The sequence below is a fragment of the Aurantiacibacter flavus genome, assembly GCF_039710615.1.
GTDB lineage: Bacteria > Pseudomonadota > Alphaproteobacteria > Sphingomonadales > Sphingomonadaceae > Alteraurantiacibacter > Alteraurantiacibacter flavus.
On sequence record NZ_JBDLBR010000002.1, the window covers coordinates 1 to 111,325 of the forward strand.

The following is a 111,325-nucleotide window of genomic DNA, read 5'->3' on the forward strand; positions in this document are numbered from 1 at the left end:
CCCGCCCAACCACCCGATATTGTAACCGTAAGCTATCGGGTGGTTGGGCGGGGGCGCGGGCTGGCACCGCCAATCAAAATACGCGTCGCCTTTGCCAGCGGCTTATCGCAAGGGCAATGGGGATGACGCCGTGCAGCGCTTGTAAGCGCGCGCATTTGGCCGCATAGCATGCCCATGCGTGAGTGGGCGGAGTTTACGATTGAGGAGGCAGGTGGGCGCCTGACCGTCGTGATCAGCGGGCCTCTGCGCGTATCCTCGATCGGCAAGCTCGATCCGCAGTTGCGCGCCATAGAAGATCCGGTGCAGACCGTGGACCTCAGCGAGGTGACCGAAGTCGATACGGTCGGCGCGTGGGTGGTGCAGCGCTTTGTCGACGCGCATAACGCCTCGGTTGTCGGCGCCAGCGAGCAGGCAGACGTGCTGATGGAATCGGTGCGCGAGGCGCAGTCCACCGCCGATGTGAAGCCGCCGCAACTGCCGTTCTTTACCCGCGTGCCCGAATTTACCGGCGAGAAGGTCGTCCACTGGTTCCAGGGCGTCGTTGCCGTGCTCGGTTTTCTTGGTGCGGTGATTGGTGCCCTGTTCGGCTCGATCCGCCACCCGCGCCGCTTCCGCGTGAAAGCGCTGGTGCGGCAGATGGAGCTGGTGGGCGTATCCAGCCTGCCGATCATCGGCCTGATGAGCTTCCTGATCGGCATCGTGATCGCGCAGCAGGGCGCGGTTCAGTTGCAGCAGTTTGGCGCCGAAACGCTGACGGTGAATCTCGTTGGCCGCATCACCATGCGCGAACTGGGCGTGCTGATGACCGCGATCATGGTCGCAGGCCGTTCGGGCAGCGCCTTTGCCGCGCAGATCGGCACCATGAAGCTGACCGAGGAAGTGGACGCGATGCGCACCATCGGCGTCTCCCCGGTCGAGGCGCTGGTGCTGCCGCGCATCCTTGCCGCCGTGCTGATGATGCCGCTGCTGGGCTTCTTTGCCAGCGTGGTGGCGATTATCGGCGGTGCGGTGATCGGCGATGTCATGCTGGACATTCCGTTCCTCACTTTCCTCGCCCGCATTCAGGAAGTGGTGCCGCTGCACGATTTCTATGTCGGTATGATCAAGGCTCCGGTGTTCGGGCTGATCGTGGCCATATCGGGCTGCCATCAGGGCATGCTGGTGAAGGGCAATGCCGAGGAAGTGGGCCTGCGCACCACCCAGGCCGTGGTGCAGGCGATCTTCATGGTGATCGTGCTCGATGCGTTTTTTGCGGTGTTCTTCACCGAGATCGGCTGGGGATGAGCGAAGACGAAACCGCCACCCCGGCTCCTGCCGAAGCGGAGGACATCCCCGAAACCGAGCGGTTTGAGGGCGAGTATCCGATCCGCATTCGCGGCTTGCGCAATGCCTTCGGCGATCAGGTGGTCCACGAGGACCTCGACCTCGACGTGCGGCGCGGCGAGATCCTCGGCGTAGTCGGCGGCTCGGGCACCGGCAAGAGCGTGCTGATGCGTTCGATCATCGGCCTCCAGATCCCGACCGAAGGCACGATCGAGGTGTTCGGCCACGATATCACCAGTGCCGAGCCGGACGAGGTGATCGGCGTGCGCAACCGCTGGGGCGTGCTGTTTCAGGGCGGGGCGCTGTTCTCCACCCTCACGGTGGCCGAAAACGTGCAGGTGCCGCTCAAGCAGTTCTATCCCGAGCTGAGCCAGGAGCTGCTCGACGAGATTGCGCGTTACAAGGTCGTGTTCACCGGCCTGCCCGAGACCGCGACCAGTAAGTATCCCTCGGAGCTTTCGGGCGGGATGCGCAAGCGCGCCGGGCTTGCCCGTGCCCTGGCGATTGACCCGGAATTGCTGTTCCTCGACGAGCCGACCGCAGGGCTTGACCCGATCGGCGCGGCCAAGTTCGACGATCTGACGCGCGAGCTGACCAATCGGCTGGGGCTGACGGTGTTCCTGATCACCCACGATCTCGATACGCTCTACGCAATCTGCGACCGGGTGGCGGTACTGGCCGATCACAAGGTGGTGGCGGTGGGCACGATCCCCGAGTTGCTCGAAAGCGGGCACCCGTGGATCGAGGAATACTTCAAGGGCCCGCGCGCCCGCGCTGCGCAGAGCACCAAAGAGGCGGCGCAGGCAAAGGGAACCGCAGGCGCGGGGAAACATTTGGACAACACGGACCCGCAGGGTTCATAGGGGCGGGCAATGGAAACAAGAGCCAATCACGTCTGGGTCGGTATAGTCACGCTGCTTTTGCTGGCGGCGGCGGCGGTCTTCTTCGTCTGGCTCGCCCGGTTAGATCAGGCCGATCAGAAAGAATACGACATCTTCTTCGGACAGTCGGTCGGCGGCGTGGCGAAGGGATCGACGGTCACCTATTCTGGCGTGCCCGTGGGCCAGGTGGCGGACATTTCGATCTGGGACAAGGATCCCGAATTCGTGAAGGTCCGCATCAACGTGCAGGGCCAGACGCCCATCCTCGTCGGCACCACGGCCACCGTCTCGGCCAGCTTCACCGGCGTTTCGAACATCAGCCTCGATGGCGGTCGTTCGAACCAGCCGTCGATTTCCTGCGAGACCACCGATTGCCCCGAAGGCGTGCCGGTGATCCCGCCCGCGCCCGGTGCGCTCGGCGAAATCCTCACCAGCGCGCCGCTGCTGCTCGAACGGCTGGCGACGCTGACCGACCGCCTCAGCCGCGTGCTTGATGACGACAATCAGGAATCGATCGCCGGCATCCTAGCGAATACGAACAAGATCAGCGCCGACTTCGCCGAGACCGCGCCCGAAGTGCAGGTCGCCATGGGCGAATTGCAAGGCACGCTGGCGCAGTCGACCCGCACGCTCGCGGCCTTTGAAAGCACGCTCAACACCGCGAACAGCATGATGGGCGAAGAGGGTGAAGCACTGGCAGGCGAACTGCGCACCACCTTGCGCAGCGCGAAGGGCGCGGCGGACCAGCTGCAGGCCACGCTCGCCAATGTCGAGCCGGTGACCAACCAGTTGCAGCGCGACACCCTGCCGGCGGCCAATGCCACCTTGCAGGATATCCGCCGCACCAGCGAGAGCCTGCGCAATCTCACCGAGCGGCTCGAAAACAATGGCGCGGGCGCGCTGGTGGGTGGGACCAAGCTGCCGGATTACGAACCATGAGAGACCCTGTGATGAGCAACCGGGCGAAGAGCCACAGTCTTGCGATGACCCGGCGGTTTTCCGCACTTCTGGCCGCCGTAGCGGGCGCCGCGCTGCTGAGCGGCTGCATCAGCTTTGGCGAAGATCCGCCCGAGCAGCTGCTGACGCTGACTCCGCAAAGCCGGATCGAGGCAGGTGCGGACCGCGAAGGCAGCATCGGCGCGTCGCTGGCGGTGATGGAGCCGACCACTTCGCAGCGCCTCAATGTTAACCGGGTGCCAGTCAGCACGACTGACAGCTCGCTCGCATACCTACAAAACGCCTTCTGGGTGGAAAAGCCTGCCAAGCTGTTCCGCAGCGTGCTGGCCGAAACGATCCGGTCGGGTGGTAAGCGCTTCGTCGTCGATGGCGGCGACATTGTCTATGCCGCGCCCGTTCAGCTAACCGGTGAGCTGGTCGAAATGGGCTATGATGCGCCGAGCGGCTCGGCCGTCGTTGTGTTCGATGCGATGCTGATGGACGCCAGCGGCGCGCTGCGCACGCAGCGGTTCGAGCAACGCGTGAATGGTGTGCGGGCCGAGGCGCGCGATGTAGGACGCGCGCTTAACGAAGCGGCCAATGCCGTGGCCGCGGACGTTGCGGAGTGGGTGGGCTGAGGCCGAGGAGCGCGAGCCCTAATCCTCGGAGCGCTTCGCGGCATCCGCTCAGCCTGAGCTTGTCGAAGGCCACGCGCTAGTCAGGCCATTTGCCTGCCCTTTGACAGGCTCAGGGCGAGCGGGCCTTGGTGAAGTGGTCAGCCCCGCACCGCCGCAGCAAACTCAGCCGCGCGCAAAAAGGCCTCGAGCCGCAGGGCGCGCACCTTTTCGGCCTCAAAATCGCTGCCCCATAGCTCGGCCTGCCAGTCTTCCTCGGCATTGGCGGCGGTGAACAGCCGTTCGGCTTCGGCCTCGTGCTCGATCACCGCCAGCGCCGTGATTAGCGAGGCGGCGAGCGAGGCGAGGGTGAGCAGGGCGGCAAGGGTGAAGTCGCTCTCTCGCTCCAGCCGTATGCGCAGCGCGGCCATGGTGGCTTCGGGTTGCGCGCGGTGAATGATCCCGCTGATCCGCTCGAACCGCGCCGCGTGGCGTTCCTCGCAGGCCGCCACGAGCGGCTCCCACAACGCGTCCTGCCGTTCGAACAGCGCTTCGCCCGGTTCGGCGCGGTAACACAGGGTGTCGGTCTCGGCGTAGGCGAGCAGCTTGGCCACGGTCGCTGCGCGGTCGCTCGCCACCGAGTCGAGCGCGAGATCGGCCAAGTCACGGAACACGAAGCTCTTGGGGTCGATCTTCTCGCCTTGCGCGGCCCATTCGCCCGCCAGCAGCTGCGCCGCAGCTTCGGTGGGCACGATCTGCTGGCCGCCGCCCTGCGTCTTTAAGCCACGCCCATCAAGCTGCACCTGCCAGCCGCCGTCGACACGGGCAGTGCTAACATCCTTGTAAAACCGCTTCATTCGTCGGGCGACTTCCAGCGCTTTGCGAGCATGATCGGCATCACGAAGAATTCGAACAAGCCGAAGATCAGCAAGCCATAGCCGAGTGCAGGTGGCCCGGCGATTGCGCCGCCGATAATCACCAGCCCGCCCACGGCGAGCAGCACGCCGCCAAGGCGCATCAGTTGCAGCATGATCCAGCGCCCCTGAGCTGGGTCGGGCGCGGGATCGGCTTCGGGCTGTTCGCTCATCCGATCAACTCTTCCAGTTCGGCCATGCTGGTGGCAACAGCGTCGGCTCCCGCGTTGCGCAGTTCGTCGGCCTCGTGATAGCCCCAGTCGACCCCGATGCCCCGCACCTGGACCGCGCGTGCCATCACGATATCGTAGACCGTATCGCCGATCATCACCGTGTTTTCGGGCGCGGCAAGGCAATCGTCCATCGCTGCCTGCAACATGGCGGGATTGGGCTTCGAAGGGTGGCGGTCCGCGGTGTGAAGCGGGCCGAACAGGTGGGCGAGGTTGTTGGTGGCGAGTGTGCTGGCCAGCCCCCGGTCGGATTTGCCGGTGGCGACGCCAAGGGTCCAGCCCTTGGCGTGAAGCCGTTCGAGCAGCGCGGGAATGCCGTCGTAAAGCGGTTCCTTGAGCGATCCATCCTCGCGCATGGCACGAAAGGCGCTCTTGTAGCTTTCCACGAGGTCGCGCACGGCGTCGTCATCGGCCTGCGGAGCGAGCTCGCGCATGGCCTGCGGCAGGCTCAGCCCGACGATGCGGCGCACTGTGTGGTGATCGGGGGCGGCGAGGCCTTGTTCGGCAAAGGCGCTGTCCATCGCGCGCACGACACCGGCCTGTCCGTCCGACAGGGTGCCGTCGCAGTCGAATACGGCAAGGCGGACGGTCATGCGGAGCGCTCCTGCTTGTGGTTCACGCGGAGACGCGGAGACGCGGAGGAGGAAAATGTCCTTCGCGCCGTAGGCGCTTTCCTTCCCGAGTGCTCACACAAGCACAGAAGCACGGAGGAATAGTCCTTCTTCTCTGTGCCTCTGTGCCTCTGTGCGCGCATGAAAATAGCTGCGCCTGCGGCGCGGACTGGAGCCAGATTCTCCGCGTCTCCGCGCCTCCGCGTGAATCCCATCATCGTTTCGGTCGCCCCTTCGGGGCAGGCTTGCCGACCGGCGCGGAGCGGCGCCCGCGGCGTTCGCCCTTGCGCGCCTTGCGATATTGCTTGGCGTGCTGGCGCGCGGCCTGCTTCTTTTCTGCAGCGCTGCGCTCGGGCGGCGGGGCGGCGACCGGGGCCGCCTCGCTCAGCGACAGGTCGAAGCCCAGTTGCTCCATCGAGCCGGCAAAGTGCTCGGGCAGATCGGCCGTCACATCGAGTTTCTCGCCGCCCGGAGCATCGATGATCAGGCGGCGCGCGTGCAGGTGCATTTTGCGGCTGACGCTACCGGTGAGGAACGCATCCTGCCCGCCATACTTGCCGTCGCCCACGATCGGGTGGCCGATCGCCGCCATATGCACGCGCAGCTGGTGGGTGCGCCCGGTGAACGGCTGCAGCTCGACCCACGCCGCGGCATTGCCTGCGCGTTCGACCACGCGGTAGACCGTCTTGGCGGGCTGGCCGTTCTCCTCGTCGATGTGCATCTTCTCACCGCCCGAGCCGGGCTGCTTGGCGAGCGGGGCCTCGATCGTGCCTTCGAACACCTCGGGCACGCCGACCACCAGTGCCCAGTAGATCTTCTTTGCGCTGCGGCCCGAAAACCGCTTGGAGAAGAACGCCGCGCTTCCCGGTGTGCGCGCCACCAGCAGGACGCCCGAGGTATCCTTGTCGAGCCGGTGGACGAGGCGGGGGCGGGGCTGCTCGCCCTCGATGTAGGCATCGAGCAGGCCATCGACGTGGTGGTGAGTCTTGGTGCCGCCTTGCGTGGCGAGGCCCGGCGGCTTGTTCAGCACCAGCGCGGCCTTGCTGCGGTGGATCAGCATGTCTTCGGCTGCGTGGCGTTCGGCCTCGCTCAGCTCGCGCTTCTGGCGCTGGGTGCGCGGGGCATCCTCGCCGCCGGGCGGCACGCGCAGCACCTGGCCCGTGGCGAGGCGATCTTCGGGCTTGGCGCGCTTGCCGTCGACGCGCAGCTGCCCGGTGCGCGCCCAGCGCGACACGGTGCCGAAGCCGACCTGCGGCAGGTGCCGCTTGAACCAGCGGTCAAGCCGGACGCCGTCGTCATCCTCGGCAATGGTAAACTGGCGAACACTGTCCGCCGACTGGTTCGTACTCATCCAAACAACCGCATTACGATAAGGCCTATATAAAGTCCCGCCAGCCCCGCCATGATCGATACCGAGCCGTAGACAAAGGCGAGTGCATTGTCGCCCCGGTCCATCAGCAGCATCATTTCGAGGCTGAACGAGCTGAACGTGGTGAACCCTCCGAGCAGGCCGACGCCGACCAGCAGCCGCACCTGTTCGCCGCCGTCGCGCAGGTCCGGCCCGTGGCGGGCCAGCCATCCGGCCAGCACACCCATGGCCAGGCTGCCGATGACATTGACCATCAGCGTGGCCCATGGGAAGCCGACCATGGTCTGCGGCCCGGCCAGATGGGTAAGGGCGCGGCCCATCTGATAGCGCAGCAGCGCGCCGATGCCGCCGCCGAGGGCTACCGACAGTGAGGCATAGAGCGGCGGAGGGGTGGAGATCATCGCATGCCCTTAGCGACAGATCGCCCCCGCGTCATCCCGCCGTGCGCGCAAAGTGCCCGAGGCAATCACGGTACGAATCCTTGCCAAGCCTGCGATTTTGAATTAATGGCCGCCCCAGAAAGCCGATCCCGCAAGGATTCGGCGCTTATTTCATTGGGTTTTCTGACTGGTGTCGCCCGCGCCTTTCGCTTCGCGGGGCGGCGCCTTTGTTGAAACATATTTTGTAAGGTGGTTCAGGTTTATGCAAATCGTCGTCCGCGATAACAATGTCGAACAGGCCCTTCGTGCCCTGAAGAAGAAGCTTCAGCGGGAAGGTGTTTATCGCGAGATGAAGCTGCGTCGCCACTACGAAAAGCCGAGCGAAAAGCGCGCCCGCGAAAAGGCCGCCGCCGTGCGCCGCGCCCGCAAGATGGAGCGCAAGCGTTCGGAGCGTGACGGTTCGCGCTAAGCGCTGAACAAGCTTTACGTTTGAGAGAGCGGGTCGGTTTCGGCCCGCTTTTTCTTTGGCGGAAGCCAATGCGGCGTGGCCCGGAACCGCTTGAACATGTCATGCCGCTGGGCCAAAGGGGCGTGGAGCTGAACCTTGCGCGCCCTTTTGCTTTTGAGGACACCCGATTCATGACCGAAGTCACCCGCGTTCCGCTGCAGCCGATTGCCAAGGGCTCGCTGACCAAGCTTTGGCTCGGCGTCGCCGCTGCCATCGCGCTGGGCGCCGGGGTGGCCTGGGCCGCCATGCCCGCAGGCGTTTCGATCGAGACGGTGACCGAGGGCAGCGGCGAGAGCCCCGGGCCGACCGACGTGGTGTTCGTCAAATATACCGGCAAGCTGGCCGACGGCACCGTGTTCGACCAGTCGCAGCCCGCAGCATGGCCGGTGCCCGGCATCCTGCCCGATGGCGCGCCGATGGCGCTCGATCAGGTGATCCCCGGCTTCCGCGATGCGATGGTGCAGATGCAGAAGGGCGGCAAGTACACGGTCGAGATCCCGTCGGACATGGCCTATGGCGCATCGCCGCCTCCCGGCGCGCCGATCCCGCCCAATGCCGATCTCGTGTTCGATGTCGAGATGGTCGACTTCATGACCCGCGAAGAAGCCGAGGCGCGTTACAACCGCATGATGCAGGCGATGCAGCAGCAAATGCCGGCGATGGGGCCGGAGGGCGCGATGCCTGCGCCTGAAGCTGCGCCGCAGTAAAACGCACGGGCGGGAGGCGAGCCAGATGGACGACGCAGCCCACCACGTTGATGCCGGTTTGATCGAGGACCGGGGGCTGATCGAGGACTGGCCCGCGCGACCATGGTTGCTCGGCGCATTGGGCGCGCTCGCTGGCCTGCTCATTCATCTGGTCGTCGGCGATGCGTCGCCTGAGGATTCGCTCAGGGCAGCTGCTGTGGCGCTGATCGTGTTCTTCGCGCTCGCCGCCGCGTTTACCCTGCGCGAGAAAAAGCTGGCCGAGCCGCTGATCTTTTCCGCGCTGCTCGGGCTCGTGATGGGCGGTATCGCCTGGCAGGTGGTCGCCGCCGACGGGCACCGCGCGGGTACCGAATTCGCCTTTGCCGCCGGATGCTTTTTCGCGCTGCTGGCGCTGCCGCTGTTTCAGGCGGATTTTCACCGCACGAGGCTGGCGACCGATTATCGCGCGACCCATTTCCATGTCTGGGCCGATGCGGTGAGCGGTGGCGGCGCGCTGGCCTTTGTCGGCCTCTCGTGGCTGGCGCTGTTGCTGCTCGATGGCTTGTTCGGCCTGATCGGAATCGATGCGATTGGCGACCTGATGGAAGAGCGCGCCTTCGGCCTCGCATGGAGCGGCGGCACGTTCGGCGCTGGCCTCGGCGTGATTCGCAACAATCTGAAAGTGATCGGCGCGCTGCAGAACGTGGTGATGATCGTCTTTGCGATCCTCGCCGTGCCCTTTGGGGCGGCGCTGCTGGTGTTCCTCGTGATTCTGCTCGCCTCAGGCGGCAAGGCGTTGTGGGAGGCGACCGATTCGGCAACCCCGATCCTGCTCGCCTGTGCGGCAGGCAGCTTCATCCTCGCCAATGCGATTATCCGTGACTCGGACGAGGACCGCTCGCCCAGCCGGATCATGCAGATCGCGGCGGCGGTGCTGGCGGGGGTGATTCTGCCGCTGTCGGTGTTCGCGGCAATTTCGCTGGGTGTCCGCATCGACCAGCATGGCCTTTCGCCGGAGCGCATCTGGGCGGTGATCGCGGTGGCGGTGGCCTGCGCCTATGGCCTTGCGTGCTGGGTAGCGCTGATCCGTGGGCGCAAGGCTATGTGGAGCGCAAGGATGCGCGATGCGAACCTCCACCTTGCAGCGGGGGTTTGCGTGGTGGCGCTGGTGCTGGCGCTGCCCTTGTGGGATTTCGGTGCGGTGTCGGCCCGAAATCAGGTTGCGCGGCTGGATGCAGGCGAGGTTAAGCCGGAAGACTTCGACTTTTCGGCGCTGCGCTGGGATTTTGGCGATGCCGGGCGCGCGGAGCTGGCGAAACTGGCCAAGGGCGAGGGCGAAGTGGCGAAGCTAGCCATAGCCGCGCAAGAGCAGAGCGAGCGGCCCTGGCGCAGGTTTGAAACGGCCTCCAGTGCGGAGCGGATCGGCAACCTCGTTCTCCGGTCGGCCGATCCCGATATGCGCGCGGCTTTCGAGCACCTCTTGCAAGAGCAGAGGTGGCGTTGCGCAAGTGCTTGTTTCGCAATCGAGATCGGTCGCTTCCCTTCAGGCGCGAGGCATGTCGCCTTGGTGGAGGCCTCCAATGTGGAGCACTTCCGCCTTTCGCGGCAGGAATTGACGCAGTTTGATGCGAGAGTTCGCGGTTATGGCGCGGTAGAAGTTGATCAGTTCAGCAAGGGTGCTCAAGTAGAGGTTCGCGATATCGCTGTGCGGCAGGTTGAAGTTGATGGAAAGGCAGTTGGGTTGCCCTTCGTGGTGGATCCGGAAGAGCCATCTACCCAGACAGGCGAAGAGAACCTTCTGATCACTGTCACGACAACCGAATAGCTTGAAGGCGGCCAGCCCCGGCGCTAACGCACCTCACATGTCCGTAACCCGTGAACAGGTGGCGAAAATCGCCTCGCTTGCCCGCATCAAGGTGGACGAGGGCGACCTCGACCACTTCGTGCCCGAATTCAACGCGATCCTCGGCTTTGTCGAGCAACTGGGCGAGGTCGATACCTCGACCGTTGAACCGATGACCGCCGTGATCCCGCAAAAGCTGCGCCTGCGTGACGACGTGATCGACGCCGATCCGCTCACCGGCGGCGGCAAGCAGGCCGAGGTGCTGGCCAATGCGCCGGTGGCCGAGCACGGCTTTTTCGGTGTGCCCAAGGTGATCGAGTGATTGTCTATCCCCGCAATCCTTCCCCGCTCATCCTGAGCTTGTCGAAGGATTGCCCTTGTTCTTCCAGCGCTGCTCCTGAAGAAAAGCAGTGCTTCGACAAGCTCAGCACGAGCGGAGAAATGTGTGTCTGACCTGACCAACCTTGGCGTTAAAGCCATCCGCGACGGCGTTGCCGCCGGGGACTTCACCGCGCGCGAAGTGGCCGAGGCGTTCAACGCCAATGTCGCCGCTGCCGCTGATCTCAACGCCTTTATCGTCACCACGCCCGAGCACGCGCTCGCCGCTGCTAATGCGGTGGATGCTAAGCGCGCCGCGGGCGAGGAACTGGGTGCGATGGCAGGCGTGCCGATCGGCATGAAGGACCTGTTTGCGACGCGCGGCGTGCAGACCACCGCCGCCAGCGCGATCCTCGAAGGCTTCAAGCCCGAATACGAAAGCACCGTCAGCCAGAAGCTGTGGGACGCGGGCGCGGGCATGCTCGGCAAGCTCAACCTCGACCAGTTCGCGATGGGCTCCTCGAACGAGACCAGCCACTTCGGCAATGTCGCCAACCCGTGGAAGGCCAACGATGGCGGCAACGCGGTGCTCGCACCGGGCGGTTCGTCGGGCGGTTCCTCGGCGGCGGTTGCGGCGCGGCTCGCCCCTGCGGCGACCGGCACCGACACCGGCGGCTCGATCCGCCAGCCTGCCGCCTTCACCGGCATTTCGGGCATCAAGCCGACCTATGGCCGCTGCTCGCGCTGGGGCATCGTGGCCTTTGCCTCCTCGCTCGATCAGGCCGGGCCGATGGCGCGCTCGGTTGAGGATTGCGCGGTGATGCTCGGCGCGATGGCCGGGTTCGATCCGAAGGATTCGACCAGCCTCGATGCGCCGGTGCCCGACTGGGCCGGAGCACTCAACGCCGATCTGCGCGGCAAGAAAGTCGGTATCCCCAAGGAATACCGCATGGACGGCACCGACGCCGAAATCCTCGCCAGCTGGGACGACGGCATCGCCTGGCTGAAGGACGCGGGCGCCGAGGTGGTCGACGTGAGCCTGCCGCACACCAAATATGCGCTGCCGGCCTACTATATCGTCGCGCCTGCCGAGGCATCGAGCAATCTCGCGCGCTATGACGGTGTGCGCTACGGCCTGCGCGACCTGCCAGAGGGCGCTGGCCTGCAGGACATGTATGCCGCCACCCGCGCCGCCGGGTTCGGCCCGGAGGTGAAGCGCCGTATCATGCTCGGCACTTATGTGCTGTCGGCGGGGTTCTACGACGCCTACTACACGCAGGCGATGAAGGTGCGCACGCTGATCCAGCGCGACTTCGACGAGGCCTTTGCCGAGTGCGACGTGATCCTCGCCCCGACCACGCCGACCGCCGCCTTCCCGCTCGGCGACAAGCTCGACGATCCGCTGGCGATGTATCTGAACGACGTGTTCTCGGTCCCCGCTTCGCTCGCTGGCCTGCCCGCGATGAGCGTGCCCTCGCGGCTGAACGCCAAGGGCTTGCCGCTTGGTCTGCAACTGGTCGGCAAGGCGATGGACGAGCAGATGGTGCTCAACGCAGGGCTGGCAATCGAACAGCGTAGCGGCTTCGAAGCTGCGCCGGAGAAGTGGTGGTAGGTATGCTGGAGGCGCTTCCGCTCATCGCGATGGTTATCGTGGCGTTCTGGGTTCCTGCCTACCTCGCGCGCCGTATCAAGCATGGCGAGGCGCGCTTCGACGAAAACGGAAAGATTATCGACGATGAGTAATTATCGCATTGAAGGCGCAACCGGAACCTGGGAGGTCGTGATCGGCCTTGAGGTCCACGCGCAGGTCACCAGCAACGCCAAGCTGTTCTCGGGAGCCTCCACCGCCTTCGGGGCCGAGCCCAATTCGCAGGTCAGCCTCGTCGACGCGGCCATGCCCGGCATGTTGCCCGTGCCCAACCGCGAGTGCATCCGGCAGGCCGTGCGCACCGGCATGGCGATTGAAGCGCAGATCAACGCGTGGTCGCGTTTTGACCGGAAGAACTACTTCTACGCCGATCTCCCGCAGGGCTACCAGATCAGCCAGCTTTACCACCCGCTGGTGGGCGAGGGGCAGCTGCTGATCGAGGCCGATGAAAAGGCCGGCATTCCTGAAGACAAGATGATCCGCATCGAGCGCATCCATGTCGAGCAGGACGCGGGCAAGCTGATGCACGACCAGCATCCGACCATGTCCTATGTCGACCTCAACCGCACGGGCGTGGCGCTGATGGAGATCGTCAGCCGCCCGGACATGACCTCGCCCGCCGAGGCCGGGGCCTATATCCGCAAGTTGCGCGCGATCCTGCGTTATGTCGGCTCGTGCGACGGGAACATGGAAGAAGGCTCGATGCGCGCCGACGTCAACGTTTCGGTGCGCAAGGTGGGTGACACCGAACTCGGCACCCGCACCGAAACCAAGAACGTCAACTCGGTCCGCTTCGTGATGCAGGCGATCGAACACGAGGTGCAGCGCCAGATCGACGTGATCGAGGATGGTGGCCAGATCGTGCAGGAAACCCGTCTGTTCGACCCGAATACCGGCACCACGCGCTCGATGCGGAGCAAGGAAGACGCGCACGACTATCGCTACTTCCCCGATCCCGACCTGCTGCCGCTCGAACTCGATCAGGTCTTCCTCGACGAGTGCCGCGCCAGCCTTCCCGAACTGCCCGACGCCAAGCGCGCCCGCTACACCGGCGAGCTGGGGCTGACCGACTACAACGCCCGCGAACTGACCGCCGAGGTCGAGACCTTCGCCCGCTTCGAAACGCTGCTGGCCGAGACCGCCAAGGCGCTCGGCAAGCCCGAGGCCAAGGTGGCGACGCCGGTGGCGAACTGGTCGCTGTCGGTCGCGCCGGGCGTCATCAAGGCGCTGGGTGACGAGGGCGACATGGCCAACGCCACGCCGGCGCGTCAGGCCGCGATCCTCAAGATGCAGGACGCGGGCGAGATCAGCGGGGGGCAGGCGAAGGAAATCTTCGAGATCGTGCTCAAGACCGGCCGCGAGCCCGACGAGATCGCAGACAGCGAAGGCCTAAAGCAGGTCAGCGACACCGGTGCCATCGAAGAGGCAATTGCCGCGATCATGGCCGCCAACGAGGACAAGGTCGCCGAATATCGCGGCGGCAAGGACAAGTTGTTCGGCTTCTTCGTCGGCCAGACGATGAAGGCGATGCAGGGCAAGGCCAACCCGGCGGTGGTGAACCAGCTGCTGAAGGACAAATTGGGCTAGGCGAGGGCGGGCCGGTCAGCCAATGACCTCTATCGTCCTCGTCCACCCGGAAATCCCCGGCAACACCGGCGCGGTCGGGCGCACCTGCGTGGCGCTGGACCTTGAGCTGGTGCTGATCCATCCGCTCGGCTTCACCATCACCGATACGCGCCTGAAGCGGGCGGGGCTTGATTACTGGCGCCACATCCGGCTGGCCGAATTCGCCAGTTGGGAAGAGTTCCTTGCCCAGCGCGCGCCGCGCGAGGACCAGCTCTACCTGTTCGAGGAATATGCCCCGCGCAGCTTCTACGAGCCCGCCTACCCGGACGACGCCTATCTGGCGTTCGGCTGCGAGACCAAGGGGCTGCCCGAGGCAATCGCAACGACGCACCGGGCGCAGATGGTGAACCTGCCGATGCGCAGCGACAAGGTGCGCTCGCTCAACCTCGCGAATACGGTTGCGGCGGCCGCCTATCAGGCTGTGCGCGGGCAGTTCACTGGCTGAACTAGGGTCTGCTGATATTGCCCTGATCCGCCTTACGCCCCTCCCCTCGGGAAGGGGCTTGCGGGTTGGGGGCTCAACGCTATCCCAACCCTTCCCCACAGGGGAAGGGCTTTGCGAGTCGACGCTATTTCATCCCGCTCTAGGCGATCTTCCGTCCAGTCAGCGACATTGTCCCGAAAATCCCGGCGCGCACGGTGCCTTCCACCGTGTCGCCGCTCACCACGGCCTCGCAATCGAGGCCCATCGGCATTGGCGAGGACATGCGCATCGACCAGCTGAGCGTGTCGCCAACGATGGTCCCGTCTTCCACTTCGATATGGCCGAGCGAGCCCTCGATCGTGCCGGTGAAGGCTGTGCCGCTGGCATCGGGCACCACGGTCATGGTGCCCGACTGCGCGCCCATTGGGGTGTTCACGGCGAATTCGTAAGTTCCGGCGACTGACATTGCCTGTGGTCCTTGTTTCTAGAGTACCTCGGCGTCCAGCCAGGTCACGTCCATGCCGAGCTGTTCGAGCTGCGGCGCTACGGTCTCGCGGTCGCCCACCACCACGATGGTGAGGTTGTCGGGCACGAGATATTCGGCTGCGGCGGCGTTCAGCGCGTCTGCGTCCATTGCGCGGTAGATCTCCGGCAACTGCGCCTGATAGCGAATATCCCGCCCGAAAAGGCGGTTGCTGACCAGCGCGCCGAGAACCTGTCCGTTCGTCTCGAAGCGGTTGGGCAGATTGCGCACATTGCCATCAGTCACGCGTTGCAATTCGACCGGATCGACTGGTGCCGTGGCGGGATAGGCCTTGAGCTGGTCGACGATGGCGACGATCGAATCGCCCGTTCGGTCGGCCTGAACCTGCGTGGCAATGGAGAAGCGGCGCTGACCCGTGGCGGCGGGGATGCCCGAGCGAATGCCATAGGTCCAGCCCTTGGTCTCGCGCAGGTCAGAGTTCAGCCGCGAGAGGAACCCGCCGCCGAGCACCTCGTTGGCGGTTTCGATCACCTCAATGCCTTCCGGCTCCCCCACAAGCGGGGTGAGGCGGCCCAGCATCAGGTAGCTCGACGGCGAATTGGGCCGGTCAACGCCGACGATCTGTGCGCGCGGCGCCGGCCCGGGCGCGGCGAGGTAACGGATCGGCGGAACACTTGTCAGTGGCTGCCAGTCGCCGAACCCGGCTTCGAGCGCGGCGACCAGCTCTGCCATCGACACGTCGCCCACCGCAGTGATCTGCGCGAGGTCGGGGCGCAGCCAGCGGTCATGCTCGGCCTTGAGCGCCGCCGGCGTCAGCGCGGAAACCACCGCCGGATCGCCCGAAGACGACGCATGGGCATAGGGGTGCTCTTCGCCGTAGATCAGCGGCATGAAGGCCTTGCTCGCGAGGCTGCCGGGCGAGGCCAGCTCCTGCGCGATTTCGGCCAATCGCTGTTCCTTCACGCGGGCGACATCCTCAGCCCGGAAGGCGGGGTTAAGCGTGACATCGGCCATCAACTCCACGGAAGGGGCGAGGTTGCTGGTGAGCGTGGTGAGGGTGACCTGCGATGTTTCGACCCCCGCACCGGCGCTCAGCGAGCTGCCCAGCTCTTCGAGCGCGATGGCGATATCGAGCGCGCTGCGACTGGTGGTGCCCTCAGTCAGCAGGTCCATCATCGTTTCGTGGCGGCCTGCGGAGTCGACCGGGTCCACCACGGAGCCCGCCGCGAAGGTCAGCGTCATGCTCACCATGGGCACGGCATCGCGGCGCGCGAGCACGACCTCGATTCCGTTCGAGAGCGTGGCGCGCTCGACTTGCGGGAAGGTCAGTTCGTCCACCGGCAGCACGGGCGGAGCCTCGCGCGGCGGGGCCGTGCGGGTGACTTCGACCGGCGCGCGGGCATCGGGGGCTGGCGGAGGATAGAGATCTTCATCGCCCCAGCCGCCCATGGTCGCGCCATCGAGCTTGCGCTCGCCAGGGACAATCGACAGCGTATAGGCCGGGCGCGAGAGCCAGCGTTGCAGCGCACCCTGCACCTGTGCAGGGGTCAGCGCGGCAATCGCTTCCAGCTCTTTGCGGTAATGCTCGGCATCGCCGGTGTAGAGTTCTCCCTCAGCCAGCACCATGCCCTTGCCGCCAAACCCGCCGACGCGCTCCAGCCCGCCCACCGTGGAGGCGATGAGCGAAGTCTGCGCGCGCTCCAGCTCGGCGGCGGTGGGGCCTTCGGCGATTAGCCGCTCGGTTTCGGCCACCAGCTTCGCCTCGGCCGCTTCGCGTTCCACGCCGTCCTTCACCTCGACCATGGTGACGAGCCGACTCATCTCCTCAAAACCTAGCGCATAGGCCGAGACCGTGGTGGCGATCTCGTCGCCGCGCACCATCGCGTTGTCGAGGCGCGAGGAGGCGAGCCCGCCGAGGATGTGCATCCCTACCGCGACGGGAATCGCATCGGGATCGGTCATCTCGGGGCCGGTCCAGCTGCGGTAGATCTGCGTTGCCGGAACCTGATCGGTCACCACCCGCTCGACCGGGGCGGCCAGCGTTACCGGGCCGCCGGGCGCTTCGGCCACTTCCGGTCCGCGCGGGATATCGCCGAACCAGCGTTCGACCATCGGCCGCGCGGTGGCGGCGTCGATATCTCCTGCCAGCACCAGCACCACGTTGTTGGGCCCGTAGTTGTCGCGGAACCATTTCTGCACGTCGGTGAGGCTGGCGGCTTCCAGATCGGCCATCGAGCCGATGGTATCATGGCGATAGGGGTGGCCGACCGGCAGCAGGCCCTCGGCCATCAGGTAGTCGAGCAGGCCATAAGGCTGGTTGTCGTTCTGGCGCTTCTCGTTCTGCACTACCATGCGCTGGTTATCGAGCTTCTCCTGCGTCACCGCGCCGAGCAGATAGCCCATGCGGTCGCTCTCCATGAACAGCGCCAGATCGAGCGCGCCGGTGGGTACGGTTTCGACGTAGTTGGTGCGGTCGTACCAGGTCGAGCCGTTGGTGGAGGTCGAGCCTGCCGCCTCGAGAGGGATATCGAAATTCTCGACGTTTTCGCTGCCGCCGAACATCAGGTGTTCGAACAGGTGGGCAAAGCCGGTGCGCCCGCGCGGTTCATGCCGCGAGCCGACGCGGTAATAGACGGTGACGCCGACAATCGGGGCCTTGCGGTCGGTATGGACCAACGTGGTTAGCCCGTTTTCGAGCGTAAAGCGCTCGTAAGGGATCTGCACCTCGTCGACGAGGGCGGTGAGCGAGCTGTCGCTCGGCGTGGCGGGCGCGGTGGTCTCTGCCAGCGGAGCGGGCGATTGCGCCGTGGCGCAGGCGGCCAGCGCGAAGGGGGCGAGAAAAGCGAACGGCAGGCTGCGCCGGAAGACAGTTTTCATGCGAAACCAATAGCAGGCTTTTTCTTGTATGCCAGAGCGTTTGGCCGGGTGTTTGGGGCGCCCAAAGAGCGTTACAGCCGCCGCAACAAAGGCTCTCCCAACCGGATCGTCCGCCCCGTCTCCAGCCCCGCCACCGGAGCCCAGGCAGAAGGCGCGAACACCACAATGGTGCTGCCATGTTCGAACCAGCCCATCTCCTCGCCCTTGGCAAAGGCGTGGTCCAGCGGCTCGGTGCGCGCGCCGCCCCGCCGGATCGAGAAGCTCTCGTCGAGCCACGGCAGCCGGATCGAGGCCACCAGTACCGCCGCCACCGGCACCAGCACCATGCGCTCTCCGGTCGTCTTCATCCGCACGGTGATCGGGGCGCGCTCGTTGCGGCAGAACAATCGCTCGATCCGGGCGAGGGTGGGCGGGTTCACGTTCCAGGTGTCGCCCGAGATGTAGCGCAGCTGCTCGGCCACCACATCGTGCGGGGCGTGGAAGCGGTGGTACATCCCCGCCGTCAGCCGCAGGGTGACATACCAGCCGCCTTCGAACGCCGCTGCCTCGTCGGTTGAGCCGAACAGATCGGCGACCGGGTAGGGCATACCTTTCACCTGCAAGGCCATGCCGCGCTCCACCCGCCCGAATGCGCCGACAATGGCGTCGCACGGGCTGGTCAGCGTGGCCGGCTCGGGGTCGATTGGACGCGCGCCGTCTTTCAGCTGGCGGATGAACGCCTCATGGAGGCTGGCGAAGCGCGTCTCCTTGCTGTCGGACATATCGACCGCGCAAAACAGCTTCCACAGTGCAATCGACAGGCTCCGCACCGGGGCGAACTCGATCTTGCTGAACCAGCCCATGAACCGCGTCAGCACGTGACGCGGGATTCGGTTGGTCAGCAGGAAATTGACATATCCCTGACTCATAAAAGTCCGATTGTAGCGAGCGACCCCATCGGGATTCGCCTTAAGACCACGAATAAGGAACGCGTATGACAATCGCCCCATGGCTTGCTGGTGCCGCCGCTGCCGCTGTGCTCGCGGTAAAGCTGCCCAAGCGGCTGCAACTGAGCCGCGCCAAGCACAAGGGGCTGGTCGGTCACGTGCGCCTGGCGAAGCGGATGAGCCGCCTGCTGCCGTTCTACGATTTCGACCGCGACCAGTTCTTCGCCGCCGATGGCGCGCCCGCCGATGTGGCGGCACGGCGCGAGGCGGGCTTTGCGCGGCTTGCGGCGCTCTATGCCGAGCGCTTCCCCAAAAGCGCGGCGGCCTCGGCAGAAATGCGCGATAGCATCCCCGATATCGCCTTTACCGGCACCTACCGGGTGCCGTTCCCATTCAGCCGCGTGGTGCGCGAGGCCTTATCCTCGGGCAACTTCTATGCCGCCAGCGACGGTGTCATGCTGACCGACCTCGACGGCAACCGGTTTTACGACCTCACCGGCTCCTATGGCGTGAACCTGCTCGGCACCGATGCCTACAAAGAGTTCATGCGGCGCGGCGAGGAGACGGTGGCGGCGCTCGGCCCGGTGCTGGGCGGCTTGCACCCGGTGGTGGCCGAGAATGTGAAGCGGCTGAAGGCGATCAGTGGGCTCGATGCGGTGAGCTTCCACATGTCGGGCACCGAGGCGGTGATGCAGGCGGTGCGGCTGGCGCAGTATCACACCGGGCGGCAGCGGATCGTGCGTTTTGCGGGGAGCTACAACGGCTGGTGGGGCGATGTGCAGCCGGGGGTGGGCAATCCCGTTTCGGCTGACCGCACGCTGACTTTGGCCGACATGAGCGAGGCGACGCTCAAGGTACTGGCGAGCCGCAAGGACATTGCCTGCGTGCTGGTCAACCCGTTGCAGGCGATGCACCCGAACGCGAACGCTGCGGGCGATAGTGCGCTGGTGGATTCGAGCCGCGGCGTGCGGGTGGATCGTGCCGCTTATTCGGCATGGCTGGCGCGGCTGCGTGAGGTCTGCACGAAGGCGGGCGTGGTGCTGATTATCGACGAGGTGTTCACCGGCTTCCGTCTTTCGAAGCACGGCGCGAGCGAATATTTCGGCGTGCAGGGCGATCTGGTGACTTACGGCAAAACGCTGGGCGGCGGCTATCCGGTGGGAGTGCTGTGCGGGCGCGCCGACCTGATGAAGCGCTATCGCGAGGACCGTCCCGCCGACATCTGCTTCGCGCGCGGCACCTTCAACTCGCACCCCAGCGTGATGGGGGCGATGGACCAGTTTTTGCGGTGGCACGCCAGCGCCGAGGCCGATGCGGCTTACGAGGGCGTGGACGAGAAGTGGAATGCGCGCGCTGAGGCGCTCAATGCGCGATTGGAGGCTGAGGGTTTAAGCCCGCGCGTGGGCAATCTCGGCACGGTGTGGAGCACGTTTTACACCAGGCCCTCGCGCTATAACTGGATGTTCCAGTTCTATCTGCGCGCCGAGTGTCTTGCGACCGGCTGGACCGGGTCGGGGCGGTTCATCTTCTCCTTTGCCTATGGCGATGCGGAGTTCGCCGAAGTGGCGGAGCGCTATGTTGCCGCGGCACGGGCGTTCGAGATGGATGGCTGGGCGTGGAGCGGTGAGGGGGTGACAAACAAGGACCTGAAGCGGCAGATTTTGCGTGAGAGCTTGCGGGCGAAGTTTGGAAGAAGCTGAGTGGGCATGGGGCTGGTGCCAGTGCGTGGCCTTCGACAAGCTCAGGCAGAGCGGGTGTTATATTGCCCCCATCCGCTCAGCCTGAGCTTGTCGAAGGCCGCACGCCAAGGCTAACCCAAAGCGGTGTCCTTCTACGCCTATCTCCTGCGCTGCAACGATGGCTCTTACTACGCCGGCCACACCGACGATCTTGAACTGCGCATGGCACAACATGCGAGTGGTGCACTTGGCGGGTACACCGCCAAGCGGCTGCCGGTGGTGCTGGTCTGGTCGGAAAGCTTCCCAACCCGCGACGAAGCTTTTTCCGCCGAGCGCCGGATCAAAGGTTGGGGCAGGGCCAAGAAGGAAGCGCTGATCGCGGGAGACTGGGAACTGCTCTCCCAACTTGCGCGCAATCGGCAGGGGTTTGGGGCCAAGGACAGCGCGTGGCCTTCGACAGGCTCAGGCTGAGCGGATGCGGTGAACGGGCCGCCCGAAAAAAAGCCGGAGCGCCCCTCAGCGCCCCGGCCCCCCAATTCTCAAGCGTAGCGCTGAAAAATCACCCCCGCGACGGCCGCCAGGCCACCGCCGCCTTCGCGCACTCAGCCGGCGCTTTCATGTAGAGTTTGAAGTCGGTGAAGGGGTCGGTGATGATCTTCGTCACCCACACGATGCCGGTCTCTACGTCGCGGATGACAAACAGCTGCACCATGCGGAACAGCATCGCGCCCACGCCAAGGCCCAGCCAGATCATGCCCAGATTCTCGAAGAACATCCGCGCCGTGGTGAAGGGCTCGGAAAACAGGCCGAAGAACGTGGGGTTCAGATAGAGCACCAGCGGCGAAATCGCCCACAGGCCCATCAGGATCACCTTGCGGAACAGGTTGTAGCCAACCTTGATCTCTTCCTTGTGCTCGTGCGTCGCGTCGTTGACGTGGTCATAGCCCTTCGGCTCGAAGAAGAAGTGCCCGGCCTGCCGACTTACCATCGCGAAACCCCATGCGAGCAGAGCGGCCAGCCAGGGGTAGTTCCACAGCAGCACGTAGCTCAGCAGGAAGGTGCAGGCGCTGAAGAAGTGCAGCGCCTGATTGATGATCGACTGGTGATAGTAGCGGTGGTCATCCCAGCGCTGTTCGCGCAGTTGTTCGCGAAAACCGGTCATTGCATGCACTCCGTCCGAATATCCGTGTCCAAGTTATGACAAGGAGATTTTAAGTCATTCCGCTAGTTTGCGGTATCTCAGCATCGAAAAGTGTCCAAGAGGTGGCAATGCTGTGTTCTCTACCAGCTCGACACGTCCGTTTATCTTAGCCCAATTATCATAACGAGTATAAGGAAATTCTGTCCTAAACCCCAGCTTCGTGGTGAGCGGCATCAGGAATTTCTCTATCCGCCCGCGCAGGCCGAGGTTCGCGCCGATGCGGGTCGTGATGATGATCTCGCCGCCGGGCTTCGCCACGCGCACGAATTCGTCGAGCGCCGCCTCGGGGTGCGGGCAAGAGGTGATGATGTACTGCGCCATCACCACTTCGAAGCTGTTGTCCTCGAAGCGCATGGCCTCGGCGTCCATCACCTGGATATCCTCGACATTGTCGAGCCCGAGCCGCGCCTTGCGGGCGCGTGCCTTGTCGAGCATCGCATCGGACAGGTCGACCGCGACCAGCCGCGTGCTGCGCTGGTATTGCGGCAGCGAAATGCCCGTGCCCACGCCGACTTCCAGTACGCGCCCGCCCTTGGGCAGCGCGGCCTCGGCGGCGCGGATCGCGTCCGAGCGGCCTTCGGTGAAGACCTTGCCGAACACCATGTCATATACCGGTGCCCAGCGATCGTAGGCGGCGGTGACCGATCCGGTCTGAAGGTCTGCGCGTTGTGCTCTGCTAGCCATAAGGGCGCGCTATGCGGGCCTTTCGTTTCAGCCGGGAGACAGATGTGTGACCATGGCAAGAATGCGATGCGGCTCTTATGCGACAAGCGCGCCTCGGGGGCTTTACCCGGACCGAGCGAACCCCAAATATAGCCCGGACATTTATTTTCGTCTCGGGCTTGTGTTGCCATTATGCAACACTATCTCGGCGGAGAAAGGATTAGGGGTACACCATGAATCTCGAAAAATTCACCGACCGGGCGCGCGGGTTCCTGCAGAGCGCCCAGACCGTGGCCATCCGCATGAACCATCAGCGCATCAGCCCGGACCACATTCTGAAGGCCTTGCTGGAAGATAGCGAGGGCATGGCTGCCGGGCTTATTCAGCGTGCCGGCGGCGATCCGGCGCGCGCGGTCGACGCGGTCGATGCGGCGCTGGCCAAGCAGCCAGCCGTCTCGGGCAGCGGGGCCCAGCAGACGCCGGGGCTCGACAACGATGCCGTGCGCGTGCTCGACCAGGCCGAACAGGTCGCGCAGAAGGCGGGCGACGAATATGTCACCGTCGAGCGGATGCTGCTGGCCCTCGTGCTCGCCAAGACCACGGCGGCGGGCAAGGCACTCGAAGATGCCGGGCTGACCGCCGAGGCGCTGAATGCCGCGATCACCGAGCTGCGCGGCGGGCGCACCGCCGACACGGCCTCTGCCGAGAGCGCCTATGACGCGATGAAGAAGTACGCTCGTGACCTGACTCAGGCGGCCAGGGACGGCAAGCTCGATCCCGTGATCGGGCGCGACGAGGAAATTCGCCGCACCGTGCAGATCCTTGCTCGTCGCACCAAGAACAACCCGGTCCTGATCGGCGAGCCCGGCACCGGCAAGACCGCCATCGCCGAAGGCCTCGCGCTGCGCATCGCCAATGGCGACGTTCCCGACAGCCTCAAGGGCCGCACGCTGATGAGCCTCGACCTCGGCTCGATGATCGCGGGCGCGAAGTATCGCGGCGAGTTCGAGGAGCGGCTGAAGGCCGTGCTCGACGAGGTGAAGGGCGCCGACGGCCAGATCATCCTGTTCATCGATGAGATGCACACGCTGATCGGCGCGGGCGCGTCCGAAGGCTCGATGGATGCGGGCAACCTTCTGAAGCCAGCGCTGGCGCGCGGCGAACTGCACTGCATCGGCGCGACCACGCTCGACGAGTATCAGAAGTACGTCGAAAAGGACGCCGCCTTGCAGCGCCGTTTCCAGCCGGTGTTTGTCGATGAGCCCAGCGTGGAAGACACGATCTCGATCCTGCGCGGCATCAAGGAGAAATACGAGCTGCACCACGGTGTGCGTATCACCGATGGCGCGATCGTGGCGGCGGCGAAGCTGTCCGAACGCTACATCACCGACCGCTTCCTGCCGGATAAGGCGATCGACCTCATGGATGAGGCCGCCAGCCGCATCCGCATGGAGGTGGAGAGCAAGCCCGAGGAAATCGAGGGGCTCGACCGGCGCATCATCCAGCTCAAGATCGAGGAGCAGGCGCTCACCAAAGAGCATGACGACGCCTCGAAAGACCGGCTTGCCACCCTGCGCGAAGAGCTGGCCAATCTGGAGCAGCAATCCTCCGAGCTGACCACCCGCTGGCAGAACGAGCGCGACAAGATCCATGCCGAAGCGCGGATCAAGGAAGAGCTGGACGCGGCGCGGATCGAACTCGAACAGGCGCAGCGCGCGGGCGATCTCGCCAAGGCGGGCGAGCTTTCCTACGGACGCATCCCCGAGCTGGAAAAGAAGCTCGCCGAGGCCGAAGGGCAGACCGAAAACGCCTTGCTGCGTGAGGAAGTGACCGAGGACGACATCGCTGCCGTCGTCAGCAAGTGGACCGGGGTCGCCATCGAGAAGATGCTCGAAGGCGAACGCGAGAAGCTGCTGAAGATGGAAGAGATGCTCGGCAAGCGCGTGATCGGGCAGGCCGATGCGGTGAAGGCCGTGTCCAAGGCCGTGCGCCGCGCGCGGGCGGGCCTGCAGGACCCGAACCGTCCGCTCGGCAGCTTCCTTTTCCTCGGCCCGACCGGCGTCGGCAAGACCGAGCTGACCAAGGCGCTCGCCTCGTTCTTGTTCGACGACGACAACGCGATGGTTCGCATCGACATGAGCGAGTTCATGGAGAAGCACTCCGTCAGCCGCCTGATCGGTGCGCCTCCGGGCTATGTCGGCTATGACGAGGGCGGGGTGCTGACCGAGGCGGTGCGGCGCAGGCCCTATCAGGTCGTGCTGTTCGACGAGGTCGAGAAGGCCCACGCCGACGTGTTCAACGTGCTCCTCCAGGTGCTCGACGATGGCCGCCTGACCGACGGGCAGGGTCGCCAGGTCGACTTTTCGAACACGCTGATCATCCTGACCAGCAACCTCGGCAGTCAGTACCTGTCGAACCTGGGCGACGATCAGAAGGTGGCGGATGTGGAGCCGCAGGTGATGGAGACGGTGCGGGCGCACTTCCGGCCTGAGTTTCTGAACCGGCTCGACGAGATTATCCTGTTCCACCGTCTGGGGCAGGATCACATGGCGCCGATCGTGAATATCCAGGTCGGCCGGGTGCAGAAGCTGCTCGACGAGCGCAAGGTGACGCTTGACCTGACCGAGGCGGGCCTGCGCTGGCTGGGCCGGGTGGGGTACGACCCGGTCTATGGTGCCCGTCCCTTGAAGCGCGCGGTGCAGCGTTACCTGCAAGACCCGCTCGCCGAGATGATCCTTGCCGGCAAGGTGCCCGATGGCTCGACCGTTAAGGTCGACGAGGGCGAGGGGGAGCTGGTGTTGACGGTCAGCTGACTGCGTCCGACGGATTAGCGGCGAGCGTCTCATCCGGGGCGCCGCCGCAAACGAGAAGAGGGGCGGAAGGTCTGACCTTCCGCCCCTCTTTCTTTGCCTGTGTTATCAGACGGGTGCGCTTAGAAATCCAGGCTGAACCCGGCATAGAAGCGGCGGCCCCAAACGTCGAAGATCGCGCTGCCGTCAGTCAGGCCGGTGGCGCTGAGCGGGGGGTGCTTGTCGAACGCGTTATCTACACCGAGGAAGAACTCACCCGAGGTTGCCGGAGCAATCTGGTCAGCTCTCACCGCCACCCGGAAGTTGTGATAGAGCACATCCGGAAACTTCTCCTGCGGATAGGCATCCGGGTTGGTCGGCGGGTTGCCGTTCAGCGGGTTGTAGTATTCGTAGTCACCCAAATACATCGGACCGATGTAATGGGCCCCATAGCCGAACGTGAAATTACCGACGGAGAGGTCGAGATTGAACACAACCTCGTCGATCGGATCCCCAAGTTCACCGCGAACAACATCTTCGAAGGATGGGTCGGTCGGATTGGTGAAGTCGCTCGCCTTCAGTACATGCGTGTAATAGACGCGGCCGTTGAGGAACACGTTGTTGGCGACCTCGTGATTGTACTGGACGTCGACATCGATGCCGCGACGTTGACGCTGCGCGAAGTTGAGCGGGCCTTCGATCAGCGACTGCTTCAGGATAGTGCCTGGCTGCTCGCCATCAGGGCCGAGTCCTGAGGTGTCGTTACGCTCGAACTGGGCGCAGAACTGATTGTTCAACGTCGGCAGGTCGTAGCACTGATCGACAATGGTCTGGGCACCGACGTCATCGATGACATTGCTCACGTCAATGTCGTAATAGTCGACCGTGATGGACAGGCCCGGTACCCAGCGCGGCTGGATTACCGCGCCTAGGGTCAGCGACTTCGAAGTTTCGGCAGTGAGGTTCGGGTTCGAACCCAATAGCGTTTCGAGCGAATAGGAACCTGCAACGAAGCTCTGATAGGCCGGGTTGGTGAGGTTTGCCCCTAGATCCGCCGCGCAGTTGGCCTGACGGTTAGGATTCGCATTAATCCGCGAGTCGGCGCAAGGATCTTCAAGCGTTGCGAAGTTCTGCGAAAGCGGGGACTGCGTCTCGGTGTAGTTCGGAGCACGCACCGCCTTGCCGTAGTTGGCGCGGAAGGTGATGTCCCGCACCGGTGACCAGCGACCGCCCACGTTCCAGGCAAACACCGTACCCGTGGCGCCACCGTAGTCGGACAGACGGCCGGCTGCGGTCAGTCCCAGTTCTTCGAAGAACGGCATGTTTCCGAGCAACGGAACGTCGACTTCGCCGAACATTTCCTTCACCTCGGTGGGGTTCGGGTCGAACGTTTGCAGGGCGTTGAGGAAGGTCAGGCCCGAGTTGACGACGTCGTCGGCTTCGAAGAACGCATCTTCGCGGCGGAACTCGGCACCGATCGCGAAGCCCACAGGACCGCCCGGAAGCTCGAAGAAACTGCCGGTGTCGCCTGCAATGAACGCCTGAACGTCGAACTGTTCCAGCCAGCCTTCGTTACCCGAATTGGAAACGATGTAGTTGGCTGCGGCAGCGTTGTCGGGCATTCCGAACGGATTATAGGGCACACAGGCCGCGATATCGCCAGCAAGCGTCGCGGCACCGCCAGCGGTGTCGACATCGGGTGAAGCAAAAGCCGCGTTCGGATCGAATTTGGCACGACACTCGATGTTCCCGGTGGCAGGATTCACGCCCGCGTCGAGCGCCAGCATTAGGCGCTGAATATTGACATTGCCAAGGATATCGACGGTCTCATTCGTCCGACCGTAGATGGCCGACACTTCGTAGTTGAGGTTAGGGCTAAGATCGCCGCGGACTCCCAGAACAGCGCGATAGGTCTCGCGTACCGTATCTTCGTCGCGGATGCCCAGATCCTCGAAGCTCTTGGCGATGGCAAAGCGATAGCTGCCATTCGCAATGTCGGTGTAATCACCCGCCGTAAGAGGACCGAAGACTGGCACCAGATCGTTATTGATGCCCGAAGCAATCAACTGATCGGTGATGATCTGGCGGGCTTGACCACTCAAGAATGGGTTGTCCAGACGCAGACGCGCGCGACTGTCGTTGAAGGTGATGAACTGGCCCTGGTTGAATGCCGGACCCGAGTTCGAACCGACCGATTCGGCGCGGATGTACTTGCCTTCGAAGAACACCTCCGCAGCCGGGCTGAATTCGTACTTGGCAAACAGGTTCGCGACGTAACGTTCGCTCTCCGGATAGACAGAGACCTGACGACCTTCCTGGCCGGTGTCAGAGTTGCCACCGATGTAGGTGCCGAAGTTGCCTGTGCCAACACGCTGGTCGAAGGTGACGGGAACTAGGGTGCCATCAGGCTGGAAGATGAAATCGCAGTTATATGCTGCGCCTGACACCGAAGTGCCTCCACAGTCCGGATTGGGCGTGGGCTGCAGGAAGGCAACAAGCCCGTAGCGGGAGATGGTGGTATTACGAAGATCATTGAAGAACTGGCGGTCAGGCACGCCGTCGCCAGGGCTCGAATCGGTGTCCACGGTTGCGTAGCCGTAGCTCCTACGCCGCCACGGCACGTCGGATGCGAAAACACGATTCTGGTTCGTGTACTCAAGCGCCAGCGTGACATTACCGCGATCATCCGCGAAGTTGGTGCCAGCCACTCCCGAAATGTAATAGTTGGACCCGTTTACATACTCAGGCATGCCGCCACCGGCGCGGATGTTCACACCTTCGTAGTCGTCCTTCATGACGAAGTTCACGACACCGGCGATGGCGTCAGAACCGTAAATTGCCGAGTTGCCGCCAGTCACGATCTCGACGCGCTCAACGAGCGAGTTGGGAATGGTGTTCACGTCGACAGCCGAGGCGGTCGACTGAATGTCGCTGGGCACATGGCGGCGCCCGTTTACGAGGACCAGGGTGCGCTGAATACCGAGGCCGCGAAGGTCAAGCAGGTTGAGGCCGGCAATGCCGATGCCAAGTTCCGGGTTGGACTGCGCATAGGTGCTGCGCAGCGCGGGCAGGTTGTTGAGAGCCTCACCTACGTTAGGCGTGGACTGCTTGTAGATCTGGTCGCCGCCGAAGTTAGTGATCGGAACCGTCGACTCGATCTCCGGACGACGCAGACGCGAGCCGGTAACAGTGATGACGGCGTCTTGATCGTTGACGCTGGTGGTCGCCACCTCGTCAGTGACGCCTTCGTCCGAAGCATCCTGCGCGAACGAAGGCGTCGCCAAAAGCGCGACAGAGAGGGCGATCGGCGCGCTTGCGCCTTTGAGAATGGATTGAAGCTTCACAGGTTGCAGTCCCTAGTAAGCGGCCAAAGTGTGACCCGAAAATCGCGAACGGTGAGCTGTCGGGCGCAAGCAAATAGCAATGCGGCGAGTCAGCGGGCGTTCACTTGAGCGCACGACTGCTTTAAGAAGGATTTAGTTTCAATTCATATCAACCTAAATTGCGAGATTGTTTCACCGCTGTTGCAGATTCGTCACAATCGCGAGAGGCGCTTCGCTCCCTCGTATTTCCCGATGGGAAAAACACGCTGGATAATGGCCGAGCGGCCCCGCTAAGACAAGGCCGCTCACGCGTTCCGGCGTGTTCCTGAATGGAGAAGACGGTGCCCAACACAACCACCAAGGCCAGCGGCAAATGGCATATCGGCGTGATCGGCGGTTCCGGCCTTTATGAGCCCGGCGCGCTGGAAGACGCGCAGGAAATCCGTGTCGCCAGTGCTTTTGGCGCGCCGTCCGGACCGATCACCACCGGCCATATCGGCGGCGTCCGCTTCAGCTTTATCGCCCGCCATGGGGCAGGGCACGCACTGGCACCCTCCGAGGTGAATTATCGCGCCAACATCGATGCACTCAAGCGGTGCGGTGTCACCGATGTCGTCGCGATCAGCGCCATCGGCTCGCTCGCCGAAGAGATGGCGCCGGGCGACTTCGTGGTGGTCGACCAGTTGATCGACCGCACTCTGGGCCGTGCGCGCAGCTTCTTCGGGGATGGCATCGTCGCCCATGTGCCGCTCGCCGATCCGGTCTGCCCGCGCCTGTCACAGTTCGCGGGCGAGGCGGCGGGCAAGGCGGGCGCGAAGGTCCACGCGGGCGGCACCTACGTCGCCATCGAGGGGCCGCAGTTCTCGACCCGCGCGGAAAGCCATATGTATCGCCAGTGGGGCGGGCAGGTGATCGGCATGACCGCCATGCCCGAAGCGCGCCTCGCCCGCGAGGCCGAGCTGCCCTATGCGCTCGTCGGAATGGTCACCGACTACGACTGCTGGCGTGAGAGCGATGCCGATGTCGATGTCGCCGAGATTCTCACCGTGATGCGCGCCAATGCCGATAAGGCCCGCGCGCTGATCGCCGCTCTTGCCGAGGCCTTGCCCGCGACGCGTTCGGCCAGCCCTATCGACACCGTCCTCGACACCGCCATAGTCTCCGCGCGGGAGAACCTTGCCGGGCTTGGCGCTGCCAGGCTCGATGCCGTCGCCGGACGGCTATTGCAGGGATTGCCGAATCGGGACACCTGACGAGCGATACTTGCAATTTTTTCTCAGCTGTTGAAGGATAGTTGCCTATGCAACAAATGGCTCCTCTCGCGCGGTTTCTGCCTTATCAGCTCTCCATCGCTTCGAACGCGGTGAGCGGTCGGATCGCACAGGAATATCGCGCCCGCTGGGGGCTGTCGGTGCCGGAATGGCGGGTGATGGCGCTGCTCGGCGACTTCGGCACGATTACCCAGCGCGATCTCACACGGCTCTCACTGATGGACAAGGTGGCGGTGAACCGCGCCTGCAAGGTGCTCGAGGATCGCGGTCTGGTGGAGCGTACGCCAAACGAGCAAGATGGCCGTTCGCATCTTCTCGACCTGACCGAATCGGGGCATGAGATGCACGCCCAGATCATGCCGCTCGCGCGCGAGATGGAGCGGCGGATCTGCGCCGGGTTCAGCGATGCCGAGCTCGACATGTTTCGCGCGATGCTTGACCGGCTGCACCGGCAGTCGGCCATCGTCGATGCCGACGATATCGTCAGCGACAACTTCGGGATCGAATAGCCGCGCCGCGCATGAGGCAGGGCGCGCTTAGTTGGCGCCCGGTCCGCCGCCCGAGAAGGCATCGGCAATCGAACAGGCCGCCGGGCCAAGAATCACGATGAACAGCACCGGCAGGATGAACAGGATCAGCGGCACGGTCATGATCGCGGGCAGGCGCGCGGCCTTTTCTTCCGCGCGCATCATGCGCTCGTTGCGGAATTCGGCCGAGAGCACACGCAGGGCCGAGGCCAGCGGGGTACCGTAGCGTTCGGTCTGCACCATGGTGGTGACGACGCCGCGCACCGCATCGAGATCGACCCGATAGGCGAAGTTTTCGAAGGCCTGGCGCCGTTCGGTAAGGAACGAAAGCTCGATCGCGGTCAGCGCGAACTCGTCGCCCAGTTCGGGGTAGGCGCGGCCCAGTTCGCGCGCGACGCGGTTGAACGCCGCATCGACCGTGAGACCGGCCTCGGCGCAGATCACCAGCAGGTCGAGCGCGTCGGGCAAGCCCTTCTGGATCTCCTTGGTGCGCTTGTTGGCGACGTTTGAAATGAACAGGTCCGGCCCCTTGTAGCCCAGGATCACCAAAGCGGCGAAGCCCAGGAAGCGCTTGAAGCTGCCCCAGTCGGGGAACATGTCGGACCAGTAGAACATCACCACGCCGATCAGGCCCAGCACGATCGGCAGGACCATGCGGGCAAAGATGATGACGACCGCCAGCTCCTTGTTGCGGTAGCCGGCCTGCGCCAGCTTCTGCTGGATATCCTTGACCTGGCTCTCCTGCAGCACCTTCATGCCCTGCAGGGTGTCTTTCATCTTGTCGGTGGTGTCGGAGCGGCGCACGAGGCTCTGGCGCTTGCGCGAGCTGTGCGAGATCATGCCCGACTTGAGCTCGTCGCGCCGCGCGTTGAGTGCCTTCACGCGCTTGGCCATCGGATCCTTGACTGTGATCGCGGTGTAGATCGCGAAGATCACGGCCATCGCGGCGATGGCTGCGAGGATCGAGCCAACGAGGATGATATCGACCCCGAGGAGGGTAGGTCCGCCTTGTGACATATGCCTGGTCCTTCCCCGCTCAGATCTCGAAGCTGACCATCTTGGCCATGATGAAGCCGCCGATGGTCATCCAGATAAGGCCGCCGATGCCGGTGACGATGAGGCGATCCTCGGTGAAGAAGCCGCCGATATAGCTGGGGTTGATCCAGTAGATCAGGATGAACACGATGAACGGCAGCGCGCCCACGATATAGGCCGAGGCTTTCGATTCCGAACTCATCGCCTTGATCTTGAGCTTCATCTGCGCGCGCTTGCGCAGCACGTCGGCGAGGTTGGAGAGGGTTTCAGCCAGGTTGCCACCGGTTTCGCGCTGGATCGCCAGCGTGATCACGAAGAACTGAAATTCCGCCGTGTTCAGCTTGTCGGCGGTCTCTTGCAGCGCTTCTTCCATCGTGCGGCCGATCTTGATGCGTTCGACCACGCTGCGGAACTCCGCGCCCACGGGGCCGGGGATTTCCTGCGCCACCACGTTGAGCGTCTCGGAGACCGGCAAGCCCGAACGCAGGCCGCGCACGAGCAGTTCGATGGCATCGGGGAACTTGGCGTTGAACTGATTCATCCGCTTCTTGATGAAGTGGCCGACCACGAGATGCGGTACACCCGCACCCAGCATCAGCCCCATGCCTAGCGCCAGCAGCCCGGCTCCGGTCTGCAGGTAGATCAGCGCCGTCAGAACGAGGGCAAGCCCGGCCGAGGCATAGACATATTGCGTGACTGTCCAGCCCTTGCCGGTGCGGGCAAGGCGCAGCGCCAGCGCTTCACCGCGCGAACCTGCGCCAGCAATCCGGTGCGCCTTGGGGCGGCGCGCAGCGATAGCCTTCTTGAGCTGGCTTTCGACCTTGTCGGTCGTGCTTTCGGAATGGCGGAAACGCACGGCCTGCAACCGGCGTGCGCTTTCCTTGGTCGGGCTCGGTCCCGACAGTAGCAGATAGCCAAGGACCATCAGCGTCATCAGTCCGGTGCCGACAAGAAGGAGTTGGAGGATGTTCATCGTCTACCTTCTTTCACCCGCCATGCCTGCGCCCCGCGGGGCCGGAGTGGCCGGCTTGAATCTTACTCGGCCGGCGTCGCATCGGCCTTGGCCTTCGAACCGCCAAGCAAGGCCTTGAGGTCGAACTTGTCGAGCAGCGAAGAGCCGGACTTGGACGAATTGGCGAGCGCCGCGCCATCGTCTTCGCTGATGCCGGTGATGATCCGGGCGATCTCGCTGATCGGGGCGGTCGCCTTGGCATTCTTGTTGGCCTCGGCAAAGGTCTGGCCCAGCTTGGCGGCATTGACCGCTGCCTTCTGGTCGAACGGGATCATGTAGTTGATCTTGCGCTCGATGGAGGCTTCGAAATCGGCCTTCGAGATTTCGGCCGCGCCGGGCTGGACCTTGTTGCACACCACCATCGGATGAGCGTTGGGCGCGTTGCTCTTGAGCCAAGACAGGATGCGGATCGTGTCGCGGGCGGAGGCCAGCGTAAGTTCGCACACCAGCGCCACGACGTGAACTTCGGCAAGCAGGTGCGGGAAGTTGATCAGGATGTTGCGCGGCAGATCGACGATGGTCATGTCGAAGGCGGCGCGAAACTCCTCCTGCAATTGCAGGAAGGCGGTTCCATCGGTCATCAGCGGCGCGTTGATCGATGCTTCCGCCGACATGATCGCCAGTTTCTCGTTGGCGCGGATCGCCGCGCGCTCGATGAACAGGCCGTCGATGCGGCCGGGATTCTCGATGGCATCGGTAAGACCGCGGCCCGGTTCGAGATCGAGACACAGCGCATCGGTGCCGAAATGAACGTCGAGATCGAGCAGCGCGGTGGAGCGATCATAGTCGGTCGAGCACAGCCAGGCGAGCGAGGTTGCGAGCATCGAGGCGCCGACGCCGCCGCGCGTACCAACCACGGCAGTCGCAATGTGTTCGCGCTCTTCGCCGTGGTCGCCGCCGCGCGGGTTGCTGAACACGGCCTGCGCCTGTGTCAGGCAATCGCGCAGTTGATTGGCCGAGAGCGGCTTGAGCAGATAGTCGTGAATGCCGCTGGACAGCAGGTCGCGATAGAGGCGAACGTCGTTGACCTGACCGATGGCAATCACCACCGTGCCCGGCTCGCAGACCTCGGCGAGCGCGTTAATGTCGTTTAGCGGGTCGCCACTTTCGGAGAGGTCGACCATCAGGATGGCCGGACTGGCCGATATCGAGAGCGACTGGACTGCGTTGCGCAGGCCGCCTTTGTTGCACTTTTCGCTCTGCCAGCCCATTTCGCTGACGACCGGGCGCAGCACATCAAGCGCGGCCTCGTCGCAGATATAGGCGGCGAAGGGATCGCGGTTGCCCATCGGGCTGGGTTTCCAGGGTGCGCTCATTGTCGTTAGTTCCCCGTGCTTGCGTTTGCGGTGACGCCTTCGGAGGCGGTCGGGGCCTGCTCGCGATAGGACTGGATGGCGCGGTTCGAGGTCATCACCGTGGTTTCGCCCGTCCCACGCGCCCCTTCGAGCAGGTGTTCGGGATCGGCGATCATCGCCGCCAGGTTCGAATTGACCGCGCAACCGAAGTTCGGGGAGGTGTTGTTGCCCAGCGTGGTGCCTTCTTGGTCGGTCCAGTCAGGGCAGTTCGGCACATACGCGCGCGAACGGGTGACGACGACGCGCACCTTACCTGGATCGATGAAGCCTTCGGTGACTGGAGCGCCTTCGCTCAGCAGCAGGCTGTGGCGGCTGGCGAGGGCGGTCACATCCTCGCGCACGGCAGGGTTGTCGATTGCGGCATCGAGCGCAATGCGGTCGCCATATCCGATATCCATCGTCTCGAACCAGTCAGCCAGACGCTGCTGTTCGCTGATCGGCAGGCCGCCCGCATTGGTGGCGAGATCGAGCGTATAGTTGTTGCGCTCGACGACCGGTTCGTGAACCGAATAGAGGGTGCCATTGGTGGTCCCGTCGGTCGCGGAGCAGGCGGCGAGGCCCAGCGCAAGCGAGAGGGCCAGGACCGAAGTGGCGGCGCGATTGCGGCTGTTGGTCATCTTCAGAACCCTTCTCAGTTCAGGCTGAAGCCGGGGCGCGCGGCCTCGGCGGATTGGGCGGGGGCAGCAGCAGGCGCGCCGTCGGCACGCACTGCGCCGCTCTGATCGGCGGCGCTTACCGCCGGATTGGCCCCTGCTTCGCCGGCAGCGCGCGGCATCGGCCGGATTGCGCCGGGGCGTCCAGCGGTCTCGCGGTTGAAGAAGAACTGCTCACCGAAGTTGGGCGAGGCATAGCCGTCGGTCGGCAGGCGGATATCGCTGTCGTTGACCGGCTTCACCAGATAGGGGGTGACGACGATCACCAGCTCGGTTTCACCGCGCTGGAACTGGTTCGAGCGGAACAGGTTGCCGAGGATCGGCAGGTCGCCCACGCCCGGTGTCTTGTCGATAATGCTCTGCGCGTTGTTCGAGAGCAGCCCGGCAATCATGAAACTTTCACCCGAGCCCAGCTCGATGGTCGTTTCGGCGCGGCGCGTGGTGAGCGCCGGGATCGAATTGCCATTCAGATTGATGGCGCCCTGCGCCGACAGCTCCGAAACTTCCGGTCGCACGCGCATCGAAATGCGGCCATTGGCCAGCACCGTGGGCGCGTAGCTGAGGCTGACGCCATAGTTCTTGTATTCAATAGAATTGGTGCCAAGCGCCTGCGGTACGAGAATCGGAAACTCACCGCCCGCGAGAAACTCGGCGGTTTCGCCAGATAGCGCAGTTAGATTGGGCTGGGCCAGCGTGGTCACAAGGCCCTCGGTTTCCGCCAGATCGAGTGTGCCGCCGATATCCAGCCCGAGGAGACGGCCGATACCCGACAAGGTCGTGCCGGCGGCATCCGTCGTGGCCCTCGATCCGGGAACTTCGATCAGTTTGGTCGGGTCATTCGGGTCGATCACATACTGCGAAACATCGTTGCCGACCCCGAGCGCCCGGCCCGGATTGAAATCACTGAAAGGCGTGCCTCGGGCGAGGCCGAACTGAAATCCGCCGGTGCTATCGATGGTGGTAAGCTTTGCGCCAAGGGCGCGCACCAGCGAGCGACTCACCTCGGCAAAGCGGACACGCAGGTTGACCTGCAGCGGGGTCGCCATGCGCAGCCGCGAAATGACGTTGGTATCTTCGCCGACGAAGGCCGCAACGAGCCGTTCGGCCTCGGCGGCATCTTCGGGCGCGCCCACGGTGCCGGTCAGCAGCACGGTGTTGGAGCCCATGGTGGCGATGTTCACCTTTGCCTCGGGCATGGCGAGCGCCAGCATCTGGTCTATCGAATCGATGTTCGAGCCGACACGGATATTGGCCGACCAGATGATGTCGCCCGTTGCGTTGCTGGCATAGATTGTGGTCTCGCCGCCAGACTTGCCCATCACGAACAGCTGCCGCTGCGACTTCACCTGAACATCGGCCACCGTATCATTGGAAACAAAGACATCCGTCATCGAGCCCGGTACGTTGACAAGTTCACCGCGCCCGATCGAGAGGACGATATCCTGCGCGGGAGCGATGGTGCCCTGGGCCTGCGCGGGGCCGGCCGGGACGGCGGCCAGCGGGGCCAGCGCGCAGGCAGCGCTCAGCGCGATCTTGGTAAGGCGGCTGTGCATCGACTTGCCTTTCAGGTTGGCGAACTTGCCGGGATGCGGCTGCGGGTTGGAGTGGCTCATGACTGTCACCTTGTTCTCGCGTCTCAGCGTTGACCGGTGGTCGCCGCACCGCGGTCGAGCAGGGAGCCTGCCTTGCCGACCGGCTCGACAGTGGTTTCCTGGCCGCGCGTCACACGCACGGTGGGGCCCTGCGGGACGGCCGCGGCAACGGTCTGGGTCATCTGGCCCAGCGGATTGAACGCGGCCTGATTGCCGGCTGCGGCCTGCTGCGGCGGAGGCGAACGGCGTGGCATGGTGCTGCGCTGGAAGCGCGACACGTCGCCGCCGGTCACATAGGTGGTGGAGCTGTCACGCGGTCGAGAAACCGCCGTGCGCAGCAACGCCTCTTCCTCTTCCTTGCTCGCATTGTCGGGCAGGTCGACATCGCCAGAAGCCAGCGCGCGTTCGAGTTCGGACTGGTTGTCGGCGATCGAGCGCAGCGACAGGCTGAGCGTGCCGATGGTCTGGGCAACGGCGATCTTCTCGGCGATGCGCGGCGTCACTTCGAGCGTGACGGCGCGGAACTGGCGGACCACGGTCTTGCCGTCTTCGTTGGTGACGCTTTCGGTGTCCTGGTCGGTGGCGAGCACGCGCAGGTTGAACAGCACGGTTTCGGACGTGTTGAGCGTGCCGCCTTCGGCATCGCCCTGCACGGTCTGGGTCAGCACGAGGTCGACGCGGTCACCCGGAAAGACGAAGCCGGAAACGCCGGTGCGGGCTGAAACGGGAACTGATACGGCGCGCATGCCCGGTCCAAGCGCGGCGGCAAGGAAGCCGCGGTCGCCCGGTGCGACGAGCGCGCCCTGGGTCACCGGCTCACCGGCAGTGACGGTGTTGCGAACGACGGTGCCGAGCAGGCCATCCATGTTGACTTCGCCGTCGATGAAGTAGGCGTCCTGCACCAGCTCTTCCGGCCACTGCTGATAGAAAATGGCATCGGCGGTGATGATGGTGCCGACCGGAAGGCTGCGCTTGGCGACGAGAACCTTGGGGCCTTGCGGCTCGACCACGGCCGCCTCGGCCTCTGGCGCAGAGGCACCCGCGAACATGCTGCGAGCGGCCAGCGCGGTCCCCACCGCGACGACCAATGCTGCAACCAGCAATACGAGCTTCTTCTTGTCCATGGTGCGATACGCCCCTTCAGGTCCTTGCGCGTTGGTCTCGCGTCATTAGGCGGTCAGTGGTTAAGATCGGGTTCACCCGGCCAGCTGTGTCGCGGGCAGGGCGGGATGGATAATTCCGTAAATGATCCAGAGGCCTGCCAGCGAAATCGCCACCCCGTATGGGATCGTCAGCTTGTCCTTCTGGCGACGGGTGACGTGCCACAGGCCGAACGCGATGGTGAGCACACCGCCAAGCAGCGCCATCATGATCAGCAGGTTGAGGAAGGTGAGCGGTTCGATCCACAGCGCCAGCGCAGTCAGCAGCTTGACGTCGCCGCCGCCCATCGCACGCAGCGCAAACAGGCCCGCCAGCACGGCGAAGGTCGCCAGCGCCAGCCCGATCTGCCAGGCGACATCAGGCCATAAGGCCATGTCGCTGGCGTACCAGTAGATCGGCGCCCCCAGCGCAATCGCTCCGTTCAGCCAATTGGCTATGCGGCGGCTGCGGATATCGGTGAAGGCGGCAACCAGCAGTGCAATTGCCAAGGCGCATAGCAGTCCGTACTGGAATGGATCGTCAACCATCATGCTCTCGTGGGTTCCCCATGAGCATGGGTGCTAGCTCGTAGTGCTTACGAAACAGTAACCACGCCCGGGAGGTCGCCATTCACCACACGCCCAAAGCCGACGCCTTCGACCGGCGCGCCATTCCGGCCTCTGCGCGCGAGACCATCTGGCACGCTGCCGATGGCCATGCCATCCGCCGGATCGACTGGCCCGAGCCTCCCGCCGGGGTGAGCCCGCGCGGGCACATGCTGTTCATGGCCGGGCGCGGCGATGCCTACGAGAAGTATCTGGAAAGCTTCGAGCACTGGCGGCTGGCGGGCTGGCAGGTCAGCGCGGCCGACTGGCGCGGGCAGGGCGGCTCGGGCCGGCTGGGTGTGGCCGACGCAGGGCATATCGACGATTTCGGTATCTGGGTGGCCGACCTTGCCGCGCTCTGGGCCGACTGGGCCGATGGTCGCCAGGGGCCGCTGGTGCTGCTCGGCCATTCGATGGGCGGTCATCTCGCACTACGGGCCGCGCTCGAACGCGTGCTGGAGCCGCGTCCGGCGGCGCTGGTGCTGTCGGCACCGATGCTCGATATCTTCCCAGAGCATCTGCCGCTGTTCGCCAAGCGGCTGGTGGCCGATGCGATGGCGCGGCTGGGCGATCCGGGCCGCGCGGCCTGGAAGATGAGCGAGAAACCCGGCAGCAAGCCGAGCTCGCGCCAGTGGCTGCTCACCCATGATTCGGATCGCTATGCCGACGAGCACTTCTGGCGAGAGGCCCGCCCGGAACTGAAGCTGGGGCCGGGCAGTTGGGGCTGGCTGGCGGCGGCCACCCGCTCGACCAGGGCGCTGTTTGCGCCCGGCGCGCTTGAGAGCGTTGACGTGCCGGTCATGATCGTGGCGACCGCGGTGGACAAGCTCGTCAGCCCTGCAGCGATCCGGGTGGCCGTGCGGCGCCTGCCCGATGCCGAGCTGCTTGAATTCGGGGCCGAGGCGAACCACGAGATCTTGCGCGAGGTCGATCCGGTGCGCGACAAGGCGCTGGCCGCGATCGACGACTTTCTCGCGCGGCGAACGACGAACGGAGAATGACAGCAGATATGGGTGCGCAGGATTGCGATGTTCTGGTCGTAGGGGCCGGAATTGCCGGGGCGAGCATCGCCGCCGAAGCAGCCGAGCACGGCGCTGGACGGGTGGTGGTGGTCGAGGCGGAGAGCCAGCCGGGCTATCACACGACCGGGCGCTCTGCCGCGTTCTGGGAAGAGTGCTATGGCGGGCCGGAGATCGTGCCTTTGACCATGGCCTCGGGCACGGCGCTGCGCGAAGGGGGCTTTCTCACCCCGCGCGGCGCGCTTTACCTGTCGCGCGAGCAGGACCGATCGCAAGTCGACGCCTTCATGGAGCGATTTGCCGATAGCGGGGTGACCATCGAGCGGATTGATGGCGAGGCGATCCGCGACATCGTGCCCGGCGTGCGGCCCGAGTGGAGCCTCGCGATCACCCAGCCGCATTGCGCGGACATCGATGTGGCGAGCCTGCACCAGCATTTCCTCGCCCGCGCACGCGCCGCCGGGGTGGACATCCGCACGCACCACCGCCTGCATGCGGCGGAGCGCGACGGGGCCGGGTGGCTGGTCGACCTTGGTCCTGCCGGTGAAATGCGCGCAGGCGTGATCGTCAATGCCGCCGGGGCCTGGGCCGACGAAGTTGCGCGCGCCTGCGGTGCATGTCCGCTTGGGATCACACCGCTGCGCCGCACCATCGCGCAGGTGCGCTGCACCCCGGCGGTGCCGCAAGACCTGCCGCTGGTGCTCGACATTTCGGGGCAGTTCTACTTCAAGCCCGAGGCGGGCAAGCTCTGGCTCAGCCCGCAGGACGAGACGCCGAGCGAACCCTGCGACGCAGCACCCGAAGAGCTGGACGTGGCGCTGGCCATCGACCGTTTCGAGCAGGTGGTCGACTGGCGGATCGATGCGGTTGAACACAAGTGGGCGGGCCTGCGCAGCTTCGCCCCCGACCGCGCGCCGGTCTACGGTTTCGACCCGCGGCAGGAGGGCTTTTTCTGGTACGCAGGCCAGGGCGGCTACGGCATCCAGACCTCGCCCGCCGGGGCGCGGCTGGGCGCGCAATTGCTGCTGCGCCGCGCGGCCGATGCGATGACGCAAGACATCGATCCGGCACCATACGCAGCGGCCCGCTTCGGCTAGTCAGCGGCTTGCGATTTGCTATAGTTGGCTTGGCTTTAGCAACGAGAGGACAAGTGCGTGTCTCATCACTTTGAAATCTACAAGGACAAGGCCGGAGAGTTCCGGGTCCGTTTCAAGTACAATTCGGAAATCATGTTCTCAACCGAAGGCTATGCCTCGAAGGCGAGCGCCAAGAACGCCATCGAATCGATCAAGAAGAACGGCCCCGAGGCCGAGGTCGTCGACAACTCCGACGCCTGATGTGGTTTCACGGGCCCGGAGGCGTTAACGGGCCCTGAGGTGTTAACGGGCGGAGTCGGCCGCATCGCTGGCGAGGCGATCGACCCGCTCGTTTTCCGCATGGCCCGAGTGGCCGCGCACCCAGATCCATTCAATCTCATGGACCGCTGCGGCATCGATCAGGTCGTGCCACAGATCGGCATTGCGCACCGGCTTCTTGCTGGCATTGACCCAGCCGCGCTTCTGCCAGCCGTGGATCCACTTTGTCATACCGTCGATCACATAGCGGCTGTCGGTGTGCAGGCGTACATGGCACGGCTCGATCAGTGCCCCTAGTGCGCGCAGCACGGCGGTCATTTCCATCCGGTTGTTGGTGGTATCGGGCTCGCCGCCCGAGAGTTCCTTCTCGTGCGGCCCCATCCGCAGGAGCGCGCCCCAGCCGCCGGGGCCGGGGTTACCCTTGCAGGCACCATCGGTGAAAATCTCGACTTCCTTCATGCCGTAAACAGGTCTCCACCTTCGCGCCGATAGAAATCCAGCCGACGCACGAAGGCCATCGGGTCTTTGCGCGTGACCAACGCATCGGCGGGTGTCTCGATCCAGTCCTGCGCGCGGCTGGACACGAAACGCAGCGCGGCCCCTTGCGCAAGCACGGGCAGCGCGGCGCGTTCGTCCTTGCCAAGTTTACGCACGCTTTCATAGCCTTGGACAAGCGCGCGGCCGATCTCGGCGCGATAGCCGTGTCCGTCAGACGAAAAGCTCCAGGCCGCGTGAGTCACGGCCAGATCGTAGGCCATGGCATCGGTGCAGGCGAAGTAGAAGTCGATCAGCGCGCTGACCTCGTCACCGCGCATCAGGACGTTGTCGGGAAAAAGATCCGAATGGATGATCGAGCGCGGCAGATCGGTCGGCCAAGCCTCGGCCACCTCGCGCGCCTGCGCAATGGTGGCGGGCAGCGCCGGGGCGATTTCGGCCAGCGCCGCCTCGCCGCATTCTGCCAGCACCTGCGCGGACGTTTCCGGGCCGAGTGTGTTGGCTCGGCTGGCGGCAAAGCCTTCGGCGGCCAGATGCATCTCTGCCAGCACCGCGCCGACGCTGTAGGCCTGTCCCTCGGTCGGGTGGTCAACAGAGACGCCGGGCAGGAACTCGATCAGCGCCACCGCCTTGCCGTCGAGCCAGCGGAACGAAGCGCCCGCGCGGTCGTGGATCGTGCGCGGCACGGGGCACCCCTGCGCGGCCAGATGGTCGAGCAGGTCGAGGAAGAAGGGCAGGTCGGAAAGGTCGATCCGCTTCTCGTACATGGTGAGGATGAAGCGAGCGCCTGCCCCGTCCTTGCCGCTTGTCTCGATTAGCCAGTTCGAATTGGAAACGCCCTCGGCAATGCCCTTGGCCGAGACCAGCTCGCCCACGTCGTATTGCGCGATCAGCTCGGCGAGAGTCTCGGCAGAGAGCTGCGTGTAAACGGCCAAGGCGCTTGTCCTATTCGCTGTCGGCGAGTTCGCGCGGGAGCTTGAACACCATCTTTTCCTCGGCGGAAACGAGCGTGCGCTCTTCCACCGCGCGCCATTCGCCAAGCCGCTCGATCACTTCGCGCACCAGCCGTTCGGGCGCCGAAGCCCCGGCGGTGACACCGATTGTGCCGACACCATCAAGCCAGGCGGGGTCGATTTCATCGCCTCGCTGGATCAGCTTGGCCTGAGTGCCACACCGTTCGGCAACCTCGACCAGCCGCAGCGAGTTGGATGAATTTGGCGCACCGATCACCAGCACCAGATCGCTTGCCGGAGCGATCCGCTTGACCGCGGCCTGCCGGTTGGAGGTGGCATAGCAGATGTCTTCCGCCTTCGGCCCGGCTATCTCGGGATAGCGCGCTTCGAGCGCGGCGATGATCTCGGCGGTATCGTCGACCGAAAGCGTGGTCTGGCTCAGATAGGCAAGCGGAACATCCTGCGCGAAGGGCAGGGCGGCCACGTCCTTCACCGTTTCCACCAGCGTCATCTGCCCCGGCTCCACCTGGCCCATGGTGCCGATCACCTCGGGATGGCCCTCGTGGCCGATGAAAATGATATGCCGATCCTTCTCTATCTGGCGTTCGGCCTGACGGTGGACCTTGCTCACCAGCGGGCAGGTGGCATCAAGGTAGGTCAGCTCGCGCCGCTCGGCCTCGGCCGGGACCGACTTGGGCACGCCGTGCGCGCTGAACACCACGTGGCCATCGGCGGGCACTTCGTCCAGCTCCTCCACGAACACCGCGCCCTTGGCCCGCAGGTTTTCGACCACGTACTTGTTATGGACGATCTCGTGGCGAACATAGACCGGCGCGCCATAGCGCTGAAGTGCGCGCTCGACGATCTCGATAGCGCGGTCGACCCCGGCGCAGAAACCGCGCGGGGCGGCGATCAGCACGGTCAGCGGCAGCTTGGCTGCGTCCTGAGGCGATTGGCTCGGAAAGGGGGCGTTCATATCCGCGCCTCTAGCGCTTGTGACCGCGCTGCGAAAGGGTTAGGGCACCCGCCACCAGATATACGAGGATATTCGATGCACCCGAGGATGATCGCCACCGGCGCTTTGGCAACACTTTTGGCGTTGGCCGGATGCAGGAGCGAGGGCGATATCGTGATCGAGCAGGGCGTGGGCATCACCGCGCTGCGCTCGACTTGCCCGGCTGTCGGCGTGCCGATCTACACCGGCGATATCACCACTTTCACGCCCGCCGATGCGCGCACGCTCGATGCCATGGACGTGACTGCCTATATCACGAATGTCCGCTCCACCTGTGATGAGAATGGCGGCCAGGTATTCACTTCGGCCACCTTCGATGTCGTCGCCAGCCGCGAGGATACGGCAGGCGCGCGTACGGTAGAGCTGCCCTATTTCTCCACCGTCGTGCGCGGGAATGACAATGTCGTGGCCAAGCGCGTGGGCACCGTGCAGGTGAGCTTCGCCGACGGACAGGCGCGCGCGCAGGCAAGCGGCAACGCGGAGGCCTGGGTCGACCGCGCCGAGGCGACCCTGCCCGCCGATATCCGCGAGCGGATCACCCGCAAGCGCCGCGCGGGCGAAGCTGACGCCGCGATCGATCCGCTGACCGAACCCGACGTGCGCGCTGCCGTTGCGAAAGCCACGTTCGAGCTGCTGATCGGCTTCCAGCTGACCGAAGAGCAACTCGCCTACAACGCTACGCGTTAAGGGCTGGCCGCTAAGCCTGCTGGATATGGGCGCGCGCTTGGGCTAACGGCGCGCCATGTCGGATATTCAAACGCTCTATGCCGCCTTTGCGGCCCGTATCGATGCCGTGCTCTCGGCGCTTGAGGCCGAGGGCGTGCTGCCCGCTGGCGTAAGCCGCGCCAATGTCGCGGTCGAGCCGCCACGCGATCCCTCGCATGGCGACCTTGCCACCAATGCCGCGATGGTGCTGGCCAAGCCCGCCGCCACCAATCCTCGCGCGCTGGCCGAAAAGATCGTCGAGCACCTGAGCCGCGATCCAGCCATCGTCTCGGATGAAATCGCCGGGCCGGGCTTCATCAACCTGCGGCTCGATCGCAAGGCCTGGGAAGAAGAGCTGGCCGCCATCGCCTCGCTCGCCACCGACTATGGCCGCTCGGGCATGGGCGAGGGCACGCGGGTGAACGTCGAATATGTCTCGGCCAACCCGACCGGGCCGATGCACATGGGCCATTGCCGGGGCGCGGTGGTGGGCGATGCGCTCGCCAACCTGCTCCAGTATGCGGGCCACGCGGTAACGAAGGAGTATTACGTCAACGACGCGGGCAGCCAGGTCGATACGCTCGCCCGCTCGGCCCACCTGCGCTATCGCGAGGCGCTCGGCGAGGATATCGGAGAGATTCCGGCGGGGATGTATCCGGGCGAATACCTGAAGCCTATCGGCAAGCTGCTGGCCGAGGAATTCGGCGACAAATATCGCGAAGCGCCCGAAAGCGAATGGCTGCTGCTGTTCCGCGGCAAGGCGGTCGCCGCGATGATGGACCAGATCCGCGCGGACCTCGCCATGCTTGGCATTCAGCACGATGTGTTCTCGTCGGAGGCCGAATTGCAGGCGGCGGGCAAGCCCGAGCAGGCCGAAGCATGGCTGCGCGAACATGACCTCGTTTACGATGGCGTGCTCGAAGCTCCCAAGGGCAAGGCCCCGCCCGAAGACTGGGAGCCGGTCGAGCTGCCGCTGTTCCGCAGCACCAAGTTCGGTGACGATCAGGATCGTCCGATCAAGAAGAGCGACGGCAAGTGGACCTACTTCGGGGCCGACCTCGCCTACCACATGCAGAAGGCCGAAAGCGCCGACGCGCTGATCGACATCTGGGGCGCCGACCACGCCGGCACCGTCAAGCGGATCAAGGCTGCCGTTGCCGCGCTCGCCGAGGGCGAGGGCAAGGTGATCCCGTTCGACGTGAAGCTGGTGCAGATGGTGCAGCTGCTGCGCGATGGCGAACCGGCGAAAATGTCTAAGCGTTCCGGTAACTTCGTCACCATTGCCGATATGGTGGATGAGGTCGGCAAGGACGTGGTCCGCTTCTCCATGCTGACCCGCAAGCCCGATGCGCAGATGGACTTCGACTTCGTCAAGGTGGTCGAGACCAGCAAGGACAACCCGGTTTTCTACGTCCAGTATGCCCATGCCCGGATATGCTCGATCCTGCGCCGCGCGGCGGAAGAGGGCGTGGAGCCGCTGCCCGATCAGGCCGAGCTGCTGGGCGAGGACGAGCTGGCGCTGATCAAGCTGGCCGCGCAGTTCCCGCGCGAGGTCGAGGCGGCAGCGCGTGCGCGCGAGCCGCACCGGATCGCGTTTTACCTCTACGAACTGGCCGGGGCGCTCCACGGCTGGTGGAACATGGGCAACGACGATCCGCAAAAACGTATCATTGTTGCACAGAAATTAACCATTTCCGGGGCAAGACTTTTCCTCGCCCAACAGATCGGGCAAGTTATTCGCAACGGTCTCGCAATATTGGGGGTCGAGGCGGTCGAGGAGTTGTAGGCAATGCAGACGGGTGGCGATGATCGCAACGGGGACGCAATTCCCGATGATGTGGCTGGCAGCGACGATGACAACATCGACGCGCGTGCAATCACGCAGGATCAGCTGCCCGAACAGTCATTGCGGCATTCCGACGAGGAAGAGGACCTGCCCGAAGAGCCGGTGATGCTCTCCGATATGGACGAGCGGCTGCCGTGGCTTGAATCGGATGAAGACCAAAACGAGGGCGGGGTCGATGTCGGTCGGCTGGTGGCGCTCGTGGTGGTGGCGCTGGCCGCATTGCTTGGCCTGCTCGCGCTGCTTTGGTTCCTGTCGCAGCCCGCCGAGGATGGCGAGTTGCAGGCCGAAGGCAGCACGATCGAAGCCCCTGAGGAACCCTATCGCACCGCGCCCGACGATCCCGGCGGCACCGAGGTTGCCGGCACCGGCGACATGAGCTTCGAGGTGGGCGAGGGGCAGAGCCGCGATTCGCAGCTTGCGAGCGATAGCACCCCCACACCAAGCATCGACCGCACGCAGAGCGAAGCGGGGGCCAGCCCCGAGCCGAGCCCGACGCCTTCGGCCAGCGCTTCTACGAGCAGCGCCAGCGGCGTGCCGATCCAGGTTGCTGCCTATTCCAGCCGCGCCCGCGCCGAGCAAGGCTGGAACGAGGTTCGGGGCCGTTATGAAGCGCTGAGTGGCCTCAACCACCGCATTCAGGAAGCGGTGGTCGATGGGGCGACGGTGTACCGCTTGCAGGCTCTGGCGGGCTCGGCCTCGGCTGCCGAGGAGGTCTGCCGGTCGGTTCGCGCCGCTGGCGGCGACTGTCAGGTGAAGCGATAAGCAGGCAGCGGGCGGAGAGTTTTCCCCGCCCGCACTGGCTGTCCTCTTGCCCAAAGCAGCGCTTTTGTGCGTAAGCTGGCGGCATGATCCCGGCGATTTTCGGCTGTTCCGGTCTGTCCCTGACCGATGACGAGCGCGCTTTCTTCCGCGATTGTGACCCGGCGGGCTATATCCTGTTTGGTCGCAACGTCGAAAACCGCGAGCAACTGCGCGCTCTCACCGAGGAGCTGCGCAGCCTTCACGGCCGCGAGCGCCTGCTGATTTCCATCGATCAGGAAGGGGGGCGCGTTTCGCGGATGAAGCCGCCGGTCTGGGCTGCGTTTCCGCCCGGTTCGCGCTTTGCCGAGCTTTACGAGTTGGCCCCCGCCAGCGCGATAGAGGCCGCGCGCGCCAATGCCGAGGCACTGGCGCTTGATCTGGCCGAGGTCGGCATCACGGTCGACTACCTGCCCTTGCTCGACGTTCGGCAAGAGGGCGCGCACGATGTTATCGGCGACCGCGCGTTGGGCAGCGAGCCGCTGCGCGTCGCAGCGCTTGGTCGTGCCATTCTCGATGGGCTCGCGCGTGGCGGGGTGACGGGGTGCGTGAAGCACATGCCTGGCCATGGCCGCGCGATGGTCGACAGCCACAAGGATCTGCCGGTGGTGGAGGCGAGCGCCGAGGAGCTGGAAACCGATCTCGCGCCGTTCCGCCGCCTCGCCGATGCGCCGATCGCGATGTCGGCCCATATCCGGTATATGGCGTGGGACGCCGAAAACCCTGCCACGCTCTCGCCCACGGTGATCGACGAGATCATTCGCGGCGAGATCGGCTTTGGCGGCCTGCTGCTCACCGATGATATCGACATGGAGGCGCTGTCTGGCAGCGTGCCCGAACGCGCCGAGCGTGCGATTACGGCGGGCTGCGATCTGGTGCTCAACTGCTGGGCCAAGCTGGACGATATGACCGGCATTGCCGAACGTTTGCCCGCGATCACAGAGGCTGCGCGAGAGCGGCTTGATGCGGCGCTGGCCGTGCCGCAAGCGCCCGACTTCGCGCGACGGCATGAGCTTCTGGCCAAGCGCGACAGTCTGTTAGGGCTGGTCGAGGCGAACGCGTGAGCGAAGAGGGCGCCGCTACCGCCGCGCCAGCCGATGGCGACTGGGCAGGCCCTGCCGTCGCAGCACCTGCCCAAAACGAGGACGCACTCTACCTCGAACTCGATGGCTGGGAAGGTCCGCTCGACCTGCTGCTTGATCTGGCCCGGCGGCAGAAAGTCGACCTGAAGGCAATCTCGATCCTCGAACTGGTCGATCAGTACATCGCCTATATCGAGCAGGCCGAAGCGCTGAAGCTGGAGATCGCTGCCGACTATCTCGTGATGGCTTCGTGGCTGGCCTACCTCAAGAGCGCGCTGTTGCTCCCGCGCGAGGAGCAGGAAGACCCGAGTCCCGAGGAACTGGCGCTGCGCCTGCAACTGCGCCTACAACGGCTGGGCGCGATGCGCGAGGCGGCAGCAAGGCTGATGGCGGGCGACCGGCTGGGCCGCGACGTGTTCGCGTGCGGTGCGCCCGAAGGCCTGCGCGTGCTCACCAAGAGCGCCTGGACCTGCGACTGGTACGACCTCATCAACGCCTATGGCCAGGTCAAGCTGCGCAACGAGCCGGTGGTCCACATGGTGCGCGAGCGTCCGGTGATGAGCCTCGAAGCGGCAATCGACCGGGTGGCGGCGATGCTCGGCGTGACGCGTGACTGGCTTGAACTGCGCAGCTTCCTGCCTGCCCATGCCGATCCGCGCCTCAAGCGTTCGGCGCTCGCCTCCAGCTTTGTCGCCGCGCTGGAGCTGGCGCGCACCGGGCAGGCCGAACTGCGGCAGGAAGAAACCTACGGCCCGCTTCATCTGCGGCGGATGGCCTCATGAGCGAGGACAGTGCCCCCGACGATCTCGTGCGCGCGGTGGAGGCCTGCCTGTTTGCGGCGGAAGAGCCCATGACCAAGGACCAGATCGCGACTCACCTCGAAGGGGCCGAGGTTGGCGCGGCGCTGGCCGAGCTGACCGAGCACTATGCGCAGCGCGGGGTGCGGCTGGTCGAGCGCGGCGGGCGCTGGCAGTTCCAGACCGCGCCCGATCTCGCTCATCTCCTGCGGCGTGAGCGCGAACAGGTCCGCCGCCTGAGTCGCGCGGCGACCGAATTGCTCGCCATCGTAGCCTATCATGAGCCGGTCAGCCGGGCCGAGATCGAGGCGATCCGCGGGGTGCAGACCTCGTCGGGCACGCTCGACGTGCTGATGGAGGCGGGCTGGGTGCGCTCGGTGGGGCGGCGCGAGGTGCCGGGCCGTCCGCTGATCTATGCCACCACACCCGAGTTTCTCAGCCATTTTGGCCTCGCCAGCCGCCGCGATCTGCCCGGTATCGACGAGTTGAAGGCGGCGGGCCTGCTTGATCCGGTTGATGAAGCTTATGACGAGATGATGGCTGCGGACGAGCAGGGCGATGACGAGCCCGACGAGCGCGAGGATTCTTCATCCTGAGCGCTTGCGGCGCTGGCCATGCCGCTTTCGCCCCTCTATAGAAGGCCCAGTCCTCTAACCGAAGAGTTGTGTCATGGGTCTTAGTGTCTGGCAGATTGCCATCATCGCCGTTGTCGTGCTCGTCCTGTTCGGGCGTGGCCGCATTTCCGAAATGATGGGGGATTTCGGCAAGGGCATTTCCAGCTTCAAGAAGGGCATGAGCGAAGACGTCGACGCCGGCAAACCGGCTGAAAAGCCCGCCGGCCAGATCGGCGCACCTTCCGCCGATAGCGCCGGGGAACCGGTCGACAGCGCCAAGGCGACCGACAAGACCGCTTCCTGATTGGCGAAGCGGCATGAAGGTCCGCTGATATGTTCGACATCGGTGCTGCAGAACTGCTCGTCATCGTCATTGTGGCGGTGATTGTGATCGGCCCCAAGGACCTGCCGCTTGCCATGCGCACGGCGGGCCGGTGGATCGGCAAGATGCGCAAGCTTTCCAGCCATTTCCGCAGCGGGATCGACGCCATGGTGCGCGAGGCCGAGCTGGAGGATATGGAGAAGAAGTGGAAAGAGCAGAACGCCCGCATCATGCGTGAGCATCCGCAAGGTGGCCCCAAGGAGATGGAGCCGACCGGAGCCTATCCGCCGCCTGCGGCAACGCCAGCACCGGCCTCGGCGGAAAGCGCCAAGCCAGTCGAGCCAGTCGAGCCTGCGCCCGCTCCCGCGCCAGCCTCTGCTCCTGATCCCACCACCGACAGCACCGCCAAGCCGGGCAATCAGGCCTGACCATGGCATTCTCGCTCAAGGATCTCGACGATACGCAGGCCCCGCTGCTCGAACACCTGATCGAGCTGCGCGGACGGCTGGTGCGTGCGCTGGTCGCCTTCTGCATCGCCTTTGCCATCTGCTTCTACTTCGCCGATCCGATCCTCGGCTTCCTGATCCAGCCGTTGAAGGATGCCTTCCCCGAAGGTGAGGGCCAGCTGATCTTCACCAAGCTATACGAGGTGTTCTTCGTGGAGCTGAAGGTGGCGGTGTTCGCCGGGTTCTGCCTCAGCTTCCCGGTGATCGCCAACCAGCTGTGGGCCTTCGTTGCGCCGGGGCTCTATGCGCGCGAGAAGCGGGCTTTCCTGCCCTTCCTCATCGCCACTCCGGTGCTGTTCATCATGGGCGCGGCGCTGGCTTATTACGTGGTGATGCCCACGGCTTTCACCTGGTTCCTCGGCTTCGAGGGCGAGGCAGGCGGCATGAAGATCGAGGCGCTGCCGAGCGCAAACGAATACCTGTCGCTGGTTATGCAGTTCATCCTCGCCTTCGGGGCGAGCTTCCTGATGCCGGTGCTGCTGATGCTGCTGCACACGGCGGGCATTCTCGAGCGCGCGCAGCTGGCCAAGGCACGGCGCTATGTGATCGTGGCAGTGTTTGCGCTGGCAGCGATCATCACGCCGCCCGATCCTGGTTCGCAGCTGTTGCTGGCGGTGCCTCTGCTGGTCCTGTTCGAAGGCTCGCTGCTGCTGATGCGGCTGGTCGAGAGAAAGCGCGTGGCCGAGGATGACGAGGAGCCCGAGGCTGAGCCAGCCGCGAGCGCCGAACAACCGGCCCCCGAATTCGGCGACCGCGACCTTCAGTAATTTACTGTGCCGGGAACACGCGCCGCCCGGCCACCCAGGTCTGCAACACGCGGGTGTTGCGTAGCTGTTCGGGCGAGGTCAGCAGCGGGTCGTTGTCGAGCACAACGAAGTCGGCGCGTTCGCCCACCTGCAGGCTGCCGAAGCGGCCCTCGGCATATCCGGCATAGGCCCCGGCTGCGGTGTAGGCGGCCAAGGCCTGCTCGCGGCTGAGGCGCTGTTCAGGCATCCAGCCGCCAGCCGGTTCGCCTGCTGCATCCTGCCGCGAGATGGCCGTGGCAAGGCCCGCCAGCACGTCGACCGGCTCGACCGGCGAAGCGCTGCCGAAGGCGAGCAGCGCGCCCGCCTCGGAAATCGCGCGCCAGGCATAGGCGCCCGCCAGCCGGTCCGGGCCGAGTCGCGCTTCGGCCATCAGCCGATCGGAGGTCATATGCACCGGCTGCATCGAGGCGATCACGTCATGCTTCCCGAACCGGGCAATGTCCGCCGGGTCGACGATCTGCGCATGCTCGATGCGCCAGCGCCGCTCGCCCGGATATTCGGCGGCGAGCTCGTCGATGGCGGCCAGCGCCTCGGCATTCGCGGCATCGCCGATGGCGTGGATCGCGACCTGAAACTCGTCGAGCGAGGCGCGGCTCATGATGTTGCGCAGCTGCGTGCCGCTGGTCACGTCGATCCCGAGATTGGCCGGATCGTCGGCATAGGCAGTCTTCAGCCGCGCCCCGCGCGAACCGAGCGCGCCATCGAGCCAGACCTTGATCCCGCCCATGCGCAGCTTGTCGTCATAGAGCCACAGCGTCGGCCCGGTCCCGCCGATCAGCAGCATCTCGCCGAGATCGCCAGCATAGGCCATGATCCGCATCTGCAACCAGCCGGCATCGCCCGCACGGCGATAGCTCATCCAGTCGGCCAGGCTCGTGCCCATGTCGGCGACTGCGGTAATGCCATGTTCGAAGAAGATTTTCTGAGCCGCGAACAGCGCCTGCTCGCGGTCTTCGGGCAGTGGCGGCGGCACGGCGGCGTCGACCGGAGCCATCGCGGCGTCGATCAGCACACCGGCAGGCTCGCGGCCATTGCCGATGCGAAGGATGCGCCCGCCCACAGGATCGCGCGTCTCGGCGGTGATCTCGGCGGCGGCCAGCGCAGCCGAGTTCGCCCAACCGGCGTGGCCGTCGATCCGGCTCAGCCAGACCGGTCGGTCGCCCACCACGGCATCGAGTTCGGCGGCGGTGGGGAAGCGACCGAGGCCCCATTGCTCCTGATTCCAGCCGTGCCCGAGCAACCACGGACGCTCGGGATACTTGGCGGCATAGTCCGCGATCAGCGCCAATGCCTCTTCAAGCGAGCGCGTCTGCGACAGGTCGAGCGTCATCGTGCCGAGACCGAGCGCCATCACATGGGCATGGCTATCGACGAAGCCGGGCACGACATGCGCACCTTTCATGTCTTCGAGATAGTCGATCTCGCCCTCAGGCCCGTCGCCGAAGTCCAGCAGTTCGGTGATCCGGCCTTCGTCGTCGACCACCATCGCGGCGAAGCGGTCAACCTTGCCATCGGGCGTGATGGAAATGCCGTCGACATTTTCGAACAGCGTATCGGCGAGGGCAGGCGAAGGGGCAAGGGCAAGGGCCGCCCCGGCCAGCAGCAGGCGCTTCATTGCGAGACCTCGGGCAGGTGGCGGATCAGTGCGGAGGTATCCTGCCGCGCGCCGCCTTGGGCCTGCACCTGCGCATAGAACTGGTCGACCAGTGCGGTGATTGGCAGCGACAGGCCCGCGTCCTTCGCCTCGGCCAGTGCGATGGCGAGATCCTTGCGCATCCAGTCGATCGCGAAGCCGAAGTCGAACTCGCCAGCGGCCATCGTCGGCCAGCGGTTTTCCATCTGCCAGCTCTGCGCCGCGCCGCCCGCGATGGCTTCGAGCACCTTGTCCATCGCCAGCCCCTCGGCCTGCGCCAGCCGCACACCTTCCGACAGGCCAGCCAGCACGCCCGCGATGCACACCTGGTTGACCGCCTTGGTCGCCTGCCCCGCGCCCGCTGCGCCCACATGGACGATGCGCGCGGCATAGGCCTCGATCACGGGGCGCGCGGCGGCCATCGCCGCGTCGGAGCCGCCGCACATGATCGAGAGCTTGCCGTTCTCGGCCCCGGCCTGTCCGCCGGACACCGGCGCATCGAGGGCGAGCACGCCGCAGCTTTCCGCCTCCTGCGCAATGGTGCGCGCGATGGCGGGCGAAACGGTTGTGTGGTCGACGAACAATGCGCCCTCTCGCATCGTCTTCAGCGCCCCGTCCTCGCCCAGCATCACGGCGGCGAGGTCGCTGTCGTTGCCGAGGCAGGCGAGCACCACGTCCTGCCCTTCGGCTGCTTCGGCAGGCGTTGCTGCGACGCTGGCGGCAAAGCCTTCGTTGGCCAGCTTGGCCTGCCACGCCTGGGCGCGGGTATTGGTGCGGTTGTAAACGGTGACCTGATGGCCGGCGCGGGCGAGGTGGGCTGCCATCGGCGCGCCCATCACGCCAAGGCCCAGAAAGGCGACTTTGCTCATGCGCCTAGCCCTGCCGCGCTTCGCCCCGATGCGCAATCTTTGCCTTGCTCCATGCGCTCACCTATTTCCTTTGTCTGCCATTTCGGTCTAGGCGCTCCGGCATGACCGATAGCGCCACCGACAACGCCCTGACCATCGATACGATCCGCGATGCTGCCGCCCGGATTGGCGACGCGGTGGTCCATACGCCCACGCTCTTCTCTAAAACGCTGTCGCAGATGACTGGCGCGAACATCTGGCTCAAGTTCGAGAACCAGCAGTTCACCGCTGCCTACAAGGAGCGCGGCGCGCTCAACAAGCTGTTGCAGCTCGACCCGGCCGACCTGAAGCGTGGGGTGATCACCGCCTCGGCGGGCAACCACTCACAGGGCCTGTCGTATCACGGAACCCGGCTTGGCGTGCCCGTCACCATCGTGATGCCGCGCACCACGCCCACGGTGAAGGTGATGCAGACCGAAAGCGTGGGCGGCAAGGTCTTGCTCGAAGGCGAGAACTTCGACGAGGCCTATGCCCATGCGCGCAAGCTGGAAGCTGAACTGGGCCTCACCTTCGTCCATCCGTTCGACGATCCGGATGTGGCGGCGGGGCAGGGCACCGTGGCGCTCGAAATGTTCGCCGACGCGCCCGAGATCGATACGCTGGTGGTGCCCATCGGCGGCGGCGGGCTGATCTCGGGCATGGCTACCGTGGCCAAGGCGCTGGCCGAGCAGGAAGACCGCGCGATCGAAGTCGTAGGCGTCCAGGCGCGGCTATATCCCAGCATGTATGCCTGCACCAAGGGCAAGGAGATGCCGATCGGCGGCGATTCGCTGGCAGAGGGCATCGCGGTAAAGGAGCCAGGGCAGTTCACCCGCAAGGTGGTGGCCCAGCTGGTCGACGACATCGTGCTGGTCGACGAACCGCACCTCGAAACGGCGGTGGCGCTCCTGTTGCAGATCGAGAAGACTGTGGTCGAAGGGGCCGGCGCGGCGGGGCTTGCCGCGGTGCTGGCCAACAAGGACCGGTTTGCAGGGCGCAATATCGGCCTGGTGCTGTGCGGCGGCAATATCGACACCCGCCTGCTCGCCAACGTGCTGCTGCGCGATCTTGCCCGCTCGGGCCGCTTGGCGCGGCTGCGGATCACGTTGCAGGATCGGCCCGGCTCGCTGATGAAGGTGATGCACGAGTTTGCCGAGGCCAACGTCAACATCCTCGAAATATCACACCAGCGGATTTTCACCAATCTGCCTGCCAAGGGCCTCGTCACCGATATCGAGTGCGAGGCGCGTGACAGCGTGCAGCTCGAGGCGCTGGTCGCGCGGCTGACGGCAGAGGGCTACACGGTTAGTCATGTCGAGCTGAACTGACCCGGAACGGGGCAACCCTGATTGTCCGGCCCGGTGAGGGGGCAAATTAACGCTGCGCAGCGGGTATAAGATGGTTAATATACTTTAACCGGGCGATTCCCCTCGGCATGGTCCGGTCTATCGGCGCTGCCAGGCGCCAGCCGCTGCCATGATGAGAGGATCGCCTCACAGTGACCGCACCCGTGCGCTTCCCCCGTTTTTTCGTGACGAGCCCTGCGCCGTGCCCCTATCTGCCGGGCAAGACCGAGCGCAAGGTCTTCACCGAGCTGAACAGCCCGCATTCCGATGCGCTGAACGATGCGCTGTCGCGGATCGGCTTCCGGCGTAGCCAGAACGTCGCCTATCGCCCCAGTTGCGCCGATTGCCGCGCCTGCGTTTCGGTGCGCGTGGTGGCGGATGAGTTCCGCCCCTCCAGCTCGCAGAAGCGGACCGAGAGGCGCAACAAGGATCTGGTGGTGAGCGAATGCCGCCCCTGGGCGACGGCGGAGCAGTTCGCCTTGTTGCAAGGCTATCTCTCGCACCGCCACCCCGACGGTGGCATGGCCGCGATGGACGAGATCGACTATGCCGACATGGTCGAGCACACCTCGGTCAACACGGTGGTGATCGAATATCGCGAGCCGCGCGAAGATGGCGGACCGGGCAAGCTGGTCGCAGCCTGCCTGACCGATCGTCAGGGCGATGGCCTGTCGATGATCTACAGCTTCTACGACCCTGAGACCGAGCGCTCGGGGCTGGGCACCTTCGTGATCCTCGACCACATCCGCCGCGCGGCGGCCGAAGGGCTGCCGTTCGTGTACCTCGGCTACTGGGTCGAGGGCTCGGAGCGGATGCAGTACAAGGTGCGCTATCGCCCGCTCGACAAGCTTGGCCCCGAGGGCTGGCAGCGGATGAGCGACGAGGAGCAGGACCGCCAGATTGCGCGTGTGGTGAGCGGTGACGGATCGGCTGGGCCTGCGCCTGCGGGGGCGAGCAAGGATGGAAGCTCGGAGCTGACGCGGCGGGTTGTGAAGGTTTGAGGTTGGGGCGGGTTGTCTGCTTCCGGCACGGAAATTCTGGTTTGCGCCGCGGATTTTGTAAGGCAGATTCTGGGGAGGGAGTGAAGTTTAGCGGCCACTCCAAAAGGCGACAGGACTGGGAAGCGTTGATACGTAACTAAACCGCAAGTCCCATTTTCCGCCGTGGGGGTGCGAGGAGGCAATGTGGGGGAAGCAAGACGCAGAAGGCAGGCCGTACTCCAAGCACCATGCCCGTGTGGTTCCACAAACATTGCGCAGCAGTGTTGCTTTGACGGCCGAAGCTGGCACCGACCATCCGCATCACTTGGTCTCCGCGATCTGCCAGCGGTGGAAACCGTCGAGCGCTGTTATATGCGTGAACTTGGATCGTGCGTGGCGCCAATATCAGGTGAGCATCTAATCTCGGAATCCGTTATTGAAGTTCTCCAAGGGGAAGGAGGGTTTTCTATATCCGGGGTGCCGTGGCTGGCCAAAGGCGAGGAGAAAATCCTAAGTAAGAAAAGTCTGCGCGCCAATTGTCTTTGTACGAAGCACAACAGTTCGCTTGCTCCTATCGATGAAGCTGCAAAACAACTCTTTCGTGCCCTAAAAATCTTCCTAGACAGTGATGTTGGGGAACCTCGCCATGTGCTCGTGTCGGGCCACGATATAGAACGTTGGCTGCTCAAAACCGCCAAGGCACTCGCGGTATCGGGTAACCTAGTACACAACGAGAAACGCCTCTCGGGCGCGTTCGCCAAAGATATCTCGTTGGTCGATATGCTGGATGATCCCACAGCTTGGCCTGAAGGCGCGGGGCTTTACTGCGTGATGAACGAGGGTGATCTAATGGTAAACCACTCTCGGTTCCAGCTTGTTCCTTGGGTCGAGACAGCTGAGTGCAGAGATGAGATCGTTGCACTTCAAGTAAGCATCCTTGGGTTCATTTTCGTACTGCTGCTGGAGCAAGTGGACCTTGAAAAGTACCCGCTTTTAGGAAGGGCTAGATATCGACCCGGACGCATAGAAATTCAGCATCCCAAGTCGGTGAGCTGGGTGACGATAAGTTGGGAAGACAATTCCTTTCACGCGACGCTCAAGGTCCAGCATGTGAAGCACCTAGCCGCCGATCAAGCCAACGGAAAAGCACGTTAGAGTAATTTTGAAGCGAGCGAGGGCCAATGGCGGAACACCTTCGCTTTTAACCGCATGACAATGCAATGGGAGCCTCCAGAAATGGCGCGCAGCTGTCGTTGCGAGGTGCGAATGACTACTTCCAACCGTCAATCCCGCCCACCATATAGCCCCGCCTCAGCCTCCCGCCGCCGCACCAGCCCGCGCATCACCTTCCTCCCAGCATAGACCCAGCGCGAAAACTCTTCTGCCGCGCCCTCATAATCCCCCGCGATATGCCGTCTGGTCAGCGTCGCTCGCGCAATCGCGCCGGTGTTGTAGTGAAATGAGACCAGCGCATCGAACTGCTGCTGGCTTGTGGGGGCATCGCCGATAGCCTCGGCGACCTCCTCGGCGTGGCGCGCAAGATCGGCCTCCAGCCGCGCATCGCATTGGGCGCGGGTCCAGACGGTGCCGGGGCCGATCCCCGGCCCGGTCGCGCCCCAGCCGATAGTCCAGGGATCGCCGCCCGTGCCTGGATCGGGGTAGGCCTCCACCATGCCATCGGCCCGCACCTTCGCCAGCCCCTCGAACCGGCGGACTAGCGCCACGCCCTGTGGGCCGACAGCGAGCGGGGATGGAAGCTCCAGCGCCGCGTCGATAGCGGTGTCGAGCGCGCGGACATCCGCCTCTATCAAAGGGCGGGCGAGCAGGTGGCGGACGGCGGCGAAAATGGGTGTGCGGTTCATAGGTAAGCGCTCCGGCAAAACGAATCGCTTCCCCGGTTAGGCATTTCCAACGCGTGTAGGAAAGTGCGCAAACAAAAGGGCCGCCCGGTTTCCCGAGCGGCCCGAATTTTGCGCCACGCTGCCTTCAAGCAGCGGAGCGGTAAGCAGCAAATCAGCCGCTATAATACATGTCGTATTCGACCGGGGCAGGGGTCTGCTCGGTGCGATAGACCTCGGGCCACTTCAGCTCCATGTAAGCGTCGATCTGGTCCTTGGTGAACACGTCGCCCTTCAGCAGGAACTCGTGATCGGCTTCGAGCGATTCCAGAGCTTCGCGCAGCGAGCCGCAGACGGTCGGGATCTCGGCCAGCTCTTCGGGCGGCAGGTCGTACAGATCCTTGTCGGCCGAATCGCCGGGGTGGATCTTGTTCTCGATGCCGTCGAGGCCCGCCATCAGCAGCGCCGAGAAGGCGAGGTACGGGTTCGCCAGCGGATCGGGGAAGCGGAACTCTACGCGCTTCGCCTTCTCGCCCGAGCCATAGGGAATGCGGCACGAGGCCGAACGGTTGCGGGCCGAGTAAGCCAGCAGAACGGGGGCTTCGAAGCCCGGCACCAGCCGCTTGTAGCTGTTGGTGGTCGGGTTGGTGAAAGCGTTGCAGGCCTTCGCGTGCTTGATCACGCCGCCGATGAAATAGAGGCAGGTTTCCGACAGACCGGCATATTCGTTGCCGGCGAAGGTCGGCTTGCCATCCTTCCAGATCGACATGTGGGTGTGCATGCCCGAGCCGTTATCTTCCTTGATCGGCTTCGGCATAAAGGTCGCGGTCTTGCCATAGGCATGGGCGACCTGATGCACGACGTACTTGTAAACCTGCACGCGGTCGGCGGTTTCGGTGAGCGTGCCGAAGGTGATGCCAAGCTCGTGCTGGGCAGCGGCCACCTCGTGGTGGTGCTTGTCCATCGGCAGGCCCATTTCGAGCATGGTCGAAACCATCTCGGCACGGATGTCCATGCAGCTGTCGACCGGCGCGACGGGGAAGTACCCGCCCTTGGCGCGCGGACGGTGGCCCATGTTGCCGCCTTCCATCTCGGTGGCGGTGTTGGTGGGCAGCTCGACGTCGTCGATCTGGAAGCCCGAGCCGGCATAGCCGTCCTCGAAGCGCACGTCGTCGAACATGAAGAACTCGGGCTCGGGGCCGACGAAGACGGTGTCACCGATGCCGGTGGTCTTCAGGTAGGCTTCGGCGCGCTTGGCGGTCGAGCGCGGGTCGCGGCTATACAGCTCGCCGTCCGAAGGCTCGACGATGTCGCAGTTGATCGAGATCATCGGCGTGGCGCTGAACGGGTCGATGTAGACCGCGTCACAGTCGGGCTTCAGGATCATGTCGGATTCGTTGATGGCCTTCCAACCGGCGATCGACGAACCGTCGAACATCAGGCCTTCTTCCAGCGCGTCCTCGTCGATGACGCCGGCGCACATCTGGAGGTGCTGCCACTTGCCCTTGGGATCGGTGAAGCGAAGATCGACCCACTCGATCTCCTCTTCCTTGATGCGCTTCACGATATCAGCCGGAGTAGCCATAATAATCCTTCCTTATGGAGTGTTTGGCGTGAATTGGAGGCGGGCCATTGCGGCCCGCAATGGATTACGCAGTGCCGCCTAGATGGCGGCTTCGTCCTGCTCACCGGTGCGGATGCGGACGGCGCTCTGGATGTCGGACACGAAAATCTTGCCGTCACCGATGCGGCCCGTTTTGGCGGCACCTGCGATGGCATCGACCACGGCTTCGGCCTGGCCATCGGCAACGATGACCTCGAGCTTCACCTTGGGCAGGAAATCGACCACATATTCGGCGCCGCGATAGAGCTCGGTGTGGCCCTTCTGGCGGCCGAACCCCTTGGCCTCGGTAACGGTGATACCCGATACGCCTACTTCGTGCAGCGCATCCTTCACTTCATCAAGCTTGAACGGTTTGATGATGGCTTCGATTTTCTTCACTTTACCCCTGCCGTTCTATCCGACGCCCGGTCTGTTCCCGGAACGCCGATGGTGCCGCTTCCCCGGCAATCACATCAAGGTATTAACAAGAATCGTGCCAAGGTGTGTGGCACTGGATTAGACAATCATCGGGAAGAGCGAAAGGGCGGATTTGCGGCATTTGCAAAGCGCCGCCGCGCGCACGCGAAACGCCGTTTCGTGCCCGAGTGGCAAGGTGCTGCCTAATTGTTGTGCAGGCATTGCCGCATTAGCAGGCAGCCCGGTCAGAGGCGCAGCCCGGCATATTCGTCGCAGCCGGCCATGAGGTTGAGCGACTGTACGGCGGCGCCGCTGGCACCTTTGCCGAGATTGTCGAGCACGGCGATCAGGCGCGCGGTCTTGCCCTCGGCATCGGCGCAGACGTAGATATCAATCCGGTCAGACGGCGGCGCATCGGCGCGCAGCACCAGCTCATCGGGGCATTCATCGTGGACCGTGATCGTGCGCGTCCCGTCATAGGCCTTGGCGAGGCAGGCGCGTAGCTCAGCGGGCGGGGCGGACTTGCGCATGGCCTCGATCGGCAGCGGAACTTCGACCACCATGCCGCGATAGGCAGGAACGACCGAGGGCGCGAAGACAGGCGGATATTCGAGCCCCGTGCGGGCCTGCATCTCGGCCAGGTGCTTATGCGCGAGGGTGAGGCCATAGGTGCGGAAGGCGAGATCGGTCTCTTCCTCGTAACGTGCGATCAGGCCCTTGCCGCCGCCCGAATAGCCCGACACCGCGTTGACCGTATAGGGCCATTCGCGCGGCAGCAGACGCTCGCGGATCAGGGGCGTGATCAGCGCGATAAAGCCGGTGGAATAGCAACCGGGGTTCGACACCTGCTTGGCCCCGGCCACCACTTCGCGGCCAACGATCTCGGGGAATCCATAAATCCAGCCGGGCGCGGTGCGATGGGCGGTCGAGGCGTCGATCACGCGGGTGTCGCTGTCGGGCGAGATCATCGCCACGGCTTCGCGCGCGGCATCGTCGGGCAGGCACAGGATAACGAAATCGGCGAAGTTGAGCGCGGTCTTGCGGCAGTCCGCGTCCTTGCGCTCGGCCTCGCTGAGGCGGATCAGCTCGAAGTCGTCGCGCCCGGCCAGCCGGTCCGCGATTTCGAGGCCGGTGGTCCCGGCGCCGCCGTCGATGAAGACATTATGTGCCATTGTGTTCCTCAGCCTGCCGTGGCCGGCTCAAGCCGGTCGATATGGACATAGCCCACCGGGCCTTCGAGCGAGAGACAACCCCAGGCCCAGCTTCCGGTGATGTCGAGCAGTTCGAAGCTGTCGCCTTCCATCAGCACGCACAGTTCCTCGGCATTTTCCGACGGAGCCACGCGCAAGGTGGCGCCGCCGGGCATGACGGCGCGCGGCTGCGGAACCGCATAGTGCGGCACGAAATGCGTGCCCGCGAGGCCGATGTGCGCGAGGTCGCCGCGCAGCGGCAAGTCGTGGCCCTGCGGCCGGACAACCGGACCGGACAATGCAAACGGGCCCTGTACGTGCGTGGAAGGCTGGGTGTTTTCGTTCTGGCTCAAGCGCCGGTTATCCGTAAATACTGGCTACAAGCGGCTGCGCTTAGACGGCGCGGCCCCATGGGGCAAGGCCGCGCGGCGAAGGGGTGTTAACCGAAGCGTTGGCGCAACATGTGAAAGGCCGCTCTGAGGCCGAGAGCCTCGCCGCCCTTGGGCCGACCGGGTTTGGCCGCCGGACGCCAGGCGAAGGTATCGAAATGGGCCCAGTCGATCGGGGCACCATCATCCTTGTCGCCGACGAATCGATCGAGGAATAGCGCGGCCACGCTCGCCCCGGCATAGGGATTGTTAGGGCTGTTGGTGAGATCGGCGATGGGCGACTTTAGCCACTCGCCATAGGGATCGTGTAGCGGCAGACGCCAGACCGCATCGTCGTGGTCTTTCCCGGCGGCAAGCAACGCTTCGGCGGTGGAATCTTCGCGGGTGAACAGGGCGGGCAGGTCTGGCCCCAGCGCCACGCGCGCCGCGCCGGTCAGCGTGGCGAAGTCGATCACCAGTTCGGGCGCGCCCTCGCTCGCCAGCGCCAGCGCGTCGGCCAGCACCAGCCGTCCTTCGGCATCGGTGTTGCCGATCTCCACCGACAGGCCCTTGCGGCTGGCAAGGATATCGCCGGGGCGGAAGGAATTGCCAGAAATCGCGTTCTCGACCGCGGGGACCAGGCATTGCAGGCGCACCTTAAGGCCGGCCTGCATGATCCATTCGGACAAGGCGAGGGCATGGGCCGCGCCGCCCATATCCTTCTTCATCAGCAGCATGCCCGCCGACGACTTCACATCGAGCCCGCCCGAATCGAAACACACGCCCTTGCCGACAATGGCGACGCGCGGATGGGCATCGTCGCCCCAGTTCAGCTCGATCAGGCGCGGGGCGTGCTTGCGCTCTGCTGCACGGCCGACCGCGTGGACCATCGGAAACTCTTTTTCGAGCCGGTCGCCGCGCACAACCTCGGTGCTCGCGCCGTGGGCCTTGGCGATGCGTTCGGCCTCGGCCTCCAGCGCGGCAGGCCCCATGTCCTCGGCGGGGGTGTTGACCAGATCGCGCACCAGCGCCACCGCACGCGCTTCGGCCATGGCGGCGTCGATCTTGCTCGCCTCGGGCGTCAGCAACACACGCGGGCCTTCGCCCTCGCTATCCCCGAGGTAGCGGGTGAAGCGGTATTGCGCGGTCTGCCAGCCGTGCAGCGCCCGCCCGGCCGCGCCACTGGCAAGACGATAGGTTCCGGCGGGCAGGACCTCGGCCAGCTTGGCCAGACACCAGCTCGAAAGCGCCTCGGGATCGGCCACACCGCCAACGGCGAACCATCCGTCGCCCTCGGGCACGATCGCGACCTCGTGACCTGCCCCCTTGAACTTTTGCGCAGCCAGCGTAGCGCGTTGCGGGCCGCTCAGCCCCTTGGCGAAATCCTCGAAGCTGGCAGTGTTCACAAGGTGGATCGTGTGCGCGTCCTGGCCACGATCCGGCTGGATCAAAGGGTCTGCAATGCTCATAAGGCAGTCGCTTGCCTATTCGGGATGAATTTGGAAAGAGACGAAGGGTATGATGCGCGAATTTTTCTTGCTCGCCTCCGCGCTTGCGCTTGCCTCTTGCCAGGAGGCGCCGCAGCCCGATGCGCCCCCTCAGGCGCCGACCCCGCCGCCGCTGGCCACCGAGTCGGGCAGTGCAGAGACCACGGCGCCGACCGGCGGTGCCCGTCAGGTCACCGAGGAGACCGACACCTTCGTCTTCGACTATTCCTATCCGCAGGCCGCTGGCGACCAGCCCGAGCTGGCCAAGTGGCTCGACAATCAGCTGCAGGAGCGGCGCGACGCCTTGGCGTTGAGCGCGGCGCGCGACAAGGAAGAGGCACGCGACAACGGATTCCCGTTCAACAAGTATTCGTCCAACACCGAGTGGGAGGTGGTGGCCGATCTGCCCGGCTGGCTGAGCCTGTCTGCCGAAATCTCGACCTACACCGGCGGCGCGCATCCGAACTACGGGTTCGATTCGATGGTCTGGGACGAGGAGCGCAACATTCCGCTCGAACCGATCGCCTTCTTTACCTCGCCCGATGCACTCGATGCGGTGCTGGGGCAGGAGCTGTGCGACCAGCTTAACGAGGAGCGGGCCAAGCGGCGGGGCGAGCCGGTGCAAGAAGGCTCCGACGATCTGTTCGACGCCTGCGTGGCGATCAGCGAGCCAAACCTGCTGCTCGGCTCTTCTGGCGGGCAAAAGTTCGATCGGATCGGGGTAAAGATCGCGCCCTATATCGCCGGGCCATGGGTCGAGGGCAGCTACGAGTTCACCTTCTCCATGACGCCCGAAATGCTCGAAACGGTGCGCCCCGAATATCGCGAGATATTCGCGGTCGGGAAGTAGGCGAGCGGCGAATTATCGCTGACGGGTCGAAATTGCGCGCAAGCCGCGCTACATGGGCTGCATGACGCAATACCAACACGTAGATGCCGACGCCGATATCGTGCGTGACGGCACGATCAAGCTGCACGGCCCTGAAGGTTTCGAGGGCATGCGCAAGGCCGGGCGACTGGCTGCCGAAATTCTCGATGCGCTGGCCGATCACGTCCGCCCCGGTGTGACCACCGGCGAGCTGGACGACATCGTGCGCCAGATGACGCTCGCGGGCGGCGGCGTGCCTGCCACGATGGGCTATCGCGGTTATACCCATTCCTGCTGTATCTCGCTTAACCATGTGGTTTGCCACGGTATTCCGGGCGACAAGAAGCTGAAGGATGGCGACATCCTCAACATCGACGTGACCCCGCTGCTTGATGGCTGGCACGGCGACACCAGCCGTATGTTCCTCGTAGGCGACGTTCCGCTGAAGGCGCGCAAGCTGGTCGAAGTGACTTACGAATGCCTGATGGTCGGCATTGCCGAGGTGCGCCCCGGTGCGCGGGTGGGCGACATCGGCGCGGCGATCCAGGCTCATGCCGAGCGGCACCGCTATGGCGTGGTGCGCGATTTCTGCGGCCATGGCCTCGGACGCCTGTTCCACGATGCGCCCGAGGTGATCCACGCCGGGCGTGCGGGGACGGGGCCGGAGCTGCGCGCGGGCATGTTCATGACCATCGAGCCGATGATCAATCTCGGCAAACCCGCGGTAAAGGTGCTCAACGACGGCTGGACTGCGGTGACGCGCGACAAGAGCCTGTCGGCGCAGTTCGAGCATTCGATCGGCATCACCGAGGACGGCTGCGAGATCTTCACCAAAAGCCCGACCGGGCGCGACCAGCCGCCTTACGCCTGACCCACGAAAGGTTGATCGGGCGCAAGGTTTTTTTGTGCCGACTGTGGCACCTTTTAGCCCCATGGTTCCGGAGCCCTTCGATGTCGAACATTGCCTTAAAGTCCGTCCTGCTCTCCATGCCGCTGATCCTCGGTGCGTGCCAGACCGTGACCGCCGACGAGGCTGCGGTCGCGCGCTCCGTGGCCACCACTGATGGCCATGCGCTGGCGCAGGCGGCCTGCGCGGGGTGCCATTCGGTCGAGCGTTATGGCCTCTCGCCAAACCCGAAGTCGCCCGAGTTCCCGACCATTGCCAATGCGCGCGGGCTGAGCGTGGCAACGCTGACCAACTGGCTGCGCAACGCGCACAACTATCCCGAAGAGATGGACTTCTATCTCGAGGATGACGAGACCGCCTCGCTGGTCAGCTATATCCTTAGCCTGCGCGACGAGGCCTACCAGCCGCCGCGTTAAGTCTCGCAGTTAGCCCTCGCGAGAGGCCCGGATTGCCGCTCCGCCCGCAAAGGGCGCCATGGCCACCAGCACGAGGCTGATCGCAGCCGTCAGTGCAAGCCCGCCTTCGCCGCCGGTCGAGAGCGCGCCCGCGCCGAAGATCAGCAGCGGCACGGCGAGCGGGATCACCAGCAGCCCCGCCAGCGCCGCCCCGCCGCCGCGCAGGCCAACGGTCACGGCGGCGATGATGATGCCGATCGCGGCCAGCCCCGGCGTGCCTGCCAGAAGACCCAGCTCGACCACGCGCAGGGTCTCGCCCTCAATCCCCACCAGCGCACTGGCGGGCAGGGCGGCCAGCATCACGAACGGCCCGAAGCTCAGCCAGTGTGCGATCAGGCGCACCGCCACCACCAGCTCTTCGGAGAGGCCGCGCAGCGCCCATTGGTCGAACATGCCCGCTTCGAGATCGGGCGCGAACAGCCGATCGAGCGGGAGGATCGCGGCGAGCAAGGCGGCGACCCAGATCACCCCGCCGCCGGTGCCTGCCAGCAGCGTGGGGTTGGGGCCGATGGCGAAGGGGTAGAGCATCGCTACGGCGAGGAAGAACAGCAGCGGCAGCAAGGTGCCGCCGCCCTGCGCACCGGGGAGCAGCCGCCCGAGGTCGCGCCGCAGCAGGGCCAGTGCGGCGCTCATGCCACGTGCTCCGCCAGGGCCAGCCGGGTGAGCGTGGGCAGGGCGAAGGTCTGGTGGCTGGCGATGATGGCGATGCCGCCTGCGGAAAGGTGCTCCGCCACCAGCTCCTCGACCAGCGCGACGGCGTGGGTGTCGAGCCCGTTGAGCGGCTCGTCGAGCAGCCAGATCGGCGCACGCTGGCCGAGCAGGCGGGCGAGGGCAGCGCGTTTCCTCTGCCCGGTGGAGAGATAGCGCACCGGCACGTCAAGCAGCGGCTCCAGCCCGAGCCGCTCGATCCCCACCGCTTCACCGCCGTCGATCCGGCGCCAGAAGCCGAGCGCCCGACCCAGCGGCTGGTGTTCGTCAAGCGCGGGCCGTTCGTCGAGCAGGGCGAGCGTGCCTTGCCGCTCGACCTCGCCGGAATAGGGCCGTGCGAGCCCTGCCAGAATGCGCATCAGGCTCGACTTGCCGATCCCGTTTGCGCCTGCCAGTTGCAGCGCCTCGCCGGGGCCGAGCGCGAGCGACAGCCCCGCGAAGAGAAGCCGGTCGCCGCGTCGGCAAGCGACATTGGTCGCACGGATATGGCACTCTTCCATCGTTTCGTGCGTTAGGCGATGGAAGAGAGCCTAACAAGCCAGGGGATTCGCATCATGACCGACCAGTCAACGACAGCCATCGACAAGCCGAGCGAACTCGAGAGCGCGCTGGCCCGCCTGCCCGAATGGACGCTGGGCGAGGCGCACAAGTCGATCTCGCGCGGGTTTTCGTTTGCCGACTTTTCCGAAGCCTTCGCCTTCATGACGCGCGTGGCCATGCTCGCCGAGCAGCACAACCATCACCCGGACTGGGCCAATGTTTACAACCGCGTCGCAATCACGCTGACCAGCCACGATGCGGGCGGGCTCACCTCGCGGGATTTCCGCATGGCCAGCGCGATCGACGCGCTGGCGGATTGAGACTGGTGGATTGAGAATTGAACCAAGGTCCGCTCGCCCTGAGCTTGTCGAAGGGCTGTTCTTCTTATTCGAGCACCAGCACTTGAAGAACAGGACAATCCTTCGACAAGCTCAGGATGAGCGAGGGGAGGGGGATGAGGCCTAAAGCCCCAGATGCTCCGCCCCATTGGGAATCTGCGCGGTGGATTTCGCCACCGTGTCACCCGCCGCCTCGGCCCGGCCGCCGAGATAGCGAGACAGAAACTCCTCGGTTATCGCGTTGAAGGCGATGTTGTTTTCCGGGCGGTGGAAGCCGTGGCCCTCGTCGGGAAACAGAACATAGGTGACGGGAATGCCGTGCTTCTCCATCGCGCTCACGATCTGGTCGCTCTCGGCCTGCTTCACGCGCGGATCGTTTGCGCCTTGCCCGATCAAGAGCGGCTTCTCGATCTTGTCCGCTTTGTAAAGCGGGCTGATCGACTTCAAGAACGCCAGCCCCTCGGGCGTGGTCGGGTTGCCCATCCGCTCGTGGAACTGCTTCACCAGCGGCTCCCAATAGGGTGGGATCGTTTCCAGCAGCGTTTCAAGGTTCGAGGGGCCGACAATATCCACCCCGCAGGCGAACACTTCCGGCGTGAAGGTGAGGCCAACCAAGGTGGCATAGCCGCCATAGGAGCCGCCCATGATCGCGACCTTCTCGCGCGCGGCGATGCCTTTTTCCACCGCCCATTCGACCGCGTCGATCAGGTCGTCGTGCATCTTGCCCGACCATTCGAGATTGCCTGCGTTGATGAAGCTCTTGCCGAACCCGGTCGAGCCGCGAAAGTTCACCGAGAGCACCGCATAGCCACGGTTCGCCAACCACTGGTGCGCACGGTTGTAGCCATAGGCATCGCGCGCCCACGGCCCGCCATGGACGAGCAGCACCATCGGCACCGGCGCGGTGGGCACGCCGTCGCCGTCTTGATCGCAGGCCGGGGGCAGGGTGAGAAACGAGGGTAGCGTCAGCCCGTCGCGGCTGGTGATCTCCACCGCGTGCATCGGTTGCAGCGGCGCTCCTTCCAGCTCGGGGCGGGTGTTGTAGAACTCGGTCAGCGTCTCGGCGTTGCGGTCATATAGATAGGCGCGGATCGGGGCGGTCAGCGGGTCGTTCCAGACCAGCCACTTGCGATCATCGTCTGTGCGCGACTGGATGCCGAAGTCGCCATCGAGCCGCTTGCGCAACCATGCGAGCGCAGCGCCGATTTCTGGATCGATGGCGTGGTGCTCGGTGCGCAGGTAGGTCGCGCTCCAGGCCTGCACCACACCGGTTTTCATGTCGCGCATGGTGCCGCCGATATCGGCCTTGTCATGCTCGGCGACGAGGGTGCGTTCGCCCGTCGCCGTGTCCTCGGCATAGAGCGCGGCGGTGTCGCGGCCGCGGCTGTCGAGCCAGTAAAGCACCGAGCCGTCGGTGGTGTAGCCCGCCATGCTGGTGGTGAGCGCATCGTCCATCCCGATGCTTTCGCGTGGAGCTTCGGCCACCACACCATCGACGATCTCGAACATGTCGTTGCCGCCTGCCGCGTTCTGCGCGATGGCCCAGCGCAAGGTCAGGCTGTCGTCGCTTTCGAAGCCGACATAGGCGTTGTTCTCGTAAACCAGCTCCAGTTCGCCGGTCTTGAGGTTGAGCTTGTGGACATCGTGGAAGCGCGGATCGCGGTTGTTGATGCCGACGAGGATCGTGTCCTTGATCGTGTCCGAAGCGCCGACGATCTGCGCGCGGGTGTTCTCGAACGGGGTCAGGCAACGTTCTTCGCCGCTGGCGACATTCACCTGATAAAGCAGGAAGTTCTCGTCGCCGCCCTTGTCCTGAATGTAAAGCAAGGAGGTGGAATCCGGCGACCAGAAATAGGCCGGAATCGGGCGCTCTGTGGCGCTGGTCATGCGGCGAGGGTTTTCGGGATCGTCCGATGGGGCCATCCACACGTTCATCACGCCCTCGTGCGGGGCCATCCAGCTGACCCAGTTGCCATCGGGGCTGATCTTGCCGCCCGAGCGGGTCGGATTGCCGAAGATGTGATCGCGCGGGATCAGGGGAACGGTGGAGAGGGCATCGGCGGTCGTGGTGGTCATGAGGTCTCCCTTGGGTTGCAGGAGAGCTAGGGATTGTGTTGGGGATTGGGAAGGGATTGTGTTGGGGATTGGGAAGGGTGGGGCGTAAATGGTTGCTCGTGCTTTGTGGCCGACAGGTAGGTGGCCGCCTACGGACCTCTCCTGCAGGCCACGCACGCGTTTACACCGCGCCAGCTCTTTCCCATCGTCAGCTTTTTGCGTGCAGTTCCGGCGAAGTGTCAACTTCGTCATGTTTGCCAGCTCTCACAGGGCCGGGTTATCGTAACAATGCCAGGTAAAGATCGCGAGCGCGCCGCGATGAGGCCGCCAGCCCTCGGCAAGCGCACGGGTCGCCTTTTCGTCGGGCCGTTCCTCCAGCCCCAAGATCTTCCCGATCCCCGCCATCACCGCAAGATCGCCCGCAGGCCAGATGTCGGGGCGGCCTTCCGCAAACAGCAGGTAAATCTCCGCCGACCAGCGGCCGATGCCCTTGATCCGCACAAGCTCCGCAATTGCGGCCTCGTCGTCCTCGGGCAGGGCCTCCAGATCGAGTTCGCCCGCGTGGACCAGTTCGCAAAGGCTTCGCGCATAGCCCTGTTTCTGCCGCGACAACCCGCAAGCGCGCAGGGTGTCGTAATCGCGTGCCAGCACCTCGGCGGGGTGAATGTCCTCGCCCAGTTCCGCCTCCAGCTTACCCCACACCGAGGAGGCCGCCGCCACGCTCACCTGCTGGCCGACAATGGTGCGCAGCAAGGTGCGGTAGCCGCGCTCGCGAATGCGCGGTTCGGGATAGCCGCAGGCTTCGAGCGCGCGGGCAATCGCCGGTTCGCGCGCCGCAATCCAGTCGAGGCTGGTGGTGATTTGATCGGCAGTAAGTCCCATACGCGCCCTTCTTGCCAACTTTTGCTCCATTGCCTAGCAGTTCCCGAAATCAACAAAGGGATTGCCACATATGCCGAAGCTTACCGTCGTCAGCCGTTCGGGTGAGGAAAAGACCGTCGAGGTTGGCGAAGGCCTCACCGTGATGGAGGCCATCCGCGACAACGGGTTCGACGAACTGCTCGCGCTGTGTGGCGGTTGCTGTTCCTGCGCCACCTGCCATGTCCACGTCGACCCGGCCTTTGCCGACAAGCTCGCGGCCATGAGCGAGGACGAGGACGACCTACTCGACAGTTCGGACCATCGCGATGCGACCAGCCGCCTTTCCTGCCAGCTTCCGTTCACCGCCGAGCTGGATGGCCTCAAGGTCCGCATCGCCGAGGAAGACTGACTTAACGCGGGCCAAGGCAAAGCTGATTGCCCTCTGGCCTCGCGCGTTCTACTTCGGGCAGCATGACAGCTTTACCCGTCAAGACCGACAGCCTCGACCTCATCGGCAACACCCCGCTCGTTCTCTTGAAGGGCGCGAGCGAAGCGGCCGGATGCGAGATCTGGGGCAAGTGTGAATTTGCCAACCCCGGTGCCTCGGTAAAAGACCGTGCGGCTTTGTGGATCATCCGCGATGCCGAAGAGCGCGGCGAACTCAAGCCCGGCGGCACCGTGGTCGAAGGGACGGCGGGCAACACCGGAATTGGCCTCGCGCTGGTGGCCAATGCGAAGGGCTACAAGACGATCATCGTCATGCCCGACAACCAGAGCGCGGAGAAAATGGCCACGCTGCGTGCGCTGGGCGCGGAGCTGGTGCTGGTCCCGCCGACCAAGTTTGCCGACCCCAATCACTTCGTCCACACCAGCCGCCGTCTGGCCGAGGAAACCGAAGGCGCGATCTGGGCCAACCAGTTCGACAACGTGGCGAACCGCCGCGCGCATATCGAAAGCACTGCGCCCGAAATCTGGGAGCAGCTTGGCGGCAAGGTTTCCGGTTTTACCTGCGCGGCAGGCACCGGCGGCACCATCGCTGGCGTGGCGCTGGGCCTGAAGGCATTTGACGAGAATATCCGCATCGCACTCACCGATCCGCACGGCGCGGCGCTTTATAATTACTATGCCCATGGCGAGTTGAAGGCCGAAGGCTCCTCGGTGGCGGAGGGGATCGGGCAGGGGCGCATCACCGCCAACCTTGAAGGCGCGCCGATCGATACGCAGTTCCGCATTTCGGACGAGGAGGGCCTCAAGTGGGTCGCCCAGTTGCTGCGCGAGGAGGGGCTGGCTTTGGGCCTCTCATCCGGCATCAACGTGGCGGGTGCGGTGGCGCTGGGGCGCGAACTCGGGCCCGATGCACGGGTGGCGACGATCCTGTGCGACACTGGCTTCCGCTACCTCTCGACGCTGTACAACGCCGAATGGTTGCGCGCGAAAGGGTTGCCCGTTTTCGATTGGCTAGGTTAGGTTCATCTCGACCGGCTTAGGGGGCCGGGATTATGGTGATCGATCCGCGCGATTTGCTGAAGAGCTTCAACCGCCCGCATGCGGCACCTGAAACCGTGCCCCTTGCCGGGACGAGGGCGCAGAAGGTGCAGCGTTTGCAGGTCGGGATCTTCGGCCTGGTCTGCATGATCCTGGTGGTGGCGCTGGCCGATATCGTGGTCAGCCGCGCCGATGAGACCGAGGCGAGTGTCGTGTCCGAGACCGGGCCTGATGTGTTGCCATCGGAGCCCGCCGCGCCGCGCGATCCGCTGGCCGATGCGGGCGTGGTGCCCGAATTGCCGGCCGAGACCGGCACGCCCGCCGAAATCGCGCAACCCACCCCGGCCACCAATGCTCCGCTGCCCGCTGGTGTCACTGCGCAGTAGTCTGGCGTTTGCGGTCGGAGCAGCGGCGTTGGCCTTGTCCCCGCCGCTGGCTGCGAGCGATGGCGCGCCCGAAGCGGAGAGTGAGGCTGCCTTGCCGCCGCTCGGCGTGATGGGGACAATTCCGATCTACTGGGGCGAAAGCGGCACCTTTGGCGAACTGCTGGCGGGCGAGGCCGACTTGCACTGGGCGCGCGCCAGCTTGGAGCGCGACTATCGCCTCGTCCCGCTCGACTATCTTTCGCGCGAGGCGCTGGCCGGGCAGAAATTCCTCCTGCTGGCCCAGCCGCGCGGACTCACCGCCGACGAGAATGTCGCGCTCGATGCGTGGGTGCGGTCAGGTGGGCATTTGTTGCTGTTTGCCGATCCGCTGATGACGGGTGAGAGCCGCTTTGCGCTGGGCGACCGGCGCCGCCCGCAGGACGTGGCACTGCTCTCGCCGATTCTCGCGCACTGGGGGCTGGAGCTGCGATTCGAACGGACTCAGAGCGCGGATTGGCAAATGCGGGATTTTGCGGGCACGCCGTTGCCGACTCGGCTTTTCGGTACGTTTGGCAAGCTCGGTGAGGCAGAACACTGCACCCTGTCAGCTGGCGATATGGTGGCGCAATGCAGCCTTGGAAGCGGGTTTGCGCTGATTCTGGCTGATGCCGCCGTGCTCGATCTGGCCGATCCTGCTCCCCAATCCGATGCAGCTCTCGCTGCGCTGGTGGCGCGTGCCTTCGGGGACATTGCGGGACGGAGCGGGATCGGGCGGGTTAACGCGGTTTCATCTGATAATATTGCTGAGAATCAAGAATATGATAGGAATTCCGGGGGGTTGGTTAACGATCCGGAAACCATATCTAGCCCGCCGTAAAAGCTGGACAGTCCCACATATCCCAAGATTTCCCGTAATTTCCCCTTTATTCCCGCCCAACCTCACGGTACTAAGGTGAGGCATCGGACATGACTCTCGTCCAGCGCTCCGGATTCCGGGGCGACCCCTGCTGCGGCTGCGCTTCGGGGTGCGGGGAGGGCGTGTCTGCCGAGTTTGGGCTTAAGTGGGGACCGGGGCAGTGGCATTGCCGATCCAGTACAAAGGACAGGGCTTTTCGCTTCGCGGCGAAAAGAGCCGGTTCGTGCTGCCTCCGTCCTTCCGCAATGACTTCGCCGACAAGGGTGACGAGCGCATCCTGTGCCTCGGCAAGCACGAGCGCTGGCCCTGCCTCAAGGCCTTCAGCCAGTCCGCCATCGCCGGATTCGAGGATATCCTCGACCGCGAGGAAGAAGCCGCCCTGCGCCGCGACAAGGACTATGACCGCGAACTGCGCGGCGCGCAGCTGCTGAGCTATGTCGAGGTGCCGTTCGATGCCAGCGGTCGCTTCGTCATGCCCGATCACCTGGCCGACCTTGCCGGGCTGGGCGACGAAATCTTTTTCCAGGGCGGTATGCCGTTCTTCACGATCTGGGCGCCCGACAAGCTCTATTCGATGGGCGAGGCCTGGGAGAATGGGAAGGCCAACTGCCGCACGCTCGCCGAAACCGCGAAGAAGAAGGCGAAGGCCAAATGAGCGGCGCAACCCATCCCGATACGCCGCACGTTCCCGTCTTGCTCGACGAGGTGATCGAGGCGCTGGCCCCGCAGCCGGGCGACCTGATGGTCGACGCGACCTTCGGCGCGGGCGGCTATACCCGCGCGTTGTTGGCGCGCGGGGCGACAGTCCACGCCTTCGACCGCGACCCCGACGCCATCGGGGCAGGGCGCGAATGGCCCGAAACCCGCGAAGACCCGCCGCGGCTGGTGCTGCATCACCGGCGCTTTTCCGAAATGGCCGAGGCGCTGGCCGAGGCTGGCGTCGAGAAGGTCGATGGCGTGACCATGGACATCGGCGTGTCTTCGATGCAGCTCGATCAGGCGGCACGCGGCTTTGCCTTCATGCTCGATGGCCCGCTCGACATGACGATGGACCAGTCCGGCCCCAATGCCGCCGATTTCCTCAATTCGGCTGGCGAGGGTGCAATTGCCGACGTGCTCTATCAGTACGGTGAGGAGCGCCAGTCGCGCCGCGTGGCCCGCGCCATCGTGGCGGCGCGCCCGCTCACCACCACGGGTGAGCTGGCCAACGTGGTGCGCAAGGCGCTCGGTCATCATCCCGGCGCGCCGAAAGACCCGGCGACGCGTACCTTCCAGGCGATCCGTATCCACGTGAACCGCGAGCTGGACGAGCTGGCGCAAGGCCTCACCGCCGCCGAGCATCTGCTCGGCGAGGGCGGACGGCTGGCGGTGGTCAGCTTCCACTCGCTGGAGGACCGCATCGTGAAAGCCTATCTGCGCGACGCCGCCAACCAGAACCCGCGCGGCTCGCGTTATCTGCCCGAGACGGCGAGCGACACCCCGGCGATCTATACGCAGGTATCGCGCGCGATCCGCGCGTCCGCTGCCGAAATCGAGCGCAACCCGCGCGCCCGCTCGGCGACTTTGCGCGCTGCCACCCGCACCGCCGCGCCCGCCCGCCAGAACGATCAGGAGGCTGTATGACCGCACCCGCCCGTTATCGCCGTTTCGGTTGGCTTGCCGCGCTGTCGGTCTGTATCGTGCTCTATGTGATGCTGCACCTCAAGGTGAACGCAGTTCACTCCGAAGTGGTGCAGGCTGAACGTGAGATCGTGCGCCTTGAGCGTGCGAACATGATGCTCGAAACCGAGTTCCTGACGCGCTCGAACCAGGTTCAGCTGGCCCGGCTCAACCGCATCAACTTCGGCTTTCGCGCTCCCGATGCGGGCCAGTTCATCGATGGCGAGCGCCAGCTTGCGCAGTTCTCCAAGCCGCGCGCGGTCGATGCGCCCACGCCGATCCGGTTGGCGGGCCTGACTTCGACCGATGGTGTGCCGGCTTTCCCCAAGCTGGTCTCGCCGCTGACGGGTGAGCCGCTCGATGCGGCGCTGATCGAGGGCGCGCCGCCGTCCGATAGCGATGTTTCGCGCAACAGGGCCACGCCGGTCGGCCTTGGCGGCGGTGGCGGTCAGGTGCGGGTGCCGCTGGTTTCCCTGGGCGGAGACCTAGGCCAATGAGCACGCTTGCGGCGGCTCCCAATATGCGGGTGCGCAGCACCGGAGCCGGACTGTTCGATCACCGCCGCCGCGCGCTGCTGGTGGCGCGGTTGCGGCTGTTGCTGTTGATGCTCGGCTTCGTCGTGCTGGCGCTGTGCGCGCTGGGGCGTATTACATGGCTGGGTGCGGCCAAGCCGGGCCCGCGAGTGCAGACGATGGCGACGTTGCTGCTGCCCGATCGCGGTGAGATTACCGATCGCAACGGCCTGCCGCTGGCGCGCGAGTTTCCGGCCTATGCCCTGTGGTTCAATCCGCAGGCCATGGCCGATGGCGGAGAACCGCTGGTCCGCTCTCCGGCCCAGGTGGCGGACGAACTGCGCAAGATATTCCCCGATCTCGACGATAGCGAGGTGGCTGAGATGCTGGCTTCGGGCAAGGCGGGCTATATCCGCCGCCGGATCCTGCCCGAAGATGCCAACAAGGTGCAGAGCATCGGCGAACTGGCGCTGGAGATCACGCGCGAGACCGACCGGCACTATCCACAAGGCTCGCTGGCGGCGCACGTGCTGGGCTATGTGGCCGCCGATGGCCACGGCCGGGTCGGCATGGAAGCGGTGCTCGACAAGCGGCTGCTCGATCCCGCCAAGCGCGGCGAGCCGGTCGCGCTGTCGATTGATGCCCGGGTGCAGGGCGCGCTGGAAGACGAGCTGGAGCGCGGGATGCTTTCGGTGAACGCGGTGGGTGCGGCAGGGATCGTGCTCGATGTTGACACCGGCGAGGTGCTGGCGCTGGCGAGTAAGCCGGAGTTCGATCCCAACCAGATCCGCACCTCCGATGTCGTGCTGCCCAAGGAGCGCACCGATGCCGGGGAAATGCCCGCCGTGTTCAACCGCCTGACCAACCAGGTCTACGAACTCGGCTCGACCTTCAAGCCGCTGACCGTGGCGGTCGCCATCGATACCGGGGTGATTACGAACCTTGGCCGTCGCTGGCAGGCGAACAAGCCGATCAAGGTAGGCCGTTATTCCATCGGCGACAGCCACGAGATCGGCGAGACGCTGAATGTGCCCGAGACGCTGATCCACTCGTCGAACATCGTTTCGGCCCAGATTGCGGGCGAGATCGGCGGGCCGCGACTGCACAACTATTTCGGCCAGCTGGGCATGAACGAGGCACCCTATATCGAGCTGCCCGCGCGCGGCGCGCCGTTGGGTATGGACGGCCGGTGGGACAAGACGAAGGCGCTTTATGCCGGGTTTGGGCACGGCATCGCGGTGACCCCGCTGCACTTGGCTTCGGCCTATGCGGCGATGGTCAATGGCGGAATCTGGCGTCCGGCCACGCTAAACCGGATCGAGCCGGGCCATGCGCCGCGCGGCCGCCGCGTGTTCAAGGCCAGCACCAGCGCGCGGATGAACCAGCTTTTGCGCCTCATTGCGCTTTATGGCACCGGCAAGAACGCCGACGCGCCGGGCTTCCGCGTGGGCGGCAAGACGGGCTCTGCCGAAAAACCGGGTGTAAGCGGCTATCGCAGGACCACGCTGGTCTCGACCTTCGCTGCGGCCTTCCCGATGGACAGGCCGCGCTATGTGGTGATCGCCATGCTTGACGAGCCCAAGGGCACGCGCGCCTCCTCGTTCCAGCGCACCGCTGCCTGGAACGCCGCGCCTATCGTGAAGCGGCTGGTGTCGCGGGTCGGCCCGCAGCTGGGCGTGCTGCCCGATGCGAGCCGCGACATCGACCTGAGCGACGTGCGCTCGCTGGTAGGGGAGTAGAGGCGATGCTGCTGGCCGACCTTGCAAGACTTGCCGGTATCGAGGCCCCACAGAACGGTTCGGCGCGGATCACCGGCTTTGCCATTGACAACCGCAAGGTCGCGCCGGGCAATGTGTTCGGCGCCTTCCCTGGCACCAGGGTCAACGGTGAGGACTATATCCCGGCGGCCATCGCCGGCGGAGCCGTGGCGGTGATTGCGCGGCCTAGCATCAAGGTCGAGGGGGCGCTGCACATTCCGGCTGAGGAGCCGCGCCGTGCTTTCGCCTTGCTGGCGGCGCAGTTCTATCGTCCCGTGCCTGAAAACGTCGTCGCGGTGACCGGGACCAATGGGAAAACCTCCACCGTCGAAATGACGCGCCAGATCTGGCGGATGCTCGGGCTGCGTGCGGCCTCGATCGGTACGTTGGGCGTGACCACGGCGGACGAGAGCATATCGACGGGCCTCACCACGCCCGATATCGCCACCTTCCTCGCCACGATGACCGGGCTCGCCCGCGAGGGTGTGAGCCACGTCGCTTACGAGGCGTCGAGCCACGGCCTGTCGCAGTATCGCAACGAGGGCATCGTGGTTGCCGCCGGGGCCTTCACCAACCTTAGCCGCGACCATCTCGACTACCACAAGGACATGGATGAATACTTCGCCGCCAAGATGCGGCTGTTTTCGGAGGTGGTGTCCGAAGGCGGAAGCGCGGTGATCTGGACCGACGACAAGTGGGGCAAGCTGGCCAAGGCCGTCGCGGCGGCGCGCGGTCTCGACCTGTTTACAGTTGGCGAGGAAGGCGACGGCATCCGGCTGATCGCGCGAAAGCCGACTCCGCTGGGGCAGGACCTCAAGATCGTCCACGGCGGCAGGGCCTATGCTATCCGCCTGCCGCTGATCGGAGCCTATCAGGTCGCCAATGCGCTGGTGGCGGCGGGGCTGACGCTGGTGACGGGCAGCGATCCGGCGCGGGTGTTCGATGCGGTGGCGCGGCTGCAACCGGTGCGCGGACGGCTCGAACGCGCTGCCATCGCGGCGAGCGGCGCGCCGGTCTATGTCGACTACGCGCATACTCCCGATGCGCTTTCGGCTGCCATTGCTGCGCTGCGCCCGCACGTATCGGGCCGCCTGATCACAGTCTTCGGCGCGGGCGGCGACCGCGATAAGGGCAAACGTGCGCCGATGGGCGAAGCTGCCACCGCTGGCTCGGATGTGGTGATCGTCACCGACGACAATCCGCGCGGCGAAAATGCCGCAGCGATACGGGCCGAAGTGCTGGCCGGAGCGCCCAATGCACAGGAAATCGGCGACCGGCGTTTGGCAATTGCCGCCGCGATAGGCGATGCGCGGTCCGGGGACATCGTGCTCGTGGCCGGAAAGGGGCACGAGCAGGGTCAGATCATAGGGTCGGGAGACAATATGCAGGTTTTGCCGTTCGATGACGTTACCGTGGCGCGCGAGTGTGCTGCCGGGCAGGGCTCGGGGGCAAGTCGATGAACGCGCTCGCGAAAGTCATGCGCTGGCCGGTTGGTGAAGCGCGCGCGAAACGGCTCTCGCTGTGGACTGCTGCCGAAATCGCGGCGGCCACTGGTGGCACGGCGAGCGGCGATTTCGAGGTTTCGGGCGTCGAAATGGACTCGCGCGACGTGCGCAGCGGCGATCTGTTCGTGGCGCTGAAGGGCGAGAGCATGGACGGCCACCGCTTCGTGGGCGGGGCCTTCGCGCGCGGCGCTGCTGCCGCGCTGGTCGACCGCCCGATCGACGGGCCGCACGTGCTGGTGGCCGATACCAACAAGGCGCTGGAGGCGCTGGCTGCCGAGGCGCGCAAGCGGACCGTGGCGAAGGTGATCGGTGTGACCGGCTCGGTCGGCAAGACCGGTGTGAAAGAGGCGATTTTCGCAGCGCTCGAACGCTCGCGCGGCGGGCAGGGGGAACTGGGCGGCAGCATCGGCGCACACCGCTCTGTGCGCAGCTACAACAACCATGTCGGCGTGCCGCTGAGCCTCGCCCGGATGCCCGTGCGCAGCCGGTTCGGCGTGTTCGAGATGGGCATGAACCACGCGGGCGAGATTGCCGGGCTCACCGCGCAGGTGCGCCCGCATGTCGCCGTCATCACCACGATTGCGCCCGCGCATATCGAGAACCTCGGCTCTGAAGAGGCGATTGCCGATGCCAAGGCCGAGATCTTTGGCGGCCTTGAACGCGGCGGCACGGCGGTAATCCCCGCCGACAGTCCGCATTTCGAGCGGCTCCGCGATGCGGCGCTCGCTGTCGGAGCGAAGGTCATAAGCTTCGGTCGCGCGGCTCATGCCGATGTGCGATTGCTTGAAGCGCTGCCGTTGGCGCAGGGCGGGGCGCTCGTCACCGCGCGGATGGACGGCACGAGCCTGTGCTACCACGTGGCCGAACCGGGAGAGCACTGGATTTCGAACTCGCTGTGCGTGATGGCCGCCGTGCGCGCGGCAGGCGGCGATCTTGGCGCGGCCGGACTGGCACTGGCGGAAATGGGCGGGCTCAAGGGCCGGGGCGCGCGGCGGCGGATCGCTGCGGTCGGCGGCCATGCGCTGCTGATCGACGAGAGCTACAACGCCAACCCCGCCTCGATGCGGGCGACCCTCGCTCAGCTCGGCATGACGCCTGCCACGCGCCGCGTCGCCGTGCTGGGTGCGATGAAGGAGCTGGGCGACTTCGGGCCGGGCTTCCATGTCCAACTGGTTGAGCCGTTGCTGGCCTCGCAGGCCGACTTCGCGGTTCTCGTCGGCGCGGAGATGGAACCGCTCGCTCGCGAACTGGGGAAACAGTCCGTAAATACGCTTGGCAATCCCCTCGGCTACGCCCATTGCGCCGATGCAGGCGAGGCAATTTCGGCCCTTGAGGAATTCGGCCTGATCGGCGGCGATGCGGTGCTGGTCAAAGGCTCGAATTCGGTGGGATTGTCGCGCCTGGTGGATCACTTCGTTTCCAGGGAAGGCTGAAACGCCCGGACATGCTCTATTATCTCGCAGGATTGCTCGAATTCGAAGGTCTGTGGAACCTCGTCCGCTATCAGACCTTCCGCGCCGGCGCGACGATGATGACCGCGCTGATGATCGGCCTGATCATCGGCCCGCGCTTCATCGCCATGCTGCGCGTGCGGCAGGGCAAGGGGCAGCCGATCCGCTCCGACGGCCCGCAGACACACCTTGCCAAAGTCGGCACGCCTACGATGGGCGGGCTGATGATCCTTGTCTCGCTGTTCATGGCGATGCTGATCTGGATGGACCTTACGAACCCGTTCGTCTGGGCCTGCCTGGCGGTGATCGCGGGCTTCGGCCTGATCGGCTTCCTCGATGATTACGACAAGGTGACCAAGCGCCACCATGCCGGGCTTTCGAGCAAGGTCCGGCTGCTGGCCGAGTTCGTCGTGGCCGGCATTGCCGCCTGGCTGATCGTGAGCGAGATCAACACCAACGTCTATGTGCCGTTCCTGTCGGATCGCGCGATTCCGCTGGGGCCGTTCTACTATGTGTTCGCGGCGGTGGTGATCGTGGGCGCAGGCAATGCGGTGAACCTCACAGACGGGCTCGATGGCCTTGCCACGATGCCGGTGGTGATCGCGGCGGGCACCTTTGCGATCATCTGCTATCTCGTCGGCCGCGTCGACTACACCGAATACCTGGGCATTCCCTATGTCCCGATGGCGGGGGAACTGGCCATCCTTTGTGCGGGAATCATCGGGGCCGGGCTCGCCTTCCTGTGGTTCAACGCGCCGCCCGCCGCCGTGTTCATGGGCGATACCGGTTCGCTCGCGCTGGGTGGGGCACTGGGCGCGATTGCCGTTGCCAGCCACCACGAGATCGTGCTCGCCATCGTTGGCGGGCTGTTCGTGCTCGAGGCGGTGAGCGTGATGGTGCAGGTGTTCTGGTTCAAGCGCACCGGCAAGCGGGTGTTCCGCATGGCCCCGATACACCATCATTTCGAGCAGCTCGGCTGGAAGGAATCGACCGTGGTGATCCGGTTCTGGATCATCGCCATCGTGCTCGCGCTGATCGGCCTTTCGACGCTCAAGCTACGATGATCACGTCGCGCGCCTTTGCGGACAAGTCCTATTGCGTGCTGGGTCTGGCGCGCTCGGGGATGGCGACCGTCGAGGCGCTGCTGGCGAGCGGTGCGCGGGTGACGGCGTGGGATCGCCGGCCCGAGCCGCGCGAACAGCTGGCCGACCGTGCGACGATTGCCGACCCGATGGAGATCGCGCTCGACGGGTTTGACGCAATCGTGGTGTCGCCCGGAGTGCCGCTCAACACGCACCCGCTGGTGCCGCGCGCGCAGGCGGCGAGGGTGCCGGTGATTGGCGATATCGAGCTGTTTGCCCAGGCGCGGGCGGACCTGCCGGAGCACAAGGTCGTCGGCATTACCGGCACCAACGGCAAGTCGACGACGACTGCATTGGTCCATCACCTGTTACAGAGCGCGGGCGTGCCGACCGAAATGGGCGGCAACATCGGCTTGCCGATTATGGCGCAGGAGCCGCTTGCCGCGGGCGGTGTCTATGTGCTCGAGCTTTCGAGCTATCAGATCGATCTCACCTTCTCGCTCGCTTGCGATGCGGCGGCACTGATCAACGTCACGCCCGACCATCTCGACCGCTATGAAGGGTTCGCTTCCTATGCCGCCTCCAAGGCGCACTTGCTCGCAATGCAGGAAGCAGAGCAATTCGCGGTGTTCGGTTGCGCGGACGAGCCGACCCGCGCGGTCCAGCAGGTCGAACAGGGGCGCCGCATGCCGGGTCGGGCTGTCTGTGTAGATCTTGCCGCGCTAGCGCCGAAGCAGAGCGACTGGCCTTCGTTGCAGGGGCCGCACAACCTCCAGAACGCCGCGATTGCAGCCGCATTGGTGGCCGAGCTTGGCCTGACAGACGCGCAGATCGCCGAGGGCCTGGCGAGTTTTACCGGCCTCCCGCACCGAATGGAGCGGATCGGCACCTATCACGATGTCCTGTGGGTGAACGACAGCAAAGCCACCAACCCCGCCTCCACTGCGCCCGCGCTGGCCGCTTTCCCGCGCATCCACTGGATCTGCGGCGGCCTGCCCAAGGACGACAACCTCGACGAATGCCTGCCACACCTCGGCAATGTCGCGGCGGCCTATACATTCGGCGAGGCCGGCGAGATGTTCACTCGGCTGCTCGCCCCTCAGGTGCCGGTCGAACCGTGCGAGATGTTGTGCGAAGCGGTGCGGCGCGCCTGCGACAAGGCGCAAGCTGGTGAGGTCGTGCTGCTCAGCCCGGCCTGCGCCAGCTTCGACCAGTTCCGCGATTACGAGGCACGCGGTGACGCGTTTCGCGAGCTGGTGCGCGAGCTTTGCGCTGACAGCGAAGCGGGGAGCGACAAGGCATGAACAGACAGCGCGGCATTGTCCACGGGCTCGGTCTTCCGGTTACGGCGCCCAAGCCTCAGCGCAAGGGGCTCGCGCTGGCGGAAGAGCGGCGCCGGATGGTGCGCATCTGGTGGCGTGAGATCGACCGTGTGTCGCTGGTGTTGATTGCGCTGCTGATGGCGGTGGGCGCGCTGGCGGTGATCTCGGCTTCGCCCGCGAGCGCCGCGCGCCTGTCCACCGCCGACACCCAGCTGGGCGAGCTGCACTTCTTCTGGTTGCACCTGCGCTGGCAGGCGCTGGGGATCGTGATTCTGCTGGCGACCTCGCTGCTCGAACCCACGCTGTTGCGGCGCGGGGCGATTGTGATGGCCGCGGTCATGCTGTTCTTTCTCGTGCTGGTGCCGGTGGTCGGAACCGAGGTGAACGGAGCACGACGGTGGCTGAACCTCGGCCTCAGCCTGCAACCGAGCGAATTTCTCAAGCCCGCCTTCGTGATTACCTTGGCGTGGATTCTCTCATGGAAGCTGCACGATCCCGATCTACCGGTGATTGGGGTCAGCTTCGCGCTGCTGGTGGTTATCGTCGGGCTGGTGATTGCGCAGCCGAACCTTGGCGAGGCGATCCTGTTCGCGGGCGCGTGGTTCGTGATGGTCATGCTGGCGGGCCTGCCGATGCAGCGGATTGGCGTGATGAGCGGGCTGGGCGTGGCGGGGCTGGTCGCGGCTTACATGTTCTATGACAATGCGCGCCACCGCATCGATTCCTTCCTCGGCGGCGGCACGGCCTACGATCAGGTCGACCTTGCCGCACGCACCCTGCAGGGCGGCGGCTGGACTGGCACCGGCCTGTGGCTGGGCACCAACAAGATGCGCCTGCCCGAGGCGCATACCGACTATATCTTCTCCGCCGTGGGCGAGGAATTCGGCCTGCTGGTCTGTGCGATTATCGTGGTGCTCTATCTGGCTATCGTGATGCGCGTGCTGGTGCGGCTGGTGAACGAGGACCGGATGTTCAACATCCTCGCCGCCAGCGGGCTTATCGCTTTGTTCGGCGGGCAGGCCTTCATCAACATTCTCGTCAATCTGCAGCTTTTTCCCTCCAAGGGTATGACGCTGCCGCTGGTAAGCTATGGTGGCTCTTCGACCCTTGCGCAGTGCTTCACCATCGGTCTCCTGCTGGCGGTGACGCGGCGCAACCCGTTCCTTGACCGCGAGAAGTTCGATCTGCGCGGCACGCTCGAGAAAGAGGCCGGCTGATGCCCGGAATTTCCCGTCACTATGTTCTTGCCGCCGGGGGGACCGGTGGGCACCTGACCCCCGCATTCGCGCTGGCCCATGTGCTGGAGCGGCGCGGCCACCATGTCGCGCTGATTACTGACGAGCGCGGGGCGGCGATCCCCGGCAAACCTGATTTTCTCACCGCCCACGTGCTGCCCGCCGGGCGCTTCGGAAAGAACCCGCTCGGCTGGTTCAAGGCCATCGCTGCGGTGCTCGAAGGCCGGGCGCAGGCACGGCGGATTTACGAGACGTTCCAGCCCAGCTGCGTGGTGGGATTTGGCGGCTATCCGGCGCTGCCCGCCTTGCTGGGTGCCAGCGCCGATGGGATCGGCACCGTGATCCACGAGCAGAACGCGGTGCTGGGCCGGGTCAACCGTCTGCTGGCGGGACGGGTCGATGCGATTGCCACTGCCTATCCGCAGGTCGATCGGCTGAAGCCCTCGCATCAGGGCAAGGTCCATCTGGTTGGGAATCCGGTGCGCCCCGGTGTCTTGTCGCTGCGGGACGAGCCGTTCCCGCCGTTCACCGCCGATGGCCTGTTCCGGGTGCTGGTGACCGGCGGCAGCCAGGGCGCGAGTGTGCTTAGCGAGGTGGTGCCCGATGGTCTCTCCATGCTGCCGACCGCGCTGCGCAGCCGCCTGCAAGTGACGCAGCAGTGCCGCCCGGAAGACCTTGAGAAAGTGCGCGAACGTTATGCCAAGCATGGCATTGCCGCCGAACTCGCAACCTATTTCGAGGATATGGCGGCGCAGTTGGCCGACGCCCACCTGTTCATCGGCCGCGCGGGCGCTTCGACCATTGCCGAGCTGACCGCCGTGGGCCGCCCCGCGATCCTCGTGCCGCTACCGATCGCCACCGACGATCATCAGGCTGCCAACACCCGCGAGATGGTGACCGCTGGCGGCGCGCGCGCGATCCGGCAGACTAGCTTCACCGCTAAGGAACTGGCCAAACAGATTCAGGCCATGGCGATGCATCCTGAAACATTGGCGACTGCTGCCCACGCGGCCTTCAACTGCGGCCGCCCCAAGGCGGCGGAAGACCTTGCCGATCTCGTGGAAAGCTTCGGCGGCGACACCATTCAGGACGTGATCCGTGTCGGAGGCGCTACCTCGGCGATTGCGTCGGAGCGTGGGGCAGTGGGGCAGGTGGCCAAGGAGAAGGCGAAGTGAAGGGCGTTCCGACCGATATCGGCACGATCCACTTCGTCGGCATTGGCGGGATCGGCATGTCCGGCATTGCCGAGGTGATGCATAACCTCGGCTATTCGGTGCAGGGCAGCGATCTGGCCGAGGGCGTTAGCGTTCAGCGGCTGCGTGCGCGCGGGATCACGGTTCACATTGGTCATGGCGCCGAAAACCTTGGCGATGCCACCGTGGTCGTTACGAGCACGGCGGTGCGCCGAACCAACCCCGAAGTTGCCGCAGCGCTCGAAGCGCGTATCCCGGTGGTGCGCCGCGCGGAAATGCTCGCCGAACTGATGCGGCTGAAAAGCACGGTGGCTGTCGCCGGAACGCACGGCAAGACGACCACCACCTCGATGGTCGCCACCTTGCTCGATGCGGGCGGGGTTGACCCCACGGTCATCAACGGTGGCATTATCGAAAGCTACGGCTCGAACGCGCGGCTGGGTGACAGCGAGTGGATGGTGGTGGAGGCCGACGAGAGCGACGGCAGCTTCCTGCGGCTCGATGGCACCATCGCCGTGGTGACGAACATCGATCCCGAACACCTCGACCACTACGGCAGCTTCGATGCGGTAAAGGATGCGTTCCTCCAGTTCATCGAGAACGTGCCCTTCTACGGCGCGGCGGTGCTGTGCCTCGATCACCCCGAGGTGCAGAACGTGATCGCCCGCGTGCGTGATCGCCGCGTGATCACCTATGGCTTCAGCCCCCATGCCGACGTGCGGATCGAGAATCTCGTCGCCGAGGGCGGGAAGAGCCGGTTCGAGGTGATCCAGCGCCTGCGCGATGGCTCGGAGCGGAGCGTGACGGATATCGTCCTGCCGATGCCGGGCCGGCACAATGTGCAGAACGCGGCAGCGGCGGTCGCCGTGGCGCTGGAGATGGGCTGCGCCGAAGACACCATCCGCGAAGGCTTTGCCCGTTTCGGCGGGGTGCGCCGGCGCTTCACTGAGATGGGGCGGATCGCGCTCGGCGGCGGGGAAGACGTGCGCGTGATCGACGACTATGCGCACCACCCGGTCGAAATCCGCGCCGTGCTGTCCGCCGCGCGCGAGGCTGCGACAGGCCGGGTGATCGCGGTCGCCCAACCGCACCGTTTCACCCGTCTGCGCGATCTGATGGAAGAGTTCCAAGGCTGCTTCACCGACGCCGACGTGGTCTATGCCGCGCCGGTCTATACGGCGGGGGAAGACCCGATCGAGGGCGTAAATTCCGATGCGCTGGTGGCGGGCCTCAAGGCGCGTGGGCACCGGCAGGCTGCACCGATTGCCAGCCCCGAGGCGCTCGCCGCCGAGCTGGCCGGGCTGGTCGAGCCGGGCGACATCGTGGTCTGCCTCGGCGCGGGAGACATCACGCGCTGGGCCGCAGGCCTTGCCGATGCCGTCAATGCGCAGCGCAAGCAGGAGGCCAGCGATGCAGCCTGATGGCTCCATGTCCATGCAGAGCGCCCCTGGCTCGCACGAAGAGGCCACCGTCGGCGGCAAGGTGCCGCAGGATGTCGCTGGCAAGCTTACCAAGGATGCGCCGCTCGCAAAGCTCGTGTGGTTCAAGAGTGGCGGCAAGGCCGACTGGCTGTTTGAACCCGAGAGCGTGGAAGACCTGATCCAGTTCCTCACCCGCATGGAGGAGGGCACCCCGGTTATGGCCTTGGGGCTCGGCTCGAACCTGATCATCCGCGATGGCGGGGTGCCGGGTGTGGTGGTGCGGCTGGGCAAGCCGTTTGCCAGCGTCGAGGTCAAGCGCGACAATGTGCTCGAATGCGGCGGCGGAGCGCCGGGCATTCTGGTGGCTTCGAGCGCGCGCGATGCGGGCATAGCCGGGCTGGAATTCCTGCGCGGCATTCCCGGCACGGTGGGCGGCTTCGTGCGGATGAACGGCGGGGCCTATGGCCGCGAGGTGGCCAATGTGCTGGTCGATTGTGATGTGGTGATGCCCGATGGTGCCTGCATTTGCGTGCCCGTGGCTGATCTCGACTATTCCTATCGCCATTCGCGCCTGCCCGAAGGGGCCATCGTGATCGCGGCGCGGTTCAAGGGCGAGCCGGGCGATCCGGCGGCGATCGAGGCGGAGATGAACCGCATCGCCCATGCTCGCGAGGAAACCCAGCCGCTGCGCAGCAAGACCGGCGGCTCGACCTTCAAGAATCCCGAGGGCGACAAGGCCTGGCGGCTGGTCGATGCGGCAGGCTGCCGAGGCCTGAAGATCGGCGATGCGCAGGTGAGCGAGAAACACGCCAATTTCCTCATCAACACCGGCCACGCCACCAGCACCGATATCGAGGGGCTGGGCGAGGAAGTGCGCCGCCGCGTGGCCGAAGCGACGGGCGTGTCGCTGCAATGGGAAATCCAACGGGTGGGGCGGCCGTGAACCGATACGATCTGACATTCTCCTCCCCCCATGTGGGGGGAGGCCGGGAGGGGGGAGTCCGGCGTTCGCTAAGTGAGCGTCCGAACCCCCACCCCCAACCCCTCCCCCTCGGGGAGGGGAGTTTTGGCACTGACGGAATTTGCGCATGACTCTCCCCAAACTCCACATTCTGGTCCTCATGGGCGGCTGGGCAAACGAGCGGGAGGTTTCGCTTATGTCCGGCAACGGGGTCGCCGATGCGCTGCAAAGCAAAGGCCATAAGGTCACGCGGCTCGACATGGACCACGACGTTGCCGCGCGCATCGCCGAGGCTGCGCCCGATGTCGTGTTCAACGCGCTCCACGGTGTGCCCGGTGAAGACGGTACGGTTCAGGGCATGCTCGACCTCATGGGCATTCCCTACACCCACGCTGGCCTTGCCACCTCGGTGGTGGCGATCGACAAGGAACTGACCAAGCAGGCGCTCGTGCCGCACGGTGTGCCCATGCCGGGCGGACGCGTTGTCCAGTCGGAAGACCTTTATGGCGGCGACCCGCTGCCGCGCCCCTATGTCCTCAAACCGGTGAACGAGGGCAGCTCGGTCGGCGTCGCCATCGTCACCGACGAGAGCAACTGCGGCAACCCGATCCAGCGCGATGCCGTAGGGCCGTGGCAGCGCTTCGAAAGCCTGCTCGCCGAGCCCTATATCCGCGGGCGCGAACTGACCACGGCGGTGCTGGGCGACAAGGCCCTGTGCGTCACCGAACTGGTGCCCAAGTCGGGCTTCTACGATTTCGATGCCAAGTACACCGACGGCATGACCGACCACGTCTGTCCGGCCGACATCCCCGAGGAGATCGCTGCGCTGTGCTGCGAATATGCTCTGCGCGCGCACAAGCTGCTCGGCTGCCGCGGCGTAAGTCGGTCGGACTATCGCTGGGACGACCAGCGCGGCGCGGACGGGCTGTTCCTGCTGGAAACAAACACCCAGCCGGGCATGACACCCTTGAGCCTCGTGCCCGAACAGGCGCGCTTCTGCGGCATTTCCTATCCCGACCTGTGCGAGATCATCGTCGAAGATGCGCTCCGCTTTTTCGGCAAGGGTGGATAGATGGCGCAAAAGATCAGCCGCAATGTGAAGGGCGTGCGCCGCCAGGCCCGCGCTGCCGACACCAGTCGCCGCGTGCGCAAGGCGCGCGGGCAGGGTCGGTCGTTGCTTGGCTCTGTGCTCGCGATGCTGCCGTTTAGCGAGAGCCAGCTGCACAAGTTCTTCACCGTGCTGATCTTTGCCGGCGTGCTGGCCTTCGTAGTGTTTATCGCGCGCGTCACCGGGCTGGCCGACTTTGCCGAGGACCGCTTCGCGCTGGTTTCGGCCAATGCCGGGTTCGAGGTGCATCATGTCGAGGTGCGCGGGACCAATCACCTCAGTGAGATGATGGTCTATGAACACGCCATCGGCAGGCGCGATCTGGCGATGACACGGGTGGACCTCGAAGCGCTGCGGCAGGAATTGCTGACCTTGCCGTGGGTCAAGGATGCGCGCGTTTCGCGCCAGTTGCCCGACGTGCTGGTGGTCGACATCGTCGAGCGCGAGCCTCACGCGGCGCTGCGCCGCGAGAACGAACTGGTGCTGATCGATGCCACCGGGGTCGAGCTGGAAGAGGTCACGACTGACAAGGCCAGGGATATGCTCGTGATCGGCGGCGAGGGCGCGCAAAGCCAGGTCGAAGCGCTTGCCTCGTTGCTCGATGCGGCCCCGGCGCTGCGCCAGCAGGTGGCGCAGGCGGACTGGATCGGCAATCGCCGCTGGGATTTGACTTTCGCGACCGGCCAGCGGCTGTCGCTGCCCGAAGGTGCGGACCGTTCCGCCGCCGCCCTGGTGGCCTTTGCCGAGGCCGATGGCGTGCATCGCCTGATTGGCGGCGAAGTGGTCGCCTTCGATCTGCGCAACCCGCCGAACATGACGATGCGCGTGCCCGGACGCGCGGAAACCAGTGAAATGAGCATGGGGGAGGATAGCTGATGACCAGTGGCGCAAATCGCATCGAACGCGTTATCGGCGCGGTCAATATCGGCTCATTCCGCATTTCCGCCATGATCGCCGCCATTGCCGAGGACGGCGAGATGCAGGTGCTGGGCAGCGGCCACCGCGCCAGCCAGGGCATCAAGCGTGGCTATGTCACCGACATGGCGGCGGCGACCTATGCCGTGCGCGACGCTTTGGAGCGGGCCGAGAAGCTGGCCGGGACGAGCGTCGATTCGGTCTGGCTCGGCGCATCGGGTGCGGGGTTGACCAGCGAGATTCGCCCGGTCGAGATCGGCATCGGCGGGCGTCGGATCGAGGAAGAGGATATCGAGCACCTGCTCGTCACCGCGCAGGGCAGCCTTGAACCCGACGGGCGCACAGTGTTGCATGCGCAACCCGCCTGCTATTTCCTCGATGGCGCCGATGGCGTGTTCAACCCCAAGGGCCTCCATGCCGAGCGGCTGGGCGTGGACATTCACATTATGCTCGCCGATGGCGCGCCGATGCGCAATGTAACCGAGGCGGTGCAGCGCGCGCACCTTGAGGTGCAGGGCGTGGTCGCCTCGCCGCTGGCCACAGGGCTTGCCTGCCTCACCGAGGAGGAGCGCGACCTCGGCGTGGCGCTGGTCGAGTTCGGTGGCGAGGTTACCAACGTCTCGGTCTATGCTGGCGGGATGCTGGTGGGCCTGAACGCGATCCAGCGCGGATCGGCGGATATCACCGATGCGATTGCCTCGGCCTTTTCGATCCGCCGGTTCCAGGCCGAGCGGCTGAAGTGCAAGCACGGCTCGGCCATCGCCAGCCCGGCTGACCACCGAGAGATGATCGCCGTCACCGCGCCGGGCGAGGAAGGCCGCGGGCCGGTCGCGCGTGGGGCCGACGATCGCGAGCAAGTGCCGCGCGCTGAGCTGATTTCGATCATCACCGGCGAACTCGATGCGCTGATGAGTGAGGTCGGACGCAGCCTCGAAGCCATGGGCTTTACCGGCAGCAGCGGTGGCCGACAGGCGCGGCAAGTGGTATTGACCGGGGGCGGGGCAGAACTGGCCGGCCTTGCGGACTACACCCAGAGCGTGCTCGGCGTGGCCGTGCGCATCGGCCGCCCGCCAGCGCTGAAGGGCCTGCCCGAGGCGCATTCGGTGCCCGGATTCTCGACGCTGGCGGGGCTCATGCTCTATGCCTTGCGCGATCCGGTCGACATTCGCCGCGTCGGTTCGCGCTTCACCCGCACGCATCGTCCCGGCCCTGCGGCCACGGTCGGCCGGGTATGGAAAGCGATGCGCGATTTTTTTTGAGTGGCGAGTGCCAATTGGTCAGGCGCGCGCAATTGTGGATTTGTAGAGTTTTCAGATAACGCCCGCCTATGTGTTTGTGGCAAAAGCGGTAAATCGAGCATTGCGGGACTTGGCCGCAGGAGAAAGACATGAGCATCAATATCGGTCCGCCTTCGGTGGAAGAACTTCGCCCCCGTATCACTGTGATCGGCGTGGGTGGCGCTGGCGGGAATGCCATCGCCAACATGATCGAGAGCGAGATCGAAGGCGTCGATTTCGTTGTCGCCAACACCGATGCGCAGGCGCTGAACAACGCCATTGCCGAGCATCGCATCCAGCTTGGCCCCGACATCACGCAGGGCCTCGGCGCTGGCTCGCGGCCCGAAGTGGGGCGCGCGGCGGCTGAGGAAACGGTCGAGGATATCGAGCGTGCGCTCGATGGCGTGAACATGGTCTTCATCGCTGCCGGTATGGGCGGCGGCACCGGCACCGGCGCTGCACCCGTGATTGCCGAGGCGGCCCGATCGAAGGGCATCCTCACCGTTGGCGTCGTCACCAAGCCGTTCCTGTTTGAGGGCACGCGCCGGATGCGCGCCGCTGAAAGCGGGATCGAGGAGCTGCAGAAGCACGTCGATACGCTGATCGTCATTCCGAACCAGAACCTGTTCCTGGTCGCCAAGGCCGACACCACCTTCAAGGAAGCCTTCTCGCTGGCCGACGAGGTGCTGCAGCAGGGTGTGCGTTCGATCACCGATCTGATGGTGATGCCGGGCCTCATCAACCTCGACTTTGCCGACGTGCGTTCGGTGATGAACGAGATGGGCAAGGCCATGATGGGCACCGGCGAGGGCGAGGGCGAGAATCGCGCTCTCGAAGCGGCTGAGCGTGCCATCGCCAACCCGCTGCTCGATGGTGTGTCGATGCAGGGTGCCAAGGGCGTGATCATCTCCATCATTGGCGGCGAGGATATGCGCCTGCTCGAGGTGGACGAAGCGGCCAACCACATCCGCGAGCTGGTCGATCCCGAAGCCAACATCATCTGGGGTTCGGCCTTCAATCCCGAGCTGGAAGGCAAGATTCGCGTTTCGGTGGTCGCCACCGGGATCGAGCAGACCGGCGATAGCAGTGCCAAGGCGGCGACCCGACCGCTTGACCTGTCGACCTCGCGCGGCCCAAAGACGCCGATGGCGGCGGCAGGTTCGGTCGCCCCTGCGGCTTTCGACGATGATGAAGACGTGGCGGCGCAAGCTGGCGATGCGGGTGCACCTGACCTTGAAGATCTGCGGAACCCAGAGCCCGCGCCCTCGGCGCCGGAGCCGATGGACCTTGCCGGACTGGACGAGGTTGAAGAGGTGGAGGACGAGGCTGAGCCCGCTCAGCAACCGCAGCGCTTCGCGCCGTTCGATCGCGCGGCAGCCGCGAACAAGGACCGTTCGGAAGCACATGACAGCGCGGATGAGGAAGACGAGTTGCTGCTCGATTCCTCCAAGCTGGCGGATGATGAGGATACAGGCGGTTTGCCCGGGCGTCGTCGCGGTATTGTCGCCGATGGCGAGGAGAGCAAGGGTGAGGCGGCCCCGCAAGCTGGTGCGGACCGCACGGGCCGGGCCGGAGCGGCTGCCGGTTCCAGCGGGGGCAGCACGCTGTTCGAGCGCATGGCCAATCTTTCGCGCGGCCCTGCCGAGGAAGACGAATCGGAAGATGATGACGATGGCGATGGCGGCCCGAACATGCGGATTCCGCGCTTCCTGGGGCGTCAGAACAACCAGTAGTCGCATCGCCGGTGGCCGCGTGCTTGCCAAATGCGGCGCGCGTGCCATCTAGGCCGACAATGTCGAAGATAAGAGTTCTGCTGTCCTGTTGCACCGCGCTCTATGTGAGCGCGGCTGCAGCGCCTTTTGTGCACGCGCAGGAGGTGGTGCAAGCGTTGCCGAACCCCGCTGCGGCGGATCTCGCGAATGCCATGCGCCGCTTGTCGGCAGACCCCGAATCGGTGGATGCGCTGGTCGATGCAGGCGAGGCATCGCTCGCGCTCGAAAATGTCGACGCCGCACTCGGCTTTTTTGCGCGCGCGCAGGACATCGATCCCGACGATGGCAGGATGCTCGCAGGGTTGGGGCAAGTGGCCGTACGCCGGGGCGAGGCGGTGACCGCGCTGCAACTGTTCGAAAATGCTGACTATGCGGGCGAGCCGATGGACCCGCTCGCGGGCGAGCGGGCGCTGGCCTACGATCTGGTCGGCAACAATGCCCGTGCGCAGCGGTTGTACCGGCAGGCTATTGACGACGATCCCGATCCGGAGACGATGCGGCGTCTCGCCATCAGCTATGCGATTGCGGGCGATCAGGCGGCGGCGGAAGAGGTGTTGTTGCCGCTGCTTCAGCAGAACGATCTTGCCGCCTTTCGTACGCGTGCCTTTGCTCTGGCCATTCTGGGCAAGGAAGCCGAAGCGGTGACGATTGCCGAAACCATGCTGCCCGCGCGGCTGGCGAGCCGGATTGCGCCCTATCTGCGCTATATGCCGCGGCTGACGAAGGCGCAGCAGGCGGCGGCGGCCAACCTCGGGCAATTCCCCTCGGGCTCGCAAATCGGGCGCGACGATCCGCGTATCGCCGCGCTTGGCAGGTCGGCAGATAACGAGCCGGCGGCTCCCCGTGACCCCGTGCGGGGGGACGAGCGGCTCATTCCGGCAGGTCCGTCGCTTGCCAGTTCCTCCGCCGCCACGGCTCCAGCGCCTGCGGCCGATCCTGCGGAGCGCGAATTGCCGCCGGTGGCCGAGCCGCAGCCTCCCCGTAGTGGGCCGGTTGCAATCAATTCGACGGGTGGGGAACTGCCATCGGTGCCCGAGCAGGGCGAGCCGGTGACGGTCGCCGCCGTCACCGAGGAACTGCCTGCCGTTGCGCCCGCACCGGAACCCGAAGCGCAACCTTCGCTTGCTGCGCCGGAGCCATTGCCTGCCGCCGCCGAGATGCCTGTCACCGCGGCAGCCGAGCCCGAGCCCGAGCCCGAGCCCGATCTGGCCTCGGCCTTTGCCGACTTCGCGCGCAGTTCGCCCTTGCCGGTTGCCGCCTCTGCCAATGCGGTCGACATCACCGCCATCGAGATTCCGCGTGAGCGCCCCGCGCCTCCGCCACCGCCGCCGCCTCCTGCGCATCCCTCGCGCCAGTGGGTGCAGGTGGCGACCGGGCAGGATACCGGCGCCTTCCGTTACGACTGGCGGCGGATCAAGCGTTCGGCCGGCGGCCTGCTCGACGATGCGGAGGCGTTCACCACCGCCTGGGGCGAGACCAACCGGTTGCTCACTGGCCCCTTCGACAGCGCGCGCGAGGCGCAGGAATTCGTAAGCGAACTCGGCAAGGCGGGGGTCGACAGCTTCCGCTTCACCAGCGACACCGGGCAGGAAGTCACGCCGCTCTAGCGTGTCGACAAGGGCGGACCGGGCCGCCTGCGGTTCTGCCCGCCTTTCTTTATGCACATGCTACGAACAGCCCATTGCAGTTTTGCACGGGCGACTTGGATGCAGTGATTGCACCCGGGCCATCAGGTCAGCCATTAAGCATGACATGATGAGGACACAGGCTCTATGCGCATGACAAGCACTCGCGAGACCATCGACGCGACCGAGGACGCGGCGCCCGTGGACATGCTCGCCGCTGTGTTCGAGGCCCATGGATGGGCTCATGATTTCGTCGGAGAGGACGAGATTTGTGGCGAAATTCCCGGCAGTTGGACCACCTATCAGCTGCGCGCGATCTGGCGGGCGGAAGACCGGGTGTTGCAATTGCTGTGCCTGCCCGAAGTGCGCGTGACAGAGGCCCGGCTGCGTGAGGCGCAGGAATTGCTGGCCATAGTCAACGAGCAGCTCTGGCTCGGCCATTTCGACATCTGGTCTCAGGGCTCGGTGCTGCTTTATCGCCACGGGCTCCTGTTGGGCGATGACGGCACGATCAGCCTCGATATGGCGCAACTGGCGCTCGATACGGCCGTGTCTGAATGCGACCGTTTCTATCCGGCATTTCAGTTCGTGCTGTGGGGCGACAAGAGCCCACGCGAAGCGCTGGATGCCGCGATGGTCGACGCCGCGGGCGAGGCCTAGGGCCTGCAAGCCGCATCCGGGGGGTTGAAATTTTCCGCATAACGCAGACTTGGTAAGGCCAGTTTCGCGGTTACGGCTAAGGACCTATTTTATGGCATTCAAATCCACCCTCATCGTCGGTTGCGGCAATATGGCCGGAGCGATGCTCGAAGGCTGGCTCGCGGCGGGGACGTCGCCGGACAGCTTTACGATCGTCGATCCCGTGCGCGAATCCGCACCGGGCGGCATTGAGCTGCTGCGCGAACTGCCCACCGACCGCCAGTTCGATGCGATCCTGCTTGGCGTCAAGCCGCAGATGCTGGGCGATCTCGCCCCGCAGATCGAGCCGCTCGCGGGGCCGGATTGCACCATCCTGTCGATGTTGGCCGGGGTCGAGCTGTCGACGTTGAAGGACAAGTTCCCGCGTTCTGCGGCGCAGGTGCGGGTGATGCCCAACCTCGCGGTGGCCATGGGCAAGGCGCCGGTCGCGCTCGCTCAGGCCGGGCTCGACGATGCGGCGCAGGCGTCGTTGATCGAATGGATGGGCGCGCTCGGCCATGCTGAATGGGTGGCGGAGGACAAGTTCGACCTCGTCACCGCGCTGGCCGGCAGTGGCCCGGCCTTCGTCTATCGCTTCATCGATGCGCTCGCCAACGCTTCGGTGCGGCTTGGTCTGCCCGAGAACAAGGCGCAGCAGTTTGCGCTGGCAATGGTGGAGGGGGCAGCGGCTCTCGCGGCCCAGTCGGAGCATTCGCCCGGCAAGCTGGCCGACATGGTGGCGAGCAAGGGCGGCGTGACCCGCGCGGGCCTCGATGCGCTCGATGAGGATGAGGCGCTGTCCAATCTCATTACCAAGACCCTGCGCTCAGCGCGCGATCGCAGCATCGAAATGGCGCGTGAGGCGCGTGACGAAGGTTAATACGACGCCTGCCGGTTTCGCTTGAAATCGCAGGCTTCCATCGCGATATTGTAGCCAGCCCGGCCCGCCCCTCTTGAGGCCGGACAGAGGAGTTTGCAAGAAATGGCAAATTGGAACGACAACCGCCCGCAGACTGGCTTCGGCCAGCAAGGCTTCGGCGCGTCGGCGGGCCAGACGCGTGATCTGTCAGGCGGCACCACCTTCGATGCCGGCCTGCGTGCGCACATGCTTTCGATTTACAACTACATGGCCTCGGGCGTGCTGCTGACCGGTGTGATCGCTGCGCTCACGGCCAACATGGGCTGGGCCTATGCCTTTGCTTCGGGTCCGCTGATGTGGATCGTGGCGCTGTCGCCGCTGGCTATCGTGTTCGCGATGAGCTTCGGGCGCAACAAGTTCTCGACTACCACGCTTCAGGCAATGTTCTGGGGCTTTGCGGTCCTGATGGGCTTATCGCTGTCGACGATTTTCCTCGTCTACACCTCGGGGTCTATCGCGGTGACTTTCTTCGCCACGGCGGCGGCCTTCGCGGGCCTGAGCCTGTTCGGCTATACCACGGGCAAGGATCTGTCGGGCTTCGGCAGCTTCCTGATCATGGGTGTGATCGGCATCCTGGTTGCCTCGCTGCTGAACATGTGGCTGCAGTCGCCCGGCCTGATGTGGGCCATCAGCGGCCTCGGCGTCCTGATCTTCGCGGGCCTCACCGCCTACGATACGCAGCGCCTGAAGCAGGAATATCTGGCGATCAACCAGATGAAGATGACCAATCCTTCGATGGCTGCGGCCTATCCGCTGGGCAAGATGGTGATCCTCGGCGCGCTCAGCCTGTATCTCGATTTCATCAACATGTTCCTGTTTCTGCTGCGCTTCATGGGCGCCGCACGCGACTAACACGCTGTTCAGCGTACGCCTGAAACATGTGGTGTAATATTTGCCCGGCAGTGCTTCTCGCGCTGCCGGGCAAAGTGTATTGTTGATCTGCGGCAAGATGCCATCCCTCGTTCAGGCATGCCGCATCATGATCGAACGTCATTGCGACGGAGAGGACCGACACTTGCATATCGAACTGACGCCACGCAGGCTTTCCAATACGGCGCTCACGGCGCTGCTGCTTGCCTGTGCAGCCTGCACAACACCGGCCCCGCCGCCTCCGCCTCCGCCACCGCCTCCGCCGCCTCCACCGGTGGTAGAAGCGGTGCCCCATCGTCCATTGCCGCCGCCGCAGTCGGCCTACACCATGGATATTCCGCGGGTGGGCGTCGCCGGTGTCCGGCGCACGGTCAACACCGATCTCGACGAGAACGAGACGCTTTGGCACTTCCGGTCGGGCTGGAACGTGGCGGCGCTCAATTGCCAGGTTGCAGACGACGATCCCATCCTCACAGGCTACCGTGCTCTGCTGGACACGCAGTCGCGCAGCCTGTCGCGGGCGAACACTGCCCTCGATCGCAAGTTCCGCCAGGACACGAGGACCGATCGCGCGGCGTTGCTGGCGCGTGAGACGCATTCGACCGGAGTTTATAACTACTTCGCCAATCCCTCCGCGCGATCCGAGTTCTGCAGTGTAGCGCGACAGGTCGCGAGCGAGTTTCTTGCCTCGCCGCCCGAAGACATGACCGCCTTCGCGACGCTCGGCCTCCAGCGCTACGAGCAGGCTTTCGACCGGTTCTATGTCGCCTATGAAGAGTACGAGCGACTCTCGGCCGATTGGGATCGCAAGTGGGGCGCACAATATGGTCCGTCGCAGCCCGGCTGGGTGGCGCTCTACGGTAACGGTGGCCAGGTCTCGGCGACGGACGAGGCCGGCCCAGTTCCCACTGGCTACGTTCTCGATCCCGAGAGCGGTGGTGAGCTTCCGGTTGTGCCGGTTGATGAAAGTGCCAGCAGCACCCCCGTGGTGCAGCCGGTCCCGGCTGACGCGGAATAGTTCCGGGCATTTTTTCCTTTTCGGGAGGGCGGCTTGGCGTTAAGAGCCGCCCTCCCAGCCGGAACGGACTCGATTCCGTGTTCGGCGAACCTGGATACGGGGCCGTAGCTCAGTTGGGAGAGCGCGTCGTTCGCAATGACGAGGTCAGCGGTTCGATCCCGCTCGGCTCCACCAGTTTGTTTTGCGATCGCGCATCCGCGCGATCGTCCTCGGTGCAATTCCCTCCACTTGGCTGACGCCTTCGTTTCGGGGCACCTGCGGGCGGCCGGTCGGCCTTGCGGGCGCAACGCGCCCGTTTGAGCGTCCGGCGTTTTAGGGTAAGTGGACGCCATGCATTTTCTCGATCAGTCGAAAATCTTTCTGAGGTCCGGCGCAGGCGGACCCGGCGCTGTCAGCTTCCGGCGCGAAAAGTTCATCCAGTATGGCGGGCCCGATGGTGGCAACGGCGGCAAGGGCGGCGACGTGATCTTCCGCGCAGTGCCCGGCCTCAACACGCTGATCGACTTCCGCTATGCGCAGCACTTCAAGGCCAAGCGCGGCGGCCACGGCATGGGCCGAAACCGCACTGGTGCAGCCGCCGAAGACCTGATCATCGAGGTGCCCGTGGGCACGCAGGTGTTCGATGAAGAGCGCGAGGAGCTTCTCGCCGACTTCACCGAGGAGGGGCAGGAAATGACCCTGCTCGAAGGCGGCATGGGCGGGCGCGGCAACGCCAGCTACAAGTCGAGCACCAACCGTGCGCCGCGGCAGCATCAGCCGGGTGAGCCGGCGCAGGAAATGTGGGTGTGGCTGCGGCTGAAGCTGCTGGCCGACGTGGGGCTGCTTGGCCTGCCGAATGCGGGCAAGTCGACCTTCATCAACGCTGTTTCCAATGCGCGGGCCAAGGTCGGCGCCTATGCCTTCACCACCCTGGTGCCCAAGCTGGGCGTGGTGCACCACAAGGCCCGCGAGTTCGTGATTGCCGATATTCCCGGCCTGATCGAAGGCGCGGCAGACGGCGCCGGGATCGGCGACCGCTTCCTCGGCCATATCGAGCGTTGCCGGGTGCTGATCCACCTGATCGATATCACCGGCACCGACCCGGTCGAGGCCATGCGCATCGTCGAGGACGAGCTGTCAGCCTATGACGAGGAACTGGCGGGCAAGCCGCGCCTCGTCGTGCTCAACAAGGTCGATCAGGCCGATGACGAGCTGGTCGAAGCTTTCTCGGAAGAGCTGATCGCAGCGGGCGCGGAAAAGGTATTCGCGATTTCGGGGATGAGCGGCGACGGAATCAACGAGTTGCTCGATGCACTGCTCAGCTATCTGCCGCTGCGCACCTCGACCGAGACCAAGGCCGCGCCGGTGCTGGCCGAGGAAGAAACCGACGAGCCTGCAAAGCCGTGGAATCCGCTGGGCTGACGCGCTAAGTCGCGGCCTATGAACATCACCCGCCTTCGTGACCTGGCCGACCATAAGCTTGCGCCGCTGGTCGTGCTCAAGGTCGGTTCATCGCTGCTGGTGGGCAAGGATGGGCAACCGCGCCGTGAATGGCTTTCGGGCCTTACGGGCGAGATCGCGCGGTTGCGAGCGGGCGGGCAGAAGGTCATCGTGGTCAGCTCGGGGTCGATTGCGCTGGGTGCGGCGCGGCTCGGCATGGTGCGCGGCGGGCGCGGGAGCCTCGCCGATGCGCAGGCCTCTGCCGCCGTGGGCCAGATCGCGTTAGGCGGGCTGTGGGCTGAGCTGCTCGGCCAGCACGACCTGATTGCGGCGCAGATGCTTCTCACGCTCGACGATCTCGAAGACCGCCGCCGTTATCTCAACGCTTCGGCCACGATCGGGCGGCTGCTCAAGGCGGGCGTGGTGCCGGTGATCAACGAGAACGATTCGGTCGCCACCGAGGAAATCCGCTTTGGCGACAACGACCGGCTGGCCGCGCGTGTGGCGCAGGCGGCGGGTGCCGATGCGGTGGTGTTGCTGTCGGATATCGACGGGCTCTATGACCGCGATCCACGAGAGGAGGGCGCGCAACTGCTACCGCTGGTGGAGGGCGTCACCCCCGAGATTCACGCCATGGCCAGCCCCGGTTCGGGCTCGGGGATGGGCTCGGGCGGGATGACCTCCAAATTGCAGGCCGCCGAAATTGCCGAGCGGGCCGGGATCGCGCTGGCGATCATCAACGGCACGCATGACTTGCCGCTGGCGCGGGCACTCGATGGCGATGTGGGCACGCTGTTTCGCCCGCAGCGCAACGATGGTGCGCGCAAGGCATGGCTGGGCGCACGGCAGAAGATCGAGGGGCAGCTCGTGGTCGACGCTGGATGCGCCCAGGCGCTGCGTAGCGGTGGCAGTCTGCTGGCGGCCGGGATCGTGTCGGTCGGCGGGAGCTTCGGTCGCGGCGATCCGGTTGAGGTCCACGATGAGAGCGGCAATGTGCTGGCGCAGGGCCTAAGCGAATATACCAGCGCCGAGGTAGAGCGAATCAAGGGGCTGCGGCGCGAGGATATCGAGCTGGTGCTCGGTTATTCGCCGCGCTCGGCGGTGATCCACCGCGATCATCTGGTGATGCTGTGAACGGGCCTGTCGCGATCACCGGGGCCACGGGCTTCGTGGGGCAAGCGGTGATGGACGAGGCCGCGCGGCGCGGCATTGCCCTGCGCGCGCTCACCCGGCGAGAGCAGAAACCGCGCGACAACGTGACATGGGTGCGCGGCGATCTGGCCGACCACGCCGCGCTGGCCGAGCTGGCGCGCGGGGCTGGAGCGCTGCTGCATATCGCGGGTGTGGTCAACGGCGCCGATGCAGCGGCGTTCGAGGCGGGCAACGTCGAGGGTACGCGCGCGGTGATCGCGGCGGCGCAAGCGGCAGGGGTGGAGCGGTTCGTCTGCGTCTCCTCGATTGCGGCCCGCGAACCGGGCCTGTCGGACTATTGCCGCACCAAGCGCGCTGCAGAGGAGCTGGCCAAGGCAAGCGGGCTTGACTGGACCGTGGTTCGCCCGCCCGCCGTCTATGGCCCGCGCGATACCGAAATATTCGAAGTGTTTCGCGCCGCCGCGCTCAGGATCATGCCGATGCCGCCCAAGGGGCGCGCTTCGATGATTCATGTCGATGATCTTGCCCGCTTGCTGCTCGACGTGGTGCGGGGAGGCGAAGGTGTCTCCGGGCAAGTGTTCGAGCCCGACGATGGCCGCGCGGGCGGCTGGTGCCATCTCGACATGGCACGGGCGATTGGGGCGGCGATGGGCTTTCGCGTGTGGCCGCTGTCGATGCCGGGGGCGGTGCTGGCCTTGGGGGGGCGGCTCGACCGGCTGGTGCGCGGCCCGCGCGCCAAGTTGACGCCCGACCGCGCTCGATACATGAGCCATCCGAACTGGGTGAGCGATCCGGCACGGGCGGTGCCGCCTGCCTTGTGGCAGCCCGCCATCGCCACACCCGAGGGGCTGGCGCAAACAGCGGCATGGTATCGCGCGCAAGGCTGGCTCTAGCCGCACGCGCATGGCGAAAAAAAAGCCCGGCGCGAAGCCGGGCTTTGAAAGTCTTGGGAGAGGATGCCTGAAAGGCCTGTTCCTTATGCGGAGCCGGGCCGATTCCCGCAAACGAGCTTACTGCAAGACCCGTTGCATGTTTTGCAACTGAGGTTTCGCCCCGGGTTTGACGCAGCGCATTGTGCGCGCACAGCGAGGATGATGCCCGGCGCAATTGCGGCCATCATCTGTGGGCAGAAAAAAAGCCCGGCACGAGGCCGGGCTTTGAAAGTCTTGGGAGAGGATGCCTGAAAGGCCCGTTCCTTATGCGGAGCCGGGCCCTTTCGCACAAACGCCATAACTGCAAGACGTGTTGCGCAATTTGCAACCGACGGGTTGCGAATTGTCAAAGACAGGTCATATGCGGTTCATGTCGCGCCCCGGTAGTCGCACTGCACAATAAAATTATTGTTAAAATACAGGCTCGTATCCTGCCGGAAGGTCGCCATCGTCGTCCTTGCCGGGAAGCGGCGAGCTGGGCCCGTGAATCCCGCACTCGGTCTTGTCCCAACCGCGCCAGCGGCCCGCACGCGGATCTTCGCCCGGTTTGACCTTGCTGGTGCAGGGCGCGCAACCCACCGAGAGGAAGCCTTCGGCCTCTAGCGGGTGGCGGGGCAGATCGTGCTCTTCGAAGTATGCTTCGAGATCGTCCTTGGTCCAGTCGCCGAGCGGATTGATCTTCAGTCGACCTTCTTCCACCTCGAACCGGGGCAGGTTCTGGCGGGTGACCGACTGAAATGCCTTGCGCCCCGAAATCCACGCATCGAGCCCAGACTTGGCACGCGCCAGCGGCTCCACCTTGCGGATTTCGCAGCAGCCATCGGGATCGTAGGACCACCTGAGGCCGCTTTCGTCCTTCTGCGCCAGCACTTCGGGCTTCGGCTCCACCACCTGCGAATTGGTGAGGCCAAGGTGCTTCACCAGCGTCTCGCGGTAATCCAGCGTCTCGTCGAACATCTTGAGCGTATCGACGAAGATTACCGGCACCGAAGGATCGGCCTCGGCGACAAGATGCAACAGCACGGCGCTTTCGGTGCCGAAGCTGGAGACGACGCCGACCCGGCCAATCGCTTTTTCGGCGAACAGCGTAGCAAGCATCTCCTGCGTCGACATCTCGGCGAAGCGCTCGTTCAGCGCGTCGGCCTCGGCCTGGGTGAAGGCGGGGCCGGTGTCGATACGGTCAATCTGGCGGGCGGCGGTGTTACCCATGCCGCTTCTGCCAGATCGGCGCGCGGCCGTCGGTGGTCTTCTGGTAGACATTGTCCCAGAGGCCGAACGCACGTTCGGCGTCGGCGGTGTCAAGCTCGTTGTCGGGGGCGAAGGCGTCGAAGCCGCAGCGTCGCATGATCGCCAACTGGTCGATCAGCACCTCGCCCACGGCGCGGATTTCGCCGTCGTAGCCGGCTTCGCGCAACGCGCGCGCGGAGGAATAGCCGCGTCCGTCCATGAAGCCGGGGAAGTTGACCTCGACCAGCTTGATGCGACCAAGGTGGGGCAACAGTTCGCGCGCGTCGTCGCCCGGTTCGATTCGCACGGCGGCGGCGTTCGACTGATCGAGGAACGCATCGACAGTGACGGCGGCGTGGTCCACCATCTCATCGTCGCGGAAGCGGAATTGCACGTCGTCGGGGCTGGTGCCGAGATTATCAGGCATAAAGTGCCTCCTTGAACGGGTCCATGCCGATGCGGCGGTAGGTATCGAGGAAGCGTTCGCCTTCCTCACGCTGAGCGAGATAGACGTCGGCGGCCTTTTCAACCGCGTCGACAATGCCCGCCTCATCGAAGCCGGGGCCGGTGATCTTGGCGAGGCTGGTGTCCTCCGCCTCGCTCCCGCCGAGCAGCAGCTGGTAATTCTCGGTGCCTTTCTTGTCGACGCCGAGGATGCCGATGTGGCCTGCATGGTGGTGGCCGCAGGCGTTGATGCAGCCCGAGATCTTCAGCTTGAGCTGGCCGAGCATCTCGCCCTTGCCGCTATCGGCAAAGCGCTGCGAAATCTTCTGCGCCACGGGGATCGAGCGGGCATTGGCCAGGCTGCAATAGTCGAGGCCGGGGCAGGCGATGATGTCGCCGATGTGGTCGATATTGGCGGTGGCGAGGTCAGCCTCGGCGAGCTTGCCATAAAGTTCATTGAGGCGGCCGATTTCGACATGCGGCAGCACGATGTTCTGCGCATGGGTGACGCGGCACTCGTCGAACGAGTACTCTTTCGCCAGCTCGGCCATCACGTGCATCTGCTCGGTGCTGGCGTCGCCAGGAATGCCGCCGACGGGCTTGAGGCTGATCGTCACCGCCACATAGCCGGGGGCCTTGTGCGCCATGCAGTTGCTATCCACCCAGCGGGCGAACTTGTCGTCCGAACGGTCGGCTTTTTCGGTGAGGTCAGTCTTGAACGCGGGATCGGCGAAGTAGGGCTTGATCCGCTCCAGTTCGGCCAGCGGTGGCTCGATCCCTTGCTCCAGCAGGTGGGCGAACTCTTCCTCGACCTGGCGGGCATATTCGTCCTTGCCCATCTCGTGGACGAGGATCTTGATGCGCGCCTTGTACTTGTTATCGCGCCGTCCATAACGGTTATAAACGCGCAGGCAGGCTTCCGAATAGGTGATCAGCTGATCGAGCGGGACGAACTCGCGGATCAGCGGAGCGACCATCGGTGTGCGGCCCATGCCGCCGCCGACGTAGAATGCGCAGCCGATCTCGCCCGCATCGTTTTTCACGATCTGGATGCCGATATCGTGCAGGCGCATGGCCGCGCGGTCGGTGTCCGAAGCGATCACGCAGATCTTGAACTTGCGCGGCAGGTGCAGGAATTCCGGGTGGAAACTCGACCACTGGCGCAGCAGTTCGGCATAGGGGCGCGGGTCGACCAGCTCGTCGGCGGCAGCGCCGGCATATTGGTCCGAGCTGATGTTGCGGATGCAGTTGCCGCTGGTCTGGATCGCATGCATCTCGACCTTGGCGAGATCGGCCAGCAGGTCGGGCGCTTCTTCCAGCTTGATCCAGTTGTACTGGATGTTCTGCCGGGTGGTGAAGTGGCCATAGCCGCGGTCGTACTTGTCGGCGATGTCGGCCAGCGCGTGCATCTGCGTGGAGTTCAGCGTGCCATAGGGCACGGCCACGCGCAGCATGTAGGCGTGCAGCTGGAGGTACAGGCCGTTCTGCAGGCGCAGCGGCTTGAACTGGTCCTCGGTGATCTTGCCTTCGAGGCGCCGGCGCGTCTGGTCGCGGAATTCGGCGACGCGGGTATCGACCATTTCCTGATCGTAGGAATCGTATTTGTACATGTCAGATCACCCAGTTGAGAGCTTCGGGCTCGGCGGGTTTGAGGGTCAGGTCGGGGCGCACCGTGGGGCCGAGTGCGCGCACGCGATCCTTGATGTGGGCGGGGCGGACCTTGCCTGCCTCGTCGCGGGTCGCCTCGATGGCGTAGCTGGCGTTGACCCGGCGCGCGGCTTCCTCGCGGGCGAGGATGGTTTCGGCTTCTTCGCCGACGTCGACCGCATCGTCGACATGGGGCGACCAGCCTTGGCCGTCCCACCAGGTGACGAGGCCGGTCAAAAGATCGTTTCCGGTCAGGATTTTCACTGTGCGGCCTCCAAAGCCAATTGCGTAAGGGCAGCGTCACCGCGTGCGGTAACCTCGCCGATGATGATGAGGGCGGGGCTCTTCACGGCCTCGCGCGAAACGAGATCGGCAAGGCCCGCGAGCGGGGCGCGCAGCACGCGCATATCGGCGCGGCAGGCCTTTTCGACCACGGCGAGCGGAGCATCGGGCGCGAGGCCATCGTCCATGAGCTTTTCGGAAATCTGCGCGGCGGTGGAGACGCCCATGTAGATCACCAGCGTGCGCCCCTTGCCGGCAAGGCCTGCCCAATTCTGCGCAGCGAGGCCCTTGCACTGGCCCGCCACGAAGCTGACTACCGAAGCGTCTTCACGGTGGGTGAGCGCGATTTGTGCGGCGGCGGCGGCCCCATTGGCGGCAGAAATGCCTGGCACCACCTCGACGGGGACGCCAGCGGCCTGCGCCGCTTCCATCTCTTCGCCGCCACGGCCGAACACGAAGGGATCGCCGCCTTTCAGCCGCACCACATCGTTGCCCGCCATAGCCTCACGCACGAGCAATTCGTTGATCGCTTCCTGCGGCATGGTGTGGCGCGCACGGGCCTTGGCCACGCTGACAAGGCGGGCATCGGGCCGCGCCATATCGAGGATCGCCGGATCGACCAGCCCGTCGTGAACGATCACGCGCGCCTCGGAAACGAGCCGCGCGGCGCGCACGGTGAGCAGGTCCGGATCGCCCGGCCCGGCGCCGACAAGATGAATCGTGCCGATATGAGAGGTCTTTGCCATGGTCTGCAGATGAACGTTCGTCGGCGGGGATTGAAGCGAGAATGCCTTCACGACAGGGTAGGTCAGCTTTAGGCGCACTTTGCGCTTCATTGACCTTTGCGCGTCAGCCGATAAGGACCGGCCCTCTGGCCGACAGGTTTCGCGCCACATTCGGACAGCCTGTGCTTTGCACGAACGGGAGACATCATGGCAGAGCCGGTCACCATCTGCATCTGCACCTATCGCAGGCCTTCCCTGTTCGAAGCGCTCGCATCGCTTGAACATCTTCGGCTGTCAGAGGTGGAGGTGGCGGCCGTTCTGGTCGTGGACAACGATGTGACTGACGGGTTGCGAACCGAGGTTGCCCGATGGGCGGAAACCTGCCGCTTTCCGTTGCGCTACCATTACGCCCCGGCGCAGAATATCTCGATAGCGCGCAATGCCGCGCTCGACGGCGTCGAAACGCGCTGGGCGGCCTTTATCGACGATGATGAGGTTGCGACTGCGGACTGGCTGGAGGAGCTTTACGCCGGGGCCGATGAGGCCGAGGCTGTGATTGGCCAGAGCGTGGCGCAGTACGGATCGGCGCTGCCCGGCTGGGCCGCGCGGTGTGACTTCCACTCGAACCGGATTACGGGCCGGGTGGACAATGCCTACACCTCCAACGCGCTGATCGACGTGGACTTCCTGCGCCGCAAGAACATCCGCTTCCGCGAAGAACTCGGGCGAACGGGCGGAGAGGATACGCTGCTGTTCCGTCAGTTGACGGAGAGCGGCGGCCGGATCGTCTATCGTCCGGAATCGGTGGTCTACGAAGAAGTGCCCCCATCGCGCGCCTCGATGACATGGGTGTTCAGGCGGATGTATCGCGCCGGGCAGACGCACGGTCTGCTCTCGCGCGAATACGATGCCAGTGGCTTCTCCCGTCTCGGCCTCACCGCCGGAGCCAAGGCGCTGGTGAGCGCGGCAATGACCGTCGCCACCTTGCCGGGAAGCGATGCCTCGCGCCGTTGGGCCGCACGGTCGGCGCTGCATTTCGGTGCGCTCAGCTACCGGGTGCGTCCGACGATCCTCGAAGAGTATGGGGCCAAGCCCAAGACCAGACCATCTAAGTAGCGCGCGTCGCAGCCTCAGTCCTGTTCGTTCTTCTTCTCCACCCGCTGCGCAATGGCGGCCACCAGCTGCTGAAACTGGGCGTTGTCGCGCAGGTTGAGATCGCGCTGGGGGAAGGGGATCTCGATCTCGTTTTCCTCGAACAGGTCCCACAGTCGCTTCAGCACCGCCGAACGAACATTGCCCACGCCCTCTTCCGGGTCGACGATCCAGCAGTGGATCACGAAGTTTACCGAGCTGTCGCCATACTCGCTCATCCACACGGTTGGCGGCGGCACCTTGAGCACGCGCGGACAATCCTTGGCCGCTTCGAGCATCAGCTTCTCGGCCAGATTCATGTCCGCGCCGTATGAGACGCCGACCTGCACCTGCATCCGCACGTTCTTGCTGGAATAGGACCAGTTCTCGACCTGATTGACCATCAGGTTCTCGTTCGGAATCAGATATTCCTTTTCGTCGCGCGTCACGATGGAAACGGCGCGGATGCCGATCCGGCGGATCTGGCCGAAGCTTTCGTTGCCCGCCTGATCGGCAATGGCGATCACGTCACCGGGCTTGATCGACTTGTCGAGCAGCAGGATGATCCCGGCGATCAGGTTGCCGAAGGTTTTCTGCAGGCCGAAACCGATGGCAAGGCCGAAGGCGCCCGAGAACACCGTGAGCGCTGTGAGGTCGATCCCCAGCATGTCGATGCCGATCAGGATCGCCGCCGCCCAAACCACGATCGTCAGCATCTTCTCGCCCAGCAGCTTCTGCGAGGGATCGAGCTTCGACGTGCGATTCAGCATCGAATGGGACAGCCGCGAAAACAGTCGTGCGGCGATGATGACGCCTGCCACCACCATGACCACCACCAGAACGCTCCACACCGAAAAGCGCGTGTCGGCCACGGTGAAGCCCCAGCTGTCGAGTCGCTCGATCAGCCCGGCCACGGTGACGCTCTGTTCGGCCACAGCGTCTTTCAGCGCATCAGCCCCGGTAACGCCATCGTCGCCAGTGGGCAGGCCGGAGGGCACATTCGCCCCTGACATCTCAACCGCTTCGCGTGCACGTTCGACGGCTTTTTCCGCCTCCTGCAGCGCAACCGCTGCCGCAGTGGCATCGGGCGTGGGTGCGGTGGCGGCGGCATTCGCGGCCTCGGTCGGGCCTACGGGAAGCGTTGCAAGCTCGTCGGTAGCGCTCATGATTCCCTCATCGCGGCAAGTCCGCGGTCCAGATCGCGGATCAGGTCGTCAGCATCCTCCAGCCCGATGGCGAGGCGCAGGCCAAGTCCGCTGCCCTCGTCGATGCCGGGAGGCCAGGGGCGCAGCGTGTGCAGGCTTGCCGGGTCGATCGGCAGGGCGAGGCTTTCATAGCCGCCCCAGCTGAACCCGATGCCGAACAGGTCGAGTGCGTCGAGCAGGCGCGCGCGCGCTTTCTTGTCAGCCCCTCCGGCGAGCACGAAGCTGAACAGGCCGCAGCCGCCCGAAAAGTCTCGCCGCCAAAGGTCGTGCCCCGGCGTGCCTTCGAGCTGCGGGCACAGCACCGCACTGATCTCGGGCCGGGTGGAAAGCCAGCGCGCCACCTCCAATGCCGTGGCGCTGGTACGCTTCAGCCGAAGTTCCAGCGTGCGCAGACCGCGCAGCGCCAGCGCGGCATCGTCAGGTGAGACCACCTGCCCGAGCATCTGCGCATGGCGGCGGATTTGCGCCAGCTGCGGCGCGCGGGCGGACACCGCGCCCATCATCAGGTCGGAATGGCCGCCTACGTGCTTGGTGAGGCTCATCAACGTCACATCGCAGCCGTGGACGAGCGCGGGAAAGCCGAGCGGCCCGGCCCAAGTGTTGTCGATCACACTGATCACGCCCTTTTCGCGCGCGATGGCGGCAAGCGCGGGAATGTCCGAGATTTCCATGGTCAGGCTGCCGGGGCTTTCGAGCATCACGACCTTGGTGTTCGGCCCGATCATCGCGGCGAAGCCATCCACATCGAGCGGGTCGAAGGCGCGGTGCGTGATGCCATAGCCTGCCAGCAGACCGTTCGCGATGTTGCGCGTCGGTTCGTAAGCGTTGTCGCAGACGAGCAGTTCGTCGCCCGGCTTCAGCAGCGCCAGCAAGGTGGCGGCGATGGCGGCGACCCCGCTGGGGAACAGCTCGGTGCCCTCGGCGTCTTGTTCCAGCTCGGTCAGCGCATCGGCGAGTGCCCACTGGGTCGGCCCGCCACGGCGACCGTAGTAGAAGTGGCCGTTCGCGTTGGGACGCCCCTTGGCGAGATCGTCGGCGGTTTCGTAAAGGTGGGTGCTGGCGCGCCAGATCGGCGGGTTGACGACGCTGCCGGGCTGTCCGGGCACACTGCACCACTGCTTGCGACGTCCGGCCTCGACCAATCGGGTGGCATTGGCGTGGGCTTCGTCGTTCGGCCTGCTATCGCTCAAGCGGCTGGTCCTGTTTCCTTGGGGGTGGAGGGATCGGTGCCCCATTCAGCCCAGCTGCCGTCATAGAGCGCAACGTCGGTTTTGCCGGCGAGCGCCAGCGCGAACAGCAGCACCGCCGCCGTGACGCCGCCGCCGCATGTGGTCACCAGTGGGCGGTCGAGGTCGACCCCGGCCTGGGCGAAGGCGGCGCGGATTTCGGAGGGCGACTTGTAGGTCTCGTCGGCGTTGAACAGTTCGTCGAAGGGCAGGTTGCGCGAGCCGGGGATGTGTCCGTCGGCCACTTCGGGTCGGAAATCCGACATCTCACCCGTGAAGCGCTTGGCTCCGCGCGCATCGACCAGCTGTTCGGCCTTGCTGTCGAGGTTGGCGAGCACATCGGCCTTGGTTCGCACTTCGAGGTCGCCAGGAATGGAGGCGAAGGTGGAGGGCTCCACATCAGGCGTGCCGCCTTCGAGCGGGCGCCCCTCGCTGCGCCACTTCGGCAGGCCACCATCGAGTACCGATACCTGGCGCATCCCGTGCAGCCGAGCGATGAACCATGCGCGCGCGGCGGTCTTCACATAGCTGTCGTCGTAGAAGACGAGATGGTCGGTCTCGCGCACGCCAAGCGATGCCATTCGCTGGGCGAAGGTCGTCGGGTCGGGCAGGGCTGCGGGCACCGTGCTCGCCGGATCGACCAGTGTCGCAAGATCGAGAAAACGCGCTCCGGGGATATGCGCCTCGGCGAACTCCGCCTTGGGGTCGCGCCCGGCATCGGGCAGATGGGCGCTGCCATCAAGCACAACGAGATTGGGTGAGCCGAGATTCTCGGCCAGCCACTGGGTGGAAACGAGCATGGACATGGGGCCAGCCTAGCCCGCCCGCTGCGCCGGGTAAACGCCGCACTTGCCCGCGCGTGCAATCGCGGGCATCGCATTTCGCATGAGCGACAATGCAACACCCCTGCACCTTGGCCAGACCAGCAGCCTGCCCGCTTCTCCTGAAGAGGCCGTGCTCGACTACGTACCCAATCCGCGCCCGCAGGCGCTCTACATGGTGCGCTTCGCAGCACCTGAATTCACCTCGCTGTGCCCAGTGACCGGCCAGCCCGATTTCGCCCATCTGGTGATCGACTATGCACCGGGCGAAACCATCGTGGAATCCAAGAGTCTCAAGCTGTTCCTGGGAAGTTTTCGCAATCATTGTGGCTTCCACGAAGACGTGACCGTGGGCATCGGCGAGCGCCTGTTTGCCGAGATGACTCCGCGATGGCTGCGCATCGGCGGTTACTGGTATCCGCGCGGCGGCATTCCGATTGACGTGTTCTGGCAAAGCGGAACGCCGCCCGAAGGTCTGTTCCTGCCCGATCAGGGCGTGGCTTCCTATCGCGGGCGGGGGTGAGCCTTTGCAGGCTCCGGTCTTGCGGGAGGCTTCTGCGCTAACGCTTTGAAAATTAAGGAGAGTGGTGCCGGCTGCAGGAGTCGAACCCGCGACCTGGAGATTACAAATCAACTGCTCTACCAACTGAGCTAAGCCGGCAGACTCAAAGGAGTCAGGGGCGGCCCTTTGCCCTAGCCGACGCCAAAGGTCCAGCCCTCGGTGCGCGCAATTTCATCCGTAAGTCCCACAGGGTGCCACAATTCTTCGCGCAAGGCAGCGCGGCGCAGCCATGCGGCGGTGAGCAGTGCGTCGGAAGCGTGGTCGCTTATCGGCCCGCTGCCAGCCACCGGAGCCGAGCCGACCGCCGGATGAGTGAGCGCATTGTTCAATTCCTCGAACGTGCGAATTTTCGTGGCCGAAGCCTTGCGCCCTACCGCCAGCGCGGGAATCGCAGTGTACATCTCCACCAGCAGCGAGCCGGTGCCGGGGTCTGCATCGAACGGCCAGACGGGCAGGGTGCCCTCAAGCCCGTGCAACACCCGCATACCGGTCAGCGTGGCCTTGCCGACCTGCCCGCTGCCCACCAGCTTGAAATTGCTGTGCGGGCGGCAGCCCATGGCGCGTTGCGCATGTTCGGTGACGCGCAAGCGGCCGTTGCGGTGCTTCGCACCGTCGCAGCGGTAGTGCGCGCCCATGTGCGCGCCATGGTGGAAGTACTCGCGAAGCTCAGGGTGGGTGACGAAGCTGGAGGCGGCGAGGTGGTCGTCTTCGGCGCAATAGTGCTCGACAAGCCGCCACAGCGCCTTGGCATTGGGCGGGCTGTGTTCCCAGCCGGGAAAGAAGGCCCCGCAATCGGCAAAGGCCAGCGAGGTGCCCAGATCGAGGCCCACCAGCGTCCTATCAGGCAGGCCGTGCTTGAGCAGATCAAGCACATCGCGCCGCGACCAAGCTCCGGATGGGGGCGGGGTAATGGTCGGCGCATCGTCGCCGCGGCCGCACGAGGCCATCGCGATTGAGCCGTGCCGTTCCCCCTTCGCGCCCGACCAATCAATCGCGATGAAATGGCGAAACCGGCTCAAGCCCGCTCCTCGCGCAGCCGCTGCCAGTAGTCGAGCCGCTTGCGCACCTCGCGCTCGAACCCGCGTTCGACCGGCTCGTAAAAGGTCTGCGGGGTCATCTCCTCGGGCCAGTAGTTGTCGCCCGAGAAGCCCTCTTCGGCATCGTGGTCATAGGTATAGCCCGCCCCGTAGCCGACCTCTTTCATCAGTTTGGTCGGCGCGTTGACGATGTTCATCGGCGGCATCAGGCTGCCGGTCTCGCGCGCGGAGCGTGAGGCCGCCTTGTAAGCCTTGTAGGCCGCGTTCGACTTGGGCGCGGTGGCGAGATAGATGCAGGCCTGCGCCAGCGCCAGCTCGCCCTCGGGGCTGCCGAGGAACTGATAGGTCTCCTTCGCCGCCACGCACTGGGTCAGCGCGGCGGGGTCGGCCATGCCGATGTCCTCCACCGCCATCCGCACAAGCCTGCGGGCTAGGAACAGTGGCTCTTCACCCGCCACAAGCATCCGCGCCAAGTAGTAAAGCGCCGCCTGCGGATCGGACCCGCGTACCGCCTTGTGGAGCGCGGAAATGAGGTTGTAATGCCCCTCGCGGTCCTTGTCGTAGACCGCCACCCGGCGTTGCAGGAAATCTCCCAGTTCGGCGGGGCCGAGCGCTTCGGTGATCTTCGCGGCATAGAGCGTTTCGGCCTGATTGAGCAGGAACCGGCCGTCGCCATCGGCGCTGGCGATCAGCGCCTCGCGCGCCTCGGGGGTGAGGGGGAGGGGGCCTTCCAGCTCCTCCGCCTTTTCGAGCAATCGCGCCAGCGCCGCCGCATCGAGCCGGTGCAGGATCAGCACCTGCGCGCGGCTCAGCAGCGCGGCGTTGAGTTCGAAACTGGGGTTCTCGGTGGTCGCGCCGACCAGCGTGACCACGCCGCTTTCGACGAAGGGGAGAAAGCCGTCCTGCTGCGCGCGGTTGAAGCGGTGGATCTCGTCCACGAACAGCAGCGTACGTTGGCCGCTGGCGTCCTTCATCTTGCGCGCGGCTTCAAAAGCCTTTTTCAGATCGGCCACGCCGGAAAAGACCGCGCTCACCGCCTCATAGCGCATCCCCACGCTGGCGGCGAGCAGGCGGGCGATCGAGGTTTTTCCTGTGCCGGGAGGCCCCCACAGCACCATGCTGGAGAGCTTTCCCGCTGTCACCATGCGCCCGATTGCGCCCTCGGGGCCGGTCAGGTGTTCCTGCCCGATCACTTCGTCGAGCGCACGCGGGCGCAGCCGTTCGGCCAGCGGGGCCTGATCGTCGGGCGCGGACGCCGGGGCGGGGGCGGGATCGTCTTGGAACAGGTCGCTCATCGCTTCCGCTATGTAGCGATGGTGCCGATAATTGCATCCCGGCTCTTGAAGTAACCCCTTGCAAGCTCTGTCTTGCTAGCAGAACGAAACCGGAAGGACCGCGCCGAGCGCGGTCATTGCCGCAGTTCGTCCAACCCGGTCAGCTTGTCGTCCCAGTCGTCGGCCAGGCTGGCGTCGAACTGCCGCGCCGTGCGGTAGAAGGCCTGCGCCCGGTCGATTGCGGAGTTGAGATCGCTGGTATAACGCCATACGCCCTTGGGATCGCCTTCAATCGCAGTGGTTAGGATGCGCTGGTGCAGCATCAGCCCGGCGCGCATGTTGGCCAGCGCATAGTAGCGGCAGCCATTCCTCGCTTCGCCGTCGCATGCCAGCCCCGCGTAGTGCAAAGTCTGGCGCGGATTTTCCGGGTCTTCGCTGTCGAACAGCGTCATCGCCGCGTTCAGGCAGGAACTGGCCACACCATCGTCGCATTCGCGGATTGCGCCCGAGGCATCGGCATTCTGCGCGCTGGCGGGCGAAAACCCGATTGCGGTGAAAGCGGCGAGCGCCAATCCTGTCGACCAATTCCAAGTACCCATGATTGCCCCCTTTTTGTGCTGTGGCGCCACCTTAACGGGCTCGGGTCTTGCCGCCAATCGCGGGGGCGCCACTGTCATGATTCTTCAGGGGCGTCGGTGGCGTCAGCCTCAGGTTGTCCTTCGCCCAGCAGGTTCCGCAGCGCGGCAGAGGCAGCGCGCTATGCCAGCGACCTTGCCTGTAACTGCATCCCGCCCCTTGCAGCCGGGCTCTCAAGATATATCTTACTATATCGTGGGACATATTCCAGGAGTTCTATATGACAGGCAATGATCGCAAGAGCGCCGAGTATTCGGACGGCGACGACTACCGCGAGAACGAAGACTTCGCCGAGCCAGGACATAAGCACAGGCGGCGCGGC

Annotated in this window: 111 protein-coding genes and 2 tRNA genes (1 of these 113 cut by a window edge); 68 read left to right on the plus strand and 45 right to left on the minus strand. The window is 65.0% G+C overall.

Features of this window, described 5'->3' with window-relative positions; genetic code table 11:
• Positions 1–174 precede the first annotated feature (174 nt).
• The 4 genes from ABDJ38_RS04695 to ABDJ38_RS04710 are packed head-to-tail and all read left to right on the plus strand — an operon-like array spanning position 175 to position 3,778.
• Complete coding sequence (locus ABDJ38_RS04695; protein WP_346783926.1) at positions 175–1,284, plus strand: ABC transporter permease; 1,110 nt, start codon at positions 175–177, stop codon at positions 1,282–1,284.
• On the plus strand, positions 1,281–2,186 hold the full coding sequence (locus tag ABDJ38_RS04700) for an ABC transporter ATP-binding protein (RefSeq protein WP_346783927.1): 906 nt from the start codon (positions 1,281–1,283) through the stop codon (positions 2,184–2,186). Before ABDJ38_RS04695 ends, ABDJ38_RS04700 begins: the two co-directional genes overlap by 4 nt.
• A gap of 9 nt (positions 2,187–2,195) precedes the next feature.
• On the plus strand, positions 2,196–3,143 hold the full coding sequence (locus ABDJ38_RS04705) for an MlaD family protein (protein ID WP_346783928.1): 948 nt from the start codon (positions 2,196–2,198) through the stop codon (positions 3,141–3,143).
• An 11-nt stretch (positions 3,144–3,154) separates the two neighbouring features.
• Complete coding sequence (locus tag ABDJ38_RS04710) at positions 3,155–3,778, plus strand: ABC-type transport auxiliary lipoprotein family protein (RefSeq protein WP_346783929.1); 624 nt, start codon at positions 3,155–3,157, stop codon at positions 3,776–3,778.
• 137 nt (positions 3,779–3,915) lie between these two features.
• On the opposite strand, the gene ABDJ38_RS04715 is transcribed toward ABDJ38_RS04710, so the two are convergent.
• The 5 genes from ABDJ38_RS04715 to crcB all read right to left on the minus strand — a co-directional run bounded on the left by ABDJ38_RS04715 (position 3,916) and on the right by crcB (position 7,279).
• Positions 3,916–4,611: an ATP12 family chaperone protein gene (locus tag ABDJ38_RS04715; protein ID WP_346783930.1), complete on the minus strand. Its 696-nt coding sequence runs from the start codon at positions 4,609–4,611 to the stop codon at positions 3,916–3,918.
• Positions 4,608–4,841, minus strand: coding sequence for a hypothetical protein (locus ABDJ38_RS04720; protein WP_346783931.1), 234 nt, complete (start codon positions 4,839–4,841; stop codon positions 4,608–4,610). The genes ABDJ38_RS04715 and ABDJ38_RS04720 overlap by 4 nt, the downstream gene beginning before the upstream one ends.
• Entirely contained in the window at positions 4,838–5,491 is a 654-nt protein-coding gene (locus ABDJ38_RS04725) for an HAD-IA family hydrolase (RefSeq protein ID WP_346783932.1), read from the minus strand. Before ABDJ38_RS04725 ends, ABDJ38_RS04720 begins: the two co-directional genes overlap by 4 nt.
• A gap of 232 nt (positions 5,492–5,723) precedes the next feature.
• Positions 5,724–6,860: an RluA family pseudouridine synthase gene (locus tag ABDJ38_RS04730; RefSeq protein ID WP_346783933.1), complete on the minus strand. Its 1,137-nt coding sequence runs from the start codon at positions 6,858–6,860 to the stop codon at positions 5,724–5,726.
• On the minus strand, positions 6,857–7,279 hold the full coding sequence (gene crcB, locus ABDJ38_RS04735; RefSeq protein WP_346783934.1) for a fluoride efflux transporter CrcB: 423 nt from the start codon (positions 7,277–7,279) through the stop codon (positions 6,857–6,859). The genes ABDJ38_RS04730 and crcB overlap by 4 nt, the downstream gene beginning before the upstream one ends.
• Before the next feature lie 241 nt (positions 7,280–7,520).
• Between crcB and rpsU the strand changes: the two genes are divergently transcribed.
• The 8 genes from rpsU (at position 7,521) to ABDJ38_RS04775 (ending at position 14,332) form a co-directional block, all read left to right on the plus strand.
• On the plus strand, positions 7,521–7,727 hold the full coding sequence (rpsU, locus tag ABDJ38_RS04740; protein WP_137681054.1) for a 30S ribosomal protein S21: 207 nt from the start codon (positions 7,521–7,523) through the stop codon (positions 7,725–7,727).
• 170 nt (positions 7,728–7,897) lie between these two features.
• A complete protein-coding gene (locus ABDJ38_RS04745) occupies positions 7,898–8,473 on the plus strand; it encodes an FKBP-type peptidyl-prolyl cis-trans isomerase (RefSeq protein ID WP_346783935.1) in 576 nt (191 codons plus the stop codon).
• Positions 8,474–8,498: 25 nt separating this feature from the next.
• Positions 8,499–10,277 (plus strand): DUF4153 domain-containing protein, encoded by a 1,779-nt coding sequence (locus ABDJ38_RS04750; RefSeq protein WP_346783936.1) that lies wholly within the window; start codon positions 8,499–8,501, stop codon positions 10,275–10,277.
• A 37-nt stretch (positions 10,278–10,314) separates the two neighbouring features.
• Positions 10,315–10,617, plus strand: a complete 303-nt coding sequence (gatC, locus tag ABDJ38_RS04755) for an Asp-tRNA(Asn)/Glu-tRNA(Gln) amidotransferase subunit GatC (protein WP_346783937.1) — start codon at positions 10,315–10,317, stop codon at positions 10,615–10,617.
• Positions 10,618–10,740: 123 nt separating this feature from the next.
• Entirely contained in the window at positions 10,741–12,225 is a 1,485-nt protein-coding gene (gene gatA, locus ABDJ38_RS04760) for an Asp-tRNA(Asn)/Glu-tRNA(Gln) amidotransferase subunit GatA (protein ID WP_346783938.1), read from the plus strand.
• Between the two features lie 2 nt (positions 12,226–12,227).
• Positions 12,228–12,356, plus strand: a complete 129-nt coding sequence (locus tag ABDJ38_RS04765; RefSeq protein WP_346783939.1) for a hypothetical protein — start codon at positions 12,228–12,230, stop codon at positions 12,354–12,356.
• A complete protein-coding gene (gene gatB / locus ABDJ38_RS04770; RefSeq protein WP_346783940.1) occupies positions 12,349–13,848 on the plus strand; it encodes an Asp-tRNA(Asn)/Glu-tRNA(Gln) amidotransferase subunit GatB in 1,500 nt (499 codons plus the stop codon). The genes ABDJ38_RS04765 and gatB overlap by 8 nt, the downstream gene beginning before the upstream one ends.
• A gap of 22 nt (positions 13,849–13,870) precedes the next feature.
• A complete protein-coding gene (locus ABDJ38_RS04775; protein ID WP_346783941.1) occupies positions 13,871–14,332 on the plus strand; it encodes a tRNA (cytidine(34)-2'-O)-methyltransferase in 462 nt (153 codons plus the stop codon).
• Positions 14,333–14,471: 139 nt separating this feature from the next.
• Here the strand turns inward: ABDJ38_RS04775 and ABDJ38_RS04780 are convergent, their stop codons facing one another.
• The 3 genes from ABDJ38_RS04780 to asd form a co-directional block, all read right to left on the minus strand.
• Positions 14,472–14,777 carry a hypothetical protein gene (locus ABDJ38_RS04780; RefSeq protein ID WP_346783942.1) on the minus strand — a complete coding sequence of 102 codons (306 nt, stop codon included), beginning with the start codon at positions 14,775–14,777 and terminating at the stop codon, positions 14,472–14,474.
• 18 nt (positions 14,778–14,795) lie between these two features.
• Entirely contained in the window at positions 14,796–17,672 is a 2,877-nt protein-coding gene (locus tag ABDJ38_RS04785) for a M16 family metallopeptidase (protein ID WP_346783943.1), read from the minus strand.
• A 71-nt stretch (positions 17,673–17,743) separates the two neighbouring features.
• The gene (gene asd, locus ABDJ38_RS04790) at positions 17,744–18,580 is read right to left on the minus strand and encodes an archaetidylserine decarboxylase (RefSeq protein WP_346783944.1); all 837 of its coding nucleotides are present in this window, start codon (positions 18,578–18,580) and stop codon (positions 17,744–17,746) included.
• A gap of 65 nt (positions 18,581–18,645) precedes the next feature.
• Here asd and ABDJ38_RS04795 point away from each other — a divergent pair, with 65 nt between their 5' ends.
• Complete coding sequence (locus ABDJ38_RS04795; protein WP_346783945.1) at positions 18,646–20,298, plus strand: aminotransferase class III-fold pyridoxal phosphate-dependent enzyme; 1,653 nt, start codon at positions 18,646–18,648, stop codon at positions 20,296–20,298.
• Positions 20,299–20,421: 123 nt separating this feature from the next.
• On the plus strand, positions 20,422–20,748 hold the full coding sequence (locus ABDJ38_RS04800) for a GIY-YIG nuclease family protein (protein WP_346783946.1): 327 nt from the start codon (positions 20,422–20,424) through the stop codon (positions 20,746–20,748).
• A gap of 88 nt (positions 20,749–20,836) precedes the next feature.
• Here ABDJ38_RS04800 and ABDJ38_RS04805 read toward each other — a convergent pair whose 3' ends face one another.
• Positions 20,837–21,439 (minus strand): DUF962 domain-containing protein, encoded by a 603-nt coding sequence (locus tag ABDJ38_RS04805; protein WP_346783947.1) that lies wholly within the window; start codon positions 21,437–21,439, stop codon positions 20,837–20,839.
• Between the two features lie 54 nt (positions 21,440–21,493).
• Complete coding sequence (locus tag ABDJ38_RS04810) at positions 21,494–22,162, minus strand: class I SAM-dependent methyltransferase (RefSeq protein ID WP_346783948.1); 669 nt, start codon at positions 22,160–22,162, stop codon at positions 21,494–21,496.
• A gap of 212 nt (positions 22,163–22,374) precedes the next feature.
• On the opposite strand from ABDJ38_RS04810, the gene clpB reads away from it, so the two are divergent.
• Positions 22,375–24,954 (plus strand): ATP-dependent chaperone ClpB, encoded by a 2,580-nt coding sequence (gene clpB / locus ABDJ38_RS04815; RefSeq protein WP_346783949.1) that lies wholly within the window; start codon positions 22,375–22,377, stop codon positions 24,952–24,954.
• A 119-nt stretch (positions 24,955–25,073) separates the two neighbouring features.
• On the opposite strand, the gene ABDJ38_RS04820 is transcribed toward clpB, so the two are convergent.
• Positions 25,074–28,274, minus strand: coding sequence for a TonB-dependent receptor domain-containing protein (locus tag ABDJ38_RS04820; protein WP_346783950.1), 3,201 nt, complete (start codon positions 28,272–28,274; stop codon positions 25,074–25,076).
• A gap of 320 nt (positions 28,275–28,594) precedes the next feature.
• Here ABDJ38_RS04820 and mtnP point away from each other — a divergent pair, with 320 nt between their 5' ends.
• Together mtnP and ABDJ38_RS04830 are read left to right on the plus strand one after the other, a co-directional pair.
• A complete protein-coding gene (mtnP, locus tag ABDJ38_RS04825) occupies positions 28,595–29,506 on the plus strand; it encodes an S-methyl-5'-thioadenosine phosphorylase (protein ID WP_346783951.1) in 912 nt (303 codons plus the stop codon).
• 47 nt (positions 29,507–29,553) lie between these two features.
• Positions 29,554–30,033 carry a MarR family winged helix-turn-helix transcriptional regulator gene (locus ABDJ38_RS04830; RefSeq protein WP_346783952.1) on the plus strand — a complete coding sequence of 160 codons (480 nt, stop codon included), beginning with the start codon at positions 29,554–29,556 and terminating at the stop codon, positions 30,031–30,033.
• A gap of 27 nt (positions 30,034–30,060) precedes the next feature.
• Here the strand turns inward: ABDJ38_RS04830 and ABDJ38_RS04835 are convergent, their stop codons facing one another.
• The 7 genes from ABDJ38_RS04835 to ABDJ38_RS04865 form a co-directional block, all read right to left on the minus strand.
• Entirely contained in the window at positions 30,061–31,068 is a 1,008-nt protein-coding gene (locus tag ABDJ38_RS04835) for a type II secretion system F family protein (RefSeq protein WP_346783953.1), read from the minus strand.
• A gap of 19 nt (positions 31,069–31,087) precedes the next feature.
• Complete coding sequence (locus ABDJ38_RS04840) at positions 31,088–32,059, minus strand: type II secretion system F family protein (RefSeq protein ID WP_346783954.1); 972 nt, start codon at positions 32,057–32,059, stop codon at positions 31,088–31,090.
• Positions 32,060–32,121: 62 nt separating this feature from the next.
• Entirely contained in the window at positions 32,122–33,414 is a 1,293-nt protein-coding gene (locus ABDJ38_RS04845) for a pilus assembly protein CpaE (RefSeq protein WP_346783955.1), read from the minus strand.
• 5 nt (positions 33,415–33,419) lie between these two features.
• Positions 33,420–34,070 (minus strand): CpaD family pilus assembly protein, encoded by a 651-nt coding sequence (locus ABDJ38_RS04850; protein WP_346783956.1) that lies wholly within the window; start codon positions 34,068–34,070, stop codon positions 33,420–33,422.
• 14 nt (positions 34,071–34,084) lie between these two features.
• Complete coding sequence (locus tag ABDJ38_RS04855) at positions 34,085–35,719, minus strand: type II and III secretion system protein family protein (protein ID WP_429771088.1); 1,635 nt, start codon at positions 35,717–35,719, stop codon at positions 34,085–34,087.
• Positions 35,720–35,742: 23 nt separating this feature from the next.
• Entirely contained in the window at positions 35,743–36,822 is a 1,080-nt protein-coding gene (gene cpaB / locus ABDJ38_RS04860) for a Flp pilus assembly protein CpaB (RefSeq protein ID WP_346783957.1), read from the minus strand.
• 72 nt (positions 36,823–36,894) lie between these two features.
• Positions 36,895–37,386 (minus strand): A24 family peptidase, encoded by a 492-nt coding sequence (locus ABDJ38_RS04865; protein ID WP_346784747.1) that lies wholly within the window; start codon positions 37,384–37,386, stop codon positions 36,895–36,897.
• A gap of 146 nt (positions 37,387–37,532) precedes the next feature.
• Here ABDJ38_RS04865 and ABDJ38_RS04870 point away from each other — a divergent pair, with 146 nt between their 5' ends.
• The 3 genes from ABDJ38_RS04870 to ABDJ38_RS04880 are packed head-to-tail and all read left to right on the plus strand — an operon-like array spanning position 37,533 to position 39,799.
• Positions 37,533–38,444: an alpha/beta fold hydrolase gene (locus ABDJ38_RS04870; protein ID WP_346784748.1), complete on the plus strand. Its 912-nt coding sequence runs from the start codon at positions 37,533–37,535 to the stop codon at positions 38,442–38,444.
• Entirely contained in the window at positions 38,441–39,559 is a 1,119-nt protein-coding gene (locus ABDJ38_RS04875; RefSeq protein ID WP_346783958.1) for an NAD(P)/FAD-dependent oxidoreductase, read from the plus strand. Before ABDJ38_RS04870 ends, ABDJ38_RS04875 begins: the two co-directional genes overlap by 4 nt.
• A 57-nt stretch (positions 39,560–39,616) precedes the next feature.
• Positions 39,617–39,799 (plus strand): YegP family protein, encoded by a 183-nt coding sequence (locus ABDJ38_RS04880; RefSeq protein WP_346783959.1) that lies wholly within the window; start codon positions 39,617–39,619, stop codon positions 39,797–39,799.
• A gap of 42 nt (positions 39,800–39,841) precedes the next feature.
• Here the strand turns inward: ABDJ38_RS04880 and rnhA are convergent, their stop codons facing one another.
• Genes rnhA through ispH form a run of 3 tightly spaced genes read right to left on the minus strand, consistent with a single transcriptional unit; the run spans position 39,842 to position 42,241 of the window.
• The gene (gene rnhA / locus ABDJ38_RS04885; RefSeq protein ID WP_346783960.1) at positions 39,842–40,276 is read right to left on the minus strand and encodes a ribonuclease HI; all 435 of its coding nucleotides are present in this window, start codon (positions 40,274–40,276) and stop codon (positions 39,842–39,844) included.
• Positions 40,273–41,247: a homoserine kinase gene (thrB, locus tag ABDJ38_RS04890; protein WP_346783961.1), complete on the minus strand. Its 975-nt coding sequence runs from the start codon at positions 41,245–41,247 to the stop codon at positions 40,273–40,275. Before thrB ends, rnhA begins: the two co-directional genes overlap by 4 nt.
• Before the next feature lie 10 nt (positions 41,248–41,257).
• The gene (gene ispH, locus ABDJ38_RS04895; protein WP_346783962.1) at positions 41,258–42,241 is read right to left on the minus strand and encodes a 4-hydroxy-3-methylbut-2-enyl diphosphate reductase; all 984 of its coding nucleotides are present in this window, start codon (positions 42,239–42,241) and stop codon (positions 41,258–41,260) included.
• A 75-nt stretch (positions 42,242–42,316) separates the two neighbouring features.
• Between ispH and ABDJ38_RS04900 the strand changes: the two genes are divergently transcribed.
• The 9 genes from ABDJ38_RS04900 to tatC all read left to right on the plus strand — a co-directional run bounded on the left by ABDJ38_RS04900 (position 42,317) and on the right by tatC (position 49,717).
• The gene (locus ABDJ38_RS04900) at positions 42,317–42,967 is read left to right on the plus strand and encodes a hypothetical protein (RefSeq protein WP_346783963.1); all 651 of its coding nucleotides are present in this window, start codon (positions 42,317–42,319) and stop codon (positions 42,965–42,967) included.
• Positions 42,968–43,022: 55 nt separating this feature from the next.
• Positions 43,023–44,771: an arginine--tRNA ligase gene (argS, locus tag ABDJ38_RS04905; protein WP_346783964.1), complete on the plus strand. Its 1,749-nt coding sequence runs from the start codon at positions 43,023–43,025 to the stop codon at positions 44,769–44,771.
• Between the two features lie 3 nt (positions 44,772–44,774).
• Complete coding sequence (locus ABDJ38_RS04910; protein WP_346783965.1) at positions 44,775–45,593, plus strand: SPOR domain-containing protein; 819 nt, start codon at positions 44,775–44,777, stop codon at positions 45,591–45,593.
• Positions 45,594–45,676: 83 nt separating this feature from the next.
• Positions 45,677–46,693, plus strand: a complete 1,017-nt coding sequence (nagZ, locus tag ABDJ38_RS04915) for a beta-N-acetylhexosaminidase (RefSeq protein WP_346783966.1) — start codon at positions 45,677–45,679, stop codon at positions 46,691–46,693.
• Positions 46,690–47,493, plus strand: a complete 804-nt coding sequence (locus ABDJ38_RS04920; RefSeq protein ID WP_346783967.1) for a segregation and condensation protein A — start codon at positions 46,690–46,692, stop codon at positions 47,491–47,493. The genes nagZ and ABDJ38_RS04920 overlap by 4 nt, the downstream gene beginning before the upstream one ends.
• Positions 47,490–48,104: an SMC-Scp complex subunit ScpB gene (gene scpB, locus ABDJ38_RS04925; protein WP_346783968.1), complete on the plus strand. Its 615-nt coding sequence runs from the start codon at positions 47,490–47,492 to the stop codon at positions 48,102–48,104. Before ABDJ38_RS04920 ends, scpB begins: the two co-directional genes overlap by 4 nt.
• 73 nt (positions 48,105–48,177) lie before the next feature.
• Positions 48,178–48,426, plus strand: a complete 249-nt coding sequence (gene tatA / locus ABDJ38_RS04930; protein ID WP_346783969.1) for a twin-arginine translocase TatA/TatE family subunit — start codon at positions 48,178–48,180, stop codon at positions 48,424–48,426.
• Between the two features lie 29 nt (positions 48,427–48,455).
• A complete protein-coding gene (gene tatB, locus ABDJ38_RS04935; RefSeq protein WP_346783970.1) occupies positions 48,456–48,872 on the plus strand; it encodes a Sec-independent protein translocase protein TatB in 417 nt (138 codons plus the stop codon).
• A gap of 2 nt (positions 48,873–48,874) precedes the next feature.
• Positions 48,875–49,717, plus strand: a complete 843-nt coding sequence (gene tatC, locus ABDJ38_RS04940) for a twin-arginine translocase subunit TatC (protein ID WP_346783971.1) — start codon at positions 48,875–48,877, stop codon at positions 49,715–49,717.
• A gap of 1 nt (position 49,718) precedes the next feature.
• Here tatC and ABDJ38_RS04945 read toward each other — a convergent pair whose 3' ends face one another.
• On the minus strand, positions 49,719–51,371 hold the full coding sequence (locus ABDJ38_RS04945) for an amidohydrolase (RefSeq protein ID WP_346783972.1): 1,653 nt from the start codon (positions 51,369–51,371) through the stop codon (positions 49,719–49,721).
• Entirely contained in the window at positions 51,368–52,258 is an 891-nt protein-coding gene (locus ABDJ38_RS04950; RefSeq protein WP_346783973.1) for an NAD(P)-dependent oxidoreductase, read from the minus strand. The genes ABDJ38_RS04945 and ABDJ38_RS04950 overlap by 4 nt, the downstream gene beginning before the upstream one ends.
• Positions 52,259–52,359: 101 nt before the next feature.
• Between ABDJ38_RS04950 and ABDJ38_RS04955 the strand changes: the two genes are divergently transcribed.
• The 3 genes from ABDJ38_RS04955 (at position 52,360) to ABDJ38_RS04965 (ending at position 55,757) form a co-directional block, all read left to right on the plus strand.
• The gene (locus ABDJ38_RS04955) at positions 52,360–53,604 is read left to right on the plus strand and encodes a threonine ammonia-lyase (RefSeq protein WP_346783974.1); all 1,245 of its coding nucleotides are present in this window, start codon (positions 52,360–52,362) and stop codon (positions 53,602–53,604) included.
• 170 nt (positions 53,605–53,774) lie between these two features.
• Positions 53,775–54,623 (plus strand): arginyltransferase, encoded by an 849-nt coding sequence (locus ABDJ38_RS04960; RefSeq protein ID WP_346783975.1) that lies wholly within the window; start codon positions 53,775–53,777, stop codon positions 54,621–54,623.
• Positions 54,624–54,974: 351 nt separating this feature from the next.
• The gene (locus tag ABDJ38_RS04965; RefSeq protein WP_346783977.1) at positions 54,975–55,757 is read left to right on the plus strand and encodes a hypothetical protein; all 783 of its coding nucleotides are present in this window, start codon (positions 54,975–54,977) and stop codon (positions 55,755–55,757) included.
• Positions 55,758–55,885: 128 nt separating this feature from the next.
• Here the strand turns inward: ABDJ38_RS04965 and ABDJ38_RS04970 are convergent, their stop codons facing one another.
• The 6 genes from ABDJ38_RS04970 to ABDJ38_RS04995 all read right to left on the minus strand — a co-directional run bounded on the left by ABDJ38_RS04970 (position 55,886) and on the right by ABDJ38_RS04995 (position 61,487).
• A complete protein-coding gene (locus ABDJ38_RS04970) occupies positions 55,886–56,464 on the minus strand; it encodes a lysozyme (RefSeq protein ID WP_346783978.1) in 579 nt (192 codons plus the stop codon).
• Positions 56,465–56,615: 151 nt separating this feature from the next.
• Entirely contained in the window at positions 56,616–58,025 is a 1,410-nt protein-coding gene (glnA, locus tag ABDJ38_RS04975) for a type I glutamate--ammonia ligase (RefSeq protein ID WP_346783979.1), read from the minus strand.
• Between the two features lie 78 nt (positions 58,026–58,103).
• On the minus strand, positions 58,104–58,442 hold the full coding sequence (locus tag ABDJ38_RS04980; RefSeq protein WP_346783980.1) for a P-II family nitrogen regulator: 339 nt from the start codon (positions 58,440–58,442) through the stop codon (positions 58,104–58,106).
• A gap of 263 nt (positions 58,443–58,705) precedes the next feature.
• On the minus strand, positions 58,706–59,632 hold the full coding sequence (gene argC / locus ABDJ38_RS04985) for an N-acetyl-gamma-glutamyl-phosphate reductase (RefSeq protein WP_346783981.1): 927 nt from the start codon (positions 59,630–59,632) through the stop codon (positions 58,706–58,708).
• An 8-nt stretch (positions 59,633–59,640) separates the two neighbouring features.
• Complete coding sequence (locus ABDJ38_RS04990; RefSeq protein WP_346783982.1) at positions 59,641–60,003, minus strand: hypothetical protein; 363 nt, start codon at positions 60,001–60,003, stop codon at positions 59,641–59,643.
• A gap of 86 nt (positions 60,004–60,089) precedes the next feature.
• The gene (locus ABDJ38_RS04995) at positions 60,090–61,487 is read right to left on the minus strand and encodes a leucyl aminopeptidase family protein (RefSeq protein ID WP_346783983.1); all 1,398 of its coding nucleotides are present in this window, start codon (positions 61,485–61,487) and stop codon (positions 60,090–60,092) included.
• A gap of 49 nt (positions 61,488–61,536) precedes the next feature.
• Here ABDJ38_RS04995 and ABDJ38_RS05000 point away from each other — a divergent pair, with 49 nt between their 5' ends.
• From ABDJ38_RS05000 to ABDJ38_RS05010, 3 genes are all read left to right on the plus strand, one after another.
• Positions 61,537–62,355, plus strand: a complete 819-nt coding sequence (locus ABDJ38_RS05000; protein ID WP_346783984.1) for a DUF4163 domain-containing protein — start codon at positions 61,537–61,539, stop codon at positions 62,353–62,355.
• Between the two features lie 61 nt (positions 62,356–62,416).
• On the plus strand, positions 62,417–63,244 hold the full coding sequence (gene map, locus ABDJ38_RS05005) for a type I methionyl aminopeptidase (RefSeq protein ID WP_346783985.1): 828 nt from the start codon (positions 62,417–62,419) through the stop codon (positions 63,242–63,244).
• Positions 63,245–63,324: 80 nt separating this feature from the next.
• Complete coding sequence (locus ABDJ38_RS05010; RefSeq protein WP_346783986.1) at positions 63,325–63,696, plus strand: c-type cytochrome; 372 nt, start codon at positions 63,325–63,327, stop codon at positions 63,694–63,696.
• Between the two features lie 9 nt (positions 63,697–63,705).
• On the opposite strand, the gene ABDJ38_RS05015 is transcribed toward ABDJ38_RS05010, so the two are convergent.
• The gene (locus tag ABDJ38_RS05015) at positions 63,706–64,368 is read right to left on the minus strand and encodes a heme exporter protein CcmB (RefSeq protein ID WP_346783987.1); all 663 of its coding nucleotides are present in this window, start codon (positions 64,366–64,368) and stop codon (positions 63,706–63,708) included.
• On the minus strand, positions 64,365–64,943 hold the full coding sequence (ccmA, locus tag ABDJ38_RS05020) for a heme ABC exporter ATP-binding protein CcmA (protein WP_346783989.1): 579 nt from the start codon (positions 64,941–64,943) through the stop codon (positions 64,365–64,367). The genes ABDJ38_RS05015 and ccmA overlap by 4 nt, the downstream gene beginning before the upstream one ends.
• A 54-nt stretch (positions 64,944–64,997) precedes the next feature.
• Here ccmA and ABDJ38_RS05025 point away from each other — a divergent pair, with 54 nt between their 5' ends.
• Entirely contained in the window at positions 64,998–65,303 is a 306-nt protein-coding gene (locus ABDJ38_RS05025; protein WP_346783990.1) for a 4a-hydroxytetrahydrobiopterin dehydratase, read from the plus strand.
• 141 nt (positions 65,304–65,444) lie between these two features.
• Here the strand turns inward: ABDJ38_RS05025 and ABDJ38_RS05030 are convergent, their stop codons facing one another.
• Both ABDJ38_RS05030 and ABDJ38_RS05035 read right to left on the minus strand, forming a co-directional pair.
• Positions 65,445–67,397: a S9 family peptidase gene (locus ABDJ38_RS05030; protein ID WP_346783991.1), complete on the minus strand. Its 1,953-nt coding sequence runs from the start codon at positions 67,395–67,397 to the stop codon at positions 65,445–65,447.
• Positions 67,398–67,640: 243 nt separating this feature from the next.
• Positions 67,641–68,258: a DNA-3-methyladenine glycosylase family protein gene (locus ABDJ38_RS05035; RefSeq protein WP_346783992.1), complete on the minus strand. Its 618-nt coding sequence runs from the start codon at positions 68,256–68,258 to the stop codon at positions 67,641–67,643.
• Positions 68,259–68,328: 70 nt separating this feature from the next.
• Between ABDJ38_RS05035 and ABDJ38_RS05040 the strand changes: the two genes are divergently transcribed.
• The 29 genes from ABDJ38_RS05040 (at position 68,329) to ABDJ38_RS05180 (ending at position 98,747) form a co-directional block, all read left to right on the plus strand.
• A complete protein-coding gene (locus ABDJ38_RS05040) occupies positions 68,329–68,646 on the plus strand; it encodes a 2Fe-2S iron-sulfur cluster-binding protein (protein ID WP_346783993.1) in 318 nt (105 codons plus the stop codon).
• Positions 68,647–68,708: 62 nt separating this feature from the next.
• Positions 68,709–69,704: a cysteine synthase A gene (locus ABDJ38_RS05045; RefSeq protein ID WP_346783994.1), complete on the plus strand. Its 996-nt coding sequence runs from the start codon at positions 68,709–68,711 to the stop codon at positions 69,702–69,704.
• A 32-nt stretch (positions 69,705–69,736) separates the two neighbouring features.
• A complete protein-coding gene (locus ABDJ38_RS05050) occupies positions 69,737–70,108 on the plus strand; it encodes a hypothetical protein (protein ID WP_346783996.1) in 372 nt (123 codons plus the stop codon).
• Positions 70,109–70,136: 28 nt separating this feature from the next.
• Positions 70,137–70,964, plus strand: coding sequence for a motility-associated ABC transporter substrate-binding family protein (locus ABDJ38_RS05055; protein ID WP_346783997.1), 828 nt, complete (start codon positions 70,137–70,139; stop codon positions 70,962–70,964).
• 199 nt (positions 70,965–71,163) lie between these two features.
• Positions 71,164–71,658, plus strand: a complete 495-nt coding sequence (locus ABDJ38_RS05060) for a division/cell wall cluster transcriptional repressor MraZ (RefSeq protein ID WP_346783998.1) — start codon at positions 71,164–71,166, stop codon at positions 71,656–71,658.
• Positions 71,655–72,626, plus strand: a complete 972-nt coding sequence (rsmH, locus tag ABDJ38_RS05065; RefSeq protein WP_346784000.1) for a 16S rRNA (cytosine(1402)-N(4))-methyltransferase RsmH — start codon at positions 71,655–71,657, stop codon at positions 72,624–72,626. Before ABDJ38_RS05060 ends, rsmH begins: the two co-directional genes overlap by 4 nt.
• Positions 72,623–73,159: a hypothetical protein gene (locus ABDJ38_RS05070; RefSeq protein WP_346784001.1), complete on the plus strand. Its 537-nt coding sequence runs from the start codon at positions 72,623–72,625 to the stop codon at positions 73,157–73,159. Before rsmH ends, ABDJ38_RS05070 begins: the two co-directional genes overlap by 4 nt.
• Positions 73,156–74,913 (plus strand): peptidoglycan D,D-transpeptidase FtsI family protein, encoded by a 1,758-nt coding sequence (locus ABDJ38_RS05075; protein WP_346784002.1) that lies wholly within the window; start codon positions 73,156–73,158, stop codon positions 74,911–74,913. The genes ABDJ38_RS05070 and ABDJ38_RS05075 overlap by 4 nt, the downstream gene beginning before the upstream one ends.
• 5 nt (positions 74,914–74,918) lie before the next feature.
• Positions 74,919–76,391 (plus strand): UDP-N-acetylmuramoyl-L-alanyl-D-glutamate--2,6-diaminopimelate ligase, encoded by a 1,473-nt coding sequence (locus ABDJ38_RS05080; RefSeq protein ID WP_346784003.1) that lies wholly within the window; start codon positions 74,919–74,921, stop codon positions 76,389–76,391.
• Complete coding sequence (locus ABDJ38_RS05085; RefSeq protein ID WP_346784004.1) at positions 76,388–77,869, plus strand: UDP-N-acetylmuramoyl-tripeptide--D-alanyl-D-alanine ligase; 1,482 nt, start codon at positions 76,388–76,390, stop codon at positions 77,867–77,869. Before ABDJ38_RS05080 ends, ABDJ38_RS05085 begins: the two co-directional genes overlap by 4 nt.
• 11 nt (positions 77,870–77,880) lie before the next feature.
• Complete coding sequence (gene mraY / locus ABDJ38_RS05090; protein WP_346784005.1) at positions 77,881–78,951, plus strand: phospho-N-acetylmuramoyl-pentapeptide-transferase; 1,071 nt, start codon at positions 77,881–77,883, stop codon at positions 78,949–78,951.
• The gene (gene murD / locus ABDJ38_RS05095) at positions 78,948–80,273 is read left to right on the plus strand and encodes a UDP-N-acetylmuramoyl-L-alanine--D-glutamate ligase (protein ID WP_346784006.1); all 1,326 of its coding nucleotides are present in this window, start codon (positions 78,948–78,950) and stop codon (positions 80,271–80,273) included. The genes mraY and murD overlap by 4 nt, the downstream gene beginning before the upstream one ends.
• Complete coding sequence (locus ABDJ38_RS05100) at positions 80,270–81,508, plus strand: FtsW/RodA/SpoVE family cell cycle protein (protein ID WP_429771089.1); 1,239 nt, start codon at positions 80,270–80,272, stop codon at positions 81,506–81,508. The genes murD and ABDJ38_RS05100 overlap by 4 nt, the downstream gene beginning before the upstream one ends.
• Complete coding sequence (gene murG, locus ABDJ38_RS05105; protein ID WP_346784007.1) at positions 81,508–82,701, plus strand: undecaprenyldiphospho-muramoylpentapeptide beta-N-acetylglucosaminyltransferase; 1,194 nt, start codon at positions 81,508–81,510, stop codon at positions 82,699–82,701. The genes ABDJ38_RS05100 and murG overlap by 1 nt, the downstream gene beginning before the upstream one ends.
• A complete protein-coding gene (murC, locus tag ABDJ38_RS05110; RefSeq protein ID WP_346784008.1) occupies positions 82,698–84,140 on the plus strand; it encodes a UDP-N-acetylmuramate--L-alanine ligase in 1,443 nt (480 codons plus the stop codon). Before murG ends, murC begins: the two co-directional genes overlap by 4 nt.
• 13 nt (positions 84,141–84,153) lie before the next feature.
• A complete protein-coding gene (gene murB, locus ABDJ38_RS05115; protein WP_346784009.1) occupies positions 84,154–85,083 on the plus strand; it encodes a UDP-N-acetylmuramate dehydrogenase in 930 nt (309 codons plus the stop codon).
• A 145-nt stretch (positions 85,084–85,228) separates the two neighbouring features.
• On the plus strand, positions 85,229–86,173 hold the full coding sequence (locus ABDJ38_RS05120; RefSeq protein WP_346784010.1) for a D-alanine--D-alanine ligase: 945 nt from the start codon (positions 85,229–85,231) through the stop codon (positions 86,171–86,173).
• Positions 86,174–87,085, plus strand: a complete 912-nt coding sequence (locus ABDJ38_RS05125) for a cell division protein FtsQ/DivIB (protein ID WP_346784011.1) — start codon at positions 86,174–86,176, stop codon at positions 87,083–87,085. It begins immediately after the preceding gene.
• Entirely contained in the window at positions 87,085–88,383 is a 1,299-nt protein-coding gene (gene ftsA, locus ABDJ38_RS05130) for a cell division protein FtsA (RefSeq protein ID WP_346784012.1), read from the plus strand. Before ABDJ38_RS05125 ends, ftsA begins: the two co-directional genes overlap by 1 nt.
• Positions 88,384–88,511: 128 nt before the next feature.
• The gene (gene ftsZ / locus ABDJ38_RS05135) at positions 88,512–90,134 is read left to right on the plus strand and encodes a cell division protein FtsZ (protein ID WP_346784013.1); all 1,623 of its coding nucleotides are present in this window, start codon (positions 88,512–88,514) and stop codon (positions 90,132–90,134) included.
• 59 nt (positions 90,135–90,193) lie between these two features.
• Positions 90,194–91,780, plus strand: a complete 1,587-nt coding sequence (locus ABDJ38_RS05140) for a tetratricopeptide repeat protein (protein WP_346784014.1) — start codon at positions 90,194–90,196, stop codon at positions 91,778–91,780.
• 171 nt (positions 91,781–91,951) lie between these two features.
• Positions 91,952–92,458 (plus strand): type III secretion system chaperone family protein, encoded by a 507-nt coding sequence (locus tag ABDJ38_RS05145; protein ID WP_346784015.1) that lies wholly within the window; start codon positions 91,952–91,954, stop codon positions 92,456–92,458.
• Positions 92,459–92,549: 91 nt separating this feature from the next.
• A complete protein-coding gene (locus ABDJ38_RS05150) occupies positions 92,550–93,356 on the plus strand; it encodes a pyrroline-5-carboxylate reductase family protein (RefSeq protein ID WP_346784016.1) in 807 nt (268 codons plus the stop codon).
• A gap of 102 nt (positions 93,357–93,458) precedes the next feature.
• The gene (locus ABDJ38_RS05155; RefSeq protein ID WP_346784017.1) at positions 93,459–94,247 is read left to right on the plus strand and encodes a Bax inhibitor-1/YccA family protein; all 789 of its coding nucleotides are present in this window, start codon (positions 93,459–93,461) and stop codon (positions 94,245–94,247) included.
• A gap of 163 nt (positions 94,248–94,410) precedes the next feature.
• Positions 94,411–95,283 (plus strand): hypothetical protein, encoded by an 873-nt coding sequence (locus tag ABDJ38_RS05160; protein ID WP_346784018.1) that lies wholly within the window; start codon positions 94,411–94,413, stop codon positions 95,281–95,283.
• A gap of 98 nt (positions 95,284–95,381) precedes the next feature.
• Positions 95,382–95,457 (plus strand) — tRNA-Ala (locus tag ABDJ38_RS05165).
• Positions 95,458–95,613: 156 nt separating this feature from the next.
• Complete coding sequence (gene obgE, locus ABDJ38_RS05170) at positions 95,614–96,684, plus strand: GTPase ObgE (RefSeq protein ID WP_346784019.1); 1,071 nt, start codon at positions 95,614–95,616, stop codon at positions 96,682–96,684.
• Positions 96,685–96,702: 18 nt separating this feature from the next.
• On the plus strand, positions 96,703–97,836 hold the full coding sequence (gene proB, locus ABDJ38_RS05175) for a glutamate 5-kinase (RefSeq protein WP_346784020.1): 1,134 nt from the start codon (positions 96,703–96,705) through the stop codon (positions 97,834–97,836).
• Positions 97,833–98,747: an NAD-dependent epimerase/dehydratase family protein gene (locus ABDJ38_RS05180; RefSeq protein ID WP_346784021.1), complete on the plus strand. Its 915-nt coding sequence runs from the start codon at positions 97,833–97,835 to the stop codon at positions 98,745–98,747. The genes proB and ABDJ38_RS05180 overlap by 4 nt, the downstream gene beginning before the upstream one ends.
• 450 nt (positions 98,748–99,197) lie before the next feature.
• On the opposite strand, the gene ABDJ38_RS05185 is transcribed toward ABDJ38_RS05180, so the two are convergent.
• From ABDJ38_RS05185 to cobA, 5 genes are read right to left on the minus strand one after another with little or no spacing between them, the layout of a single operon-like run.
• The gene (locus ABDJ38_RS05185) at positions 99,198–99,995 is read right to left on the minus strand and encodes a phosphoadenylyl-sulfate reductase (RefSeq protein WP_346784022.1); all 798 of its coding nucleotides are present in this window, start codon (positions 99,993–99,995) and stop codon (positions 99,198–99,200) included.
• Complete coding sequence (locus ABDJ38_RS05190) at positions 99,988–100,440, minus strand: DUF934 domain-containing protein (protein WP_346784023.1); 453 nt, start codon at positions 100,438–100,440, stop codon at positions 99,988–99,990. The genes ABDJ38_RS05185 and ABDJ38_RS05190 overlap by 8 nt, the downstream gene beginning before the upstream one ends.
• On the minus strand, positions 100,433–102,067 hold the full coding sequence (locus tag ABDJ38_RS05195; RefSeq protein WP_346784024.1) for a nitrite/sulfite reductase: 1,635 nt from the start codon (positions 102,065–102,067) through the stop codon (positions 100,433–100,435). The genes ABDJ38_RS05190 and ABDJ38_RS05195 overlap by 8 nt, the downstream gene beginning before the upstream one ends.
• A 1-nt stretch (position 102,068) precedes the next feature.
• Positions 102,069–102,368 (minus strand): DUF2849 domain-containing protein, encoded by a 300-nt coding sequence (locus ABDJ38_RS05200; RefSeq protein ID WP_346784025.1) that lies wholly within the window; start codon positions 102,366–102,368, stop codon positions 102,069–102,071.
• Positions 102,365–103,132, minus strand: coding sequence for a uroporphyrinogen-III C-methyltransferase (gene cobA, locus ABDJ38_RS05205; protein WP_346784026.1), 768 nt, complete (start codon positions 103,130–103,132; stop codon positions 102,365–102,367). The genes ABDJ38_RS05200 and cobA overlap by 4 nt, the downstream gene beginning before the upstream one ends.
• 186 nt (positions 103,133–103,318) lie before the next feature.
• Here cobA and ABDJ38_RS05210 point away from each other — a divergent pair, with 186 nt between their 5' ends.
• Positions 103,319–104,227: a glycosyltransferase family 2 protein gene (locus tag ABDJ38_RS05210; RefSeq protein WP_346784027.1), complete on the plus strand. Its 909-nt coding sequence runs from the start codon at positions 103,319–103,321 to the stop codon at positions 104,225–104,227.
• 14 nt (positions 104,228–104,241) lie between these two features.
• Here ABDJ38_RS05210 and ABDJ38_RS05215 read toward each other — a convergent pair whose 3' ends face one another.
• Genes ABDJ38_RS05215 through sseA form a run of 3 tightly spaced genes read right to left on the minus strand, consistent with a single transcriptional unit; the run spans position 104,242 to position 107,479 of the window.
• Entirely contained in the window at positions 104,242–105,408 is a 1,167-nt protein-coding gene (locus ABDJ38_RS05215) for a mechanosensitive ion channel family protein (protein WP_429771090.1), read from the minus strand.
• On the minus strand, positions 105,405–106,682 hold the full coding sequence (metC, locus tag ABDJ38_RS05220) for a cystathionine beta-lyase (RefSeq protein ID WP_346784028.1): 1,278 nt from the start codon (positions 106,680–106,682) through the stop codon (positions 105,405–105,407). The genes ABDJ38_RS05215 and metC overlap by 4 nt, the downstream gene beginning before the upstream one ends.
• Positions 106,634–107,479 carry a 3-mercaptopyruvate sulfurtransferase gene (gene sseA / locus ABDJ38_RS05225; protein ID WP_346784029.1) on the minus strand — a complete coding sequence of 282 codons (846 nt, stop codon included), beginning with the start codon at positions 107,477–107,479 and terminating at the stop codon, positions 106,634–106,636. The genes metC and sseA overlap by 49 nt, the downstream gene beginning before the upstream one ends.
• Positions 107,480–107,558: 79 nt before the next feature.
• On the opposite strand from sseA, the gene queF reads away from it, so the two are divergent.
• Positions 107,559–108,017 (plus strand): preQ(1) synthase, encoded by a 459-nt coding sequence (gene queF / locus ABDJ38_RS05230; RefSeq protein ID WP_346784030.1) that lies wholly within the window; start codon positions 107,559–107,561, stop codon positions 108,015–108,017.
• A gap of 62 nt (positions 108,018–108,079) precedes the next feature.
• Here queF and ABDJ38_RS05235 read toward each other — a convergent pair.
• The 4 genes from ABDJ38_RS05235 to ABDJ38_RS05250 all read right to left on the minus strand — a co-directional run bounded on the left by ABDJ38_RS05235 (position 108,080) and on the right by ABDJ38_RS05250 (position 110,966).
• Positions 108,080–108,155, minus strand: a tRNA-Thr gene (locus ABDJ38_RS05235).
• Positions 108,156–108,187: 32 nt separating this feature from the next.
• A complete protein-coding gene (locus tag ABDJ38_RS05240) occupies positions 108,188–109,075 on the minus strand; it encodes a hypothetical protein (RefSeq protein WP_346784031.1) in 888 nt (295 codons plus the stop codon).
• On the minus strand, positions 109,072–110,388 hold the full coding sequence (locus ABDJ38_RS05245; RefSeq protein ID WP_346784032.1) for a replication-associated recombination protein A: 1,317 nt from the start codon (positions 110,386–110,388) through the stop codon (positions 109,072–109,074). Before ABDJ38_RS05245 ends, ABDJ38_RS05240 begins: the two co-directional genes overlap by 4 nt.
• 113 nt (positions 110,389–110,501) lie before the next feature.
• Positions 110,502–110,966 carry a hypothetical protein gene (locus ABDJ38_RS05250; RefSeq protein WP_346784033.1) on the minus strand — a complete coding sequence of 155 codons (465 nt, stop codon included), beginning with the start codon at positions 110,964–110,966 and terminating at the stop codon, positions 110,502–110,504.
• Positions 110,967–111,223: 257 nt separating this feature from the next.
• On the opposite strand from ABDJ38_RS05250, the gene ABDJ38_RS05255 reads away from it, so the two are divergent.
• A protein-coding gene (locus ABDJ38_RS05255; protein ID WP_346784034.1) for a PadR family transcriptional regulator crosses the window boundary here: on the plus strand, positions 111,224–111,325 show its 5' end (the start). 657 nt of this gene lie beyond the right edge of the window; 102 of the gene's 759 nt are visible here — the first part of the coding sequence; its start codon is at positions 111,224–111,226; the stop codon falls past the right edge of the window.

Coding starts and splice junctions, on each gene's coding strand:
- ABDJ38_RS04695 (WP_346783926.1), top strand. CDS start 175: ATGCGTGAGTGGGCGGAGTTTACGATTGAGGAGGCAGGTGGGCGCCTG.
- ABDJ38_RS04700 (WP_346783927.1), top strand. CDS start 1,281: ATGAGCGAAGACGAAACCGCCACCCCGGCTCCTGCCGAAGCGGAGGAC.
- ABDJ38_RS04705 (WP_346783928.1), top strand. CDS start 2,196: ATGGAAACAAGAGCCAATCACGTCTGGGTCGGTATAGTCACGCTGCTT.
- ABDJ38_RS04710 (WP_346783929.1), top strand. CDS start 3,155: ATGAGCAACCGGGCGAAGAGCCACAGTCTTGCGATGACCCGGCGGTTT.
- ABDJ38_RS04715 (WP_346783930.1), bottom strand. CDS start 4,611: ATGAAGCGGTTTTACAAGGATGTTAGCACTGCCCGTGTCGACGGCGGC.
- ABDJ38_RS04720 (WP_346783931.1), bottom strand. CDS start 4,841: ATGAGCGAACAGCCCGAAGCCGATCCCGCGCCCGACCCAGCTCAGGGG.
- ABDJ38_RS04725 (WP_346783932.1), bottom strand. CDS start 5,491: ATGACCGTCCGCCTTGCCGTATTCGACTGCGACGGCACCCTGTCGGAC.
- ABDJ38_RS04730 (WP_346783933.1), bottom strand. CDS start 6,860: ATGAGTACGAACCAGTCGGCGGACAGTGTTCGCCAGTTTACCATTGCC.
- crcB (WP_346783934.1), bottom strand. CDS start 7,279: ATGATCTCCACCCCTCCGCCGCTCTATGCCTCACTGTCGGTAGCCCTC.
- rpsU (WP_137681054.1), top strand. CDS start 7,521: ATGCAAATCGTCGTCCGCGATAACAATGTCGAACAGGCCCTTCGTGCC.
- ABDJ38_RS04745 (WP_346783935.1), top strand. CDS start 7,898: ATGACCGAAGTCACCCGCGTTCCGCTGCAGCCGATTGCCAAGGGCTCG.
- ABDJ38_RS04750 (WP_346783936.1), top strand. CDS start 8,499: ATGGACGACGCAGCCCACCACGTTGATGCCGGTTTGATCGAGGACCGG.
- gatC (WP_346783937.1), top strand. CDS start 10,315: ATGTCCGTAACCCGTGAACAGGTGGCGAAAATCGCCTCGCTTGCCCGC.
- ABDJ38_RS04765 (WP_346783939.1), top strand. CDS start 12,228: ATGCTGGAGGCGCTTCCGCTCATCGCGATGGTTATCGTGGCGTTCTGG.
- gatB (WP_346783940.1), top strand. CDS start 12,349: ATGAGTAATTATCGCATTGAAGGCGCAACCGGAACCTGGGAGGTCGTG.
- ABDJ38_RS04775 (WP_346783941.1), top strand. CDS start 13,871: ATGACCTCTATCGTCCTCGTCCACCCGGAAATCCCCGGCAACACCGGC.
- ABDJ38_RS04780 (WP_346783942.1), bottom strand. CDS start 14,777: ATGTCAGTCGCCGGAACTTACGAATTCGCCGTGAACACCCCAATGGGC.
- ABDJ38_RS04785 (WP_346783943.1), bottom strand. CDS start 17,672: ATGAAAACTGTCTTCCGGCGCAGCCTGCCGTTCGCTTTTCTCGCCCCC.
- asd (WP_346783944.1), bottom strand. CDS start 18,580: ATGAGTCAGGGATATGTCAATTTCCTGCTGACCAACCGAATCCCGCGT.
- ABDJ38_RS04795 (WP_346783945.1), top strand. CDS start 18,646: ATGACAATCGCCCCATGGCTTGCTGGTGCCGCCGCTGCCGCTGTGCTC.
- ABDJ38_RS04805 (WP_346783947.1), bottom strand. CDS start 21,439: ATGACCGGTTTTCGCGAACAACTGCGCGAACAGCGCTGGGATGACCAC.
- ABDJ38_RS04810 (WP_346783948.1), bottom strand. CDS start 22,162: ATGGCTAGCAGAGCACAACGCGCAGACCTTCAGACCGGATCGGTCACC.
- clpB (WP_346783949.1), top strand. CDS start 22,375: ATGAATCTCGAAAAATTCACCGACCGGGCGCGCGGGTTCCTGCAGAGC.
- ABDJ38_RS04830 (WP_346783952.1), top strand. CDS start 29,554: ATGCAACAAATGGCTCCTCTCGCGCGGTTTCTGCCTTATCAGCTCTCC.
- ABDJ38_RS04835 (WP_346783953.1), bottom strand. CDS start 31,068: ATGTCACAAGGCGGACCTACCCTCCTCGGGGTCGATATCATCCTCGTT.
- ABDJ38_RS04840 (WP_346783954.1), bottom strand. CDS start 32,059: ATGAACATCCTCCAACTCCTTCTTGTCGGCACCGGACTGATGACGCTG.
- ABDJ38_RS04845 (WP_346783955.1), bottom strand. CDS start 33,414: ATGAGCGCACCCTGGAAACCCAGCCCGATGGGCAACCGCGATCCCTTC.
- ABDJ38_RS04850 (WP_346783956.1), bottom strand. CDS start 34,070: ATGACCAACAGCCGCAATCGCGCCGCCACTTCGGTCCTGGCCCTCTCG.
- ABDJ38_RS04855 (WP_429771088.1), bottom strand. CDS start 35,719: ATGAGCCACTCCAACCCGCAGCCGCATCCCGGCAAGTTCGCCAACCTG.
- cpaB (WP_346783957.1), bottom strand. CDS start 36,822: ATGGACAAGAAGAAGCTCGTATTGCTGGTTGCAGCATTGGTCGTCGCG.
- ABDJ38_RS04865 (WP_346784747.1), bottom strand. CDS start 37,386: ATGGTTGACGATCCATTCCAGTACGGACTGCTATGCGCCTTGGCAATT.
- ABDJ38_RS04875 (WP_346783958.1), top strand. CDS start 38,441: ATGACAGCAGATATGGGTGCGCAGGATTGCGATGTTCTGGTCGTAGGG.
- rnhA (WP_346783960.1), bottom strand. CDS start 40,276: ATGAAGGAAGTCGAGATTTTCACCGATGGTGCCTGCAAGGGTAACCCC.
- ispH (WP_346783962.1), bottom strand. CDS start 42,241: ATGAACGCCCCCTTTCCGAGCCAATCGCCTCAGGACGCAGCCAAGCTG.
- ABDJ38_RS04900 (WP_346783963.1), top strand. CDS start 42,317: ATGCACCCGAGGATGATCGCCACCGGCGCTTTGGCAACACTTTTGGCG.
- argS (WP_346783964.1), top strand. CDS start 43,023: ATGTCGGATATTCAAACGCTCTATGCCGCCTTTGCGGCCCGTATCGAT.
- ABDJ38_RS04910 (WP_346783965.1), top strand. CDS start 44,775: ATGCAGACGGGTGGCGATGATCGCAACGGGGACGCAATTCCCGATGAT.
- nagZ (WP_346783966.1), top strand. CDS start 45,677: ATGATCCCGGCGATTTTCGGCTGTTCCGGTCTGTCCCTGACCGATGAC.
- scpB (WP_346783968.1), top strand. CDS start 47,490: ATGAGCGAGGACAGTGCCCCCGACGATCTCGTGCGCGCGGTGGAGGCC.
- tatA (WP_346783969.1), top strand. CDS start 48,178: ATGGGTCTTAGTGTCTGGCAGATTGCCATCATCGCCGTTGTCGTGCTC.
- tatB (WP_346783970.1), top strand. CDS start 48,456: ATGTTCGACATCGGTGCTGCAGAACTGCTCGTCATCGTCATTGTGGCG.
- tatC (WP_346783971.1), top strand. CDS start 48,875: ATGGCATTCTCGCTCAAGGATCTCGACGATACGCAGGCCCCGCTGCTC.
- ABDJ38_RS04945 (WP_346783972.1), bottom strand. CDS start 51,371: ATGAAGCGCCTGCTGCTGGCCGGGGCGGCCCTTGCCCTTGCCCCTTCG.
- ABDJ38_RS04950 (WP_346783973.1), bottom strand. CDS start 52,258: ATGAGCAAAGTCGCCTTTCTGGGCCTTGGCGTGATGGGCGCGCCGATG.
- ABDJ38_RS04955 (WP_346783974.1), top strand. CDS start 52,360: ATGACCGATAGCGCCACCGACAACGCCCTGACCATCGATACGATCCGC.
- ABDJ38_RS04965 (WP_346783977.1), top strand. CDS start 54,975: ATGCGTGAACTTGGATCGTGCGTGGCGCCAATATCAGGTGAGCATCTA.
- ABDJ38_RS04970 (WP_346783978.1), bottom strand. CDS start 56,464: ATGAACCGCACACCCATTTTCGCCGCCGTCCGCCACCTGCTCGCCCGC.
- glnA (WP_346783979.1), bottom strand. CDS start 58,025: ATGGCTACTCCGGCTGATATCGTGAAGCGCATCAAGGAAGAGGAGATC.
- argC (WP_346783981.1), bottom strand. CDS start 59,632: ATGGCACATAATGTCTTCATCGACGGCGGCGCCGGGACCACCGGCCTC.
- ABDJ38_RS04995 (WP_346783983.1), bottom strand. CDS start 61,487: ATGAGCATTGCAGACCCTTTGATCCAGCCGGATCGTGGCCAGGACGCG.
- ABDJ38_RS05000 (WP_346783984.1), top strand. CDS start 61,537: ATGATGCGCGAATTTTTCTTGCTCGCCTCCGCGCTTGCGCTTGCCTCT.
- map (WP_346783985.1), top strand. CDS start 62,417: ATGACGCAATACCAACACGTAGATGCCGACGCCGATATCGTGCGTGAC.
- ABDJ38_RS05010 (WP_346783986.1), top strand. CDS start 63,325: ATGTCGAACATTGCCTTAAAGTCCGTCCTGCTCTCCATGCCGCTGATC.
- ABDJ38_RS05015 (WP_346783987.1), bottom strand. CDS start 64,368: ATGAGCGCCGCACTGGCCCTGCTGCGGCGCGACCTCGGGCGGCTGCTC.
- ccmA (WP_346783989.1), bottom strand. CDS start 64,943: ATGGAAGAGTGCCATATCCGTGCGACCAATGTCGCTTGCCGACGCGGC.
- ABDJ38_RS05025 (WP_346783990.1), top strand. CDS start 64,998: ATGACCGACCAGTCAACGACAGCCATCGACAAGCCGAGCGAACTCGAG.
- ABDJ38_RS05030 (WP_346783991.1), bottom strand. CDS start 67,397: ATGACCACCACGACCGCCGATGCCCTCTCCACCGTTCCCCTGATCCCG.
- ABDJ38_RS05035 (WP_346783992.1), bottom strand. CDS start 68,258: ATGGGACTTACTGCCGATCAAATCACCACCAGCCTCGACTGGATTGCG.
- ABDJ38_RS05040 (WP_346783993.1), top strand. CDS start 68,329: ATGCCGAAGCTTACCGTCGTCAGCCGTTCGGGTGAGGAAAAGACCGTC.
- ABDJ38_RS05045 (WP_346783994.1), top strand. CDS start 68,709: ATGACAGCTTTACCCGTCAAGACCGACAGCCTCGACCTCATCGGCAAC.
- ABDJ38_RS05050 (WP_346783996.1), top strand. CDS start 69,737: ATGGTGATCGATCCGCGCGATTTGCTGAAGAGCTTCAACCGCCCGCAT.
- rsmH (WP_346784000.1), top strand. CDS start 71,655: ATGAGCGGCGCAACCCATCCCGATACGCCGCACGTTCCCGTCTTGCTC.
- ABDJ38_RS05070 (WP_346784001.1), top strand. CDS start 72,623: ATGACCGCACCCGCCCGTTATCGCCGTTTCGGTTGGCTTGCCGCGCTG.
- ABDJ38_RS05075 (WP_346784002.1), top strand. CDS start 73,156: ATGAGCACGCTTGCGGCGGCTCCCAATATGCGGGTGCGCAGCACCGGA.
- ABDJ38_RS05080 (WP_346784003.1), top strand. CDS start 74,919: ATGCTGCTGGCCGACCTTGCAAGACTTGCCGGTATCGAGGCCCCACAG.
- ABDJ38_RS05085 (WP_346784004.1), top strand. CDS start 76,388: ATGAACGCGCTCGCGAAAGTCATGCGCTGGCCGGTTGGTGAAGCGCGC.
- mraY (WP_346784005.1), top strand. CDS start 77,881: ATGCTCTATTATCTCGCAGGATTGCTCGAATTCGAAGGTCTGTGGAAC.
- murD (WP_346784006.1), top strand. CDS start 78,948: ATGATCACGTCGCGCGCCTTTGCGGACAAGTCCTATTGCGTGCTGGGT.
- ABDJ38_RS05100 (WP_429771089.1), top strand. CDS start 80,270: ATGAACAGACAGCGCGGCATTGTCCACGGGCTCGGTCTTCCGGTTACG.
- murG (WP_346784007.1), top strand. CDS start 81,508: ATGCCCGGAATTTCCCGTCACTATGTTCTTGCCGCCGGGGGGACCGGT.
- murB (WP_346784009.1), top strand. CDS start 84,154: ATGCAGAGCGCCCCTGGCTCGCACGAAGAGGCCACCGTCGGCGGCAAG.
- ABDJ38_RS05120 (WP_346784010.1), top strand. CDS start 85,229: ATGACTCTCCCCAAACTCCACATTCTGGTCCTCATGGGCGGCTGGGCA.
- ABDJ38_RS05125 (WP_346784011.1), top strand. CDS start 86,174: ATGGCGCAAAAGATCAGCCGCAATGTGAAGGGCGTGCGCCGCCAGGCC.
- ftsA (WP_346784012.1), top strand. CDS start 87,085: ATGACCAGTGGCGCAAATCGCATCGAACGCGTTATCGGCGCGGTCAAT.
- ftsZ (WP_346784013.1), top strand. CDS start 88,512: ATGAGCATCAATATCGGTCCGCCTTCGGTGGAAGAACTTCGCCCCCGT.
- ABDJ38_RS05140 (WP_346784014.1), top strand. CDS start 90,194: ATGTCGAAGATAAGAGTTCTGCTGTCCTGTTGCACCGCGCTCTATGTG.
- ABDJ38_RS05145 (WP_346784015.1), top strand. CDS start 91,952: ATGACAAGCACTCGCGAGACCATCGACGCGACCGAGGACGCGGCGCCC.
- ABDJ38_RS05150 (WP_346784016.1), top strand. CDS start 92,550: ATGGCATTCAAATCCACCCTCATCGTCGGTTGCGGCAATATGGCCGGA.
- ABDJ38_RS05155 (WP_346784017.1), top strand. CDS start 93,459: ATGGCAAATTGGAACGACAACCGCCCGCAGACTGGCTTCGGCCAGCAA.
- obgE (WP_346784019.1), top strand. CDS start 95,614: ATGCATTTTCTCGATCAGTCGAAAATCTTTCTGAGGTCCGGCGCAGGC.
- proB (WP_346784020.1), top strand. CDS start 96,703: ATGAACATCACCCGCCTTCGTGACCTGGCCGACCATAAGCTTGCGCCG.
- ABDJ38_RS05185 (WP_346784022.1), bottom strand. CDS start 99,995: ATGGGTAACACCGCCGCCCGCCAGATTGACCGTATCGACACCGGCCCC.
- ABDJ38_RS05190 (WP_346784023.1), bottom strand. CDS start 100,440: ATGCCTGATAATCTCGGCACCAGCCCCGACGACGTGCAATTCCGCTTC.
- ABDJ38_RS05195 (WP_346784024.1), bottom strand. CDS start 102,067: ATGTACAAATACGATTCCTACGATCAGGAAATGGTCGATACCCGCGTC.
- cobA (WP_346784026.1), bottom strand. CDS start 103,132: ATGGCAAAGACCTCTCATATCGGCACGATTCATCTTGTCGGCGCCGGG.
- ABDJ38_RS05210 (WP_346784027.1), top strand. CDS start 103,319: ATGGCAGAGCCGGTCACCATCTGCATCTGCACCTATCGCAGGCCTTCC.
- ABDJ38_RS05215 (WP_429771090.1), bottom strand. CDS start 105,408: ATGAGCGCTACCGACGAGCTTGCAACGCTTCCCGTAGGCCCGACCGAG.
- metC (WP_346784028.1), bottom strand. CDS start 106,682: ATGGGGCACCGATCCCTCCACCCCCAAGGAAACAGGACCAGCCGCTTG.
- sseA (WP_346784029.1), bottom strand. CDS start 107,479: ATGTCCATGCTCGTTTCCACCCAGTGGCTGGCCGAGAATCTCGGCTCA.
- queF (WP_346784030.1), top strand. CDS start 107,559: ATGAGCGACAATGCAACACCCCTGCACCTTGGCCAGACCAGCAGCCTG.
- ABDJ38_RS05245 (WP_346784032.1), bottom strand. CDS start 110,388: ATGAGCGACCTGTTCCAAGACGATCCCGCCCCCGCCCCGGCGTCCGCG.
- ABDJ38_RS05250 (WP_346784033.1), bottom strand. CDS start 110,966: ATGGGTACTTGGAATTGGTCGACAGGATTGGCGCTCGCCGCTTTCACC.